Here is a 113548-nt window from a genome sequence, read left to right as displayed (position 1 = left end):
CACCTGCCGGCGATAGAGTGCGGCCGTGGAGCACACCCGAACATTCGACGCCGGTGAACTCGACGAACTGATCTCGGCAGGTCGCCTCGCAGACGTCGGGACGACGCTGTCCGCGATGCCCGCGGGCGACATCGCCGCCCTGCTCGACCGGCTCCCCCACAAGTCCCGTGGCGTCGCGTTCCGTCTGCTGGCCAAGGACCTCGCGGTGGAGGTGTTCGACGATCTGTCGGCCGGCTCCCAGCGCCGCCTCATCGACGATCTGGGCACCGCGGACGTGGCCGCCGCCTTCGACCACCTCGACCCCGACGATCGCGCCGAGTTGCTGGACGAGTTGCCCGCCGGAGTCGCCAAGTCGCTGATCCAGCAGCTCACCCCGGCCGAACGCGACATGACCGCGGTGGTTCTCGGCTACCCGCGCGGTTCGGTGGGGCGTCGGATGAGTCCTGAGTTCGTCCACGCCCGAGAGGACGAACCGGCCGGCGACGCGTTGGCCCGCGTGCGAGAACGCGGACACGCCGCGGAGACGATCTACACGGTGCCCGTCCTCGATGGCGCTCGCTCGCTGTGCGGTGTGGTCAGCCTGCGCGACCTGCTCCTGGCCGACCCGGCCGAACCCGTCCACGACCTGATGAACAAGCCGATGTTCGCTCATGCCGAGGATGACGCCGAGGCCACCGCACAGCGGTGTGTGGATCGCGGAATCCTCGCGATGCCCGTCGTCGACAACGACGGCCGCCTGGTCGGGGTCCTGACCATCGATGACGCCGTCGACGTCGTCGAGCAGGCCCGGGACACCGACGAGGCCCGTGCGGGCGCGCGTGAACCCCTCCGCGACCCGTACCTGTTCTCGTCCATCCTGTCGATCACGCGCGCCCGGATCGTGTGGTTGTTCGTGCTCGCGGTGTCGGCGATCCTCACCGTCAACGTGCTGGAGATCTTCGAGGGCACCCTCGAGCAGCGGGTCGCGCTTGCACTGTTCATCCCGCTGCTCACCGGGATCGGCGGGAACACCGGTTCGCAGGCGGCGACGACCGTGACCCGCGCACTCGCCACCGACGAGGTCGCCCCGCGCGACGTCGCCCGCGTCGCCGCCAAGGAGGTCCGCGTCGGACTGACCATGGGCGCGCTACTCGGACTCGCCGGGTTCACCGTCGCCGCACTCGTCTACGGCCTCGAGATCGGTGTGGTGATCGGCCTGACGATCCTGTCGGTGTGCACCCTGGCCGCGACCGTGGGCGGCGTGATGCCGCTGATCGCGAAGTCGATCCGCGTCGATCCCGCGGTTTTCTCCACGCCGTTCATCTCGACGTTCTGCGACGCCACCGGCCTTCTCCTCTACTTCTCGATCGCCAAGACGGTGCTGGGGATCTGACCCCGACCGAGGACGGCACCGGCGCGGCCCGGCCCGCACGCCCGAATGGTTTTGTTACGCATCGTCACAGCGGAGTAGCCTGCTTCTCGGTGCTCCCTCACGCCCACCCTCAGCGAGGCGGCGCCCGTCAACACAGTTCGCCCCGGCCACAGCCCGTGGGAACACACCCGGGGTCGCGGTGTTGAGCCGAAGAGTCCGGCGCCGGTCCGTCACCGCACGTCCGATCGCGCCGGGCCCGCCTGAGCCACACGATCGATTCGAGGAACCCATGCCTGCTCTGAGGTCACGTACCACCACCGTCGGCCGCGAAGCCGCCGGCGCCCGCTCCCTGTGGCGCGCCACCGGGATGACCGACGACGACTTCGGCAAGCCGATCGTGGCCATCGCCAACTCCTACACCCAGTTCGTGCCGGGGCATGTGCACCTGAAGGACGTCGGCGACATCGTGGCCGAGGCCGTGCGGGCCGCCGGTGGCGTGCCGCGGGAGTTCCACACCATCGCCGTCGACGACGGCATCGCGATGGGTCACGGCGGTATGCTCTACTCGCTGCCCAGTCGCGAGATCATCGCCGACTCGGTCGAATACATGGTCAACGCCCACACCGCGGACGCGCTGGTGTGTATCTCCAACTGCGACAAGATCACTCCCGGCATGCTCAACGCCGCGATGCGCCTGAACATCCCGACGGTGTTCGTCTCCGGCGGGCCGATGGAAGCCGGCAAGGCAGTCGTCGTCGGCGATGTCGCACATCCGTCGTCGGACCTGATCACCACGATCTCGGCGTCGGCGAACAGTGCTGTCGACGACGCCGGACTCGACGAGGTCGAGCGGTCGGCGTGCCCCACGTGCGGTTCGTGCTCGGGCATGTTCACGGCCAATTCGATGAACTGCCTCACCGAAGCTCTCGGACTGGCACTGCCAGGCAACGGCTCGACGCTTGCCACCCACGAGGCCCGCCGCGCCCTGTTCGCGCGCGCCGGCACGGTCGTCGTCGATGCGGCGACACGTTGGTATCGCGACGACGACGCATCGGTGCTGCCGCGGAACATCGCCACGCCGACCGCGTTTCGCAACGCGATGGCCCTCGACGTCGCGATGGGCGGTTCGACCAACACCGTCCTGCACATCCTCGCCGCCGCGCAGGAGGGAGAGGTCGCCGATTTCGACCTCGGGGTCATCGACGAGATCAGCCGCAACGTGCCGTGTCTGTCGAAGGTCTCGCCGAATTCGGACTACCACATGGAGGACGTCCACCGGGCCGGCGGAATCCCGGCGATCCTCGGGGAACTGCGCCGCGCGGGCCTGCTCGACGACACCGCGTCAACCGTGCACACCCCGACCATGGCCCAGGCGCTCGACGACTGGGACATCCGCGGCGGCAAGGCGATCGACGAGGCCGTCGAACTCTTCTACGCCGCACCGGGCGGCGTCCGCACCACCACTCCGTTCTCGACGTCGAACCGGTGGAGTTCGCTCGACACCGATGCCGCGGGCGGTTGCATCCGCGACCTCGAGCACGCCTACACCGTCGAGGGCGGTCTGTGCGTGCTGCGCGGCAACCTCGCCCCCGACGGCGCTGTCCTGAAGACGGCGGGCATCGACGAGGACCTGTGGCACTTCGAGGGCCCGGCCCGTGTCGTCGAGAGCCAGGAAGACGCCGTCCAGGTCATCCTCTCCAAGACCATCCAGGCCGGTGAGGTCCTCGTCGTGCGGTACGAGGGTCCCGCGGGGGGCCCCGGCATGCAGGAGATGCTGCATCCGACGGCCTTCATGAAGGGCACCGGGATGGGCAAGAAGTGCGCGCTCATCACCGACGGCCGGTTCTCCGGCGGATCATCGGGCCTGTCGGTCGGTCACATGTCCCCCGAAGCCGCGTCGGGTGGTGCCATCGGACTCGTCGAGGACGGCGACCCGATCCTCATCGACGTCAAGACCCGCCGCCTCGAGGTCCTGGTCGACGACGAGGTGCTCGCCGAGCGCCGCGCCAAGATGGAGGCCTCCGAACGGCCGTGGCAGCCGAAGGACCGTCAGCGCACGGTGACCACCGCACTGCGCGCGTACGCCAAGCTCGCGACGTCGGCCGACCGCGGCGCGGTGCGTCAGGTCGACTGACTACTCAGCACAGAGCGCGGGGGACGTATCGGATTCCGATACGTCCCCCGCGTTCTGTGTCGACTCAGATGAGCGGGTTGCTCCCGTTGGCCAGGACCCAGACGGCGACGGCGGCGGCCACGCCGACGATGAGCCAGAGGAACGAGCCGACGAACGGCCGTCGCGCCCAACCCCGCGGATAGTCGAGTGAGTACAGGCCCGGGCCGGTCAGGATGACGACCGCCGCGGCCACCGCGAGGAAGAGCTCGAACTCGACCCCGCCAGCGGCGGCGAAGAACGAGAAGCCATCGGCCATCGACATCTTGTAGGCCGCGGCGACGAGCATGGTGCCGAGGATCGCCGACGCCCCGATCGGGGTCAGCAGTCCGAGGATCACCATCAGTCCACCGATCGTCTCCGACAGTGCACCGACGATCGCGAGGATCTGGGCGTAGTCGGCGGTGAAGCCGGCGTCGACGAGCATGGACTCGAAGCCGCTCAGCCGCGGACCGTTCCACAACCCGAAGAGTTTCTGCAGGCCATGCGCACCGACGAGGCCGCCGAGCGCGACGCGCAACAGCAACAACCCCAGGTCGATGGTGCCGCGTCGCGATTTCGCGAGCGCGTCCTCGAGGTCGTCGTCGACCGCGACACCGCGACGATCGTCGGTGTCGTCGTCGGTTCGGCGCCGCCCGAACCGACGTCGACCGCGCGGCTCGTCGTCGAGCACTTCGGTGTCGGACGCGGCGTCGTGCGCTCGGGCACGGGAGATCAGATCGTCGTCGTCATCGACGAAGTCGTAGCGCGCGGTGCCGACCGGCGGCAGGGCGGGCTCCGGGGTGGTGACCGCGTCGTCGGCGGTCTGCACGCGCGCGGGGCCGGGCTGTTCGGCGAACTGCACGGTCTCGAAGTCGTCGTCGGCCGGTGCCGGCGTTCCGACGCCGGGCCCCGCTGCCGTCGCGGCCGGTCGCGTCGGCGCCGGGCCGGGCCGAGGAGTCGGAGGCGCAGCCGCGGCCACCGAACGGGTCTCGACGTCGCCGGGATCGAGGTCGTCGAGATCGTCCACCCGGGAGTAGGGGGCCGGCGACCGCCGGGCGTGCCGGTTGTAGAAGTCGTCGCGGTCGGTCACCGCGGGTGGCGTCGGAGGGCCGGCGTCGGGACGCGAACTGCCCGCCCCGGGTCCCGTGCCGGGTGCGCCCGGTGCGCCGGTCGCGCCGCCCGGGACCGGGATCTGTCCGGTCGGTTCGTCGTAGGGGCTCGTCGCCGGTGTGTCGCGCTCGCTGGTGCCCGACGTGTCGCGTTCGCTCACACGCCCGACTCTAGAGGCTCGCGGACTGCGGTCACCGGACCCCGACGGGGTGAGTCGGGGCACCACGCTCGGGGCACCGCAACCCGGAGCACCATTACTGTGGACGCCATGTGGAAGGGGCGCCCGACGGGCACGTGCGACGATGCCCGGACGAGTTCAGCCGCGTCGGCGGACCGCCGGGCGACGGCACGGTGGCGAGTGCTGGTGACGGTGCTGACGGCCGTCGTGGTGCTGGTCGGCGGCTGCGCGGACTTCAGCGCCCAGGACAATCAACGCGAGGCGGGTGCGTTCAGCCCCAACAACCGCCCGAGCGGCCAGCCCGAGCCGACGCCGCCGCCGGAGACCCCGCGCGAGACGCAACCGCCGCCGACCGGCCCGTGCGTCGACCCCGACCCCGCGGTGATCGCGACGTGTCTCGCGTCCACCGGCGGTGTGGTGCCCGGCGACGAGCAGGGCGAGGTCACCGTCGTCGCCGAACGCACGACCGGCAAGATCATCACGACCAAGCGCTACGGGCCTGCCCGGACCCTGGGAGAGACGCCGGTCGATGCGTCCGGTGACGGCGGTCTGATCGATTTCGCCTACTCCCCCACCTATCCTCAGGACCGGTTGATCTACGCCTACATCACGACCCCGTCGGACAACCGCATCGTCCGCCTGGCACCGGGAGACGTGCCCAAGCCGATCCTGACCGGCATCCCCAAGGGCGCCACCGGGAACATGGGCGCGATGTACTTCCGGTCCCCGACCGAACTCGTCGTAGCCACCGGCAATGCCGGGAATCCCGCGGCCGCAAACGATCCGTCGTCCCTCGCCGGCAAGGTACTGCTGGTGACCTCGTTCACCTCTGGCGACGGCCCGCGCCCGGCGATCCTCGCATCTGGCTTCGGGTCGTCGGTGGCGTTGTGTCCCAACGCTTCCACCGGGACGGTCTATGTCGCCGACCAGACGGCCACCGAGGATCGAGTGCAGGTGCTCGAAGAGGGCGGACCCAAGGTGCTGTGGACCTGGCCGGACCGACCGCAAATCGCGGGTTGCGGGGTCGCCGGCGGCAGCATCTTCGTCTCGACGACGCGCACCCAACGCATCGAGGCCATCAACGAGCCCACTCGCGAGGAGCCGACGATCACCGCTCCGGCCGTCGTGCTCGACCGGCGGTACGGTGCCCTCGGCCGGATGGCCGCGCTCCCCAACGGGCTCCTGCAGGTGGCGACCGTCAACAAGGAGGTGGGTTCAGCGAAGCCCACCGACGATCGCGTGTTCCGCTTCCTGCCCTCCGGCGGCGGCAACGACCGGACGTGACCGGGACGCCTCGCGCCGTCGTGGACTACGAAAGAACCTCCGCTCCCTGAGGAGGCCGGAGCTTGCGGAGGCCGTCACGAAGGGTCTGCGACGTAACTCACCAAGACCCTTCGTGACGCTCGCAAGCTCGCTCCTCAGGGAGCGGGGGGCTGTGCCCGCCTCAGGAACAGGCCGCGATGACCAGTTCCTTGACGCGGGCCGGGTCTGCTTGTCCGCGAGTCGCTTTCATGACGTCTCCGACGATCTTGCCGGCGGCCTGGACCTTCCCGCCGCGGATCTTGTCGGCGATGTCGGGGTTGGCGGCGAGCGCGTCGTCGACGGCCTTCTGGAGCGCGGAGTCGTCCCGAACCACCTCGAGGCCGCGGTCGGCGACGATCTGGGCGGGCTCACCCTCACCGTCGAGGACGGCGGTCGCGACCTGCTGCGCCAGTTTGGTCGTGAGTTTGCCCTCGTCGACCAGCCCGATGATCTCGGCGACCTGCGCCGGCGTGATGGACAGGTCGGCGAGTTCGACTCCGCGAGAATTGGCCTGCTGCGCAAGGAAGGACACCCACCAGCCACGGGCCGCCTCGGGTGCTGCCCCGGCATCGACGGTGGCGATGATGAGATCGACCGCGCCGACGTTGACGAGGTCACGCATGACCTCGTCGGAGACTCCCCAGTCCTCCTGGATGCGGGCGCGACGTAGCCACGGCAGCTCGGGCAGGTTCGCCCGCAACTCCTCGATCCACGCCGAATCCGGCTGCACCGGAGGCAGATCCGGCTCCGGGAAGTAGCGGTAGTCCTCGGCGGTCTCCTTGCGGCGCCCGGCCGACGTGGTGCCGTCGGTCTCGTGGAAGTGCCGCGTCTCCTGGACGATCTCGCCTCCGACCTTCAGGATGGCGGCCTGACGGCGCATCTCGTAGCGAACCGCCACCTCGACGCTCTTGAGCGAGTTGACGTTCTTGGTCTCGGTGCGCGTACCGAACTCGGTGGCGTCCTTGGTCTTCAGCGACAGGTTCACATCGCAGCGCATCGAGCCCTGGTCCATGCGCACGTCCGACACGTCCAGCGACTTGAGCAGATCACGCAGTGCCGACACGTAGGCCCGGGCGACCTCGGGTGCGCGTTCCCCCGCGCCCTCGATGGGCCGCGTCACGATCTCGACGAGCGGCACGCCCGCGCGGTTGTAGTCGAGCAGCGAATGACTCGCCCCATGGATCCGGCCGGTGGAGCCGCCGATGTGCAGCGACTTGCCGGTGTCCTCCTCCATGTGGGCGCGCTCGATCTCGACCCGCCAGGTGGTGCCGTCGCCGAGCACGACGTCGAGGAAACCGTCGTAGGCGATCGGCTCGTCGTACTGCGAGATCTGGTAGTTCTTCGGCTGATCCGGGTAGAAGTAGTTCTTCCGCGCGAAGACGCTCGACGGCCGGATGGAGCAGTTCAGCGCGAGGCCGATGCGGATCGCGGACTCGATGGCCTTGGCGTTGGCGACCGGGAGCGAACCCGGCAGTCCGATGCACACCGGGCACACCTGGGTGTTCGGGTCGGCGCCGAACTCGGTGGGGCACCCGCAGAACATCTTGGTCGCGGTGCCCAGCTCGACGTGCACCTCGAGACCCATCACCGGATCGAATGCGGCGAGCACCTCGTCGTAGTCCAACAGGTCGACGGCTGCGGAAGTCATAGCGGCCAGTTTATGCGGCGATATCCCAGGGGCACGTTCAGGGTGATCACCGATGCCGGGAGCCGGACCCGCTCGTAGCGTGGATGTCACCGGCGAACGACGCCGGACCACAATCCACACAGGAGGACGAGATGACCACCCCGCAACCTGCCGGCACCGGCCCCCGCCTGATGCGCTCGCGCACGAACTCGTGGCTGGGCGGCGTCTGCGGCGGCATCGCCCGGCGCTGGGGGTGGGATCCGACGCTCATCCGCGTCCTGTTCGTTCTGTCGATCCTCTTTCCCGGCCCCCAGGTGCTGATCTACCTGGCGCTCTGGATCATCATCCCTCGCGAACCGGTTGCGTCGGCGGTGTCGCCCGTCGTCTGACGCGCGGCCGCGATCTCACCCGAAGATGACCCGGATCTCCTTGTACTGATCCAACGGCACCGTCTTCAGTTCACCGAGTGCCTCGTCGAAGGTGATCCGGGCGATGTCGGTGCCGTGAAGCGCGACCATCTGCCCCCAGCCCTTCTCGGCGACGAGGTCGGCGGTCGCCATCCCCATGCGGGTCGCGAGCACCCGGTCGTAGGCCGACGGCACGCCACCGCGCTGGATGTGGCCGAGGATGGTGGCCCGGGTCTCGATCCCGGTCCGCTCCTCGATGAGCGGGGCGAGCACCTCGGCCACACCACCGAGTCGGGGGCGGTTGAAACCGTCGAGGCCTTTGGTGGAGTACGCCTCCTTCATCTCCGGGAGCTTGAATCCCTCGGCGACGACGACCATCGGCGAACGCCCGCGCGACTTGACGCTGGTGACCCAGGCACAGATCTGGTCGAGACTCTCGGGGTTCTCCGGGATCAGGATGACGTGGGCGCCGCCCGCGATCCCGGAGTGCAGGGCGATCCAGCCCGCGTGGCGACCCATGACCTCGAGGACCATGCACCGTTTGTGCGAGTTGCCGGTGGTGCGGAGGCGGTCGATGGCCTCGGTCGCGATCTCCACCGCGGTGTTGAACCCGAAGGTGTAGTCGGTGGCGGCGATGTCGTTGTCGATGGTCTTGGGAACCCCGACGATGTTGATGCCGTCGTCGAACAGCCGCTTCGACGCCGCCGCCGTGCCCTCGCCGCCGATCGCGATCACGCCGTCGATCTCGAGGTTCTTCAGCACCTTCTTGATGTTCTCGGGACCGCCGTCGGGTTCGGAGTAGGGACCGAACCGGCTCGTGCCGAGAATGGTGCCGCCCTGGTTCGACAGGCCGCGGACCGTCGACCGGTTCAATTCGACGATGTCGCCGTAGACCAGTCCGGCCCAGCCGTCCCGGAAGCCGACGAACTCGTGGCCGTACACGGTCTCACCCTTGAGCACTGCGCCGCGAATGACCGCGTTCAGTCCGGGGCAGTCTCCCCCGGACGTCAGAATGCCGAACCTCTTGGCCACTGGTGAGACCACCCTCCCTGTCGTCATCGGTCAACCTGCCCGAGCAACCCCAATCTAGTGCCCCGGCGAGCCCGGCGCTGGTCGCGAAATCACTTGATGCCGTTCTCGTAGGCGAACACGACGGCCTGCGCCCGATCCCGGAGCCGGAGTTTGTTCAGGAGACTGCTCACATGGGTCTTCACCGTCTGCTCGGTCACGAACAGGTCCGCGCCGATCTCGGCGTTGGACTTGCCGTCGGCCACCAGGTCGAGCACCTCGCGCTCCCGCGGGGTGAGCGTGTCGAGCTTCTGATCCCGCGCCGGCCGCCGGCGCCTGGCGGTGACCTCGGTGATCAGCCGCCGTGTGATCGACGGTGCCAGCAACGCCTCACCCGCGGCCACGACGCGGACCGCTCGCACCAGCTCATCGGCGGGCGCATCCTTCAGCAAGAATCCCGATGCCCCTATGCGCAGCGCCTCGTACACGTAGTCGTCGATGTCGAAGGTCGTCAGCATCAACACGCGCGTGGGTGGTTCGGCAGACGACGCGAGTATCTGCTCCGCGGCCCACAGTCCGTCCTTGCGCGGCATCCGCACATCCATCAGCACGACATCGGGACGCACCCGACGACACACCTCGACGGCCTCGACCCCGTCGGCGGCATCGCCAAGGACCGAGAGGTCGGGTTGCGCGGCGAGCAGCGCCGAAAAGCCCTGACGCACCATGGCCTGGTCATCTGCGATGACTACGGTGATCGGCACGCCGTCACGCTACCGTCGTCGTGACGACGGCTCACCGGAACCCGTGGAGGTCACGATCGGCTCGGGCACGACGACGTCCCGGCGCGGCGTCGCCGGGATGCGAGCGCGTACCGCGAACCCGCCGGTCGATGTGGGGGCGGCGACCAGCGAACCACCCACCGCCTGAGCGCGATCGATCATCCCGGGGATACCCACTCCGCTCCCGCCGATCTGCAATGGTCCAGCGGTCGCGGCCGTGTTGACCACGGCGACGTCGACGAGATCGCCCTCCCCGTGCGTCACCTCGACGTCCACGCGCCCGCCGGGGGCATGCCGGGTGGCATTGGCCAGCGACTCCTGCACGATCCGATAGATCACCAGCGCGGCCGATTCACCGACCTCGTCGGCGTCGATGGCCAGGTCCAGCACGACCTCGGCACCCGCGCGGCGTGTCTCGGTGACCAGCGAATCGAGTTCGGCCAGGCCGGGATTGGGTGCCGCCGAAGCATCCGCACCCTCGACGCGCAGGACCCCGAGCAACTGTCGGACCTCGTCGAGGGACGTACGTGCCGCCTCGGCGATGGCGTCGAATTCCGCTGCGGCAGAAGGGCTCACATCCGGCAGGCGATATCTGGCGGTCTGTGACATCACCACCACCATCGACATCCGGTGAGCGACCACATCGTGCAGGTCCCGGGCGATGCGCGCGCGCTCCTGGAGTACGGCCGCCTCGGCTTCGGCGGCCTCGGTCTGCTCGGTGCGCACCGCCAACTGCCGTCGCGAAGCCATCAGTCCGCGCAGCAACGCGACCAGGACCGCGAGCACCGAGATCCCGAAGACCCACCCGACGCGCGCGGTCGGTTGCACGGCGAAGGCGATGACGATCGACGTCGAGACCCAGACCACCGGAATCCATCGCAGCGGGCACTTGAGGAAGGCCATGAACGTGAGGACCAGCAGTTCGATCAGGTGGGTGACCTGGATCGTCAGCTCCCACCCGCCCCGGGTCGGGACGACGATGCCGATGAGTTGGGCAGAGACCACCGAGATCGCCCACCCCTGCAACGGGGCCGACCACGCGAGGGCGATCGGCAGGGCCGCGAAGGCAGCGACCACGGGTAGCACGAACACCGGCATCGAGTGGGTGATCGGCAGCGTTGGCCAGGCGACCGAGTACATGACCAGCGCCACGAACAGGAAGAACCAGTTGAGGCGCGACGAGAAGTAGTGGCGCACCGCGGGGTCCTGGGCCACCGGGGCGGTCGAGGCCCATTCGAGTGAGGACGCCCCCACCGCGCGGAGCTTCTTGCGGTATCCGAACATGCCCTCACCCTAGGCTCGCCGACCGCTCGAAGACCTCATACTTCCGAGGGAGACGACCCGATACCGTCGTAGCGTTTCGGCGCCGACGAACCGGCCTGGGGACGACCGCGGCCGGTCCCGCGGAGCGATGTGCCGGCCGGATCCGGACTCATAGCGTCGATGCTCATGACCGGATCAGAGAACATCCGAGAGCTTCCGTCGGACAACGACTTACACCAGCACCGCGATCTCTCCGCAACCACTCGCCGACGACGGTCGCGGTGGTGGGCGGCGATGCTCACCCTGGCCGTACTCGTCACCGGCCAGTGGATCTCGACCGCACACGCCGTCGCAGGCCCGCTCCTCGCAGCACCGAGCCCGGCGGTGACGGCGCCGGCGGCCGATGCGACCAATCCCTACGCGGCCGTGGTCGTCGCCCTCGTGGGACCGCACCCGGCCACCGCACTGGCGTCCCTTCCGCCGTCCTTCGTCGTGGCGCAGGGGTACTCCCCGCGGATCGTCGACGGATACCCGATCGACCCGGATGGGGACTGCTCGTCGCCGGTTCCGTTGCCACCGCACTTCACCCCGCTGTGCCGCACCCACGATCTCGGCTACGACCTGTTGCGGGCGGCGCAGCGAAACGGCAAACCGCTCGGCGCCTGGGCCCGGATCGCGCTGGACCGCATGCTGATCGACCGGATGTACGCCTCCTGCCGGACAGCTGCCTGCACGACTGCCACGCATGGCGCTCGGATCGGGTTGGCGTGGAACACGTGGCGGCAGTACGGCGGTCCCCCGGCCCGGGGCGAGTCGTTGTCGGCCTTGGTCCACACGACCGTCGAGCGCGCCCTGGTCGATCCCGACGAGCGCGAGGTGCGGCGATGACGAAGTACCGAGACGCCCGTTGGCTGCGTGACGGCCCGTTCCGATCGTGGCCGCATCCCGCGATCAGTGTCGCGGTGACCCTCGGTTACCTCATGGCGGTCTATCCGGGCACTCTGCCCCGGGACGCGACGACGACCGCGATCGTGACAGCGGCATTCGGCGCGCTGGGTGCGATCATCGGGATGATCGTCGCCCGGCGCAGCCGGCGACAGCCGGACGACCAGGCACGGCGCGTCGTGTTCGGCTCCTGCCTGGTGATCCTCGGATGCGCGGTCGGCGTGGCGGTCTGGTGGCAGAACCTCATCCGTGCGGCGGTCGACGTCGCACCCGTCGGGCCCGGATGGGTGGCGGCGGCCACGATCCCGCCCGCCGTCCTCGTCCTGGCGATCGTCGCCGTCCCGCGCAGCTGCGCTCTGCTCGCGGCCGGCGCAGTTGCACTCACGGCGGGACTGCTGGCACCCGCCGACGCCGGCGCCGACGAACAGCCGGTGCCGGCGTCGTCGACGACGGTGGCGACGCATTCGGACGTCCTGGCCCGCGGGGAGCTGAGCACCGATGGATTCGACCGCGCCGCTGCACAACTCGTGCGGACGTGGACGCGTTCGGGCGGACTGTCGACGCGGGCGGTCGTGGTCGCGGTGCCGACCGGATCGGGATGGATCGACCCGGCAGCGGTCGACGGTTTCGAGAGCCGGTTCGCCGGCGACATCCGGGTTCTCGCACTCCCCTACGACGACGTGCCGTCGTGGCAGGCCTTCGTGTCCGACCGCTCCCGATCGGCGGACTCGGCGATCGCGGTGGTGTCGGCTCTGACAACCGTTCTCGACGGTGTTCCCGACCGCGAACGTCCGCGGGTGATCCTCTACGGGCAGAGTCTCGGTGCCGTGGGCGCCGACGCCGCCCGGGTATGGCTGGAGAACGAGCGCCCCGCTCTGCTCGACGAGACCGTGCTGGTCGCGCCGCCCGCGGGTACCGTCGCCCCGGATTCCCGCACCTCGCGAACGGTTCTCGCCAATTGCAGCGACCCCGTCGTGCGCTGGTCACCCGCCGGACTGTGGTGGCCGCACCGTGCGACTGAGGACACCGACATCCGCGGTCCGCGGGTCCCGTCGGCGCCGTGGCTACCCGTGGTCAGCTTCGTACAGACGAGCATCGACCTTCTCGGCGCACTCGACGGTGCGGCCGGGGTCGGCCACCGGTACGGGTCGGAACAGTCCGGACCGCCGCAGCCGATGCGGAACTGACTACCCCGCGGCGGCGTGCACCGAGGACGGCACGCCGCCCGGGTCGTCAGACGATCGGCCCCCGAGCCGCTTCGTACGACGCGCCCACGCGGTACAGCCGGTCGTCGGCCAGGGCGGGCGCCATGATCTGCAGCCCGACGGGCATGCCGTCGTCGACCGACAGTCCCGACGGCACCGACATCGATCCGATGCCGGCGAGGTTCACCGGCAGCGTGCACAGGTCGAACAGGTACATCGCGAGCGGGTCGTCGACCTTCTCCCCGATCGGGAACGCGGTGGTCGGCGTCGTCGGCGAGATGAGCACATCGACCTTCTCGAAGGCGGTGGCGAAGTCACGCGCGATCAGGGTGCGCACCTTCTGTGCCTGACCGTAGTAGGCGTCGTAGTAGCCCGAGGACAACGCGTAGGTCCCGATCATGATGCGGCGCTTGACCTCTGGACCGAATCCCTGCTCCCGGGACAGAGCCATGACCTCATCGGCCGAATGCGAACCGTCGTCGCCGACCCGCAGTCCGTAGCGCATCGCGTCGAACCGCGCGAGGTTCGACGACACCTCCGACGGGAGGATCAGGTAGTAGGCGCCCAGCGCGTAGGTGAAGTGCGGACAGCTGACCTCGACCACCTCGGCGCCGCGCTCCTCGAGGAGCTTGACGGCCTGGTGGAAGGAGTCGAGCACGCCGGACTGGTAGCCCTCGCCCTGCAGTTCGGTGACGACACCGATCCGGACGCCGGCGAGATCCCGCTCGGCCCCTTCGCGGGCCGCCGAGACTACGTCGGGCACCGGCACATCGATCGAGGTCGAGTCCCGCGGGTCGTGCCCGGCGATGATCTCGTGCAGCATCGCGGTGTCGAGGACGGTACGGCCACACGGGCCGCCCTGGTCGAGCGACGAGGCGCACGCCACGAGCCCGTAGCGCGAGACCGTGCCGTAGGTGGGCTTGACGCCGACCGTCGCGGTGACCGCGGCCGGCTGGCGGATCGAGCCGCCGGTGTCGGTACCGATCGCCAGCGGGGCCTGGTACGAGGCCAGCGCGGCGGCGCTGCCACCCCCCGAACCACCCGGGATCTTGCTGGGATCCCAGGGGTTCCGGGTGAGCTGGTAGGCGGAGTTCTCGGTCGAGCTGCCCATCGCGAACTCGTCCATGTTGGTCTTGCCCAGGATCGGGATGCCCGCGGCGCGCAGGCGTGCGGTGACCGTGGCGTCGTAGGGCGGAACCCAACCCTCGAGAATCTTGGAGCCGCACGTGGTGGGTGCGTCGGTGGTGGTGAAGACGTCCTTGAGGGCGATCGGTACACCCGCGAGGGCCGACGGGGCGTCCCCGGCGGCGATCGCGTCGTCGGCGGCCTTCGCGGCGACCAGCGCTTCGGCGCCACTGACGTGGAGGAACGCGCCGAGTTGGTCGTCGATCTCCGCGATACGGTCGAGGTGGGCCTGGGTGACCTCCACCGAGCTGACCTCGCGGGCACCGATCCGGGTGGCGAGTTCGGCGGCGGACAACCCGGTCAGATCACCGTCGGGACGCGGCGCGGCGGCGCTGGAATCGGGACTCACTGCTCTTCTCCCAGGATCTGCGGAACCGCGAAACGGTCCTGCTCGACGGCCGGTGCACCGGACAGCGCGGCGTCGGTCGTCAGCCCCGGGACGACGACATCGGGGCGCAGCACATTCGCCAGTTCGGCCGGGTGGGCCGTGCCGGGCACGTCGTCGGCGGCCACTTCCGACACCGACGCGACGTGGGTCAGGATCGAGTCCAGCTGCTCGGCGTAGACATCGAGTTCGTCCTCGCTCAACGCCAGGCGCGACAGACGCGCCAGATGCGCGACTTCGTTGCGCGATATGGACTTCGGTTCGCCAGCCACCGCAGCGTCCTTCCTTCCATCACTGTTCGTTCGGGTCTCGTCGTCCCCGCCGTGTCGTCGACCGATGTCGTGTCGGCGTCTGGGCGACGTCTCCAGACTATGGGAACCCGCGACGACCGCTTCCCCCAGCCACCGGTTGGCAGCCGTGCACTGCGCGCCGCCCGCGCGTGGGTGCGAGAATGTCGCACGTGTCCTACCTGTTGCGGGTCTATCTCGAAGACCGGCCGGGCAGCCTCGGCGTGCTCGCCGTGCAGCTCGGCTCGGTCGGCGCAGACATCCTGTCCCTCGAGGTCGTCGAGCGCGGCAACGGTTACGCCGTGGACGACCTCGTCGTCGAGGTGGCGCCCGGGGCGCTGCCCGACAGCCTGATCACCGCCGCCGAGAAGGTCAACGGCGTCCGTGTCGATTCGATCCGCCCCTACTCGGGCGTGCTGGACACCCATCGTGAACTCGAGTTGGTCGATCAGGTGGCCACTGCCGGACGTGACCGGTTGCAGATCCTGGTGGACAACGCGCCCCGCGTCCTGCGCGTCTCCTGGGCGATGGTGGTCACACCCGCCAGCGGCGGCGTGCTGCAGCTGTTCGGCTCGTCCGGCGCCCCGGAGACCCCGCTGACCAGGGCGGACTGGCTACCGCTCGAGAGAGCCGTCGAGCTGGACGCCGACGGCGACTGGGTGCCCGGTGCCTGGCAGGACATGGACACCCGTCTCGCGGCGGCTCCCCTGGGCTCGGAGTCGAAGGCGATCCTGCTCGGACGCATCGGCGGACCGGACTTCCGGCCGTCGGAGGTCGCCCGACTCGGTTATCTCGCCGGGATCGTCAGTACCGTGCTGCGCGCCGAGAGTTAGCCACCGCCGGTCGATCCGGAGGCATCATGGTCTGATGACGTCCATCACGTTGATACAGGGCGACATCACGACACAGTCGGTCGATGCGATCGTGAATGCCGCGAACTCCACACTGCTGGGCGGCGGCGGTGTCGACGGCGCGATCCACCGGCGGGGCGGCCCGGCGATCCTCGCCGAGTGCAAGAAGCTGCGGGCGGGCACCTACGAACGTGGACTACCCGTCGGCGAGGCCGTGGCCACCACCGCGGGAGACCTCGACGCACGTTGGGTCATCCACACGGTCGGACCGGTGCACTCCTACGACGAGGACCGTTCATCCCTGCTCGTCTCCTGCTACCGCGAGTCACTGCGCCTCGCAACCGAACTCGGTGCCACCACCATCGCCTTCCCGGCGATCTCGACCGGCGTGTACGGCTGGCCGATGGACGACGGCGCCCGCAAGGCGGTCGACACGGTGCGTGCCACTCTGCCGGAGACCTCGATCGAGGAGGTCCGTTTCGTCCTTTTCGACCAGCGTGCCTACCGCGCGTTCGAGTCCGCTCTGGGCTGATCGACGGTCACTCGGGGCTGCCGGTCTCCAGCAACTTCTTGAACGCGTCCTCGTCGAGCACCGGCACGCCGAGCTGTTCGGCCTTGTCGGCCTTGGTGCCCGGCGAATCCCCCACCACCACGTAGTCGGTCTTCTTCGACACCGAACCAGACGCCTTGCCGCCGCGCTGGAGGATCGCCTCCTTGGCCCCGTCGCGGGAGAAGTCCACCAGCGAACCCGTCACGACGATCGTCTTGCCCTCGAGGGTCCGCGGGATCGACTCGTCGCGCTCGTCCTCCATGGAAACACCTGCGGCGCGCCACTTCTCGACGATGTCTCGATGCCAGTCGACGGTGAACCAGTCGTGGATCGACTGGGCTCGTGTCATTCCGAGACCTTGGACGCCGGCGAGCCGCTCGACGTCCGCAGTTTCGATGGCTTCCAGCGAGCCGAACTCGGTGGCCAGCGCGCGCGCGACGGTGGGTCCCACGTGGCGGATCGACAGACCAACAAGTACTCGCCACAGCGCGGCGTCCTTGGCCTTCTTGAGATTGCCAAGGAGGCGTTCACCGTTGGCCGACAAAGCCCCCGATCTGTTAGTGAACAGATCGGTGCGGGCAAGGTCCTCGGCCGTCAGGGAGAACAGATCCCTCTCATTGCTGAGCACCCCACTCGAGAGCAACGCGAATGCCCCCTCTTCCCCGAGCGCCTCAATGTCGAATGCAGTACGCCCCGCCAGATGGAAAAGCCTCTCACGCAACTGAGCCGGACAATACTCATGGTTCGGACAGCGGAGGTCGGCATCACTCTCCTTCTCCGGCCGCAACGGCGTCTCGCAGGCCGGGCATTGCTTGGGCATCTCGAACTCGACCTCGGTGCCGTCACGCAGATCGGCAACGGGCCCGAGAACCTCGGGGATCACTTCGCCGGCCTTGCGGATGGTGACCGTGTCACCGATCCGGACGTCCTTGCGCTTGACCTCCGAAGCGTTGTGCAGGGTGGCACGGGACACCGTCGAACCGGCGACTAGCACCGGTCCAAGGACGGCGAAGGGCGTGACACGGCCGGTGCGTCCGACGTTTACCTTGATACCGATCAGCTTGGTGGTGGCCTCCTCGGGCGGGTACTTGTAGGCGATCGCCCACCGCGGCGCCCGCGAGGTGGAACCGAGGCGACGCTGCACGGTGACGTCGTCGACCTTGACCACGATGCCGTCGATCTCGTGCTCGACGTCGTGGCGGTGCTCGCCCCAGTAGGCGATCTTGTCGATGATCTCGTCGGCGCCGGACACCTTGGTGGTGTGGGTCGACACCGGCAGACCCCAGGCCCCGAGCGCCAGGTAGGCGTCGTGCAACGACTCCGGTCGCCAGCCCTCCGTGTGCCCGATCCCGTGACAGATCATCCGCAGCTTGCGACGGGCCGTGACCTGCGGATTCTTCTGCCGCAGCGAGCCGGCGGCCGAGTTGCGCGGATTCGCGAACGGCGGCTTGCCCTCCGCCACGAGCGAGGCGTTGAGCGCCTCGAAGTCCTCCACCCGGAAGAAGACCTCGCCACGGACCTCGAGGACCTCGGGAATCGGGTACTCCGCGGACTCGGTCAGGCGCATCGGGATGTCGTCGATGGTGCGCGCGTTCAGTGAGACGTCCTCCCCGGTGCGTCCGTCGCCACGGGTGACACCTCGCTCGAGAACCCCGTTCCGGTAGACCAGCGCCAGGGCCACGCCGTCGATCTTGAGCTCGCAGAGGAAGTCGGCCCGGGCGCCGGCGTCGGCGACCACGCGGTCGACCCACGCGCGCATCTCGTCGTGGTCGAAGACGTTGTCCAGCGACATCATTCGCTCGAGGTGGTCCACCGGGGAGAACGCCGTGGAGAAGCCGCCCCCGACGAGCTTGGTGGGTGAGTCGGCGGCCGCGAGTTCGGGGTGCGCGTCCTCGAGCGCCTGCAGGCGTCGGAGGAGCAGATCGAACTCGCCGTCGGTGATGACCGGCGCGTCCTTCACGTAGTAGCGGAACTGGTGCTCGCGGATCTCCTCGGCGAGCGCGGTCCACTCCTCACGCAGGTCCGCCTCCGGCCCCGACTGCTCGGTGACCGGCTGACCCGACTCCGTTGTATCTGCCACGTTCCGAGGGTATCGGAGTGGTGGGACAGACCCAGCTCGTCAACCGATGCCTCGTTCGCGCGGTACTGCTTCCCTCCCGCTGATGTGATCCGATCAGCGGGACGGAGACGGGGCCGCGGGAGTTTCCGCGCCGACCATCACAACGGACCGAGCTTGGCCACCGACCGCTTCGGTGCGATCTGGCGGTAACTCGTGTCGAGGAGTTCGGCGACCTCGTCCCAGTCGGTCCCGTCGTCGAGGATCAGCCCCACCCAGCCGGCCGGGCCGAGGTAGGCGGGCAGGAAGAACCGCGGATCGTCCAGCAGCGCGGGCCGCTCGGAGTCGTCGGCGAGGACCAGGATCGATTGATCGTGACGCACCTTGCTGCCCTTGACGCCACCGCCGTAGTTGCCGAACATCTTGCCGCAGCGGAAGGTCGGGCGACCGTGCGCGACGACCTCGGTCGCGTCGGGCAGCGCGAGCGCGATCTCCCGTATGCGGCCCAGATAGGGATCCGCGTCGTCGAACATGATCGGGTGCGGCATACCGACGAGAATAGGTCCGCGACGCCGGGCCCGCAGGGGTTTTCAGAGCGCGGAGGGATCGCTGCCGAGCAGATGACCGGCCTCTGCGGTGATCGCCAAGGCCGTCTTGGCCCACTTCGTCGACGCCCCGGCCAGACCACAGCTCGGCGTCACGATCACGTTGTCCGACAACACTTTGCGGTCCAGCCCGATGCGGTCGGTCAGCGCGGCGAGTTCGGTCGCCACGTGTTCGGCGGCCAGCGGACGATCGGGCGCTGTCGACGGCACACGACCCGCGAGCAGGACGCCGCCGCGGTCGACGAGCATCCCGATGCCGTCGAGATCGGTCGCCGACGGTGTGGTGATGTCGATCGAATACGCAACCCCGGGAAGATGTTCGAGGAGGTCCCACCGCGGTGTGCCGCAATCGTGCAAGACCACCGGGACGCCGACGTGGTCGACGAGTTCGGTGAGTGCGCGAGCCACCTCAACCGCCGGTATCGCCCGGATGGGGTCGAAGCGGGTCAGCGGCTTCACCGTGCCGTCGATGACCTGGCCGACCATCGGTTCGTCGAGCTGGACCACCACGCGCGCACCGAGCCGGCGTTCCACCTCGGCGACGTGCTCGCGCACACCCTCCGCCGTCGACTCGACGATGTCGCGGACGGCGCCGTGGTCTTTCAGGACTCGTTGCCCGTTCGTCAGCTCGACAGATGCCGAGGTGGTGAACGGGCCGGCCACCTGAACCTTGAAGGTGCGGCCGGTACCGATGAAACCCGCTGTCTCCCAGAGTTCCTCGACGACGTCGAGGTCCTCGGCAAGCAGGTCCGCGGCGCGTCGGGCCAGGCGGGAGTGGCGTTGCGCCAGCCGGTAACCCCATGTCGCGGTGTCCATCGGCAAGTCGACGAGGATCGCCGCCATCCGGCCGATCAGATCCGCACCGATACCGCGCGCGGGCAGTTCGACGAGGTGGGCGAGATCGAGTTCCCCGTTCACCACCGCGGCGGCCGCACGTGCGTCGGTGCCGGGCATCGACCCCACGCCGGTGCCCACTCCGGTGGGCAGTGCCGCTCCGGTCACCGAGATGCGACGACAGTCGGCTGCGATGAGGTGGTGGCGATGCGTCCGCACCCGACGACCTGGTCGCCGCGTCGGGCATCGGGCAGGTACAGCACCGCGGCCTGACCGCGGGCGACGCCGGTGAGCGGCTCCTGCAGCGCGATGTCGATGGCGGGCTCACCGTCGATCGTGGTGGCGGTCGCGCGCACCGGCGCGAGCCCGCCGTGGGCTCGTACCTGCACCATCGCGTCGAATGGTTCGTCCGGAGTGACCCCGGAGGTCCAGACCGCGCGCGTCGCGGTGATGCGCCAGACCTGCAGATCGGCTGCCGTCCCGACCGTCACCGTTCCCGAATCCGGGTCGATCTCGGTGACGTAGCGGGGCTTGCCGTCGGCGGCCGGCGCCTCGACCCCCAGGCCCTTGCGCTGCCCGATGGTGAAACCGTGGACCCCGTCGTGCTCGGCGAGGCGCTCGCCCGACGTCGCGTCCACGATCGCGCCCGGCCGGACACCGATGCGGGCTCCGAGGAACGCGCGGGTGTCTCCGCTCGGGATGAAGCAGATGTCGTGGGAGTCCGGCTTGTCCGCGACGGCCAGGCCGCGCCGGGCCGCCTCGGCCCGGATCTCGGACTTCGGGGTGTCACCGATCGGGAACATCGCCCGCGACAGCTGATCACGCGTCAGCACGGCCAGCACATACGACTGGTCCTTGTCGGCGTCGACCGCTCGTCGCAATTCGCCGTCGGTCAGCTGCGCGTAGTGACCGGTGGCCAGCGCGTCGAAGCCGAGCGCCATCGCCTTGTCGGCGAGGGCCGCGAACTTGATCTTCTCGTTGCATGTCAGACACGGGTTCGGGGTGCGTCCGGCCGCATAGGCCTCGACGAACTCGTCGATCACATCGTCCTTGAACCGGTCGGCGAAATCCCAGACGTAGAACGGGATTCCGAGGACATCGGCGGCGCGGCGGGCGTCGGAGGCGTCCTCGCGTGAGCAGCATCCGCGCGAACCGGTGCGCAGCGCACCCGGAGCCGTCGACAACGCCAGATGAACTCCGACCACCTCGTGACCGGCCTCGACCGCCCGGGCTGCGGCGACCGCCGAGTCGACGCCGCCGCTCATCGCTGCCAGTACGCGCATCAGGAGATCCTTCCGCCGGGGACCGAGACCAGGCCGGCCGCCCGCGCCCGGTCGACGACCTCGTCGATGACCGCGGCGACCGCGTCGATGTCGGCCTCGGTGGTGGTGTGGCCGAGGGAGAACCGCAGCGATGACCGCGCGTCGGCCATGTCCAGGCCCATCGCCAGGAGGACATGGCTGGCCTGGGCGACCCCGGCGGTGCAGGCCGATCCGGTGGAACACTCGACGCCCTTGGCGTCGAGGAGCATGAGCAGCGAGTCACCCTCGCAGCCGGCGAACGACACGTGCACGTTCCCCGGGAGGCGACGATCGCCGTCGGCACCGTTGCGCACCGTTCCGTCGACGCCGAGGAGAATGTCGGTCAGCCGGGTCTGCAGGGCGCGGACGTGTGCGGTGTTCTCGTCGAGGTGCTCGACGCACCACGACAGTGCGGCGGCCATGCCGGCCGCACCGGCGACGTCCTGGGTTCCCGAGCGCACGTCGCGTTCGTGGCCGCCGCCGTGCAGCAGCGGCACGCACCCGACGTCGCGACCCAGCAGCAGGGCGCCGACACCCTGCGGCCCGCCGAACTTGTGGGCGGTCAGGCTGAGCGCCGAGAGGCCGCTCGCGGCGAAATCCACCGGCAGATGGCCGACGGCCTGGATCGCGTCGGAATGCACTGGGACGCCGTATTCGGACCCGACCGCGGCGAGCTCGGCGATCGGCTGGATCGAGCCGACCTCGTTGTTGGCCCACATCAGCGAGATGAGAGCGGTCTCGGCGGCGTGCTCCTCGAGCTCCGCGCGCAGGTCGGCGGGCGAGACGACGCCGTCGGCGTCGACCGGGAGCAGGACGAGCTCGGCGCCGGCCTGCTCGGCCAGCCACTGCGCGGGGTCGAGGACGGCGTGATGTTCGATCGCCGAGGTGATGATCCGGCGACGGCGGGGGTCGGCGTTCCGCTGTGCCCAGTAGATCCCCTTGACCGCCAGGTTGTCGGCCTCGGTGCCGCCGCCGGTGAAGACGACCTCGGAGGGCCGGGCACCGACCGCCGCGGCGATGGCCTCGCGGGCCTCCTCGAGCCGACGACGTGCGGTGCGACCGGATCCGTGCAGCGACGAGGCGTTACCCGGCTGCGCGAAGACGGCCGTCATCGCCTCGACGGCTTCGGGCAGCATTTGCGTCGAAGCGGCGTGGTCGAGGTAGACAGGCGCCTTCACGGGCGGTCGGCTTGGCACGGGCATCGCTAGCAAGGATAAACGCGCGTAGGTCGCCGACAAATTCCGCGATCGGACGCGGAACGACAGCCCGCCTCAGACCCGCTCGAGGTAGAAGTACAAGTGACGGCCGTCGATGACTCCGCCTTTGCCGTTCATGATCCCCATCACCGTGGTGTCGTCGACGCGCTTGAAGTGGTCGATGACCGGCTGACCGTCGTAGACCATCGACGCGGTGATTTCGCCGCGGAACTCGATCGCCCACAGGCTGGCCTCGCCCTTGCCGAGTGTGGTGTTGGAGTAGAGGTTGCCGTTCTCGTCGCGGCACACCAGCGGTTGGACGTCGCTGCGTGAGGTGAACGTCTTGCCGAACCAGTTGGCCTTGGCGAGCGCGCCGTTGATGGCGTGCCCGGTGGTGAACTCGCCGCCCTTCCATGCGCCGAGCATCTCCTCGGGCCGCAGCGGCGACAGCCCCGCCCACACGGTGTCTAGGTCGGCGTCGTCGACCCGGCCGTCAACGTCCCGGAGTTCGAAGAACTTGGCGCGCGCGGCTTCTCGGGTCTGAGTGGACGTCATCGTCGGCCTCCTGGAGGTACGCGGTTGATCGTCCGCAGAGCTGCGGACGGCTACCGGAGAAACCTATATCAGGGAACGGGTGATGTCACTTTCCGCGGCTGTGAACCGCCCCGCCACAACGCGCTCACACCGACGCGCCAGCTCGCGACGATCTGCGCCGGGTTCCTCGGGCGGGTGGATGACCATCGTCACGACGAGACCACGCGCCCGCAGGACCCGCCGCAGCGTGTCGGCCGGGGTGTCGGCGCCGATGAAACTCGGTGCCGTCGCCGTGGCCCCGTCGCTGCCGACGAAACGCAACCTCACCGGCACGACCGGCACGTCCGCATCGATCGCGGCCTGGAAGAACGCAGGTCGGAATGCACCGGCCGAGCGGCCGCAGTACGTGGTGCCCTCGGGGAACACGATCACCGACGAGTCGCGGTGCAGCCGCCCGGCCACGTCGCCGACCGTCCCCGGCAGACCGCGGAGTGTGCCGCGGTCGACGGCGATGACGCCGAACCGGCGCGCGAGGGACGACACCACCGGCATCCCGACGACATCGGATTTGGCCACCACGTCAGCAGGGCTGATCAGCGCGAGCGCCAAGACGTCGAGGAACGAGATGTGATTGGCGACCACGAGTCCGGCGCGGGTCGGGCCACCGCGCCGGTCCTCGACGCGGACGGCGATGCCCAGGGCCGCCAGCAGCGCACCCGACGCGGATCGACGCAGGGGACGCGGCGGACGACGACGCAGCCGCGCCACCGCCCCGGTGGTCAGCGCCGCCCAGACGATCCACACCACGACCACGACGAGTCGGCACAGACGCCACGCGACGATCGTCGCGCCGAAGACCGCGTCGAACCGCCCGGCCCGCGGTGCACCGATGCAACCGTCGCCACAGGTGCTGATCGGGAACCACGGGTGCGCGAGCGCGCCGGCCGGGCGGGCAGGCGGACACGCGGCGTGTTCGCGTCGGGGACGCTCGGAGCGAGGTCCGACCGGACCGACCAGCAGGGCGGTCATCGTGCCGCGCCCCCGGGCTCCGGAGTGGCGTCCGCGCGGGCCGAACCCAGCCGTCGGGCACTCGATCGCAGCCGGTCGAGGTATCGCTTGTTGGCACCTTCGCGGTCGAGCAGGGTCAGGAAGTCCGCGACGTCGAAGACGTCGTCGACCGCCGGCTCGCCACAGATGCGGGCGCCGAGGCGGAGGTATCCACGCATCAGCGCCGGCATCGCGACCGTGTCGGACGGCACGATGTCGTCGAGCAGGCGTCCGCCGATGCGCGCCGGTGCCAGCGGGTGGGCACGTCGCTCGGGGTCCTGGTGGTCGTCCCGCAGACGATCGCGCAGGGCGCGCAGCGACGACCCCGGCAGCCATTCACCCGGCGTGTGCAGGGGCACCGACACACAGCCCATCAGGTATCGCAGGTCGGCGTCGTCCATGTACTGCAGCAGCGCCGCCCACATCAGCGCGGTGACCGACCCGTCGCGGTACTCGGAGTGGACACACGCCCGACCCAATTCGACGGTGGCGGAGACGATGTCGTTCATCTCGCGGAGGTCGAACTCGGTGGCCGAGTACCAGCCGCCGGCGGCGATCGCCCGCGCCGGGGAGAGCAGGCGCGCACACCCGACGACCCCGTCGTCGGCGTGGCGGACGATGAGGTGCTCGCAGAAGGCGTCGAACCGGTCGGCGTCCCGTCCGGTGACCGCGTCACCGATGCGGTTGGAGAAGCCGGGTTCGTCGGCGAAGACGCGATACCGCAGTTCCTGGGCGGCGACGATGTCGGCGGGATCGTCGGACACGAGGACCCGGATGGGCCCCGCGGTGAGCAGGGTCGTCGGCACGGCCCGCGAGAACCGAGCGCGCGCGACATGGCTGGTGCGGACTGGCGACTGCATGGCGTTCATGACTCGAATGGAAACGAGACCGGGCATCGGCAGGACCACCGCAGCGTGTCGTGTCGGTGCGGGTTCGATGAACTCGGGCCGCCATCGGATGAACAGGCCTCGCCACGGCCACCTGCGGGTGAACGACCCCCGAACGCACGGTGACCCCGACGGGGAGTCGGGGGTCACCGGGTCCTGCAGTTGATCAGCTCATGATCACTTGCGCTTCTTGACCTCTTCGGTCAGCTGCGGCGCAACGTTGAACAGGTCGCCGACAACGCCGTAGTCGGCGATCTCGAAGATCGGGGCCTCTTCGTCCTTGTTGACAGCCACGATCGTCTTCGAGGTCTGCATGCCGGCGCGGTGCTGGATGGCGCCCGAGATGCCCAGGGCGACGTACAGCTGCGGCGACACGGTCTTACCGGTCTGACCGACCTGGAACTGACCGGGGTAGTAACCGGAGTCGACGGCCGCGCGCGAAGCGCCCACGGCGGCACCGAGCACGTCGGCGAGTTCTTCGACGACGGAGAACTTCTCGGCGCTGCCGACACCGCGACCACCCGAGACGACGATCGACGCCTCGGTCAGCTCGGGACGATCGCCGCCGACGTTCGGCTCGACCTTGGTGATCTTGACCGCGGCCTCTTCCTGAGCCGGGACCTCGACGTCGACACGCTCGCCGGCGCCGGCCTGCGGCGCGGCCTCGACGCCACCGGGGCGGATCGAGAAGACCGGGACCTCACCCTTGGCCTGGGCGTCGACGGTGTAGGCGCCACCGAAGATGGAGTGGATGCCCACGCCGCCTTCCTTGACGTCGACGATGTCGGCGAGGACGCCAGAGCCGAGGCGCACGGCCAAGCGGCCGGCGATCTCCTTGCCGTCGGCGGTGGCCGCGACGAGGATGCCGGCCGGCGAGGCGGTCTCGGCGATCGAGGCCAGCACGTCGACCTGCGGGGTGATGAGGTAGCTACCCGCATCGTCGGACTCGGCGACGTAGATCTTCTCCGCGCCGGCCTCCTTGAGTCCGTCGAGGATGCCGTCGGCCGAGCCGGGCTTGCCGACGACGACCGCCGACGGGGTGCCGAGTGCGCGGGCGGCGGTGATGAGCTCGCTGGTGACCTTCTTCAGGGCGCCTTCGGCGTCCTGTTCCACGAGAACGAGTACTTCTGCCATGGTGGTTTTCTCCTGAATGTCTGGGGGTTCGCCGGTGGTCTGCGTGGAGAAGGTCAGATGATCTTCTGGCCGACCAGGTACTCGGCGACCTTGGTGCCGCCGTCGCCTTCGTCGGTGACGCGCTCGCCCGCGGTCTTCGGCGGCTTCGGGGTGTTCGCCGTCACGACCGAGCCGGCGTTCTCCAGGCCCACATCGCTTGCCTCGACGTCGATCTCGGCGAGGGTCAGGACGGTGACCTCCTTCTTCTTGGCGGCCATGATGCCCTTGAAGGAGGGGAAGCGCGGTTCGTTGATCTTCTCGTTCACGCTGACGATGGCCGGCAGGCTGGCCTCGACGTGGAAGATGCCGTCGTCGGTCTCCCGCTCGCCCTTGAGGGTCTCGCCCTCCAGGGTCAGCTTGCGCAGGTGGGTCAGGTGCGGGAGCTCGAGGTACTCGGCGATCATGGCCGGGATGGCGCCGACGCGACCGTCGGTGGCCTCGTTGCCGGCGATGACCAGCTCGACACCCTCGACCGTGCCGAGCGCCCGGGCCAGCACGTAGGCGGTCTGGACCGCGTCCGAGCCGTGCATGAGGTCGTCCTTGATGTGGATCGCCTTGTCGGCGCCCATGGACAGGGCCTTGCGGATGGCGTCGGTGGCGCGCTCGGGACCCGCCGTCAGGATGGTGACCTCACCGCCGTCGGCCTCCTTGATCTTCAGCGCTTCCTCGACGGCGCGCTCGTTGATCTCGTCCAGGACGGCGTCGGCGGCCTCACGGTCCAGGGTGTAGTCGTCGTCGGACAACTTGCGCTCGGACCATGTGTCGGGAACCTGCTTGATCAGTACGACAATGTTTGTCATGGGTCTACGTCGACCTCCTGCATCGGGTTCGGCAACTTACCGGCGGGTAAGGCCATGGGTCCCCACCACTTTAGCGTCTCCTATGTTTCCACTAAACATCGACTACCTCACACAATGCGCGCTACCGTTCGCTCGCTCGGTACGACGGCCCCGGCGGCCGCCGGGGCATGCCCTACTCTCTGTCAGATGACTGACGCAGACCTCGGATCGTCGCGCGGGACGGCAACCACTGGTCTCGAGGCGCTCGACACCGACCAGCAATTGGCGTTGACCGGCGAGCGGACGGTCCCGGGGATTCCCGCCGAGAACTACTGGTTCCGGCGCCACGAGATCGCCTACCGCCACATCGCCGACCGGTGCGCGGGCCACGACGTCCTCGAAGCCGGCTCCGGCGAGGGGTACGGCGCCGCGATGATCGCCGACGCCGGGGCGTCGTCGGTGGTCTGCGTCGACTACGACGCCGCCGCGGTCGAACACACCCGACGCCGCTATCCCGAGCTCGTCGTCCACCAGGGCAACCTCGTCGACCTCCCGCTCGCCGACGCCTCGGTCGACATCGTGGTCAACTTCCAGGTCATCGAACACCTCTGGGATCAGCCGCGATTCGTCGCCGAATGCCACCGCGTGCTGCGTCCGGGCGGGGTCCTGCTGATGTCGACGCCCAACCGCATCACCTTCTCCCCCGGTCGCGACACACCACTCAACCCGTTCCACACCCGTGAACTCGACGCGGCCGAACTCACCGAACTGCTTCTCGACGGCGGCTTCGTGATCGACGCGATGTGGGGAGTCGTGCACGGACCGCGCCTTCGCGCGCTGGACACCAGATGGGGCGGTTCGCTCATCGACGCCCAGATCGAGCGTGCGCTCGCCGGCGAGCCCTGGCCGGACGAATTGGCCGCGGATGTCGCCGGCGTCGTCGCCGCGGACTTCGATGTCGTCGATTCCGGCGTGTACGACATCGACGACTCGCTCGACCTGTTCGCCGTCGCGTTGCGGGGCTGAGGGTGACCACCCGCACCGAACCCGTCCCGGGCCAGTTCACGCTGGTCCTGCACTCGCATCTGCCGTGGCTGGCCAATCACGGCCGTTGGCCGGTCGGCGAGGAATGGCTGTATCAGTCGTGGGCCGCGTCGTACCTGCCGCTGTTCGACATGCTCGGGCGGCTGGCCGCCGACGGTTTCAGCGACCAGCTCTCCCTCGGGATCACGCCGGTGCTGGCCGCGCAGCTCGACGATCCGCACTGTGCGTCGTCGATGTACGAGTGGCTCGCCGACTGGCAGCTCCGGGCCACGCAGGCGGCGATGTCCCGCGACGCCGACCGAGCCGCGGCAGGCCGCCGTGAGTACCTCGACGCCCAGCGCGCGCTGGACACCTTTGCCTCCCGATGGCGTCACGGCGCGTCGCCACTGATCCGCGGACTGGCCTCGAGCGGCGTCGTCGAGATCCTGGGCGGGCCCCTGGCCCACCCGTTCGCGCCGCTGCTCGACCCGCGACTGCGCCGGTTCTCGCTGACCGAGGGGCTCGCGGACGCCCATGCGCGGTGGGGTTTCCACCCGACCGGGATCTGGGCACCCGAGTGCGCCTTCGCGCCGGGGATGGAAACGGAGTACGACCGTGCGGGCGTGCGCCACTTCATGGTCGACGGGCCCGCCTTGCACGGCGACACCGCGCTGGGACGCCCCGTCGGCGACAGCGCCGTCGTCGCCTACGGACGCGACCTGACGGTGAGTTATCGCGTCTGGTCGCCGAAATCGGGCTATCCGGGTCACGGCGCCTATCGGGATTTCCACACCTACGACCACGAGACCGGACTCAAGCGATTCCGGGTCACCGGCCGGACCGTGTCCGGGCAGGACAAGAAGCCCTACGACCCGGCGCGCGTCGACGCGGTTGTCGACCGGCACGTCGAGGACTTCGTCGCGCACGTGCGACAGCGCCTCGTCGACGAGTCCGCGCGGATCGGCCGGCCCGCGCTGGTGGTCGCCGCGTTCGACACCGAACTGTTCGGGCACTGGTGGCATGAGGGTCCGGTCTGGCTGGAACGGGTCCTGCGACGCCTGCCCGAGGTCGGGGTCACCGTCGGGACACTCGCAGGCGCAACGCAGGCCGGGCTCGTCGGCGCGCCCATCGACCTCCCCAGGTCGTCGTGGGGGTCGGGTAAGGACTGGCGCGTGTGGAACGGCCCGGCCGTGCAGCACCTGGTCGACCTGAACGCCGAGGTCACCGAGACGGCGCTGGATGCGGTCGCCAAGCTGCGGCAGCAAGGGAACTCACGCAGCCGGGTCGCCGATCAGATCGTGCGCGAGGCGTTGCTGACCGTGTCCTCGGACTGGCCGTTCATGGTGTCGAAGGACACCGCGGCCCAGTACGCTGTGTCGCGAGCTCACACGCATGCGCATGCCACCCGCGAGATCAGCGACGCGGCGATGCGGGGCCGCGACGACGCAGCCGAGACGCTCGCCGCCGCCTGGGCGCGTGCCGACAATCTCTTTCCCGCACTCGATGCGCGCCGGCTGCACACGGCTCTGACCGCCGACCGGGTCGGTGTCGAGGGGGGAATCCGATGAAGGTGTTGTTCGTGTCGTGGGAGTACCCGCCGGTGGTGGTGGGCGGACTCGGCCGGCACGTCCATCACCTCGCCACCGAGATGGCCGCCGCCGGGCACGACGTGGTCGTGCTGACCCGGCGTCCGTCGGGGACGGATGCGGTGACTCATCCGACGACGGACACCGTCGTGGAAGGTGTCCGGGTTCTGGCCGTCGCCGAGGACCCGCCGGAGTTCGAGTTCGGGCAGGACATGATGGCCTGGACGCTGGCCATGGGGCATGCGTTCGTGCGGGCGGGACTTCGGATTACGCACGGCGGGGGGTGGGTGCCGGAGGTCGTGCACGCGCATGATTGGCTGGTCGCCCACCCGGCCATCGCGCTGGCCGAGTTCTTCGATGTGCCATTGGTTTCCACGATCCACGCGACGGAGGCCGGGCGGCACAGCGGCTGGGTGAGCGGTCGGACGAACCGGCAGGTGCATTCGGTCGAGTGGTGGCTGGTGTCCGAATCCGATGCTCTCATCACGTGTTCGGCGTCGATGCGCGACGAGGTGAACCGACTGTTCGGCTACGACGCCACCGACATCACGGTGATCCACAACGGCATCGACATCCGTACGTGGCCGTTCGCCGAACGCGCTCGAACGGGCGGTCCGGCCGAGCTGCTGTTCGCGGGTCGGCTCGAATACGAGAAGGGCGTGCAGGATCTGCTCGCGGCTCTCCCCCGGATCCGGCGCAGCCATCCGGGTACGACGCTGACGATCGCCGGTGACGGCACCCAGCGAGACTGGCTGATGGAGCAGGCGCGCAAGCATCGGGTCGGCAAGGCGGTGCGGTTCGTCGGCCCGGTCGACCACACCGAGCTGGTGACGCTGATGCACCGCTGCGACGCCATCGTGCTGCCGAGTCGCTACGAGCCGTTCGGGATCGTGGCGCTGGAGGCGGCGGCGACCGGCGTGCCCTTGATCGTGTCCACGGCCGGGGGTCTGGGTGAGGCGGTTCGCGAGCCGGACACCGGGCTGACGTTCGAGCCCGCGGATGTCGCCGGTCTGGCCGCGGCGGTCCGGGCCACGCTGTCCGATCCGGGCGCGGCCGCGCAGCGAGCACTGCGGGCCCGGGCGCGGCTCACCGCGGAGTTCTCCTGGGCCGAGGTCGCCGAGCGCACCGCGAGCGTGCACCTCGCCGCGAAGCGTCGGGTCCGGCACGCGATCGGACGGCCCGACATCCCGGAACGTCCGCTGCCAGAACGGGACCCGGGCCAGCCCAGCGACTAGTCCCGCTCGGCCGCGGCCTTCTTCCGTTCGATGTCGGCGAGGGCGCGTTCGAGTTCGGCGCGTTCGGCGGCGTTCGACGCCCAGTCGTCCATCCGGTTCTTGACCACCCGGGCGGGGGCGCCGACCGCGATGGCGTAGTCGGGGATGACGCCCTTGACCACCGCGTGCGAGCCCAGCACGCATCCTCGCCCGACGATGGTGTTGCGCAGCACCGACACCTTGGCCGCGACCCACGTGTCCGGCCCGATGCGCACCGGGCCCTTCACGATGCCCTGGTCTTTGATCGGCAGCGTGATGTCGTCCATCTTGTGGTCGAAGTCGCAGATGTAGCACCAGTCGGCGATGAGGGTGGAACCGCCGATCTCGAGGTCGAGGTAGGAGTTCACCACGTTGTTGCAGCCGAAGACGGTCTTGTCGCCGATGCGGAGGCTGCCCTCGTGGCAGCGGATGGAGTTGCCGTCGCCGATGTGGACCCAGCGACCGATCTCCATGCGCGCGAGTTCCGGCGTCGCGTGGATCTCGACGTGGCGCCCGAGGAACACCATGCCCCGCAGCACGATGTGCGGATTGGCCAGGCGGAACCGCGCCAGGCGGTAGTAGCGCACGAGGTACCACGGTGTGTACGCCCGGTTGCGTCTGATCCAGCGCAGCGAGTCCAGCGTGAGAAAACGCGCCTGGCCGGGGTCGCGGCGTCGGCCGGCGCGCCGGCGGGACCGGTACGACGCATTCCACATGGTGGTCATGACCAGAAACCCTAATCGACGCGATTTTCGCGCACGATAGGCTCACTGCTGGCGCGGAGGGTGCCGTTCGATGGCATGCCCGGCGCCTGGACACGACGCAGAACAGGGCACGACGACGAGGAGCAGGATGGCTTTGGCACGACCGCAGGTGTCTCGACGCCGCCGATCCGCGCTGACCCGCCTGCTCGTCGCGCTGACGGCCGTGTGCTCGATGGCGTTCGCCGCCTGCTCGGACGGCCACATCGACGTCCGCTCCGTGCCGAGCGTCGGCTGGCCCAGCTACGGGGGCGTCCCGGGCAACGCCAACTTCGCGTATGCCGATGTGCCGGAGGACCTCACGCTGAGCTGGACACGGCCGACCGGCGGCCCGGTCACCGCGCCGGTGACGATCTCCGGCAAGGGGAACGTGGGCGTGACGTCGAATGCGGCGCAGGGATGCAACGTGCTCGTGCTCGACAGCCGCTCCGGACGCAAGAACTTCTGCAAGGACATGCGGGCCGGTGTCGAGATCAACGCGATGCTCGTCGATCAGTACGACCAGCCCTATCTCGGCGAGGAGACGACCTTCCTCGCCTTCAATGCCGGCGGCGCCATCCGCTGGCGGGCCGGCGTGATCGGGGTACCGCTGTCGGCGAAGTTCGCGGCCCCGAACGAGGTGCTGGTCGCCACCACACAGGGTCAGATCCTGCTGATCGACACCCAGCGCAACGAACTCCTCGCGCCTGAGGTGAGACTGCGCGACGACGCCGACCCCGCGCAACCGCTCCGCGGCTTCGGCGACTGCGTGAGCAACGGGCCGCAGTGCGCGATCCCCGCCCCCGCTGCCGTCGACACCGAACGAGAACGCTTCTTCCTCAACTTCTTTCCCCAGGGAGCAGCGACGTCGCAGATCCGCGCGATGAAGTACGGCGCCGTTGCCGGGAACCGCGAAGTCCGGACCGCGTGGCAGGCCGACGTCCCCAGCGGCGTCATCGGGACCCCGACGCTCTCGGCCGACGGCGCGACCGTCTATGCGTTCTCGCGCGACGGCAAGATCGTCGCCCTGAACGCCGAGGACGGATCGACGCGGTGGACCTACGACATCGGCGGCCACGGATTCGCGACGATGACCGTCTCCCCGGACGGTCTGATCATCCCGACCGGTTCGCTCGGCGCCCCGCTGACCCTGCTGCGTGATCGGGGCGATGGTGCCGAACAGGTCTGGCAGCGCACCGATCTGGCGACGGTGAGCCTGTCCGCCTTGACCCAGCAGCAGACCGCGTGGACGGTCGCCCGCGATCCCGGCAAGGACTCCCTGTCCCTGGTCGAGGTGTCCACGACCGACGGCGCGACGAAACGGACTCTGCCGCTGCCGAATTCGCGCGGTTTCGCGACCGGCGTCTCGGTGTCCTACTCCGGACAGATCGCGACCGCGACCAATCTCGGCGAGGTGTACTTCTTCGACAGCAAGGCCGATCTCGAGTAGGTGTTCGTAGAGTGCGGGATCCGTGCCGGAAACCGATACCGATCCCGCACTCTACGTGATCGGGTTCGTTTCAGAACCGGACGCCCGGCTCACAGATGAACGCGACACCCTTGCGCCCGATCCGGGTCAGCACCACCGACAACGGCCGGGAGCCCTTGAGCTTGAGCTTCTTCCGCAATCGGTCGGGGTCGACGTCGAGTCCGCGGACGAGGATCTCGAGGGGGCCGCAGTCGAGCGCCGCGAGCGCCTTCCGGAGTGCCTTCTCGGTCACGCCCGTCTGCTCGATCACCCGGAACCCGCGGGCGCCGTCGGGGACGGAATCACCAGTGAGATAGGCGATCTGCGGATCGAGTTGCCAGAGCCCGGACCGGCGGGCGTAGTGCTTGACCAGCCCGGCGCGCACAATCGCCCCGTCCGGGTCGACGATCCACTCCCCCGCCTCGCCGGCCGGCACGTCGTCGTCCTCGCGGTCGGTGACCTCGACCTCGGCGACCGTTCCGTCGGCGCGGGTGCGGAGCACGGTGGCTCGACGGCCGGGCTTCACACCCGGGCCCGTCCACAGGCACGCCTCGCGCACGCCGCCGTCGAGTGAGGTGACCTGGACCTCGCCGTCGAAGCCATAGCGGTTTCGCAGCATCTGATGATCCAGTCCGGGAGCGCATTTCACGATGAGCGTGCGGCCGGGGTAGGTCGTCAGCAGCTCGAACAGCGGTGGGGTCAGCTGGTCGAGCCGGAAGATGCGGCCCGCGTCCGATCGCCGCGCGGGATCGGCGAGGAGCACGTCCGCAGTCGAGGTCGGGGTGAGCGCGTCCGCGACCAGCAGCGTCGCGTCGGGCACGTTGGAACGCGCCATCGCGAGCCGGACCCGGTCGATGTCGCTGCCGATGACTCCGGATATTCCGTTGGCACGCACCAGCTCTCGTAGCTCCGCCCCGATCGAACAGGTCAGATCGTGCACCACGGACGCCGGGAATCGCTCCGCGATCTCGGCGGCGCGATGCGCGGCGACCACCGACGCGGTCGCCTGCTGCAGGGCGTCGTCGGTCAGCAGGAGACCCTCGGCATCGCGCAGCTTCGAGCGGGCGCGCCTACGACACTGCACCGTCTCGATCAGCGCGGCATCGTGGGGCGCGTATCGACTGCGTACCTCGGTGATGTCGGCCAGCATCGTCGACGGGGTGAGTTCGAGGCCGGACACCGTGTCGAGCGCCTTCTCGCCGTGCCGCGACCGCAGGAACGCGACGTCGTCGAGATCGAAGGAGTAGCCCATGGTCCTTGCAGGCTACCGTCGCGAGCCGCACCCCAACCAGCGCCGCCCGAGCATCTGCGACCATAACGGATGTGACTTTCCACGACGACCTGCCCCACCCGCCCCGACGGGTCGTGGTGGCAGGTGTGTCCGGGGTCGGCAAGACGACCACCGCGCGTCGGATCGCCGCGATCATCGACGCCCCGCACGTCGAGATCGACGCGCTCCATCATGGACCCGGCTGGACGCGCAGACCCGAATTCCTCGACGACGTACAGACATTCCTCGCTCGAGACGCCTGGGTGACCGAATGGCAGTACGGCGACGCCCGACCCCTGATCGCCGCGAACGCCGACCTCATGGTCTGGCTCGACCTGCCGTACTGGACGACGACGTTCCCACGCGTCGTCCGACGTACCCTTCGCCGCCGCGTCCACCGTGAAGTGCTGTGGAACGGCAACACCGAGCCGCCACTGCGGACCGTCCTCACCGACCCCGAACACATCATCCGCTGGTCGGTGAGCCGGCGGCACGCGTATGCAGAATCGGTACCGCGTCTCCGCGAGACCCATCCCGAGCTGCCGATCGTCCGGCTGCGATCGCAGGCCGAGGTCGACGCCTGGCTCGCCGGGCCACTCGCCCGGACCGGGCGTGTCTGACGACGGAGCCGCCTACTGCGGCTTCGTCCCCGTCACCACGACGTTGTAGAAGAACTTCGGGGGTACGACCTTGCGCAGCACGTTCTCGTCGAGCCAGGTGAGGCGCTTCCAGCCGCCGAAGGCGAATCGTGCCCAGCCCCAGCCGAGCTTCTCCGGCGGCACAGCGGCCTCGAAGGTGCGGACCGGCCAGCCGAGCATCGCGGCGGCCAGTTCCTCGGTGGCGGTGGACACCTTCTGCGCGCCGGCAGCGCGGGCGATGCCGGCGAGCTCGTCGGGATCGAAGGTGTGGATGTCGACGACGGCCTCGAGAGCGGCCGCGCGCGAGGACTCGTCAAGCTCCTCCTGCGGGCGCCGCCATCCCTGCAGCGGACCGAGCTTCGTGACATTGGTCGTGGCGAACCACGTCGCCCGACTCATCCAGCGCGCGTAGAAGTCACCGATCGTCGACGGCTCACCCGCGAAGAGGAACCGCCCGCCGGGCTTGAGCACCCGCAGCACCTCGCGCAGCGCCTGCTCGACATCGGGGATGTGGTGCAGCACAGCATGTCCGACGACGAGGTCGAAGGTGTCGTCGTCGTAGGGGATCTTCTCCGCGTCGGCGACCCGGCCGTCGACGTCGAGACCGAGGTTCTCCGCATTGCGAAGGGCGACCTTGACCATCCCCGGCGAGAGGTCGGTGACCGACCCCTTCGACGCGACACCCGACTGCATCAGGTTCAGCAGGAAGAAGCCGGTGCCACAGCCGAGTTCCATCGCGCGCCCGTACGGCAGGGGCTCATCGGTGGCCACGGCGTCGAAACGGCCACGCGCGTAGTCGATGCAGCGTTCGTCGAAGCTGATCGACCACTTCTCGTCGTAGGTCTCGGCCTCCCAGTCGTGGTAGAGCACCTGGGCGAGTTTGGTGTCGGTGAGGGCAGCCTTGACCTGTTCCTCGGTGGCGTGCGGATTGGGAGCGGGATCGGTGCCCGGTGTGGCGTCGGTGGTCATGATCGCTTCCTGTGTGCGTGGTGATGGGGTGCTGTGGTGGAAGGGTGCGCGGCGACGACGGCTCAACGGCCGACGAATTCCGCCTTCCCTGGCCCGTTCTCGACGAACGACGCCATTCCGATGGCGCGGTCCTCGGTCGCGAACAGGGGGGCGAACAGCTGCTCTTCGATCTTGAGCCCGGTGTCGAGGTCGACGCCGAGGCCTTGGTCGACGGCCTTCTTGATCGCGGCGAGCGCCACCGAGGCGGCGCCGTCGAACTGTCCGGCCCAGGCGAGCGCGGCGTTGTAGACCTCGTCCGGCGCGACGACCTCGTCGACGAGTCCGATCGCCAGTGCCTCTGCGGCGTCGACGAAGCGGCCGGTGAACATCAGGTCTTTGGCCTTCGACGGCCCGATGAGGCGTGCCAGCCGCTGCGTGCCGCCGCCGCCGGGGATGAGACCGAGCAGGACCTCGGGCAGCCCGAGCTTCGCGTTGTCGCCCGCGATACGCCGGTCGGCACCCAACGCGACTTCGAGGCCACCGCCGAGCGCGTACCCGGTGATGGCCGCGACGGTCGGCTTCGGGATGGCGGCGATCGCGCCGAGATCGCGTTGCAGGCGACCCGCCACCCGGCTCATCTCGGCGTAGCCGACGTCCCGCATCTCCTTGACGTCCGCGCCGGCCGCCAGGATCTTCGGGCCGCCGTAGACGACGACGGCCTTGACGTCGGCGCGGACCGTGGCCTCCTCGGCCGCGGCGGCCAGTTCGGCCTGCACCTGCCGGCTCAACGCGTTCATCGGCGGTCGGTGCAGCAGGATGGTGCCGACGCCCGGATGAGCGTCGGAGCACTCGAGGGTCACGAACTCAGGCATGGTCGAAGGCTACCGGTAGGTAAGTCCGGTCGGCGCCCCAGCCCGACGACCCGAGCCGACGACCCGGCACGCACGACGCGGCCCGGAGTCCGCCGCTCACCGGCATCGGAGCCATACAGTGGCGGTCATGGCGAAAACGTCGGGTTCCGCAGGTGATCCCATCGAACTCGAGGTGGGCGACCGCACCGTCCGGCTGTCGAGTCCCGACCGCGTCTACTTTCCCGAGCGCGGTGAGACCAAGCGCGATCTCGCCGAGTACTACCTGTCCGTCGGCGACGGGATCGTCCGTGCGCTGCGCGACCGTCCGTGCATGCTGCACCGGTTCCCCAAGGGCGTCAGCGGCAACAAGGTCCACCAGAAGCGCGTCCCCGCCGGCGCGCCGGACTGGCTGGAGACCACCAAGATCTACTTCCCGCGGTACGGCCGCACCGCCGACGAACTGTGCGTCACCGAACTGGCATCGGTGATCTGGGCGGTGCAGATGTCGACCGTCGAGTTCCACCCCTGGAACTCACGGCGCGACGACCCCGAGTCACCCGACGAGTGGCGTATCGACCTCGACCCGATGCCCGACTGCACGTTCCCCCGGATCCGGCGCGTGGCGCACGTCGTCGAAGAGGTTCTCGACGAACTGGGTATGCGCGGGTTCCCCAAGACCTCGGGCGGTCGCGGGCTGCACATCTACGTCCGCATCGCGCCGGAGTGGGGCTTCCCGCAGGTCCGGCGTGCGGCGCTGGCCTTCGCGCGGGAGGTCGAACGTCGGGCGCCCGACGACGTGACGACGACCTGGTGGCGCAAGGACCGCGACCCGGCGGCGGTCTTCGTCGACTACAACCAGAACACCCGCGACCACACCATGGCGTCGGCCTACTCCGTGCGTGGCAACGAGCGGGCCACCGTGTCGACGCCGATCACCTGGGCCGAGATCGACGACATCGAACCCGACGATTTCACCATCGCCACCGTGCCGGCCCGGTTCGCCGAACTCGGAGATCTGCACGCGGAGATCGACGACGTCGCGCACCGACTCGACACCCTCATCGACTGGGCCGACCGCGACGACATCGGCACCGACGAGGACGCCGAGATCATCGATATGGATCGGTGACGTCGCGTAACGACCGCAATGCCTTCTCCAGGGCGGCGAACTGGGCGTCGCCGAGATGCTCGCGCCACTCCTGCTGCTGCGCCTCGACCTCGCGCGCGGCGACCTCGCACAGGTGAACGCCTCGTTCACTCAGCGTCACCAGCCGGGCGCGACGGTCGGACGGGTCCGGCACCCGGGTCAGGTAGCCCGCCGCCTCGAGCTGGTCGACGATGCCGCCCGCGGTCTGCTTGGTGACACCCGCCTGCTCGGCGAGATCGGTCAGCCGCATGGGTTCGGGTGCCAGCCGCTGTAGCACCCGGGACTGCGCCGGAGTGATGTCGTCGGCCCCTTCCTCGGCGATCCGTGCCAACACCCGGCGCTCGGTCGCGCGATGGGCGATGAACATCAGGACGGCGATCTGCGGGTCGGACACGTCGTTGACTTTAGTACGAAACCCTGACTAATATCAGTCAGGGAACCTGACTATCTGTGCGGCGGGAGCGACCGATGGACACCGACCTCATCTGGCAACGCATCGACGAGCAACGACTCGAACTCGCCGGACTGATCGAGACCCTCACGCCCGAGCAACTCGCCACCCCGTCGCTGTGCGACGCGTGGACGGTGCGCGACGTCGCGGTCCACCTCACCCACTCCCACACCTCACCGGCACGAGCGATGATCGCCGCGTGCCGATACGGATTCCGGTTCAACACGATGATCCGCGAACTCGCGCTGCGCGACGACACCACGGCGGATCAGGCCGCCTCGAAGTTGCGCGCCATGGTCGGTTCGCGTCGGCATCCGATCGGGACGACTCCCATGGCGCCGCTGCTGGATTCGCTCCTGCACGGGCAGGACATCGCGGTCCCGCTCGGACTCGACCGGCCGATGCCGACCGACGCCGCGACGGCGTGCGCCGACTACCTGTGGTCGACGGGTTTCCCGTTCCACGCACGTCGCCGAAACGAGGGACGACGCTACGTGGCCACCGACTGCGACTTCGCGGCCGGGACGGGCGAGGTCGTCGAGGCGCCGATCCGCGACATCGTCATGCTGTTCGGCGGACGGACGAACGCCGCCGGGGCTCTGGCGCCCTCAACCTGACAGCGCGTCCGGTCAGAGCGTGATCTCGGGCGGCTGCTGGTCGCCGAGAGTCCGGAAGTACTCGTCGGAGCCGGGGAAACCGAGGCCGGCCAGCCCGGCGCCGGGTGTCACGTTCGGCAGGATCGATTCGATGACACGCTCGGCGTCGAGCAGTTCGTCGATGGTCGAGAACTGCGAGACGTAGTTGAGCTGCGACCACGTGGGCGGCATGAGGAAGTGCTGGCCCGCGGCCCAGGAATCGATCGCGACCCGGGCGTTCACCCACCGGGCGACCTCGGCTTCGGTGGTCTCGGCGTCGGCGTGCTGTCCGTCGGGCATCGCGGCCAGGAAGAACCGGGTGTCGTAGCGTCGCTTCTCGTTCACCGGGGTGATCCAGTGCGCGAGCGGACGCAGCAGATCGGCACGCAGCGTCAGTCCGCGCGCGGTGAGGAACTGCGCGAACGACAACGACTTCTCGACGAGGCGTTGCCGATCGTCGGCCAGTCCCTCCGGGTCGGCGAAGGCGCCGGCGGCATCGGTCGCGAGCAGGACGCCGCACTCTTCGAACGTCTCGCGGACGGCCGCGCACACCAGGGCCTGGGCGATCTCGGCGTCGCTGCCGAATTGCCCGGCCCACCAGGTGGCCTCGGGACCCGTCCACGCCAGGTCGGCGTCGGCGTCCCGCTTGTCGACGCCGCCGCCCGGGAACACCGTCATTCCCCCCGCGAAGGCCATCTGCTTGACGCGGCGTTGCAGGAAGACCTCGATGCCGTCCGCGGCGTCGCGGACGAGTACGACGGTCGCCGCATCCCGCAACGGTGCGGACACGATGTCCGGGCCCTGTTCCTGTGTCGACGTCATTCAGTTACCTCCTGCTGCTCGACGGTGGCCACCCGCGCGGCGCCGGCGCCGCGCGAAGTACCGGCCGTCGACTTTGTCCAGAACGATCTGCTGGCGGAAGGCGGCGGTGAGGTTCTCACTGGTGAGTACCTCTTCGAGCAGCCCTTGGGCCACCACGCCACCCTCGGACAGGATCATCGCATGTGTGAAACCTTCGGGGATCTCCTCGACGTGGTGGGTGATCAGCACGATGGCCGGGGCGTCGGGGTCGGCGGCCAAACGCGCGAGACGATCGACGAGTTCTTCGCGGCCACCCAGGTCGAGCCCGGCGGCCGGTTCGTCGAGCAAGAGCAGTTCGGGGTCGGTCATCAGCGCGCGCGAGATCACGACACGCTTGCGCTCGCCCTCGGACAGCGTGCCGAAGCGACGGTCCGCGAGGTGCTCGGCGCCCATCGATTCCAGCGATTCGACGGCCTGCGCACGGTCCATGGCGTCGTAGCTCTCGCGCCACCGCCCCAGGACCGCATATCCCGCCGAGATGACGACGTCGCTGACGATCTCCTCCGGCGGCACTCGATCGACCAGCGACGGGCTCGAGACCCCGATCCGGGTCGACAGCTCGCGGATCTCGACCCGGCCGAGCTTCTCGTTGAGCACGAAGGCGGTGCCCGACGTCGGGTGGATCTCCGCCCCGGCCAGTCGGATCAGTGTCGTCTTGCCCGCGCCGTTGGGTCCGATGATCACCCAGCGTTCGTCCAGTTCCACCTGCCACGACAGCGGGCCGACGAGAGTCTTGCCGCCTCGAACGACGGCGACGTCGCGAAAATCGATCAAGAGGTCGGGATCGGATTCGGTCACTCCCCCATCCTGCACCACGAGGGAATGGTCGACCCGTTCGACTCACGGCAGACCGGACGGCGGGAATAGTCCGGGGCGTCGGCCGCATTGAACATCGTCGTGACCCCTTCGAACCTCCCCTTGTCGATCCTGGATCTCGCGCAGATCGGTCGTGACGAGACTGCCGCGCAAAGCCTGTCCGCCAGTGTCGATCTCGCACAGAACGCGGAGAAGTGGGGCTACCGCCGGATCTGGTACGCCGAGCACCACAACATGTCGGCCATCGCGTCGTCGGCGCCGGCGGTGCTCATCGCACACATCGCCGCGCACACCTCGACCATCCGTCTCGGCGCCGGCGGCGTGATGCTGCCGAATCATTCCCCGCTGACCATCGCCGAGCAGTTCGGCACACTCGCCGAACTCCATCCCGGGCGCATCGACCTCGGGCTCGGCCGGGCCCCCGGCAGCGATCAGCAGACCTTCGCGGCCCTGCGCCGCACCCACGCCTCCGCGGAGCGGTTCCCGCACGACGTCCTGGAGCTGCAGGCCTTCCTCGGCGACGAGTCGCGTGTCGAAGGCGTCCGCGCGACCCCGGGGGCGGGCACCCACGTGCCGCTCTACATCCTCGGCTCGTCGCTGTTCGGCGCGCAGCTCGCCGCGGCCCTCGGACTTCCGTACGCCTTCGCCTCCCACTTCGCGCCGCAGGCGCTCACCGAGGCCGTGGCGTTGTACCGCCGCGAGTTCCGGCCGTCAGAGGTCCTCGCCGAGCCCTACGTCATCGCGGGTGTCGGGGCGATCGCCGACGAGGACGCCGACCGTGCGCAGACACAGCTGCAGATCGCGAAACGTCAACGCGTGTCGCTGCTCTACGGCCGCGGCCGGACCTTCACCGACGAGGAAGCCGACGCCATCCTCTCGATGCCGCAGGGACGCCAGATCGACGAGATGCTGACGTACTCGGGTGTCGGGACGCCGGGCGACGTGCGCGACTACCTCTCGTGGTTCGCCGGGCACGCCGACGCCGACGAGCTGATCGTCGCGTCGCTGGCGCCCGATCGTGACGTGTGGCTGGGCACCTTCGGCCACCTCGCGCCGGTGAACTCACCGGTCGCCGCCGGCTAGCCGAGATCCGAGGGCAGACCGTCAGGCCAGCCGGAAGTCCTCGAAGTCGAACCCGGGCACGACGATGCAGCTGACGAGTGACGGCTCGTCCCCGGCGGGCCGGGCACGCTGCCACACGCCCGGCGGCACGAGCGCTTGCGGGTGCTCACCGGATTCGATGTCGGGCCCGACCAGAATCGTGGTGGGGTCACCGGGGGCATCGGCGTCCCCGCCGAGATCGAGTTCGACCGGCGCTCCTCGATGGTGCAGCCACAGTTCGGCGCCGCGTACCGTGTGCCACGCCGACTCGTCGCCCGGCATGAGGACGAAGTAGATCGCCGTGCCGGCGGCACGGTCGCCGGTATAGCCGTCGGCAAGCGACGCCGACGGCACGACGACGTCGCTCCGCCACGTCTCCCGGAACCAACCGCCTTCCGGATGGGGTTGCAGGTCAAGAGCTTTCATCCATTCCGGGGGTACCGCAGCGCTCACGTGTCCTCCTGGGCCCGGATGACCTCGGCGATGACGGTCACCGAACCGGGCGGGATCTCGGTGAACCCGGCGTCTCGAACGGCCACCGCCCTCCCGACGGCATCGGCGGAGAGCAGTTCTCGCCACCGCCCGGGCGTGGCCTGACGGACCGCGAGCGGGCAGTCGTCCCGACGCCACGCGATCGCGTCGTCCGCGGCGAGGAGCTTGGCCGCCAGCATCGACGCGTGACCGACCTGCGCGGCCAATTTGCCGACGGTCATCGGCAGGTCGGGATTGGTCCACAGCACGACGCCGGAGACCGGCGGCTGCTCGGGCAGCTCTCCCTCGACCTCGGTCCCACCGATCTGCAACTTCGCGACACGACGGTCGAGGTCACCCACGCGGCCGGGCACGAACGCCCGCGCCGACGCCCTGCCCTCGGTCGCGGTCACACCCCAGACCTCCTGCGCGGCAGCCCATTGCGCGCCACGCGCGCGCCGGGCGATCTTCCGGATTCGTGCGTCGCACCAGGCGTCCATCGCCGCCGACCACGGACCGTCGCCCGCACTTCGTTCGTCGAGGCACAGTAACGCCACCGCTCGCGCCGCCGCGGTCAGCAGTTCGGTGCGGTCGGGCGGATCGTTCTTCTCGATGCGGAGCACCATCGCCATCGCCAGGACGTCGGCAGGATCAGACGGGTCGTCGCCGCCTCCGACGTAGGCGACCAGCCGCCGATGATCGGCCGTGATCGCTTCCGGATCGACCTGCGGAGAGACCGTGCGCTCGGATTCCATGGCGCGGTGCGAGGTCAGCCCAGGGGTACCCGGCGATAGACGCCGTCGGCGGCGTCGGCCGCCTCGATCTCGTCGCGGGAGACGCCCAGGATGAACAGGACCCCGTCGAGGAACGGGTGATTCAGCGTGGCGTCGGCGACCTCGCGCAGCGCCGGCTTCGCGTTGAAGGCGATTCCCAGCCCGGCGACGCTGAGCATGTCGATGTCGTTGGCGCCGTCGCCCACCGCGATCGTCTGCTCCATCGGCACCCCGACCTGATCGGCGAACGACCGCAGCGCGTGCGCCTTGCCCATCCGGTCGACGACCTCGCCGACGACCCGGCCGGTCAGCTTGCCGTCGACGATCTCCAGGGTGTTGGCCCGGACGAAGTCGAGTTCGAGTTCGTGCGCGAGTCCGTCGATGACCTGACGGAAACCGCCGGACACGAGACCGCAGTGGAATCCGAGGCGGTGCAGCGTACGGATCGTCGTCCGAGCACCGGGGGTCAGCTCGAGTGACTTGGCGACGTCGTCGAGAACACTCGCGTCGAGTCCGGCCAGGGCCTTGACGCGTTCGTGGAGGGACTGCGCGAAATCGAGTTCACCTCGCATCGCCGCCTCGGTCACCGCGGCGACCTCGGCTTCGCGGCCCGCGTGCGCGGCGAGCATCTCGATCACCTCGCCCTGGATGAGTGTCGAGTCGACATCGAAGACGATCAGGCGCTTGGCGCGCCGTGCGAGTCCGCCGCGCTCCACGGCGATATCGACCGCATGTTTCGCGGCCACCTCGGCGAGGCCTTTGCGGAGGGCGGCGTCGGCGGCGACACCGCCGCGCCCGGCCACGCTGACCATGAGTTCGAGGCCGGTGAGCGGGTAGTCGGCGATCCCGCGGATCGAGTCGATGTTGCCGCCCTGGCTCGCCAGTTTCGCCGCGACGGCGCTGAACGCGGTGGCGGTGACCGGGCTGCCGAGGATCACGACGGCATGCGAGGACGGCGAGCGGCTACCGGGATCGACCCCGATCTCCACCCGGACGTCGAAACCGATGGACGCCATCGCCTGTTCGACGACTTCCTGCAGCGCCTCGGGGTCGCCGGTGGAGGACACCAGCACGCCGAGGGTCAGCTGCCCGCGGATGACCACCTGCTCGACGTCGAGCAGTGCAACGGCCTGACCGGCCAGGGCACCCATGAGAACAGAGGTGACACCTGGCCGGTCGGGACCGGTGACAGTGACCAGGACGGTCGTACCGGAACTGGCTGTCGAGTCCTTGCTCACCGGGTCAGCGCGGGTCGGGATCCGGGGATCCCTCGTGCGTTCCCACGGTGAACGGCTCGCGACGAGCCTCTTCCATCTGGCGGTCCTTGCCCGCGGCGTGGCCCGGTCCGACGTGCGCCTCGGCACGCATGCGGTCGATCATGTGCGGGTAGTGCAGCTCGAACGCCGGGCGCTCCGACCGGATGCGGGGCAGCTCGGTGAAGTTGTGGCGCGGCGGCGGGCAGGAGGTGGCCCACTCGAGCGAGTTGCCGAAGCCCCACGGATCGTCGACGGTCACGACCTCGCCGTAGCGGTAGCTGCGGAAGACGTTCCACAGGAACGGCAGGGTCGACAGGCCGAGGATGAACGCGCCCACGGTCGAGATCATGTTCAGCGTCGTGAAGCCGTCCGACGGGAGGTAGTCGGCGTAGCGACGCGGCATGCCCTCGTTGCCCAGCCAGTGCTGCACCAGGAAGGTCATGTGGAAGCCGATGAACGTCAGCCAGAAGTGGATCTTGCCGAGTCGCTCGTCGAGCATGCGTCCGGTCATCTTCGGGAACCAGAAGTAGATGCCGGCGTAGGTGGCGAACACGATGGTGCCGAAGAGCACGTAGTGGAAGTGCGCGACGACGAAGTAGCTGTCGGACAGGTGGAAGTCCAGCGGCGGGCTCGCGAGCAGCACACCGGTCAGACCACCGAAGAGGAACGTCACGATGAAGCCGACCGAGAACAGCATCGGGGATTCGAACGTGATGTGACCGCGCCACATCGTGCCGATCCAGTTGAAGAACTTCACGCCGGTGGGCACCGCGATCAGGAACGTCATGAAGGCGAAGAACGGGAGCAGCACGGCGCCGGTGACGTACATGTGGTGGGCCCACACCGCGGCCGACAGGGCGGCGATGGCGAGCGTGGCGTAGATCAGACCGGAGTAGCCGAAGATCGGCTTGCGCGAGAAGACCGGGAAGACCTCGGACACGATGCCGAAGAACGGCAGGGCGATGACGTACACCTCGGGATGTCCGAAGAACCAGAACAGGTGCTGCCACAGGATGACGCCGCCGTTGGCCGGGTCGTAGATGTGGGCACCGAACTGGCGGTCGACCTCGAGACCCATCAGCGCCGCGGTCAGTAGCGGGAAGATGAGGAGGATCAGCACGCTGGTCACCAGGATGTTCCAGGTGAAGATCGGCATGCGGAACATCGTCATTCCGGGTGCGCGGAGACAGATCACGGTGGTGACCATGTTGACGCCACCGAGGATGGTGCCGAGACCCGAGACGGCCAGACCCATGATCCACAGGTCGGCGCCGATGCCGGGGCTGTGCACGGCGTCGGTCAGCGGCGTGTACGCGGTCCAGCCGAAGTCGGCGGCGCCACCGGGCGTGATGAAGCCGGCGACGGCGATGGTCGAACCGAAGACGAACAGCCAGAAGCCGAGTGCGTTGAGTCGCGGGAAGGCGACGTCGGGCGAACCGATCTGCAGCGGCAACACGAAGTTGGCGAAGCCGATCACGATCGGCGTCGCGTACATCAGCAGCATCACGGTGCCGTGCATCGTGAAGAGCTGGTTGAACTGCTCGGTGGACAGGAACTGCATGCCCGGCATCGCGAGCTCGCCACGCATCAGCAGGGCCATGAGGCCGCCGATGAGGAAGAACGCGAAGCAGGCGGTGATGTACATCATGCCGATCAACTTGTGATCGGTCGTCGTCAGCAGCTTGTAGATGAACGAACCCTTGGGCTGATAGCGCTCCGGGAACGGACGCACTGGAGCCACTTGCGTGGTGGGTTGGTCTACCGCGGTCACAGATCCTCCTCTTGCCCGAACCCGACGCCGAACCCCTTCGGCCGTCGGTCGGCACATGAACAAACCGAGCGCTGGTTACTGATCCTAAACCCTCACCGGTGCCCGGGCCGAGCGGGTCCTACGATCTGTCGTATTCGATGTCGGAGCCACCGGATCGGCAGTGCTCATCGGCGGTTTCTTCGACGACGCGCCAGGCTCTCGGAGCACCCCTCAGATTGCCGGCGTCCGGCGCCCGGGAGTGCGCATCCGAGCCTACGCCGGGCGCCTCGGGACCGGTGCTAGGTTGAGCGGGTGCAACGGAGGGTCACGGTCGCGAACGAGGCCGCCAGAAGTGTCGAGGCAGCCACCGGCGAGACCCGGCGCTCACTCGTCCGACGCATTGGCCTGGCGACCACGATCGGGTTGACCGTGGTCGCGCTGGCCTCCTGTTCGGGCGAGGAACCGCTGACGACTCCGGACGGCTCCCCCATCTCCACCGTGACGACACGGGTGGCGGAGGTGAACATCGTCTCGGCCGACCGTGATTACGCGAAGACCTGCCTCGCACCCACCGCGCCGGATCCGGGTGAGGCCGACGTCGAACGCATCGTCGTGACCGACCCCGCCGTCCTCGACGCGCTGTGCGCCCTCGGGCTCGGCCCCGAGGTCGTCGCGGTGGCTGCCGAACCCGGTTCCGTGCCCGAGTATCTCGGTCCCCAGCTGACCTCGGTCCCGGCCATCGGACCGACGCCCGACGCCGCGGCGGTCGCCGACGCCGATGCCGGACTCGTCCTCACTACCGCCGACACCGCGGACTCCGCCCGCGCGTTCCCCGGTGTCCGCACCGTCACCGTCCCGGCCGACGGCACCTGGCAAGAGCAGTTCCAGGCCGTCGCCGACGCCGTGAACCGCAGCGGGTCGGGTCGGACACGTCTCGCCGAGTACACGACCGAGGCCACCAAGACCGGCCGGCGGATGGACGCCTCGCACACCCAGGTGTCGCTGGTGCGCTTCGGCGACGACTCCGAGACCATCGCGGGGATGAACACCTTCGCCGGCCAGGTGCTCGGGGACATCGGCGTCCAGCGGCCCGGCCCGCAGCGCGTGCCCGACTCCTTCGCCGTCACCGACGAGAACTTCCGCGACGCCGACGCCGACCTCATCTATGTGAGCTTCGAAGGCGAGGAAGGCCTCGCCCACGGGGAAGAGGTCCTGCTCAGCGACGAATGGCTCAGCCTCGGGGCGCCCGTCTGGAAGCGCGTCCTCGCCGTCGACGACGACGTCTGGTACGAGTCCTCGGGACTCGCCGCCGCCTGGCTGGTCCTCAACGACGTCAAGGGCTCACTCGACGGCAACTCCTGACGGTCTCCGATCGGCAGGTGTCGCACATCGTTGCCCCAGGCGCAACGAAGCGCTACATCTGCGTGGCCGTTTCGACCACTTCCGATCACCCACGTCCAAACCCTCGCCGGGGCGACGTCGACACATCAGGATCGGCGCATGAGTGTCACCGACGAATACCTCGCGAACAACGCCGAATACGCCAAGACCTTCACCGGGCCGTTGCCCCTGCCGCCGGCCAAGCACGTCGCGGTGGTGGCCTGCATGGACGCCCGGCTCGACGTCTACCGCATCCTCGGATTGAACGAGGGCGAGGCCCACGTGATCCGCAACGCCGGCGGGGTGGTGACCGACGACGAGATCCGCTCCCTGGCCATCAGCCAGCGACTGCTCGGCACCACCGAGATCATCCTCATCCACCACACCGACTGCGGCATGCTGACGTTCACCGACGACGACTTCAAGCGCCAGATCCAGGATGAGATCGGGCAGAAGCCCGCGTGGTCGGCGGAGGCGTTCGCCGATCTCGACGAGGACGTCCGCCAATCGATCACCCGGATCCAGAACAGCCCGTTCGTCACCAAGACCACGTCGTTGCGCGGGTTCGTCTTCGACGTCGCGACCGGACTCCTGCGCGAGGTGTCCTGACCCGGGTTACCCGACCTTCCTACGAGTCGCCGCCCTCGGAGCGCTGAACCGCTTCGGGGGCGTTCTCGCGCGTGGCCATCCCGCCCTCGCGTCCGTGGTCCTGCGGGCCGGGCGGATCCTTCTCGACTTCTTTGTCCGGACCCTTGCCCGTATCCCTGTCCCCCGAGGTCGCGGAGCTCTCGGACTGTCCCATCGGTGCCTCCTACGATCGTTCCGGCCGGTCTGCCGGGCGACGATCGTCGATACCCGGCTCCCCGAGCGGGCAAACCATTGTCGGGTGGTCGCGCGGCGTCCGCCGTCGCCGACTGGTGTCGGAGCCCGTCGCTAAACTGGCCGACGATCCTCCATGCCACATGATGCGCCGTCCAGCGGGCAGCCTGCCACCGACTCTGCCCCGAAGCCCAGCTCCGCCGAGCCCCTGCACGCCCTGTGGCGACCGGGCGTCGGCCTGGCGGTGTGGGTCGACGGGGACCCGTCCGATCTCGCCGCGCCCCTGCACGACCTACTCGACGGCCGTCGCTTCCGCAGCGAGATCCCCGTCGTCGACGCCGACGGCCACCGACGATTCGTCCGCGCCGCGACGTTGGGCATGACGTCGGCGATCACGCTCCTCGACGCGTCGCGATCGATCGCGGTGACCGGCGATGTCCGCTGGTATCGATATCTCCTTGACGGTGTGCGGGCCTTCGTGCGGTCGGGCACCGTGGCGCCGTCGGTCCAGCAGGTGGCCGGCGAGTGGATGGTGCGCTGGGTCGTCGTCGCGACGCCGACGTGGCGCAGCTGGCATGCCGTCGTCGTGGGGAGCGCTCCGGATGCGCTGCTGTACAACGGGTCCGCACCCGCTCTGGACGACTTCCTCGCCGAACTCGTCGACCACGAATGCCGTTCTGCCATCGCTCGTTCCGCCGTCCCACTCGGTGAACCACGACCCGCGTCACCCATCGTGCGGGCACTGCTCCCCGACGCCGATCCCCGCCCGCCCAGCTCGCCGGAACGTCTCGCCGCCGCCGCGGGTGGCTGGTCGCGGTGGAACGCCGGCGCTCCGCGCGACGATCGTTCACTCATCTTCCGGCTGCACGAACCCGAGTACGACGACCTCGCCGACGCTCAGTGGGCCGACGCATGGGACGACGACACCGTCGACCCGCCGAGCCGCTCCGCGGTGGCCGAGACCTCGCGGTGGCGACTGCAGGTCTGTCGTCGGAGCATCGACGGACAGGTCGAACCCGTCGCACCGCACCGCCTCGACGCCCACGAACTCGACGAACTGACGACCGAGTTGGCCACGGCAGTCCGTGAATTCCCCGAACTGGGCCGCGCCGACCCCGATCGGGGTTCCCTCGACTTCCTGCTGCCGACCGCGATCGCGGAAGAACTCTTCGCCACGGGCGCGGCGGCGCTCGGCGCCGTCGGCATCCCGGTTCTGTTGCCCAGGACGATTGCCGAGGTCCGTCCGAGTCTGACCCTGCGCGCGCTCGCCCCGCCCGGCGGCGGCGCACCGGCGGCGATGGTCGGCCTGCGGGAGATCCGGGAGTTCGAGTGGCGTCTCGCCCTCGGCGACACCCCCGACGCGATCACGCTCACCGATGCCGACCTCGACGAATTGTCCGGCCAGAAAGGCGATCTGGTCCGCGTGCGCGGGGTGTGGATGCGCGCCGAGGGCGCCGCGCTGACCCGGGCAGCCACGTTCGTCGCCACCCAGCGCGCGCTGGCCGCGGCCGAACCGCCGAGCGATTTCGGCGAGCTGTTCAATCTCGTCACCGGCGAGTCGGACCGTCTACCCGTACCGGTGTCACGAGTCGAAGGCCTCTCCTGGCTCGACGACGTCGCCGACACCGGCGTCCTTCGTCCCGAATCCGTCGCGCCACCGACGGGGTTGACCGCCACCCTGCGTCCCTACCAGCAGCGCGGCCTGGACTGGCTCGCCCATCTGTCGACTCTCGGTGTGGGCGGTGTGCTGGCCGACGACATGGGCCTGGGCAAGACCCTGCAGGTCATCGCTCTGGAATGCCACGAACGCAGCGATCCGTCCGGGTCGCCTGCCGATGATCCTCGGAAGCCGACGCTCGTCGTCTGCCCGATGTCTCTGGTGGGCAACTGGGCGCGGGAGTTCGCCCGGTTCGCGCCCGCGCTCCGTGTGGCGATCCACCACGGGCCGTCCCGCGAGTCAGGGGCGGCGTTCGCGGGCATCCGCGACTCCGTCGACATCGTGGTCACCACCTTCGCGATCGCGGCGCGCGACCACGAGCTGCTGTCCTCACGACCATGGCATCGAATCGTGGTCGACGAGGCCCAGCACCTCAAGAACGTGAACACCATTGCGGCCAAGGCGGTTCGGACGGTCCCCGCCGACCACCGACTCGCCCTCACCGGCACCCCGGTCGAGAACCGCCTGGAGGATCTCCGCGCCGTCATCGACCTGGTCAACCCCGGCCTGCTCGGGTCCGCGTCGGTGTTCCGCGCACGCTACGCCGAACCGATCGAACGGGATCGTGACCCGGCCGCCCTCCGACGGTTGTCCGCGATCACCCGGCCGTTCATCCTGCGCCGCGAGAAGACCGATCCGGCGATCGCCGCCGACCTCCCGGAGAAGGCGGACTTCGCCGTCCGGGCCAACCTCACCGTCGAGCAGGCGGCGCTGTATCGCGCGGTGATCGACGAACTGATGACGGCACTGCGCGACAAGCAGCAGCGCACACTACGACGCCGCAACGTACTGGCCGCACTGACCCGCCTCAAGCAGGTGTGCAATCACCCCGCGCACTATCTCGCCGACGGCACCGACCTCGTCCGCGACGGCGATCACCGCTCCGGCAAGGTCGAACTGCTGGCCGACATCGTCTCCACCGTCGCCGAGGAGGGCGACCGCGCATTGGTCTTCACCCAGTTCGCCGCCTTCGGTGACATGCTGTCGTCGTGGTTGTCCGCGGAGTTCGGCAGCGAGATCCCGCTCCTGCACGGCGGTCTGGGTCGCACCGAGCGCGACCGCCTGGTCGCCGACTTCCAGTCCGACGACGGGCCGCCGGTCCTGCTGGCGACGCTGAAAGCCGGCGGCACCGGGCTCAACCTGACCGCGGCCAACAACGTCATCCATGTCGATCGGTGGTGGAACCCGGCTGTCGAGGACCAGGCCACCGACCGCGCCTACCGGATCGGCCAGGACCAGAAGGTGTCGGTGCATCGGTTCGTCTGTGTCGGCACCATCGAGGAGCGCATCGACGACATGATCGCCAAGAAACGTGAGCTGTCCCGGCTGACGGTCGCGGCCGGCGAGAACTGGGTGTCCGACCTCGCCGACGACGAACTCTTCGAACTCATCCGGCTGCGCGACGAGGCGGTCAGCGAATGACGGTGCGCAAGAAGGGTACGCAACGACGCGGTGAGCGTGGCACGATCGCGGTCCGCGGCTATGGCCTCACCTCGTGGTCACGCGCCTTCGTCGATGTCGTCGAGGGCCGCGGCGCCGACGGCGAATCGGTCGCGGACAGCCGGCGTATCACCAAGGCGCGCAGGTATTTCCGCGATCGGCATCTGCGCGGCCTGCGGATCGACGCCGGCCGGGTGACCGCCTCGGTGGAGGGCACCCAGCTCGAGCCGTTCGACGTCATCCTGACCACCCGCACCGTCGACACACCGACACTTGCGAACCTTCTCCGCGAGCGCAACGCTGTCGATGAACTCATGCTGCTCACCCGCGGCGAACAGCCGCCGGCGCTGGGTGAGCTGCTGGTGCCCACGGAATCCGCCGACGTCGAGACCGACTGCACGTGCCCCGACGAGGCGCCGCGGTGCATCCATGCTCTCGTCACCTGCTACGAGGTGGCAGCCGAGATCGACCGCACCCCGTTGACCCTGCTGACCGTGATGGGCACCGACCTGCGAGCACTGCTGGCCGAGATCGACTCTCGCCCACCGGATTCACGGACCTCCGACGAGGGCGGGTCAGCAACCTCACTGCAGGTCGACGACTACTACGGCACCGCCTCGACGTTGCCTCCGCTGCCGTCGCCGTCGCGGATTAACCCGCTGACCGCGCTCGACGGCGGCGAACTACGGGCGGCGTTGCGCGCCACCGGCGTCGCGCCCGCCGACATCGCCGAGGCGATCGACGAGCTCGGCGATCTCTACGACCGCCTCACCGCCGGCGATTCGTAGCTCGAAGCCACTAGGGCATTCTGGACGAGTCGAGCTCGTATGGCCAGCAAGACATCCTGGACATCGCTAAGCTCCGAGCACCGACGCAGTGGTTACTAACACGACTGAGCACGCCACAAAACCGGCGAACCCGTAGACGGCCCTGCCACACGCACGAAACTTACGCGACGCGACGCTGGCCAAGTCGATTACCTGCTGCCACGCGTCGTCACTTACCTGGCGGTGCTTCACATGCTCGGTGAGATCAGCGACCGACGCACCGGCCAAGCTAGGCCAAGCGAATCGATTCAGTTCGGCGTACTCGATTCCGCTCTGTGGCCCAAGAGCGCGTGTCAGCCACGCCAAGGTATAGGCGAATGCCGAGACAGTAAACGCGATTAGCACACCCATCACGCACGCCTGGACCTGTCCCGCCCCGACTGCCCGTATAACGGACCCGATATTCGTCATTGTCATCGTCAAAACGACACCAAGGCCTGCCGTAAGTACAGTGATCTTTGTATCGGCAAACCGAACCCAGTTAGCGATTTGCTCCAAGGACTGGTAGCCGCCGTCACTCCCCAAGTCGATCGGTGCGTCGCGCCTGCGGCCGAAGAGTCCCCCCTCACGCAACGGCTGCACCCGCTCCGTCAACCGGCCACTGCTTGGTGATTCGCCACTCGGTGTAGGCCGCTAGCCAATGCGCCGCCCACGCTGTCGCGGTGGCCGCCGTGTGAACGCCAGAAATCCAGTCATCAGCGCTTGCAATGCAGAGGTTTCCATTCAGATACAGATGTGGCGACTTAACCCACCGGCGGCCCTGATTGATTCCAAGCCGACGCTTGCCGAGAACAACAACTGAGGGCAAGCCCTCGTCGGCTCGCAAAATGATGGCCACCTCAAAGCGCCCGCGTCCTGTATCGATGGTGCCGCACCAGCATGGGTTTAGATCTTCCGTCGGCTCCAAGAAGACGAAATCAGGGAACGAGTTCGACATCGCGACGATGTGTCTATCGATAGCGGATCGGTCCTCCCACCAGCGCCGGTCTGAACCTGCAACATCTGAAGGCTCAGGCACGTCCCCGTGAAATGCATGTTCAGCAACTGGCGTTACCGCGCCGAACTGTTCATGTTGGAACACTCCATCTACCGGGCTGGTAACGCCGTCAAACACGACGAGTCCTGTAGACGTCACGTAACGCGCATCGTCTATTCCGAAGTGGCTCAGCAGCGCTGGCATTGACATTGCATCACCTATCTTTTCGCTTGCTGTATTTGCGCTGTGACGTTTCCGGCGAGGGCCTCAACTATTCCATCGAGGTGCGGCACCGTTCTTCGCCATCTATAGTCGTAGAATCTGTAGTACTCTCGGCGGTAATCTCTGCTGTACTGTTTGGGTGACTTTTCATGCTCGTCGAAAACATCCGAACTGGGCAGCAAATTGTACAAGCCCTCCCCAACCACTATTTCCCACGAAGCCGCCTGCTTCTCACATTTTGCTGCGAAGTTTGCAGCGAATCCCAAAGGGTTAATCTCGCTACTAGCTTGATCTCCACTGCGGACGAATGTAATTGGGCCGTAGTCGAGCCCAGCACGGGCTTGAACTCGGGCCATCCCGCTTCGGTCCAACCATGGATTCACTGCGTTCTCAACTGCGTCGAGGGCAGAAGCGCAGGCGCCAAGTGCCATCGTCGCCGTGAACGCGGGATCGCCCGGACTGAAACCTGCGAAAAGTCCGTCCCCTCTGAGCCCGAGCGGGTGTCCTCCAAAGTTCCTAACCGTCTGCACAAACCCGGAGAGCACAGCATGCGCGAGGTCTACCACTTCCTCCTGGTCGTCCCAAAATGTACGACCTGTGAAGTTTGTGAGGTCCAGAAATACAGCGACCATCGGTGCAGTCGCACGATCGCCAACAGCTAGCTCCTCGTAATCCGGATGTCCGAGTGCCTTCTGTGGGACCCCCGCACTTGCGGTGAACGCACTAGCAGCGCCCTGACGGCGTGCTACGAAATCCTCCGCAACGGTTCTGCCGAATGAAGCTCGGTTGAACTCATTCATCGTTCTTCTTGTTCCTTCTGGCACCGAAATGGATCGGTGACTGGCATCGCCTATACACGGACGAGCAGGCGGGTATCGGACTAGGCAGTGTCGGGGCAGTACCGCCTGAGCCGACAACGCAAGGCACTCTCAGAAGTCCCAGTCCTCGTCCTCGGTGTTGACGGCCTTGCCGATGACATAGGAACTGCCCGACCCGGAGAAGAAGTCGTGGTTCTCGTCGGCGTTGGGCGACAGTGCCGACAGGATCGCCGGGTTCACGTCGGTCTCGTCGCGCGGGAACATCGCCTCGTAGCCCAGATTCATCAGGGCCTTGTTCGCGTTGTAGCGCAGGAACTTCTTGACGTCCTCGCTCAGCCCGACCTCGTCGTAGAGCGCCTCGGTGTAGTCACTCTCGTTGTCGTACAGCTCGAACAGCAGCTCGAAGGTGTAGTCCTTGAGCTCCTGACGACGCTCCGGGGTCTCGACCTCGAGTCCGCGCTGATACTTGTAGCCGATGTAGTACCCGTGCACCGCCTCGTCGCGGATGATCAGGCGGATCAGGTCGGCGGTGTTGGTGAGCTTCGCGCGGCTCGACCAGTACATCGGCAGATAGAAGCCGGAGTAGAACAGGAACGACTCGAGCAGCGTCGAGGCGACCTTCCGCTTCAGTGGGTCGTCGCCACGGTAGTAGTCCATGACGATCTGCGCCTTGCGCTGCAGCTGCTCGTTCTCCTCCGACCAGCGGAACGCCTCGTCGATCTCCTTGGTGGAGCACAGTGTCGAGAAGATCGAGCTGTAGCTCTTGGCGTGCACCGACTCCATGAAGGCGATGTTGGTGAGCACCGCCTCCTCGTGCGGGGTGGTCGCGTCCGGGATCAGCGACACCGCGCCGACCGTGCCCTGGATGGTGTCGAGCAGGGTGAGACCGGTGAACACCCGCATGGTGAGCTGCTTCTCGTATTCGGTGAGCGTGCCCCACGACGGGATGTCGTTGGACACCGGCACCTTCTCGGGCAGCCAGAAGTTGCCGGTGAGGCGATCCCACACCTCGGCGTCCTTCTCGTCGGGTACGCGGTTCCAGTTGATCGCCGAGACCCGGCTGACCAGCTTGAGCTTCTCAGACATGGCAGGTGTCGCTTTCTTCACTCATCGGGTTTGGCTACATCGTCGATGCAGTACTGACACGTGCTCTTGAACACGCCTTTGTTTGTGTGGTGCCTGGTGTGGGCGTTCCGTTTACTCGAGGGCATGGGACGCCCCCTCCGAGCCTCGGACATCTTGCGGCGTGTCTCCTCGCTAGCGCGCCGCCCGAAGTTCGGATTTCCCTCGCCCTTTCGCTGCTCCGACAGTCGAGCACGAGCTTCCTCCGACATGACGTGCCCGTAGCTGGGGTGAGCAGGTCCGAACTTCCCGAAGTTCGGATTTGCTTCTCCGGTGATAGAGCCTCTGCGCTGGACCGACCACTTCTCACGCTGTTCATCAGAGTGCTTGAGACCGAAAAACGGATTGTCATCCGCAAACCGGCTCAGCCCCTTCCGTCCAGTGGAGCGAACCCGAGCCGCTTCTCGCATCTCCTCGGTCCAAACCACCCCGGTAGGACCCAGTCCGCCCTCTGCCAGGTTCAGCAGCGGTTGGCCGTCGCGCTTGAGGTAGGCGATCCAAGCGATCTCGGCCTCTCCCAGCTCGTTGAGTCCTTCGACGAACTGCAACTCGTCCGCCAAAACGTTGTCGCGATCTTGCAATCGGAGCCAGTCATAGAACGGCGTCTTTCTTCCGGCCGCCGCGACTTTGAAGTGTTGCCGCAGCCGCTGCTGCCCAGTTTTTGTGGTGAGCCCGATGTAACGGTAGTCATACGCGGCCCGCAACCGAACCCCGTAGATCACGCCGCCTGTGGCCGGAACCCTGTTCGTATGCAATGGTTCACACTCAACAGGTCACAACATGCAGCTGACGCAATTTTCCACCTCGGTCCCCTCGAGCGCGATCTGGCGCAGGCGGATGTAGTAGAGCGTCTTGATGCCCTTGCGCCATGCGTAGATCTGCGCCTTGTTGACGTCGCGCGTGGTGGCGGTGTCCTTGAAGAAGAGAGTCAGGCTGAGGCCCTGGTCGACATGCTGCGTGGCCGCGGCATAGGTGTCGATGATCTTCTCGTACCCGATCTCGTACGCGTCCTGGTAGTACTCCAGGTTGTCGTTCGTCATGTACGGCGCCGGGTAGTAGACGCGGCCGATCTTGCCTTCCTTGCGGATCTCGATCTTGGCGGCGACCGGGTGGATCGAACTGGTCGAATGATTGATGTAGCTGATCGAACCGGTCGGCGGGACGGCCTGCAGGTTCTGGTTGTAGATGCCGTCACGCTGGACGGCGGCCTTCAGCTCACGCCAGTCGTCCTGGGTCGGGATGGCGATCCCGGCCTGCCCGAACAGGTCTCGCACCTTCTGGGTCGCCGGCTCCCACACCTTCTCGGTGTACTTGTCGAAGAACTCACCGCTCGCGTACTTCGACTTCTCGAAGCCGGTGAACGCCCGGCCGCGCTCGGCGGCGATCCGGTTCGATGCGCGCAGCGCGTGATAGAGCACCGTGTAGAAGTAGATGTTCGTGAAGTCGATGCCTTCTTCGCTGCCGTAGAAGACCCGCTCACGCGCCAGGTATCCATGCAGGTTCATCTGCCCCAGGCCGATGGCGTGGGACTGATTGTTGCCGTGCTCGATCGAGGGCACCGACGTGATCGTGGTCTGGTCGCTCACCGCGGTGAGGCCACGGATCGCGGTCTCGATGGTCTGGCCGATGTCGGGCGAATCCATCGTCTTGGCAATGTTCAGCGAACCCAGGTTGCACGAGATGTCCTTGCCCACTTCGGCATAGGACAGGTCGTCGTTGAAGGTCGACGGCGTCGACACCTGCAGGATCTCCGAGCACAGGTTGGAGTGCGTGATCTTGCCGTCGATCGGGTTGGCCCGGTTCACCGTGTCCTCGAACATGATGTACGGGTATCCCGACTCGAACTGCAGCTCGGCGAGAGTCTGGAAGAACTCGCGCGCCTTGATCTTGGTCTTGCGGATGCGACGGTCCTCGACCATCTCGTGGTATTTGTCCGTCACGTTGACGTCGGCGAACGGTACGCCGTAGACACGTTCGACGTCGTACGGACTGAACAGGTACATGTCGTCGTTGGCCTTGGCCAGCTCGAACGTGATGTCCGGGATGACCACACCGAGCGACAGGGTCTTGATACGGATCTTCTCGTCCGCGTTCTCGCGCTTGGTGTCGAGGAAGCGGTAGATGTCGGGGTGGTGCGCGTGCAGGTACACCGCGCCCGCACCCTGCCGGGCACCGAGCTGGTTGGCGTAGGAGAAGGAATCCTCGAGCAGCTTCATGATCGGGATGACACCCGAACTCTGGTTCTCGATCTTCTTGATCGGCGCACCGTGCTCGCGGATGTTGCTGAGCAGCAAGGCAACTCCGCCGCCGCGCTTGGAGAGCTGCAAGGCCGAGTTGATCGACCGGCCGATCGACTCCATGTTGTCCTCGATACGCAGCAGGAAGCACGAGACGGGTTCGCCGCGCTGCTTCTTGCCGGAGTTGAGGAAGGTCGGCGTCGCCGGCTGGAACCGGCCCTCGATGATCTCGTCGGTGAGGTTGCGCGCGAGGGCCGTGTCGCCGTCGGCCAGGGTCAGCGCCACCATGCACACGCGATCCTCGAAACGCTCCAGGTACCGCTTGCCGTCGAACGTCTTGAGCGTGTAGCTCGTGTAGTACTTGAACGCCCCGAGGAAGGTCGGGAAACGGAACTTCTTGCTGTAGGCGTGCCCGAAGAGACTCTTGACGAACTCGCGGTCGTACTTCGCGAGAACCTCGGGCTCGTAGTAGTTCTCTTCGACGAGGTAGTCGAGCTTCTCGTCGAGATCGTGGAAGAAGACCGTGTTCTGGTTGACGTGCTGCAGGAAGTACTGGTTCGCGGCTTCGCGATCCTTGTCGAACTGGATCTTGCCGTCGGCGTCGTACAGGTTGAGCATCGCATTGAGAGCGTGGTAGTCGAGCTCGCCCGGGTCGTGTCCCGAGGGCCCGGGGTGCACACCCGACTTGCTGGCTGAAGTGGTGTCCGAGACGGCGGCGGTGGGCGACACGACAGATGACTCCTGCGGGTAGTGGTGGCTGTTACCGAGGGCCGGTGCGGCCAGAGTATGGGAGGGGTACGACAAAGCCTGATCGAGCGGAATCCGCAGTTCAGGCAGGCGAGGCGCTGAGCGACACGCTCGCCGCGAACGCCGGACTCTGGGCGAATTCGGCGAGTCCCGCGCGGACGCGGTCGACATCGTCGGAGGTGCCCATCAATTCGAATCGGTAGAGGTAGGGAACGCCGCACTTGCGTGCGATGACGTCGCCGGCATAACAGAACTCCTCGCCGAAGTTCGTGTTACCCGCCGCGATCACCCCCCTGATCGATGACCGATTGTGTTCGTCGTTGAGGAAGCGGATGACCTGCTTGGGAACGTAGCCGCCGGGTTGCCCCGTCGCCTTGCCCCCGCCGTAGGTCGGGCAGACCAGGACATACGGCTCGTCGACACGGAAAACACCGGCCCGATCGAGGACCGGGATGCGCACGGCGCGCATGTCCAGTTTCTCGACGAACCGGTGGGTGTTCTCCGAGACCGAGGAGAAGTACACGATCAACGGCGATTCTGCCGCCATGTCTCCTCCAGCCGGTAGTTCTCGTGATCTCGCCGGCCGTGTCCGGCCCGGCACTGTGGTGTCAACGCCGTGAGCGGCGTGACCATTTCCTCGATGCCCCGGCGATGCGGTGTGATCCGGCTTCCCCGTCGGATCGCCTCTGCACCGCCGGTCGGGCGGGCGATGTCACCGTGATGGTGACGGCAGATCAGGCAGCGGCGGTGGCGAGTGCCTTGATGCGGTCGGGACGGAAGCCCGACCAGTGCGCGTCGCCGGCAACCACGACGGGTGCCTGCAGGTAGCCGAGCGCCATCACGTAGTCACGCGCCTCGGCATCTTCGCTGATGTCGACGATCTCGTAGGACAGACCCTGCTTGTCGAGGGCCTTGTAGGTGGCATTGCACTGGACGCAGGCCGGCTTCGTGTAGACGGTGATTGACATTCGGAGGTACTCCTCGGGTCGTAGGAATCGCCAGTGACGTGCGGTTTCCCAGCGTGAAGATGGTGACCTGGATCACCATCACGATGGCTTTCTCCGAGGAGTCGAACTGCTTCTCGTCGTCTGCCTGACTGGTACCGCAAACACTACACCTAGTGGCTGACATTTCTGGTCACCACAAGGGCTTGTGAATAACATTGATGGAAGACATGCAGGTCGGAGCGGTGCACGATCACAAATCCCCCGCGTGTCCTCCGCGTGTCCGGCGTGTCGTTCACAGGCTGTCCCGAGGCGGTCCACAACATGTCCACCGACCATCCACATCCGGCCCCGGTCGCGCATGGGGCGTGACGCAGGCACCGTCGGACACGACGACGCCGCGCCGGGCAAGGGCCGGGCGCGGCGTCGCTACATCGGTGTGGGGTCAGGCGCTGACAGCGACCTCGTCGACGAGCCGGCTGACGGACGCGACCACCTTCTCGACGACCTCCGGAGAATCCAGGCCGCCCTCGGGCAGTGCCGCGAGCTGCAGACCGAGGTCGGCCTCGGCGATCGCGCGACCGCCGGCGATGCCGACCGACTTACGGGTGTCCTCACGGGTCCACGCGCCGCCGTACTGGCCGAGGGCCGCGCTCAGCACCGCGACGGGCTTGCCCGTGAGCGCGCCGGTGCCGTAGGGCCGCGACAACCAGTCGATGGCGTTCTTGAGTGCGGCGGGGATGGTGCCGTTGTACTCGGGGGTTGCGATCAGCACGCCGTCGGCGGCGCCGACGACCTGGCGCAGGTTCGCCACGGCGGGGTCGAGCTGCTCCTCGATGTCGATGTCCTCGCTGTAGAACGGCAGCGAGCCGAGGTTGTCGACGACCGTGATGGACACTCCCGACGGCGCATTGTCCGCGGCCAGGTGGGCGAGCTGGCGGTTGACCGAAGCCGTGCGCAGGCTTCCGACCAGCGCGACCAGTTCGACGACTCGTTCCGACATGTGATTCCTCTCGATGGCACAGGGGTCCGTGGACGTCCACGCGACCTTGTCTACGACATGCTCTAACCGGACCAGGGTCCGATTCATTCCCCATCTGGTCAAGAGTTACGCTCATCACGTGCCAAACGGGCCCGACCACTCCCCACTCCACATCTCTCTCAACTCTTCGGGGACCGAACGTGCCGACGCCGCACGTAACCGGCGTCTGTTGCTGGCCGCCGCCAAGAACCTCATCGATCACCACGGTGCGGCCGCGGTGACGATGGAGGCGGTTGCCCGCGAAGCGGGTGTGGGCAAGGGCACAGTGTTCCGTCGCTTCGGCAGCCGGACCGGGCTCATGCTCGCCCTCCTCGACCACAGCGAGTCCGAGATCCAGCAGGCGTATCTGTCCGGACCGGAGCCGCTGGGTCCCGGCGCTCCCCCGCTCGACCGACTCCTCGCCTACGGTCGCGCCCGCCTCAAGCTCACCGCCGACCACCTCGACATCTTGCTCGAGGCCGGCGCCGGTGCCGAGGACTTCATGAGCCACCCGGTGGCCCGAACGTCCACCCAGCATGTGCAGATCCTGCTGCGCCAGTTGGGTTTCGACGGCGCGCTGGATTTCCTGGCCCTCACCGTCCAGGCGCCGCTCTCGGCGAGTTCGGTCCGCTACCTGCTGGTGGACGTCGGGCTCGACCTCGAGACGATCACCCATCAGTGGCAGGACATGGTCACCGCGCTCGTCACCGGACACGACCGGTCCTGACCCGTCGGGTCCGCCCGGTCACGACGTCGTCGCGGCAGCGACCAGGCAGCGAGGTGCCCGGCGTACTCGCCGCGCGCCAGAGCTCGCGGACACCTAGCCTGGGTTCCTGTGAAAGCAGTGATCATCGGCGCCGGTATGGGCGGGACCTCGGCGGGCATCGCGTTGCGACAGCTCGGGCACGATGTCGAGATATACGAGCAGGTCACCGAGAACCGCCCTGTCGGCGCGGCGATCTCGGTGTGGTCTAACGGGGTCAAGTGCCTGAACCACCTCGGCCTCGAAGCCGAGACCGCCGCGCTGGGCGGCATCGTCGATTCGATGAGCTACATCGACGCATTCACCGGAGAGACGATGTGCCGCTTCAGCATGGCACCGCTCATCGACGAGGTCGGGCAACGTCCCTACCCGATCGCACGCGCCGAACTCCAGCTCATGCTCATGAACGCCTTCGGCGACGACGAGATCCGGTTCGGCAAGAAGATGGTCGCCGTCCACGACGGTCCGGACGGCGCCACGGTCGAATTCGCCGACGGCACCACTGCCCAGGGTGATGTCGTCATCGCCGCCGACGGTGCGAGATCGCTTGCCCGCGACCATGTGCTCGGTCACGCGGTCGAGCGTCGTTACGCGGGGTACGTGAACTTCAACGGACTCGTCCCGATCGACGAGGAGATCGGACCGGCCACCGAATGGACCACCTACGTGGGCGATTCGCGTCGGGTTTCGGTGATGCCGGTGGCGGGCAATCGGTTCTACTTCTTCTTCGACGTGACCATGCCCGAAGGGGTTCCGTTCGAACGCGGAACCGCACGCGAGGTGCTCGCCGAGGAGTTCGCCGGATGGGCGCCCGGCGTCCAGAAGCTGATCGAGACACTGGATCCCGCGACCACCAACCGCGTCGAGATCCTCGACATCGATCCGTTCCACACCTGGGTCCGGGGACGTGTCGCTCTACTCGGCGACGCCGCACACAACACCACCCCCGACATCGGGCAGGGTGGTTGTTCGGCGATGGAAGATGCGATCGCCCTGCAGTTTGCCTTCCGGGAAAATCCCGACGACCTGCACGCGGCCCTCGCGACCTATGAGGCGTCACGCACCGAACGGGCCGCCGACCTCGTGCTCCGCGCACGCAAGCGCTGCGACGTCACGCACGGCAAGGATCCGGAGGCGACCGCGGCCTGGTACGAGGAACTGCGATCCGAGGACGGCACCAACGTCATCCGCGGGATCGTCGGCAACATCGTCGGCGGCCCGCTCACGTAGGGCCGCGGCGGGAGCGCCGTCGATCATCCGCCGGTCGAGGGTCGTTCGGTGTGCTCCGCGCCGGCGTCGAGTCGTGCGGTCTCCAGACCGTCGTGCGCGACGAGGGCGTTCTCGCGCGAGAGGGTCGGCCCGGGCGCCAGCAGCGACACCACCGACCACGGCGCGCGGGACGGTGGGTCCCCGAGCCCGAGGATGCCGCCGGTCTCGAAGTCCGGCACGCCGAACCGCACACCCGAATCGCTGACATAGAACAGCGATTCGGTGCGCGAGCTGTCTGCCTCGTTGCCGGTCACCTGCAGATACTCACCCGAGCCGGGCGGCATGTAGACCGCGTCGAGGTTCGGTCCGGCACCATCGGACGACGTCAGCCGGACCGGCACCGCGTCCGACGCGAGCGGCAGTTCCCGCCCCGCGAGCAACGTCGTCTGTGCGCGGGGCTCCCCCGTCCCGCGGGTCCAGGTGCGGCACAGCGTCGGATCGCCGCTCACGTCCAGCAGCGACGGCGCGACTTCGGGAAAGTCCGAGACGGGTTCCGACTCCACGGTTCTCAGCGCGGCGAGCTGCCCCGGGGCGACGGTGGTCACCGGAGCTGCGTCGGAGTCGGCCAGCCGCATGAGTTCGGCGGTCGGGGCGCTGATCTCCTGCACCCCGTCGCGCAGCACCAGATGATAGGACGTCGTGTCGTCGACACCGACCGACTTGACGACACTGCCGACACTCGCGCCCTCGACTGCCCCGGGCTGGCCGGCACCCGAGATCTCCGGCACGGCAAGCGGATCGACCAGTGGGAAGGTGTTGAACAGGCCGGTGGACATCTGCCGGGGCGTGGCCCCCTCGAGACCGAGAGCCCGCATGACGGGCGCGCTCTCGGTGTCGACGGCGGCACGGACGGGACTCCAGACACCGTCCCGGAACAGCTGATACACCAGGAAGGTCTGGTCCCCGCCGTCGACGAGCACGGCGTCGGCGGGGTTCGCCGTCCCGATCGCGTCACCCAGACGCGGCGTCTCGGCGATGACGGTCTGCTCGATCGACTCGGCCGGCGCGTCCGACACGGTCGACGAATCGCAGACCGTCCAGGTGGAGGAGTCCGGGTGCGACGACTTCGGCAGTGCCGCCGGCGCACCCGGGATGCCCAACAGGGGTCCGCGCGGGTACGGCTTGAGCTTGTTGTCCCCGACCGAGGTCGGCGACTCCGAGCTACCCGTCACCAGCCGTGCCGAGGCCAGGTTGAGGACGGGATGCAGGGTGTCCTCGATCAGGACGTAGGTGCTGCCGCTGTTCTTGCTGACGATGATCGTGGCGTCGCCGACGGACCCCTGCGGCCGGATCAGGCCCCAGATTCCACACCCGCCGAGGACCAGCAGACCGAGGACGGTCCCGACCACGAGCGCCTGCAACTGTGAACGCATGGGATCGTGCAACATCCGGACGTCGCGTCGTACCAGCGCGTGCTCGAGCCTCTTGATCAGGAAACGGTAGCCGTTGACCTGGGCTTTGGTCGTCAGCTGACGTGCCACGGCTCCCCCTGTCCGCACCCGGGCCGCGGCGTCGGACCTTCTCCGGCGGCGAGCGGGTTGTGATCTCCTGCGGCATACCCCCTGCCGCGCGGTAGTAGCCTAGCCGACAAACATGCCCCTGACGTGTGGGGCTCCACCGCTTGTGCACACTCTCGGTGGACGGCACGCGGCAGTCGGCAGCGGTGATCGAGGGGGTCGCAACCGTGGAGCGGAACAGGCGTGGGATGGCACTGCCCACACTCGTCGTGATCGAGGCGGTGCTGGCGCTCGGACTCGTCGTCTGGGTGGTGTCCGGCAGCGTCTGGGGTGCAACCGCACTCGGCGTGGCCGCGGTCGTCTCCGCAGGTCTGGTGCGGGTCGGCGGCCGGCCGTCGGTCTTCGGTCGAATCGTGGCGAATCTGTCGTTCTCGTGGTCGCGGATGCGCCGCGACCACGCCGATCTCGCCCCGGCCCCGTTCGACATCCCGCTGCCCGCACCCAGCACCCCCGCCACCGCACGGCGGACATCGGCTCCGACGACCATCGGCGCGAGGTGGGTCGGCGACACCCTGGTCACCGTCGTCCGGGTGGACCCGGGCAGCCCGGCCGTCACCTACCTGACCCCGGGCCACAGCGAACTCGGCGACGAATCGGGCCAGGTGGTGCCCCTCGGCGTCCTGGCCGAGTGCATCAGTCCCTACGACATCCGGCTCAGCTCCATCGAGGTCATCAGTCACGGTGTGCGCGTGTGGGGTTCGGGCATCGCGCCGGACACCTACGACCGCACCCTGGGCCCGCTGTCGGCGACGGCCCAACGGTCGGTGCTGGTCGTCCTCCGGCTCAATCCCCTCGACTGCGCCGACGCCGTCGCCCGCCGCGGGGGCGGCGCGACCGGTGCACTGCGCACCGCGACGGTGACCACCCGCCGCGTCGCCAAGAGGCTCGCCGAACACGGCTTGTCGACGACCATCCTGTCGGCGGCACAGATCACCGCCATCACGGCGCAGCTCATCGAGGGCGCAAGCCTCGACTCGCTCGCCGAGGAACGCGACTCGGTCGGCGTCGCCGGTCTGCGGATGCGCAGCGCCGCCGTCGAACCGGCCGCCCTGACCGACGTGCTGCGCGGCATCTGGGTCAACTCCGCGGTCTCGACGACCGTCACCGTGAAGTTGTGCCCACGAGTCACCGAGGGCAGGCGTCGCGGCGATCGCACGACGGTCGAGGTGTCCGGGATCGTCCGCGTCAACGAGTTCCCCGCCGCGAGGCGCGCACTCGGTGGATGGCCCGCGGGTCTGATCCCCCTCGACGGCCGCCAGTTCGACGCTCTCGCAGCGAGTCTCCCCATCTCGACGCCGACCCGGCTCGACCGGGCCGTACCCGCACTCACGGGTTCGGAGGCGGAGGCGTTCCTCGCCTCGGCGCGTATCCCGGCAGGCGGTTGCGGCCAGCTCATCGGCGCCGATCACGCCGGCCGCGCGGTCGCCACCCGGCTCGTCGGACCCGGGATCTCCACGGTCTCGGTCGCCGCGGGCATTCACGTCGTGGCCCAGATCGCTCTCCGCGCAGTCGCGGTCGGTGCCGCGGTGCGCGTGCACACCGACCGCCCGCACCGGTGGACCCCGGTGGTCACCGCCGTGGGCGATCCGAGCGCGCTGTCACTCTCGGGCGACCGCACCCCGGCGCGCCCCGGCCCCGGCCTGGTCATCGTCGACGGTGTGGCGCCACCTTCCCCACAGCCCGACACCACGCGGATGATCGTCGTCGCACCGGGCCTCGGCGAACCCGCCGACGGCGCCACCGTCGAGCTGCGTCAGAATCCGCGTACGCCACAGGACATCGCACTCGACACCGGTGGGCGACCGATCCTGGTCACCATGGTCGCGACCCCCGACGAATGGAACCTGATCGGCGGCTACCCCGAACCCGCGGGCACCGCCGCGGCGACTCCGGTTCGGCGCTGACGGACTGACATCATTCGGACGCGGACGCCACCGATGAGGTCAGGTCGGGTTGCGCCGAGACCGCGGCCGGCACCAGCGCGCGGTAGAAGACCGCACGAGCCGACGCCGCGCGGACGATGACGTCCGGGTCGTCGTCGGTGATCCACACCGCCCGTCCGGCCGTCACGGTGAGCGGGTTCCCACCCGCCGGTCGGACCTCCACCGCGCCGCTGAGCACGGCGAGGATCTGCGGGCCCGGCATGTCGAAACAGATCGACGAGGCGTGGTGCAGGCCCGTCCCGTCGAGTTCGACACGCGACAGCCGGAATTCGGGAGCGGGGGTGAGGTACACGCGCTCGGCGCCGACGGTCCGGATCTGCGGGGTCAGGTCCGAGACATCGACCGGGGTGAAGTCGAGGACGCGCAACAACTCGGGAACGTCGATGTGTTTGGGCGTCAACCCGCCCCGCAGCACATTGTCGGAGTTCGCCATGATCTCCACACCCGTACCGCGGAGGTAGGCGTGCAGGTTGCCCGCGGACAGATAGAGACCCTGCCCGGGTTCGAGGTGAATGTTGTTGAGCAGCAACGATGCCAGCACACCGGGATCGTTCGGGTAGGCCTCCCCGAGTTCACACACCGTCCGCAGTTCGGCGACGAACTCCGTCTCACCCGCGCTCAGCACGGTGACCGCGCCGGCGAGTACCGCCGGGACCAGCTGACGGAGCAGCGACTCGGGCAGCGTCAGCCACGTCGTGAAGAGCGCCCGCAGCCCCTCCGAGTCCGGCTGCCCCGCGAGCATCCCCAGATAGGGGTCGAGCTCACTGACCTGCAGCGCGCGGAGCAACCGGATGGTGTCCTCCGGTCGACGGAAGCCGGCCAGGGCGTCGAACGGTGTCGTCGCGACGATCAGTTCGGGCTTGTGCCATGGATCGCGGTAGTTGCGGTCGCGGGCTTCGAGCGCGACACCGCGGGCGTTCTCGCGTTCGAATCCTGCCCGGGCCTGTTCGGCGGACGGATGTGCCTGCAGGGACAGCGGTTCCTCGGCGGCGAGCACCTTCAGGAGGAACGGCAGACGCTCGCCGAAAGCCGCCGTGCTTGCCGCGCCGAGCGTGCCGATCGGATCCGCGTCGATCACATCGACGAGATCCTGCTCGATCCCGGCGACATCGACGCACCGAGCCGACCCCGCGGGATGGGACCCGAACCACAGCTCCGCCTCCGGGTGCGCCGACGGCACGGACCTACCCTGCATGGACGCGATCGCGGTCCGCGACCCCCAGGCGTATGGCCGCACCACTCCGTCGATGATCCTCATTGCAACGCGTTCCCAACCAGGCGGAGGTACACCGCCGCCATCTCGACCCGTAGTGCCACGATCAGGAAATCCAGTACATCCCCCGGGCCGTCGGCCACCGGATCCTCACCCGGCGCCGGACGCCGGTCCTCCCACTCGCGGCCGTCCGCGCCCCCGGCGGCCGAAGTCTCTTGCGCACGATCGATTCCGACGAGGAGATCGACCTCGCCGAGACCGGTGACCCGCTGACGCGTGAACCATTCCCGCCGCGCCGTCGAGACGACCTGGACACGCGGCGCGGGAGCTGCCGGCGGTCCGTCGAAGTCGGGATCGTAGAAGATCGAGTCCGCACTCGGTGCGACATCCGAGCGCGACCCGAGCAACTGCACCATTCGCGAGACGTCGGTGAGTTCGGCTGCGGCGCTGACGATCCCGGAGAGTCCGACGAGGCCGGCGACCGCATGCCGGGCGATGGCCGCGCCGGCCGGGCTGTCCGCCGTCCACACGGTGGGACGGCCCTGGACGCGCAGCGCCAGCGATTTCGCGCGGTTGTGGAAGGCGTCGCGGGCCGGGTGTCCGGTCGAGGCCTCGTCATCGAGAGCGTCGGCGAGGTCGTCGAGTGCGGGCACGCTCCCGGTGAACCGGACCTGGGTCAGCGCACCGAACACCGCGAGCAGCGCGGCGGCAAACCCCACGAAGCGGAAGCGGGGTTCGATGTCGAACCGCGGCGCGAGGTTGATCCCGTTGCCGCCCAGCGCATCTCGAAGAGGACCGGCCACGGGTGCGACCACCACGACCTCGGCCCGCCGGCGTAACGCCCGCGCGGCGGCGTCGGCGAGCGCCATGTCCCCGGCGTCGTCGCCGGCGACGATCACGACGTCGAGCGGGCCGATCCACCCGGGCAACACCGGACCACTGACCACCGGGACGTCCACCCGGGCGCCGAGGGTGGCCACCGCGAAGTCGGTCGCCCGATGGGAGACGCCGCTGGAACCGTGGACCACGATGACGCTACGGGGACGCAGGTCCGCGAGCGGGGCGAGCACGCCTTCGCGCACCGCTTCGGCGACGGCGCGCACCTGTGCGCCGGCGAGCGCGACCGCCCTCAGCAAACCGTCGACATCGGCCGAGATCAGCTCCTCGGCGTCGTCGAGGTCGGGGGAACCGGTTCGCATGTCACCAGGGTAGCCAGGTCGCGGAGTCGGCGCGCACGTACTCGGCACAGTCCCGACAACACCGGACTCCGCAGACACTGCACAGTCGACGGCACACGGCGCACTCTCGACGGGAACGGGTGCATGGTCACGGTGGCGACGTCCCCTCCGGACGTCTGTGTGGTCCACGCCCCCCGCGCGGTGGTGACCGGTCAGTCGACCGGGTCCGGCAGTACCCGCAGGTGTCCGCGGCGCCCCGGGCGCGGCCGGGTCTGGTGACGCGACGCCCCGGCGGTCGGGGCGGGCGCATCGACCGGGCCGGCGCGGTGCCGACCCGTCCGGCGGTCGTCCACGGCATCGCGATGGGCCTCGACGAACGCGGTGTCCTCGAAGGCATCGAGGGCGTCGATCGGACTGCGGTCGACGTACCGCGGGCGTCCACCGCCGGCGACGGCTCCGGCTTCCCGAACCGCCTCGGCGAGCGCGGTCAGCTCTTGATCCTCGGCCGGCGGCGCGGAGAATCCCCGCTCGCTGCGCAGCATCTCCCAGCCGCGCGGGACGGTGATCCGGCGGGCGTGATCGTCGCACAGGTCCCACGAGTGCGGCTCCTGCGACGTCGCGAGCGGACCGATCACCGCGGTCGACTCGGCATAGACGAAGGTCAGGGTAGCCACCGCGGATCGGGCGCAGCCGGGTCGGCAGCACAGTCGGGGAAGCTTCACGTGACGAGATTAGCCCTCGTCGCTCGCAACCGCGTCGGCGACACGCTCACCGGGCGGGCGGCCGGCGAAGACCCGGACCGCCGGAGCAGACACGCAGTGACCGGAGGAGACACGGACTCGTCCGACCTCCTACACTCTCGCCATGCGTATCGACCCGAAGCCGACTCCACGTGGCTCCTCCGGCCTGCCGGAGGCGCGCCGCGGTCGTCGGCGGACGGGTCGTCACCGCGATCGTCGCGGACGGGGACTGCGCTCGCCGTTGCTGCCACAGGGCGTGCCCGCCCACAACAGCCGGTCCGATGAATTCGACGCGGTCGCCCTGGAGGCGTTCGCCGAGATCGACGCGCAGTGGCATGACCAGATCGCCGGACTCGACATCGCCGTCGACGAGATCCCCCGGCTCCTGCCCCGTGACCCCGAGACGGTCGAGTGGCCCGACGAGGTGACCGCCGACGGTGCGGTGCCGCTCGCACGGCTGATCCCGGCCGGGATGGATGTGAACGGCGCACCGACGCGGGCGCAGATCATCCTGTTCCGCCGGCCGCTGGAGTCGCGGGCCAAGAAGGGCACCGAGTTGCTGGACCTGATCCACGAGGTACTCGTGCAACAGGTGGCGACGCATCTGGGCGTCGACGAAGACACGATCGACCGCGGACCAGAGTGATCCGCGGTCGATGATCGGTGGGGACGACTCCGTCGCGAGCCGTCCGCTCAGATGGTGACGCCGGTCAGATGATGCCGCGCTTGAGACGCCGGCGCTCACGCTCCGACAGGCCGCCCCAGATACCGAAGCGTTCGTCGTTGTGCAGGGCGTACTCGAGGCATTCGGACTTGACCTCGCAGCCCTGGCAGATCCGCTTGGCCTCACGGGTCGACCCACCCTTTTCCGGGAAGAACGCCTCGGGGTCGGTCTGCGCACACAGGGCACGGTCCTGCCACTGCTCTTCGACGGCGTCGAAGAGATCGTCGAAGTCGTTGGGCACCAACGAAAGATGACGACGACCCGGGTCGGCGTCGTCGGCGACGGGCCCGTGCGGCGACCCGAAGTCGGTCCCGATACCGATGGCCGACGCGGCGGCGGTGCCGCCGATCATCGAATCATCAACGGGGCCAAGGGTGTTGAATTCGGCGGTGAATTGCGGGCGGTTCTGTGGTTCAAGCGGATTGCCGATCGGGTTTTCCAAAGCCATCGTCGGCGCCTCCTAGCTCGGGATGTTGGTAGTTTCTGCGTCCTCTGCGAACACGGCCTGTGTGCCGCACCCACCACTGTTGCCACACCACTTGTACTACGGATGTGGAAACACCCACATCAGACGTACACAGCGCCCGAGCGACGGCCCGCGAAGTGCCGGAACCGACCCTCTCCCGAGTTCGAACATACGATCGAATCCGTTGGAGTCCAGCGGTTTTCGATCCGAAGGTTCTCGATCTCAAACTCGGAATGACACTGATGTGATTACACACGCCCAAGGCGGTCCCGGTCAAGTTGAAGTCAAAGATTCTCTGTTTACCACCAGGATCCGACAACCCTGTGACTCGACACGACATTGACCTCAACCCGACGTGAATGTCACACCGAACCCGGCACGGGTCGAAACCATCCGCACCGCACCGACAGCGCCTGACCGCCGACTCGCACCGCGCACTACAGTGGCGGTGTGAAGGAGTACCTGCTGTGAAGGTGACCGTACTCGTCGGGGGCGTCGGAGGGGCACGATTCCTCCTCGGTCTGCGCGAATTGTTCGGCCCGACGGCGTTCCCGGCCCCCCAGGACGACGCGTCCGGCGCCCCGGCGACCGAGCACGAGATCACCGCCATCGTGAACGTGGGCGACGACGCCTGGATGCACGGCGTCCGCATCTGCCCCGACCTCGACACCTGTATGTACACCCTCGGGGGCGGGATCGATCCCGAACGCGGGTGGGGTCGGCGCGACGAATCCTGGCGCGCGAAAGAGGAACTCGCCGCCTACGGGGCCGACCCGGATTGGTTCGGACTCGGCGATCGCGATCTCGCGACCCACCTCATCCGGACCCAGATGCTCGACGCCGGGTACCGGCTGTCCGACGTCACGGCCGCCCTGTGCCGGCGCTGGGTCCCCGGGGTGCGGCTCCTGCCCGTCACCGACGATCGTCACGAAACCCACGTCGTGGTCGCCAAACCCGACGGCGAGGACGGCGAACGGGTCGCGATCCACTTCCAGGAATGGTGGGTACGCCATCGCGCGCAGATCCCCACCTTCGGCTTCGCGCAGGTCGGTTCGGACGACACGGCGCCGGCACCCGGCGTCCTCGACGCGATCGCCGACGCCGATGTCATCCTCCTCGCGCCGTCGAACCCGGTCGTGAGCATCGGCGCCATCGTCAGTGTTCCCGGGATGCGCAGCACGCTGCGCCAGACCAAGGCCCCGGTGGTCGGGATCTCACCGGTCATCGACAACCGTCCCCTGCGCGGCATGGCCGACGAATGCCTGTCCGTGATCGAGGTCGAGTCCTCGGCACAGGGGATCGCCGGACACTACGGCGCCCGCAGCGGCAACGGGATTCTCGACGGTTGGCTCATCGCCGACGGCGACCACGCCGCTGTCGACGGCATCGCCGTCGGTACCGCACCGCTGCTCATGACCGACCCCGCGGCCACCGCGCAGATGGTGCGTGCGGCCTGCGCGCTCGTCGACGTACCGCTGCCCGAGACCAACAAGGGCGTGCAGTGACCGCTCGCCCCGACCACCGCGCACCGGGACATCTCGAGATCCGGCCGGTGACCGGCCTGCCCGAGTTCACCGCCGACTCCGACGTCGCGGGCGAGATCCTCGGCGCCGCACCCTGGCTCGAGTCCGGCGACGTGCTGGTGGTCACCAGCAAGATCATCTCCAAGGCCGAAGGGCGGATGGTCGATGCGCCCAGCGATCCCGAGGAGCGGGACGCACTGCGTCGTCGCCTCGTCGACGCCGAATCGGTGCGCGTCCTGGCCCGCAAGAACCGAACCCTGATCACCGAGAACCGCCTCGGCCTGGTGCAGGCCGCGGCCGGGATCGACGGCTCGAATGTGCGCAGCGACCAACTGGCACTCCTGCCGGAGAACCCCGACCGCAGTGCGGCGTCACTGCGGCGTGCCATCGCCGACGCCGCCGGCCTCGACGTCGCGGTGATCATCACCGACACGATGGGTCGGGCCTGGCGGACCGGACAGACCGACGTCGCCATCGGCGCGGCCGGCATCGCCGTGACCCATCCCTACGAGGGCGGCGTCGACGACTACGGGAATCCGTTGATCGTCACCGAGATAGCGGTGGCCGACGAACTCGCCGCCGCGGCAGACCTCGTCAAGGGCAAGCTCGCCGCCGTCCCCGTCGCTGTCGTCCGCGGGTTCGCTCCGGCCGACGACGGCACCACCGCCGCCGACCTCATCCGTCCCTACGACGAGGACCTGTTCCGCCTCGGGACCGAAGAGGCGATCGCACAGGGCCGCCGAGAGGCCATCCGCACCCGGCGTTCGGTGCGCACCTTCGCCGACCGGCCCGTCGACCCGGCGGAGCTGCGCGACGCCCTCGCCGAGGCGCTCACCGCCCCGGCACCCCACCACACACATCCGGTCCGCTTCGTGTGGCTGCGTTCCGCCCCGCGACGCCGCGAACTGCTCGACGCGATGACGCGCGACTGGCGCACCGACCTCGAATCGGACTCCAAGACAGCCGAATCCATCGAGAAGCGACTTCGACGCGGGCAGATCCTCTACGACGCCCCGGAACTGGTGATCCCGTTCCTCGTACCCGAGGGCGCCCACGACTACCCCGATGATCGTCGCAACGCCGCCGAGCACACGATGTTCACCGTGGCCGCGGGCGGGGCGGTCGCGACCCTGCTCACCGCGCTGGCGGTCCGCGACATCGGCAGCTGCTGGGTCGGGTCGACCATCTTCGCCGCGCCGACGGTGCGCCGCGTCCTCGATCTGGATCCGAGTTGGGAACCGCTGGGGGCCGTCGCCATCGGACATCCGCTCGAACCGGCCGGGTTGCGCGACCCCGCCCCCACCGCGGAGTGGGTCGTCGAACTGTGACCGCCGAGTCGCTGCACGCCTCCGCCGTCGAGGCCCTGACACGGTGGGAGACACCCGATCCCGCCCAGGACTCCCTGCGTCACGCATATCTCGCGTTCCTCGCCGCGTCCCCGGACGGGTGTCTTCGGGCCTGCGCACCAGGACATCTGACGGGTTCGGCGATCGTCTTCGACGCGACGCGCCGACACGTCCTGCTGACCCTGCACCCCCGCGTCGGGAAGTGGATACAGCTCGGCGGTCACTGCGAACCCTCCGACGATTCCCTCGCCGGCGCGGCGCTGCGCGAGGCGCGAGAAGAGTCGGGCATGCCCGAACTCGTGCTCGACACCGCCGACCCCACGCTCGCCGGTGACGGGATGGTCCACCTCCACACCCACCCGATCACCTGCTCCTTGGGAGTCCCCACCCGCCACCTCGACGTCCGCTACCGGGTGGTCGCCGCCCCGACGCCCGACGGCGAACTCCCCCGCGTCGTATGCAGTGACGAGTCCGTGGACCTCCGCTGGTGGCCGGTCGACGCGCTTCCGGACGACGCCGGAGACGACATCGCGACGCTCATCGACGCGGCCCTACGCGACGGGCCAACCCCCGCTCCCTGAGGTGCGAGCGAAGCGAGCCACGAAGGGCGGTCGTCAGACCTGGATGTTCTTGCCGACGGTGACCACACCGCCGGCGCTCACCGAGAACCGTTCGCGGTCGGCCTCGAGATCGACACCGAGCTGCTCGCCGTCACCGACCACGACGTTCTTGTCGAGGATGGCCTTGCGGACCACCGCGCCCTTGCCGACGCGCACGCCGGGCATCAGCACGCTGCCCTCGACCACCGCGCCGTCCTCGACGATGACGTTCGACGACAGCACGGAGTTGCGCACCGTGCCGGCGGAGATGATGCATCCGGAACCGACCACGGAGTCCTCCGCGACCCCGCCCTGGACGAACTTGGCGGGCGGCAGGTTGTGGGTCTCGCCGCGGATGGGCCAGCGGCCGTTGTAGAGGTTGAAGATCGGGTGGACCGACACCAGGTCCATGTGCGCCTCGTAGAACGCATCCAGTGTTCCGACGTCGCGCCAGTAACCGGTGTCGCGTTCGGTGGCACCGGGTACCTGATTGTCCTTGAAGTCGTAGACGAAGGCGGTGTCCCGGCGCACGAAGGCCGGGATGATGTCACCGCCCATGTCGTGGTCGGAGTCCGAGTCGGCGGCGTCGGCGCGCAGCGCGTCGACCAGCGCCTCGGTGGTGAACACATAGTTGCCCATCGACGCGAACGTCACGTCGGGATCGTCCGGCGTGCCGGGCGGATCGGCCGGCTTCTCCAGGAAGCGGGTGATCTTCCCGCTCTCGTCGGAGTCGATGCAGCCGAAGGCCACCGCCTCCGCTCGGGGCACGCGGATCCCGGCCACCGTGACGTCAGCGCCGGATTCGATGTGCGCGGCCACCATCTGCGACGGATCCATCCGGTACACGTGATCGGCTCCGAAGACGACGATGTACTCGGGTCGTTCGTCGGTGATGAGGTTCATCGACTGGAAGATCGCATCGGCACTGCCGGTGTACCAGCGTGGTCCGAGTCGCTGCTGGGCCGGCACCGGGGTGATGTACTCGCCGTGGAATCCCGACGTCCACCAGGTCTGCGAGATGTGCCGGTCCAGCGAATGCGACTTGTACTGTGTCAGCACGCAAATGCGCTCGTAACCGGCATTGACCAGGTTGGACAGCACGAAGTCGATGAGTCGGTAGGCACCGCCGAAGGGCACCGCAGGTTTGGCGCGGTCCATCGTCAGCGGGTACAGACGCTTGCCTTCGCCGCCTGCGAGGACGATGCCGAGGACGTGCGGCTCAGATCTCACTCCCCCAACTTAACCGCGATCGAAGCCGTCGGCCAGATGACCGGGCGGTCAGTATGCGTAGCGTCGGCCGCGACCGGGGTTTGGCAGCACCGATGGCGATCTGCGCGCGTTGGCACTAGCGTCGAGATCATGCGGGTGGCGATGATGACACGGGAATATCCACCTGAGGTCTACGGCGGCGCCGGGGTCCACGTCACCGAATTGGTCCGGTATCTGCGCGATCTCATCACCGTCGACGTGCACTGCATGGGCGCCCAGCGGGAGACTGCCTCGGTGTACACCCCCGACCCGGGGTTGGCCGGGGCGAATGCGGCGATCACGACGCTGTCCGCCGATCTGCGGATGGTGGTGGGTGCGTCCGGTGCCGACGTCGTACACTCCCACACCTGGTACACCGGCCTTGCCGGGCACCTGGCGGGACAGCTCTACGACGTGCCGCACGTGCTGACCGCCCACTCACTCGAACCGTCGCGCCCGTGGAAGGCCGAGCAACTCGGCGGCGGGTACCGGGTGTCGAGCTGGGTGGAACGCAACGCGGTGGAGTACGCCGACGCGGTGATCGCGGTGAGCTCGGGGATGCGCACCGAGATCTGTGACACCTACCCTCGTCTGGACCCTGAGCGTGTCCATGTGGTGCGCAACGGGATCGACACATCTCAATGGTTCCCGGTCGACGATCCGTTCGGACCCGACTCGACGCCGACCGCACTCGGGCTCGACCCGGACCGCCCGATCGTGGCGTTCGTCGGCCGGATCACCCGGCAGAAGGGCGTCGCACATCTGGTGGCCGCGGCGCACCGGTTCGATCCGGACATCCAGCTCGTCCTCTGTGCTGGTGCCCCCGACACGCCGGAGATCGGCGCCGAGATCGAGAGCGCGGTGGGCGAACTCTCCGCCTCGCGTCCCGGCGTCCACTGGGTGCGCGAGATGCTCCCACTCCCCCGGATCCGCGAGATCCTGACCGCGGCAACGGTCTTCGTGTGCCCATCGGTGTACGAACCGCTGGGCATCGTCAACCTCGAGGCGATGGCCTGCGGTACCGCGGTGGTGGCCTCGGCGGTCGGCGGCATCCCCGAGGTGGTGCGCGACAACGTCACCGGCCGCCTCGTGCGGTACGACCCCGTCGATCCGGCGACCTTCGAACACGATCTCGCCGACACCGTGAACGCGGTGGCCTCGGATGCGGCGGCGGCGTCGGCGATGGGGGTGGCCGGCCGCGAACGCGCCGAAGCCGAGTTCTCCTGGGCGTCGATCGCCGAACAGACGCTGGGTGTCTACGAGTCCGTACGGCGTTGAGCGGGTGAGCCTCCGCGGGCGGGCCGACACGTGGTCACCACCACCGACACCGTGACCGGCACCCGACCGTCCCCGGCGAAGGCCGCGGCCCGCGAGCGGATGTCGGCCTCGTCGGAGTGAAATGCCGACGGGCCCATGGCGACCAGATCCCCCACGGTCTGCGCGTCGACGTCTGCGGAGTACCGGACAGGTGACTCGTCGACCAATTCGAAGCCCGCGTCGAGCGAGGCACGGAGGCGCTCGGATTTGGCCTCGTCGACACGCAGCATCGCCATCGGCTCGATGAGTTCGCCGAGGTGGTCGGGTCCCGGACTCACGATGATCAGTGCGCCATCAGGGGCCAGTACGCGGGCGAACTCGCTCGCGTTGCGCGGCGCGAACACCGAGAGCACCACCGCGACAGCGTCATCGACGACGGGCAGGCCGCGCCAGACGTCGGCGACGACGGCAGCGAGGGGCCGGGGTCCCCGCGCCATGGCCCGCGCGCAGTACTTCGAGAGGTCCAGGCCGATTCCGGCGGCCGAGGACCGTCCGTCACCGCCGGGCACCCCGCTCGCCTCGACCGCGGCGCGAAGATAGTGTCCGCCACCGGCCCCCGCGTCGAGGATCACCGGCCGGTCTTGTCCACCCGTGACCTCGGCCGCGCGGCCGGCGACGAAATCGACCACGGGGAGCAGGAAACCGGAGTCGTGCACGCGGGCTCGGGCGGCCACCATGGCTGCGGTGTCGGCGCGCAGCGCGCCGGACCGGCCGTCGAGCAGTGAGACATAACCCTGGCGGGCGAGGTCGAAAGAATGCGCCTGCGGACAGCGCAGCGACGCGCCGTCGGCCGACAGGCGCCCGGTACACACCGGGCAGCGCAGGATCTCGAGTACCGAAGTGAGGCCATGCGCCCGGTGCGGGGTCGGTGGGTCCGCCCGGGCCTCATGGGAACTGCCCTCGTGGGGCATGTTCAGCCGGTTACCCCGCGGAGTTCCTCGCCCAGCGCGGCTGCTTCGTCGGCGGTCAGCTCGACGACCAGTCGACCTCCACCTTCGATCGGAATCCGGACAACGATTCCACGCCCTTCTTTGGCCGCTTCGAGGGGGCCGTCCCCAGTACGTGGCTTCATTGCCGCCATTCTCAAGCTCCCTTCAAGGTCCCTGCTCCGAACATGATACGTGCCCGGGTCGCACACGATTGTCAGTGCGCGACACGCGCGCCGCGCGGTCTCGACGTACGGCCCCTAGTGGGGGGTGCTCGGCGGGCCGGACCGCCCGGCGTCCACGCCGCCGTTCCCGGTGATACCAGCGGCGGGATCGTCCGGAGCCGCGCCCGCTTCCGCCCCGGGCACCGACTCCCGTTCGCGCAGACGCGTGATCACCGACCGCAGGTCGTCGACCTCACGCGCGAGACGTGCCAGCGCCCAGTCGACTTCGGCCTGCTTGTAACCACGCGGGGTCTGGGCGAAGCGCAACGCACGCACGTCGTCACCGGTGATGCCCACCGACGGCAACCGGGTGAGCGTGGTGTCGGGCTCGACCGGCGGCAGATCTTCTCCGCGTCCGAACACGAACCAGACGACAGCGAACACGATCGCGACGACGAGTCCCATGATCAGCAGGTACAGCAGCAGCGTCTGCATGCGTTCCATCCTGGCAGAAGCGCCCGGACGACGGCCCGGCACAGCACCGACCCGGCGACGGCCACCCGCGTCAGGGCGGGCGGCGTCGCCGGGTCGGGGCCGGGTTCATCAGGTCTGGCTCAGCAGGTCCGGAGCCGCCTAGGAGGCCATCTCCTCGGCCTTGGGGGCCAGGGCGCGCACGGTGTTCATCGGCGGACGATCCTCGAGATAGACCTCGGTGGTGTGCGGCGTGAAGGAGCCGTCGGGTTCGGCGGTGAACTGGGTGAGCCCGACGCCCGAGTCCTCGATGCCGCAGCGGCGCATCAGGGTTCCGACGATCTGGCGGCTCATGACCCCCAATTCCACCAGCGGGCGGTTGCGATGGGTTCGGACCCCGAGGTTGACCTGACCGATCCCGGCCAGGCCGTACCGGTCATAGGTGTCGATGAGCAGGCCGATCTCGACCCCGTAGCCCGGCGCGAACGGCACCGAGGAGAGCAGTTCGCGCGTGCCGGCGTACTCGCCGCCGAGTGGCTGCAGCACCGCGGTGAGATCCGGCTTCTGGGATGCCAGGAGGGGGCGTGCCACGAGCTCGGTCACGCGTCCGCCGCCGTTGGCGTCGTGCGTACCGCCCGTGCGCAGCGGGCGCCGGTAGTAGCCCTTCACGAGCTGGATCTCGGGGTTCAGCAGGAGCGGACCGAGCATCTTGGGCACGAACATCGGGTCCGGGTCGATGAGGTCGGAATCGACGAATGCGATGATGTCGCCGGTCGCCACGGCGACCGAACGCCACAGCACCTCACCCTTGCCCTTGACCGGGTCCAACTCGGGTACCGCCTCCTCGCGGGAGATCACCTGCGCGCCGGCGGCGAGCGCGCGCTCGGCGGTGGCATCGGTGGACCCGGAGTCCAGCACGATGATCTCGTCGACCAGGGTGCCGTACAGCGGCATGATCGTGGCGATGACGTCGGCGACGGTCTCTTCCTCGTTCAGCGCGGGCAGCACCACCGAGATGGTCCGGCCGTTCTTCGCGTCGACGAGGTCGTCGATCGTCCAGTCCGGCTGCTCCCAGGTGTGGGTTGCCGACCAGCGCTGCTCGGTCCCCGGGGTCTGGGCGACCGTCGGCCACATGGCGGCCTTGTCCCGGCTGACGGTGCTGGGCTTACGTCGCTTCTGCTGCTTGGTCATGCGAGTCCCCTGACTGTTCGGGCGGGTGGTTTCGCTCCCGCGATGGCAGCGACCATGTCGACCACGCGACGAGTGGCAGCGACTTCGTGGACGCGGAAGATCCGGGCGCCTTGGGCGGCGGCCAGACTTGTCGCGGCCAGAGTCCCTTCCAATCGGTGCGCTAGGTCTGTACCCAGAGTCTCCCCTACGAAATCCTTGTTGCTCAGCGCCATCAGGACCGGCCAGCCCGTGTTAACAAGATCTTTCACACCGCGTAACAGAGCCAGCCCGTGGTGAGTGTTCTTGCCGAAATCGTGCGTCGGATCGATAACGATCGAGTCTCGACGCACCCCGGCAGCGAGCGCCCGGTCGGCCGCGGAGGTCACCTCCCGGATCACGTCGGCCACCACCGCGTCGACCGAATCCCCGTATGCGACGCGGTGCGGCCGGGTCCGCACCCGCGCGCCACCCGTGTGCGAGCAGACGATCCCGGCCCCGCGTTCGGCGGCGACGTCGACGACGTCGGGGTCGAATCCCGCCCAGGTGTCGTTGATGAGATCCGCGCCGGCGGCGCAGGCCTGGTCGGCGACCTCGCTGCGCCAGGTGTCGATGCTGATCAGCACGTCCGGATGGCGGTCGCGGATCCAGGCGATCATGCCGACGACCCGGGCGGCCTCCGTCGCGGCGTCGACCTCGCGCCCGGGTCCGGCCTTGACCCCGCCGACGTCGATGATGTCGGCGCCCTCGGCGACGACCCGGTCGACGTGCGCCTGGGCGGCGGCGTCGTCGAAGCTCGCTCCTCGGTCGTAGAACGAATCAGGGGTTCGGTTGACGATCGCCATCACCAACGCGCGGTCGGTCGGCACCCGCCGCCCGCACAGCGTGTCCGACGCCGACGTATCCGGGCCGGAACTCACCCCTTGGGCACCTTGGCGGCGGCGACGTCGTCGGGGTAGTCGTCGTAGAACTCGGTGTAGCCCTTCTCCTTGCCGAGCAACACATAGAGCCGTTCGGCCTCGGCGTCGGTGTACCCCTCCTTGCGCAGCTCGACCTTGCGGTTCTTGAAGGTCGAGGTCTGCTCGAAATCGTCGACGATCCGAACGAACAGCGGCACCGCGTACGACGGCAGCGCGTCGTAGAGATGGCGGGCGAACGCGCCCGGGTCGAGGTCGGCGCCCTCGCGCAGCTTGATCGCGATCATCCCGGCGCGACCGTCGGTGCCGGGGACCTCGACGCCGTACGCCACCGACTGGGCGACGGCCTGATAGGAGTCGACCGCCCCCTCGACCTGGGTCGTGGCGACGTTCTCGCCCTTCCAGCGGAAGGTGTCACCGAGCCGGTCGACGAAGGCGATGTGCGCGAACCCCTGATCGCGGACCAGGTCACCGGAGTTGAAGTAGGAGTCACCGTCCTTGAAGGCGTCGCGGATGATCTTCTTCTCGGTCTCCTCGGAGTCGGTGTAGCCGTCGACGGGCACCCGGTCACTGATCTGGGCGAGCAGCAGGCCGGTACCGCCCCGGCCGACCTTCACGAGCCGGCCGTCGTCGCCGCGCTTGGGGTTACCCTCCTCGTCGTATTCCACGATCTTGTACGGGAGCGGGCAGAAGCCGGCGGTCTTGTCGACGCTGAACGCGTTGACGAATGCGAGGTTCAGTTCGCTGGCCCCGTAGAACTCGACGACGCGGTCGACCCCGAAACGCTCGCGGAACTCGTCCCAGATGTCCGGGCGCATACCGTTGCCGACCACGGTGTGCACGGAATGCTGGCGATCCGTGGGCTTCTCGGGCTGCGCGAGGAGATAGCGACACAGCTCGCCGATGTAGCAGAACGCCGTCGCACGGTTGAGGATCACGTCGTCCCAGAACTTCGACGCCGAGAACGAGCGTCCGATGGCGATGCACGCACCCGAGGCGAGGACCGAGGACAGTGACACCGACAACGCGTTGTTGTGGTAGAGCGGCAGCGGCACGTACATGGTGTCGCTGTGGCGCAACCGCACCGCGAGACCGCCGATGCCGGACAGGCTCGCCAGCCACCGGTTGTGGCTCATCACGCTGGCCTTCGGCATCCCCGTGGTGCCGGAGGTGAAGATGTAGAACGCCTTGGTTGACGCGGGCAGCTGCTCGGTGACCTCGGGATCGGCTTCCGAGAGTCCCTCGGCTGCGGCGTCGAACGCGGCGAAATCGTAGACGTGTTCGGGCAGGACCGATTCCGGGATCGACTCGAAGGCCTCCGCGCACTCGGGATCGTGGATGAGGACCTTGGCCTCGAGGAGGCCGACGCTGTGCTCGAGCACCTCGCCGCGCTGGTTGTAGTTCAGCATCCCGGCGATCGCGCCGAGTTTGACGGTGGCGAGCATCAGCAGCAGGTCGGTCGTGCAGTTCTTGGAGAGCAGCGCCACCACGTCGCCCTTGCCGACGCCGTCTGCGGAAAGTGCTGCGGCGTAACGGTTCACGCGGCGGTTGGCCTCGCCGTAGGTGGTCGTGCGGCCCTCGAACCGGACGAACGGCCGGTCGGGGTGTTCGGCCGCGTGCTTCTGGAAGACCGAACCGATGGTCCGCTTGGCCTCCGGTGGGCGTCGGATGAGCCCGGGTGCGTGCTTGATCATCCCGGTCGCATGTGGCGCCATCTTCACCACGCCGCGAAGGATGTCGGGGATACCGACGGTCTTCTTCACACTCTGCTGCCGACTGTCCTGCTGCTCGACCCCTTGGGACATCTGCCCTCCGCTCTCCCGCTGGCGTTTCGAGTGCCCCGCGCACTCAGGCGCTACCTTACCGGCCGGTAGCAAGGCCTTCCCGTGCTGTCGCCAACTCCACCGCGTCGGCGACCGACCGCGTGATGAGCAGCCGGTCGAGCGATCGTCGGGCGACGAACCCGGTTGTCGACAACTCTCGCAGCCAGTCGAGCAACGGCGCGTAGAAATCGACAGGATCGAGCAGGACGACCGGTTTGTCGTGCATCCCGAGGTAGCCCCCGGTCCAGGTCTCGAAGAGCTCCTCGAGCGTCCCGATCCCGCCCGGGAGGGTGATGAACCCGTCGGCACGCTCGTCCATGAGGCGTTTGCGTTCGCGCATGGTCTCGGTGACCACGAGTTCGCCCGACCCGAGGTCGGCGACCTCGTGCTTCATCAGCGCGCGCGGGATGATGCCGACCGTGTGGCCACCGGCCTCGCGAGCGGCGTTGACCAGCGCTCCCATCATGGAGATGTTCCCGCCACCGGAGACGACCACATGCCCCTGTTCGGCGAGCGTCCGACCCACTTCGGCGGCGAGATCGAGATAGGGCTGGTCGACGGGACCGGAGGCGCAATAGACGCAGACAGCACTCACCGGGCAATCGTGCCATCGTCGGCCGGGAAGGTCATATCGACCCTCAGGGTGTCGCGGCCTCGATCGCGGCGACCACGTCGTCGGGATCGTCGACGACGGTGAGCAGGTCCAGATCCTCGGGCGAGATCATGCCGCGCGCGGCGAGGACGTCGCGCATCCAGTCCAGCAGGCCGCCCCAGAAGTCGCTGCCCACCAGCACGATCGGGAACCGGACCACCTTCTTGGTCTGCACGAGGGTCAGCGCCTCGAAGAGTTCGTCGAGGGTGCCCATCCCGCCGGGGAGACAGACGAACGCCTGCGCGTACTTCACGAACATCGTCTTGCGCACGAAGAAGTATCGAAAGTTCATGCCGAGATCGACCCAGGGGTTGAGGCCCTGTTCGAAGGGCAGCTCGATGTTGAGTCCGATGGACTGCGCCCCGGCCTGATGTGCGCCCTGGTTGGCGGCCTCCATCGCACCGGGTCCGCCACCGGTGATGACCGCGTAACCGGCCTCGCCCAGCGCTCGGCCCACGCGGACACCGAGCGCGTATTCCGGCGACTCCGGATGCAGTCGCGCCGAGCCGAAGACGGTCACGGCCTCGGCGACCTCGCTCATCGCATCGAACCCGGCGACGAACTCGGACTGGATGCGCAGGACCCGCCAGGAGTCGCGCATGGTTCGTTCGGAACGACGCGTGGCGTCGCGCGGGTCGACCCATTCCAGCAGGCGGCGGTCCGTGGTCTTGCCGCGCTGGTCTCGCCGAATCCGGATCGGGCCGACGTAGCAGGTGTCGGGGTTCGTTCCGTCCTCGACGGGTTCCGGCTCGGGCGTGGTCGACATGGCGGTCACGCTAGCAGCGCCGTCCCGCTCCGCCGGTCTCGCAAGGTCAGGACAGGTAGGTGCGCAGCAGGTCGGTCACCGCGCGGATCTGCTCCACCGGCACCCGTTCGTCGACGCGATGCGCGAGATTGGGATCGCCGGGGCCCAGGTTCACCGCGGGGATGCCCAGCGCCGAGAACCGCGACACATCGGTCCAGCCGTACTTCGCGCGGAACCGTCCGCCCGCGGCGTCGACGAGCGCCGCGGCCGCCGGATGCGCCAGGCCGGGCAGGGCCCCGGCTGCCGAATCGGTCACCTCCAGCGCGATGGTGCCGTCGGCGAGGTCGGCGGCGAACACCTCGCGGACGTGGTCGAGCGCCTGCTCGATCGAACGGTCCGGAGCGAAGCGGAAGTTGACGTCGACGTGCGCGGCGTCGGGGATCACGTTGCCGGCGACGCCCCCGCCCACCGCGACCGCGGACAGGCCCTCGCGGTACTCGCAGCCGTCGATGTCGACGCGGCGGGCCTCGTAGCCGGCCAGCGTGGTCAGGACCCCGCCGAGCTTGTGAACGGCGTTGTCGCCCATCCACGACCGGGCCGAATGCGCTCGGGTCCCCGATGTCGACAACCGAACCCGAAGCGTCCCTTGACATCCGGCTTCGATGAGCCCGGCGGTCGGCTCGCCGAGAATCGCCACGTCACCGGCGAGCCACTCGGGCAGCTCCCGTTCGATGTCGTTCAGGCCGTTGAACTCCGCCGCGATCTCCTCGCAGTCGTAGAAGATCAGCGTCAGATCCGAGACGGGTTCGCGCAGCGTCGCCGCGAGGTGGAGAAATACGGCGTCACCGGACTTCATGTCGACGGTGCCGCACCCGTGCAGGACGTCCCCCTCCTCCGGATGCGTCTCGCGCCGGTGCGGGAGGTTGCCCGCGACCGGCACGGTGTCGAGGTGTCCGGCGAGGATGACCCGCTGGGCGTGCCCCCGGTCGGTCCGTGCGAGGACCCGGTTGCCATGGCGGAGGATCTCGAATCCGCTCGTCTGCGCGCGCAGGGCGGCCTCGACCGCGTCGGCGATGGCCGACTCGTTGCGCGACTCGCTCTCGATGTCGACGAGCGCGGCGGTCAGTTCGACGGGGTCGGCGGTCAGGTCGAGGTCGGTGCTCACTCCCTCACCGTAGTGAGCCCATCTCCGCGGCGCCGAAGGAGACGCTGAACTTCACGCACCAGAGGAACACCGACGGATAGTCGCCCAGTTCGACGTCGGCGGGGATCTCGTAGACCTGGTTGCCCTTGTTCCCCTTGATCATGCCGAGGTCGACGTGCGGGACGCCCGCGGCCGTACGCCACCCGGCGAACCCCTCGACCACGTCCCCTTGCGACAGCCACACGTGGACATCCGGGCCAGTGGTCGTGTCCAGGTCCTCGATCGCCAGCACGCGTGAGCCGTCGGGCTGTTCGATGATCGAGACCGTTCCGGATGTCGAGTGTTCGTGGCTGATCAGGCTGCCGCGCGAGATGACCACCGGCCCGGCGGGGGGTGGTTGCCCCGGCGCCGACGTCGTGGGGGTGACCGCGACCGGGATCGCGTCGTCGACCTCGGTGTCGACGAAGATCAGCCACGGCTGGAAGACGACGGCCCCGACCGCCAGCGCCGCCACGAGCACGACGCCGAGCCCGCCCACCACCCACGGCCAGCGGCGTCGTCGGCGCCGGGGCGTTACAGGTGGCTGCGGATGACCGGTCATGCTGGCGACCCTACGAGCGGCGTACAGCACGTGACCAGGACTTTGGGCCGAATGGATGACGCCGGGGCACCGGTGGCGGGGCGGGGCCGCCGGTGTCGATCGCTTAGACTCACCTGTCGTGACATCTACTGGCGCACACGCAACTGGCATCGCGACCGTGACCGACGGGGGTTCGACTCCCGGCGTCGTCCTCGACGTCTGGTTCCCCGAACCCGAACTCGACGGGGTCGAGACCGCGGAAACCGTGACCCTCGACGACGAGTCGACACCGGCTCACCTCCGCGAGCTGGTCGGCCGCGACGAGGCCCGCGGGGTGAAGACCATCGCGGTCCGCACCGGGATCGCCGACATCACCGCCGCACCGGTTGACGCCTACGACGTCTACCTTCGACTGCACCTGCTGTCGCACCGCCTCATCACCCCGCACGGCGCCAATCTCGAGGGCATCTTCGGAATGCTCACCAACGTGGTCTGGACCAATCACGGCCCGTGTGCGGTCGACAACTTCGAGTCGGTCCGGGCGAAGCTGCGCGCCCGCGGACCGGTCACCGTCTACTCGATCGACAAGTTCCCGCGCATGGTCGACTACGTGGTGCCCGGCGGCGTACGGATCGGCGACGCCGACCGCATCCGCCTCGGCGCGCATCTCGCGGCCGGCACCACCGTGATGCACGAGGGCTTCGTCAACTTCAACGCCGGCACCCTCGGGTCGTCGATGGTGGAGGGTCGCATCTCCGCGGGCGTCGTCGTCGGCGACGGCTCCGACATCGGCGGCGGCGCCTCGACGATGGGCACCCTGTCGGGCGGCGGCAAGGAGATCATCGCGCTGGGCAAGCGCTGCCTCCTCGGCGCGAACTCCGGCTGCGGTATCCCGCTGGGTGACGACTGCGTCATCGAGGCGGGCCTCTACGTCACCGCCGGCACCAAGGTCACCGGACCCGACGGCACGCAGATCAAGGCGCGCGACCTGTCCGGCCAGTCCAACCTGCTGTTCCGCCGCAACAGCCTGACCGGCGCGGTCGAGGTCGTGCCGTGGAAGGGCGACGGCATCGCCCTCAACGAGGCGCTGCACAAGAACGACTGACACCGGGGCTCACTGGCCGGATTCCCGATCCCGACGTATGGTGGGCCCATGAGCACATCGAACAATCGTTCGACGAACGAGACCGACGACGTCCTCGGCGCGGGCGCCGGAAACTCCACCGAGAAGGACCCGGACGACTGGGTGACCGGCGACGAGCCGATGACCGGCGCGCAGCGGAGCTATCTCGACACCCTCGCACGGGAGGCCGGCGAGACCCTCTCGGCCGACCTCACGAAGGCCGAGGCGTCCGAGGAAATCGACCGTCTGCAACAGAAGAGCGGTCGAGGCTGAGCAGGGCCGGTGTCAGGCCGTCAGACGAGCGACGGCCGCACTGACCCGCTCATCGGTGGCGGTGAGCGCCATACGAACGTGGCGCTCACCCGCCGGACCGTAGAAATCGCCTGGAGCACAGAGAATTCCGCGGTCGGCGAGCCAGGCGACGGTCTCCCGGCACGGTTCGTCCCGGGTGGCCCAGAGGTACAGGCCCGCCTCGGAATGGTCGACCCGGAAGCCCGCACCCTCCACGGCTGCTTTGAGCAGCCGACGACGCTCGGCATAACGCTCGCGCTGCTCGTCGACATGTGCGTCGTCGCGCAGTGCGGCGGTCATCGCTCCCTGGACGGGGAACGGCACGATGAGTCCGGCGTGCTTGCGGACCGCGAGCAGTTCGGCGACCAGTTCGGTGTCGCCGGCGAAGAATCCGGCGCGATACGACGCCAGGTTCGAGATCTTGGACAGTGAGTGGACCGCGAGCAGTCCTGTGTGGTCGCCGTCGCAGACCCTCGGGTCGAGGATCGACAGCGGCTCGCCCTCCCAACTCAGACCGAGATAGCACTCGTCGGACACGACGACGGTCCCCCGCTCGCGTGCCCATCCGACGACCTTGCGGAGATGATCGAGGCCGAGGACCTTGCCGGTCGGATTCGACGGCGAGTTGATGAACATCAGCGCCGGGTTCATCGGTCCCAGCGCGACGGTCGAATCAGCCCGCACCGCCCGCGCACCGGCGAGCAGGGCGCTCACCTCATACGTCGGGTAGGCCACCTCGGGGATCACCACGTCGTCGCCGGGTCCGAGCCCGAAGGTCGAGGCCAGGCCCGCGATCGCCTCTTTCGTGCCGATGACCGGCAGAATTCCTGTCTCGTGCAGGGCGGTGACGCCGTGGCGTCGGACCAGAGACTCCGCGGCCGCCTCCCGCAACTCGCGGGTCCCGATCGTCGTCGGGTAGCCCGGGAACGCCGAGTTCTCGGCGAGTGCGTCGCGGATGAGTGCGGGCACCGGGTCGACGGGTGTCCCGACCGACAGGTCGACGATGCCGTCGGGGTGGGCCTGAGCCGTCGCCTTCGCTTCGGCGATCGTGTCCCACGGGAAGTCGGGCAGGCGCCCGCTGACGCGGGTCGAGGAGACCCGCAGGGGCGCTGCCGTGCGGGAGACAGGACTGCTCATGCGGAGGCGGTCAGTCCTCTTCGTTCATCGGCGGGAGGCCCTTGATGAACGCCGGATCGGCCTCGGTCTTGCCGACCTTGCTGGCGCCGCCCGGGGAGCCGAGGTCGTCGAAGAAGTCGGCGTTCGCGCTGACGTAGGGCTCCCATTCGTCGGGAACATCATCTTCGTAGAAGATCGCCTCGACCGGGCACACCGGCTCACACGCACCACAGTCGACGCACTCATCCGGCTGGATGTAGAGCATGCGTCCACCCTCGTAGATGCAGTCGACGGGGCACTCCTCCACGCAAGCCTTGTCCAACACGTCGACGCAAGGCTCCGCGATGATGTAGGTCACCACTCACTCCTTCGCTAGGGAAGATCCGGGTCGGCGCGACGAGAAACGCAGTTCGGCGTCGAACGGCACTCCGGCGTCGGCGCCGGTGCGGCCCGAGGGCTGGTCGAACCGCACCCCACAGTATCCGCCCCGGGAGACGCTGCGACGAAATCGACCCCCGTCCAGAGGTGCCCGAATCCGGGTTTGAGTAACGAGGATCACATCGCCGACCGCGAGACGCCGCTCCGGGTTTCGTTCAGCGTGCCGCCAAACCTCGACGCCGCGACGATCCGCGTGCAGAGTCGGGCGCATGATCGTCGTCGACGAATCCGTCCTCACCGGACACCGACCCGCGGGCGCGTGTGCCCGGGTGCCGCACCGACCCACCGCGCGGTCGATGTCGATGTGCTGTTGCTGAACCGATCGGCCTCACCACATCCTCTTCGACTCTCGCAAGGATTCGCCATGACCTCCACCCTCGCCCGCACCGAACGGGCGCCTCAGTCCGCGTTATCGTCTCTTTCCTCCGCCCGGAATCGTGCTCGGACGTCTTCGCCCCTGCGCGAGCGTCCGGGTACCGCGGCCCCGCGCGCCCTTGGTCACCTGCCGACGCGGCTCCGGCCCGCCGACCTCCTCCGCATCACCGACCAGGGCGTCGCAGACGTCCTCGACGGTCGCCACGACGACCTGCTCCCGGAGGTCTGGGACGAACGGCATCGCTGGTCGACGCGCCTGCACGCCGACGACGACGTCGACGTGTGGCTGATCAGCTGGACGCCGGGCGAGGCCACCGAACTGCACGACCACGCCGGTTCGCTCGGAGCCCTGACGGTGTTGTCGGGCAGCTTGCGCGAGTACCACTGGACGGGAGACGATCTGGCGGTGCGCATCCTCGACGCCGGCGACCAGGCCGCCTTTCCTCTCGGGTGGGTGCACGACGTCGTGCGGAACCCGGTCGTCGCCGCGCCGGAGATCGGTGCGGAGACCAGCCCGCAGGTGACCCCGACGCTCAGCGTGCACGCCTACTCACCGCCGCTGACCGCGATGTCGTACTACGACATCTCCGAGGGCGGCCACCTGCGCCGCAACCGGACCGTTCTCACCGACCAGCCCGAATGAGCACTCCCCGCACCATCGACGACGTACTCGCCGACGCACGGTCGCGGATCGCGCGGGTCGAGGCCGCGGACGTCCCCGCCGAGCTGGCCGACGGGGCGGTGCTGGTCGACATCCGTCCCGCGGCGCAGCGCGCGGAGGAGGGCGAGGCCCCCGGAGCCCTCGTCATCGAACGGAATGTCCTCGAATGGCGGTGCGACCCGGCGAGCGACGCCCGCATCGACCAGGCCGTCGACCATGACGTCCGCTGGATCATCCTGTGCTCCCAGGGTTATACGTCGAGCCTGGCCGCCGCGGCCCTGCAGGATCTCGGACTCCATCGCGCAACCGACGTCGTCGGCGGATACGAAGCTCTCGCACCGGTTCTCGGCTGACCCTTCGCAATTCGTCTCGCCAGGACCCTTCGAGGCTCGTCGCTATCGCTCCTCGCACCTCAGGGAGCGGGGGCTGGCGGCCGTCGTGGACTACGAAAGAACCCGTTGTGCTCTGAGCGAGCCCTACTACTGCTCCCTGAGGAGGCCGGAGCTTGCGGAGGCCGTCACGAAGGGTCCTGGTGAGGTGTGTCGCCAAACCCTTCGTGACGCGGAGGCGCGGTGCTTCCCTCAGGCAACCGCCGGCCAGGGACGCGGGGCCGGGCGGGTGTCGACGGCGAGGCCGGTCACCGGGTCGGCGAGCGCGGCGACGTGCTGGGTCAGTGCCGGGTCGATCCAGTCGGCACCGTTCAGCACATACGGCGGCTGCGCGGTGATGCGTTCGGTGAGAACGAAATCCGACTCCGCGGTGCGGGCGGCCAGGGCGTCGAGGTGAGGCCACGGGCGTTCCGGGTTGACGTGATCGGGAGTCAGCGGCGACACCCCACCCCAGTCGTCGACGCCGGAGGCGATCAGCGCGGCACATTCGGCGGGCGACACCAGGTTCGGGGGCGCCTGGATCCGCATGTGTGGGCCGAGGACGACCCGGGCGACCGCGACGGCGGCGAGGAACTCGGTCATCTCCGCGTCGGGGGTCGAGCGCATCGCGGTGTCCGGCTTCGCCCGGAAGTTCTGCACGATCACCTCCTGGATGTGCCCGCCTCGGGTGTGCACATCCGCGAGGGCCAGCAGCGATTCGGCCCGCTCGGTGAGTGATTCGCCGATCCCGACCAGAATCCCGGTGGTGAACGGGACACGAGCGGTGCCCGCGTCACGCAGCACCTGCATGCGGACCAGCGGGTCCTTGTCGGGACTTCCGTAGTGTGCCTGGCCTTTCTCGGTGAACAGGCGACGCGACGTCGTCTCCAGCATCATGCCCATCGACGGTGCGACCGGGCGCAGGCGGAGCAGTTCCTCGAGGCTCATCACCCCGGGATTGAGGTGCGGCAGCAGACCCGTCTCCGACAAGACGGCGACCGCGGCGGCACGAACGTAGTCCAGCGTCGAGGAGTAACCCCGTTCGGCCAGCCATTCGCCGGCCTGCGGCCACCTGTCCTCGGGGCGGTCACCCAGCGTGAAAAGCGCCTCCTTGCAGCCGAGTTCGGCACCGCGGCGCGCGAGGTCGACGACCTCGTCGAGTTCCAGATAGAGCCCCTCCCCCGCGCGGGCGAGTTTCCCGGGGACCGTGACGAAGGTGCAGTAGTGGCACCGGTCGCGGCACAGGCGCGTCAGCGGGATGAACACCTTGCGGGAGTAGGTGATCTGCCGGGACCGGCCGACCGCGGCCAGCCCCTCGTCGCGGAGCGCCCCGGCGATCGATTGCAGTTCGACCAGGTCGTCTCCTGCGCAGGACAGGAGCGTCACGGCCTCGTCGAGACCGATCGGCGCCCGGTCGCGCGCGGCGTCCAGGGCCGCGCGGACGGTCAACTTCTCGGTCATTCCTCACCCTCCTCAGGTGTTCCGGTGCCGGCGTCGTCGGGACGGGGTTCGTACGGTTCGGGGTCGAAGGTGCCGTTGCGTTCGCGGAACGACGCCGCAGTGCCCGGCCACAACAGGGTCAGGCGACCGCTGTCGGGGTCGACATACCAACTCTCACAACCGGTCAGCCACACCGTCGACTCGCTGCGAGCGTCGATCTCCCGCGTGTATTCGTCTTCGGCGGCAGGCGAGACCGCCAGCGTCGTGATCCCGCTGCCGGCCATGTACTCCAGCGCGCCCAGGACGTAGTCGAGTTGCGTCTCGATCATGTAGATCGCCGAGTTGTGGCCGAGCGCCGCGTTGGGCCCGTCGAGGACGAACATGTTCGGGAATCCGCTGACCACGGTCGAGGCATAGGACGTCATGCCCGCAGACCAGTGGTCGGACAGCCGCCGACCGGCACGACCGGTGATGCGCGATGCGGCGGGCGGGCGTGCGGATTCGAAACCGGTTGCCATCACCAGGACGTCGAGATCGTAGGTGTGACCACTGTGCGCGGTGGCCTTGGTCTCGGCGACCGACGTCAGAGCACTCGACTCGAACACCACGTTGGAGCGTTGTAGCGCCGGATAGAAGTCGTCGCTGAGCAGGATTCTCTTGCAACCGATCTCGTAGTCGGGGGTCAGCTGTTCACGGAGGTTGGCATCGGCCACCTGCCCGTGGAGGTGATCCCGCGCACGGGAACGGATCTCGTCGATGTCCGGATGCAACCCGAGCCGCTGCCGGAACGCCCCGTCGGCTTCGGTGAGCAGTCGGTCGCGCACCTCCGCCGCGACGACGGGGTCGAGCATGGCGGCCCGCTCGTCGTCGGTGTAGAGCCGGTCCGCGCGCGGCACGACATACGGTGGCGTGCGGCAGAACACGACGAGATCGTCCGCGGCGTCGGCGAGATGCGGGATGAGCTGCACCGCCGACGCACCGGTTCCGACGACCCCGACCCGCGCACCCGCGACGTTGACGTCGTCGTGCCAGGCGGCCGTGTGGACGACCTGTCCCGGGAAGGTGTCGAGTCCGTCGATGTCGGGGATGCGCGCCTCCGACAACCGTCCGACCGCCAGCACCAGCGAGCGAGCGCGGAAGGTGACGTCCCGGCCGTCCGGCGCCGCCGCCGTGATCACCCAGTGCGCCCCCTGCTCGTCCCAGACCGCTTCGCGGAGTTCGCGATTGAGTTCGATGCGGTCGGCGAGTCGTTCGTCGACGACGATCTGTTCGAGATAGCTGCGGATCTCGGCGCCACGAGGGAATCGCGCCGACCAGTCGGCCGGCGGCCGGAACGAGAACGAGTACAGATGGGCGGGGATGTCGCAGGCGATGCCGGGATAGGTGTTGTCGCGCCACGTGCCCCCCACGCCGTCGGCGCGTTCGAGCACGACGAAGGATTCCCGCCCGCGGCGCGCGAGCTGCGTCGCCATCCCGAGCCCGGCGAAGCCCGCGCCGATGATGGCGACATCCACGTCGTCCATCGTCAGCGCGCGCTGCTGCGCTCCGGCCGCCCGCCCGGAAGACATGCTCCGGCTCACGCGGACACCTGTGGCAGCGGGAGTTGCCGGTCGGGCTCTGGCACCCCGTAGCGGGTGGTGCGCTGACGCGGCCTCCGTCCGGCTCGCGCCGCGATGTCGACGACAGCCGCGGCGTCGAGGACACGACCTGACTCCGGTCCCGCGCCCGGCATCAGGGTGCCGTCGAGCAACAGCCCACCCAGATCATCTGCCCCGCCGCGCAACACCAGATCGACGGTGGCCGCGGGCAGTTTGGTCCACGCCACCTGCAGATGATCGAGGAGGCCTGCGGTCATGAGGCGGGCGACGGCGTGCAACGCGCGGGTCTCCCGCTCCGACGCGGTCCGCGAGGCGGTGTCCGCCAAGTGGGGCGGCACGTTCTCGGGAAGCAGTGGCATCAGGATGAGTTCGCTGAAACCGCCCGTGCGACGCTGGATCTCGAGTAGCAGTCGAAGATGGGCGATCTGGTGTGCGGGCGTCTCGACGTGCCCGTAGAGCATAGTCGCGGTGGAGAAGAGACCCACGCGGTGGGCGGTTTCGATGACGTCGACCCAGCTGCCGACCGGCGGCGCCGTGCCGGTGGGTGAGAGCGTCACCCGGACGGTGTCGTCGAGGATCTGGGCGGCGGTCCCCGGCACCGACCCCAGGCCCGCCGACCGCAGCCGCTCGAGGTGCTCGACGATCGTGATCCCGGCACGCTCGGCGCCGTCGACGATCTCCGGGGCCCGATAGGCGTGCAGGTGGAGCCCGTCGGCGGCCCCCGTGATGTCCTCCACGAGCCGGACGTAGTCGTCGGCCGGCAGTTCGGCGGGCAGGGGTCCCTGCATGCAGATCTCGGTCGCGCCGAGTGCGACCGCCTCGGCGACCAGTTCGTCGAGACCCGGGTCGTCGGGTCCGAGCCGGCTGACGATCCCGGTGTCGAGGTTGCGGTTGACCACGAAGGTCAACACCTCCGGGTCGGTCACCTGCCGACGCACGGTGTCGGCCAGATCGCACAATTCGTCGAGCTGCGCACCCGAGGCCCCCAGGAGGGCGACCCAGCCGTCATCGTCGAGGGCGTCGGCCCCGAGAGTCGGGTCGTCACGGACACGGCTCAGTGCGGCCGTGACGCGCTCGATCGGGGCCATGATGTCTTCGGCCCACGCGCGCAGAAGCATGTCTCTCACTCTAACGCCGCCCGTCGCGGAACGACGCGGAGCGCCCCTGCGGCCGGTGGTCAGTCGGGTTCGGGCAGCCGCCCCGTCCAGCCCAGCGCGGCGCACGGCCCGACGCCGAGGACGACGAGCAGCAGGGTCTGTACGAGGTAACCACTGCTGATCGAGAGCACGACGTCCCCGCCCGGGCCGGGGAGCCCGCCGGCGACCACGACGACGAGCCCCCATGCGGCGAGAGGCCCGTACCGCCACGGGGTCGCGGTGAGGCCGGCCGCGAGCCAAAGCAGGACCGCATTGACCACGCCGGCGGCAAGTGCCGCGACGGGCAGGGCGACGCCGCCGAAGCGCTGATAGGTGAACGCGACGCTCAGGAGACCGATCGCGAACCCGTCGACGACGAGGAACCCCAGGAGCAGTCGGTCGACGACGGAACCCGATACGGGCCGAACAAAGCGGGCCATCGAGTCAGTCGCTCCCGGCGAACAGGTCCGACTCGCGCGTGTCCGTGGCACCGAGGGACTCGTGACGCTCTGGTTCGGTGAGGATGAAATGCTCCGCGCGGGCGATCGGCTGCAGGATGTTGTTCGACAGCGCGTATTCGGTTCCGGACGCCGCAACGGTCACCTGTGTGGCGTGGGCGGCCAGGGCGGCCACCTTCTGGGGGAGGTACGCGCTGATGTCGATCTCGGTGGTGATGTCGGCGTCGGGATAGCTCGGCAGCTCACCGTCGCGCGGCATCCGCCAGCCGTCGGGTACCGCGGCCACGCCGGCGAGCCCGGAGTCCAGTGCGCTGCGTTCGGTCACCGATTCGTAGATCTTGGCCGGGCCCGGACCGACTTCCCGGGCGCGGGCGACCGCGGCCGTCGTGACCTCGTGCACCAGTTTGTGATCGGGATGGCCGTACGTACCCGAGGCGTCGTAGCTGACGACCACCTGGGGTGCGAAGTCGGTGAGCACGTCGACCAACGCCTCGACGGGCTCGTCGAACGGTGCCCGCACGAGTGCGCGCGGGTGGTTCGCGGACGGCGCGCCGGCCATCCCGGAGTCCCGCCATCGGCCCGCACCGCCGAGGAATCGCGGCCGCAACGCGGGACGGCCGGCGGGACTGAGCTCGGCCAGTGCCCGCGTGAGTTCGAGGACCCGGAACCCGCCGAGCTGGTCGGCGCCGCCGTCGGCGACCAGCTGCGCCCACTCGTCGCCGATCACCTCGCCCTCCTCCCCGAGCGTGAAGGTCAGCACCCGCACGTCGACGCCCTCGGCGAGATACCGGGCGATGGTGCCGCCGGTCATGATCGTCTCGTCGTCGGGATGAGCGTGGACGAGCAGCAGCCGGCGATCCGCCGGGACACCGGTCACGTCAGCTCCCAATCGACCGCGGTCCCGAAGATCGAGACCTGGATGGGTCCGGTGAGCGGGACGTCGCGCACCGCGGACGTGGTGCCCACGACCATCGAGTCCTGGTACAGCGGCCGGTAGATCGCCTGCGCGGCGAGAAGCGGTTCGGCCTCGTTCAGCGTCGGGATCGGGTCGTCCTCGGAGAGTGCGGTGCGCGCGAGCTCGATGAGCCGCGGGTCACACAACCCGGACACGTTGCTGGCATAGCTGTCCCCGGGATCGCCGCCGCTCGGCGCGATGCTGGTGGGCGTCGGCGGCGTCGCGGGCGACGGTTCGGTACCGGGCTTGGGCTGGTTGCAGTCGACCTGCGACGCGAGCGACGACGCCGGCGGCACGCCGAGCCCCGACCACCCGACGACCAGGTCGACGCGCTGGTTGGTGAGCGCCGACCCGTACAGCTCGCTGTTGGGCAGCGTCACGACCTGAGCGCGCACCCCTGCACCTCGGAGCTGGTCGACGATGCTCGACGCGGCCGACGTGGTCCGCGGATCGCCGGCGACCGCACCGACACGGACGATGAGGTCCTGCCCGTCGCGCTGGAACGGCAGGATTCCCTCGGGAAGTTCCGGTACCTCGACCAGACCCTCGATCGGGGTCTCGCTCACCCCGGGCGTCGCCGACCCGCCGGCGGACGGGGCCTCGGACGCGGGTGTGGACCCCGATGGGGACGACGGCGACACCGAGGAGGGCTCCGACGACGACGCCGACGGCACCGGGGATGCCGAGCCGACGGGCTCGGGCGCGGCGCGGCGGTAACCGGCGGCGCCGAGCAGGGCGTCGACCTCGGCCGGTCCGAGGCGCGGGCGGTCGACCGGCGAATAGCCCGGATCCGACGGCGCGAAGACGGTGTTCGCGAACGGTTCGACGACCCAGTCGCCGGCACCGGCGAAGGTGGTCAGTCGCGGATCGACCAACCCGAGGATCGCGCGCCGGACCTCCACCGAGCTCATCGCGTCGGTGCGGGCGTTCACGCTCACACCGAGTGACCGCGACGTCAGGCTGCGGGCGGTCTCGAGACCGGGCAGCGCGGTCAGTTCCGCGTCGGTGGCCGGCGAGGCGCCGAGGGCCACGATGGCCGAGTCGCCGGATCGTACGGAGTCGAGCATCTGGGCCGACGTGCCGGCGCGGCGGAGGACGATCTGGTCCAACCGGGGCGGGGTGACCCAGTACCGGTCGTTGCGGGCGAGGCGGACCTCGTCGCGGGTCTTGTCGATCCCCACGATCGCGTAGGGCCCGGCCGAAACCGGCTTGCCGGTGTCCATCCCGGTCTGGAAGCCGGCCGGCGCACCCTTGAGCACGTGACTGGGCAGCAATCCGGTGAACAGCTCTCGCCACGCGGGGTACGGCGACTCGAACCGCACCTCGACGACCTTGCCGCCCTCCCGGGACTGCACCGAGTCGATGAGCCGGTAGCCGGCCGGTGCCACGACGTTGGGCTGCCGGGACATCTGCTGCCACAGGAAGTTGAAGTCGTCGCCCGTCACCGGCAGGCCGTCGGACCACTGGGCGTCGGTGTGGATGCGGTAGGTCACGGTGAACGGCGCCCGCGACGTCACCTCCGCGGAGGTGACGAACGAGCGCTGCAGTTCCCACACCGTCCCGCCCGGGGTCTGGACCGGCGCGAACGCGCTGGGCAGCGTCATCGCCGCGACCGCCGTCGTCACCGGGTTCTGGTCGGCGGCGATGTGCGGGTTGAAGCCCGATCCGACCGAGTCGGTGGCGATGTAGATCGTCTTCTCCACCGGGTACTCGGTCGGGGTCGGCGGTGGCCCGGTGTCGCGGACCGGGGGCGGCGGATCCGACATGCAGGCGGTCAGCACCACGAGCAGGGCGACGCTGCACGAGAGCATGCCGAGCAACCGCCCACGGACCCGGTTCGCGGCCTTGCGGCCCGGTCGTGGTCTCGCGCGATTCACCTCGGATACCCCCATGACGAAGAAGCTTCTCGGTCCGTCGGACGCGCCCGCCACCGTGATGCGGCGCCGGAGCGCCATCGACACTCAGCTGACGGCGGCATCCCGGGACTTGGCCCGCGAGCGCTCACGGGCGCGCGTCGTCGAGTCGAGGTGCACCTTACGCACTCGCACGACCTCCGGGGTGACCTCGACACACTCGTCGGCGGCGCAGAATTCCATGGCGCCCTCGAGGTCGAGTTGCATCGGCTTGGCGAGGGTCTCCATCACGTCGGCCGAGGACTGACGCATGTTGGTCAGCTTCTTCTCGCGGGTGACGTTGATGTCGAGATCCTCCTGGCGCGGGTTGATCCCCACGACGTGGCCCTCGTACGAGTCGTCGCCCGGGTTGACGAAGAACGTGCCGCGGTCGGCGAGCTGGATCATCGCGAACGGGGTGACCGTTCCCGACCGGTCGCTGACGAGCGAACCCGTGTGGCGGGCCCGGATCTCGCCCGCCCAGGCGTCGTAACCCTGGAACACCGCGTTGGCGATGCCGGTGCCGCGGGTCTCGGTGAGGAAGTCGGTACGGAACCCGATGAGGCCGCGCGAGGGCACGATGAACTCCATCCGGACCCAGCCGGTGCCGTGGTTGTTCATCTGCTCCATGCGGCCCTTGCGGGCGGCGAGCAGCTGGGTGACCGCGCCGAGGTACTCCTCGGGCACGTCGACGGTCAGGTGCTCGAACGGCTCCTGGACCTTGCCGTCGACCTTGCGGGTGACGACCTGCGGCTTGCCGACGGTCAGCTCGAAGCCCTCACGACGCATCTGCTCGACGAGGATGGCCAGGGCGAGCTCGCCACGTCCCTGCACCTCCCAGGCGTCGGGCCGGCCGATGTCGAGCACGCGCAGCGACACGTTGCCGATCAGCTCGGTGTCCAGACGCTGCTTGACCATGCGGGCGGTCAGTTTGTGGCCCGACACCCGGCCCGCCAGCGGCGACGAGTTGGTGCCGATGGTGACCGAGATCGCCGGCTCGTCGACGGTGATGCGCGGCAGCGGCTGCGGGTTCTCCAGGTCGGCGAGGGTGTCGCCGATCATGATCTCCGGCATACCGGCGACGGCCACGATGTCACCGGCCGATGCGGACTCGGCGGGCGCCCGGTCGACGCCGACGGTGGCGAGGAGCTCGGTGATCTTGGCGCGCTCGACGACGGCCTCACCGTCGACCTCGCGGCACCAGGACACCTGCTGACCCTTGCGGAGGGTCCCGTTGTGGATGCGGACGAGCGCCAGACGGCCGAGGAAGGCCGAGGCGTCGAGGTTGGTGACGTGTGCCTGCAGCGGGGCGTCCGGGTCGCCCTTGGGCGCCGGGACGTGTTCGAGCAGGACGTCGAAGAAGGAGTCGAGGTTCTCCCCCGCCGGGATCTCGCCGTCGGCCGGCTGCTCGGTGCTGCAGACACCGGCGCGGCCCGAGGCGTAGAGCACGGGGAGCTCGAGGACGAGTTCGGCGGCCTTCGCGGCCTCCTCGTCCAGGTCGGAGGCGAGGTCGAGGAGCAGATCCTGCGTCTCGTCGACGACCTCCTGGATGCGGGCATCCGGACGATCGGTCTTGTTGACGACGACGATCACCGGCAGCTCGGCGGCCAGCGCCTTGCGGAGCACGAAGCGCGTCTGCGGCAGCGGCCCCTCGGAGGCGTCGACGAGCAGGACCACGCCGTCGACCATCGACAGGCCGCGCTCGACCTCACCGCCGAAGTCGGCGTGGCCGGGGGTGTCGATGACGTTGATGACGACCTCGGTGCCGTCCGGCTGGCGCCGGTGGACCGCGGTGTTCTTGGCGAGGATGGTGATGCCCTTTTCACGTTCGAGGTCACCGGAGTCCATCACCCGGTCGACGACCTCGGCGCGCTCGCCGAAGACGCCCGACTGGCGCAGCATGGCGTCGACGAGTGTGGTCTTTCCGTGGTCGACGTGCGCGACGATCGCGACGTTGCGGAAGGTGGGGACAGCGCTCACTGGCTCTCTTTCGTGTGGTTGGGGACCGGCAGCGGCGGCCGGCGTCCGGGTCACTGCCGAACGTCTGGAACGTTCGCAACCGAACGGCTCTGACCGGCGCGGGGAGCAGATCACCTAGGGATTCAACGTCACAGACTATCGGCTCGGGCGGTGAGACCGCGATCACAGCACCCACAAGAGTCGTAGTTAGGGTCTGCTAACCTCGCCGTATGGGCAAGGTCGACCCGACCAAGGTGGGCTCTCTGAAGCCCAAGAAGAAGTGTTGCAAGAGTTCGACGCGCTGTGTTCGCTGCCCGGTGGTCATTCACCGGATGCGCAAGCTCGACACCTCCGACATGTCGAAGAAAGAGCTGCACAAAGCACTGAAGAAGGCGCGCGCCGCCTGATTCCCGGTCACCCCGGCGGCATCTCCGCCTCACGATCGTCGGACCGGTTGTCGTCGTCGACCGATCGCACGGCGACGGCCACCGCGACGAGCGCGATCCCGACCGCTTCGAGGGGCCGCGGCACCTGCGCCAGCGCGAGCAACCCGATCACCGACGCCGTCACCGGCAACAGCGCGAGCAGGATCGCGAACCTCGCCTGGCCGACCCGCCGCAGCACGATCTGGTCGAGTGCGTACGGCACCGCGGTCGAGGCGATGCCGAGTAGCAACCCCTGGGCCAGGACCACCGGCAACGCGGCCCCCGCGCGTACCGCGTCGGCCACCCACCACGCGAGCGGCGCGGTGAGCAACGCGGCCACCGCGAAACCGGTCGCCAGGTCCTCGACGCCCGTGCCTCGCGCCGCGACCCGTTTGCCCAGGACGATGTACCCCGCCCAGCAGGCGGCCGCGGTCAGCGCCAGGACGACGCCGATCGCCGTTCCCGACCATCGGACGTCCGCGATCAGGACCACGCCGAGCGCCGCCAGGACGAGTGCGGCGACGTCGCGACGCGTCGCAGAACCCAACGCGGCCACCACGATCGGGCCCAGGAACTCCAGGGCGACGGTCGTGCCCAGGGGCAGGTGCGCGAGCGCCTCATAGAAGGCGATGTTCATCCCGGCGGTGATCAGCCCGAAGCATCCCGCGAGGCGCAATCGCTCCCAGCGCCAGGCGCCGCGGGGTGGACGCACCCACAGGAGCAACACCAGCGCGGCCCCGGCGATCCGCAACCACGCGACGGCGGCCGGGGAGATGACGTCGAACAGGCCGACGGCGACGGCCGCGCCGAGATACATCGACGTCGCTCCGACGACCATCAGTCCCGGCGGGACCAGCACGTCTCGTCGTGTCACCGGCACGACGACCTCCTCGCCGGCCCACGCGGCGTCACGACCCGATCACCGCGACCCGTTCCGGCACCAGACGCACCCGCACCCGGTCGCCGATCGCGACGAAGGCATCTGTGACCGCATCGATCTCGCCGACCGGGGTGTCGATGCGCACGCGCGGGCCGGCCGGGAGTTCGGCGACGAGCACGACGGTCGCCGTCGTTCCCGGCCTCTCCGGCGCATCGGACGGCGTAGGTCCGATCGCCACCGACTCGGGCCGCAGGCCGAGCCGGCACGGACCGTCGGGACGATCCAGCGGCATCTCACCGAGGACGGTCTGCGCGACGCCCGACCGGACCTGGGCATCGACGACAGTCGTGGCGCCGAGGAAACGCGCGGTCCACTCGTCGACCGGGTGTCGCCACAGCGCCGCCGGAACGTCGGTCTGGATCATCATCCCGTCCCGCATGACCGCGATCTCGTCGGCCATGGTGGCGGCCTCGGCGTGGTCGTGGGTCACCACCATCGTCGGCACGCCGGCCGCTCGCACGATCTCCGAGATCTCCACGGCCAATTCGTCTCTCAACCGCCGGTCGAGCGCGGCGAGCGGCTCGTCGAGCAACAGCAGACGCGGACGCGGGGCCATGGCACGCGCGAGCGCGACCCGTTGGGCCTGGCCGCCCGACAGGGTCTCGACGAGACGCTTGTCGTAACCGGTGAGTCCGACGACGTCGAGCATCTCGGCGACGCGATCGGCGATGGCGCGGCGCGACCAGCGCCGCACCTTCAGCCCGTACGCGACGTTCGACGCGACACTGCGCCCGCCGAACAGTTGCCCGTCCTGGAAGACGACCCCGAAGTCCCGCCGATGGACCTCGACGCCGGCGAGGTCGACTCCGCCGAACCGCACCGTTCCACCGACCGGCGACTCGAGTCCGGCGATCGTCCGGATCAGGGTCGACTTGCCGCACCCCGACGGGCCCAGGATCGCGGTTACCAGTGACCCTTCTCCCCCGAGCCGCCACGACAGACCGTCGATGACGGTCTCGCCGCCGTACGCGACCGTGAGGTCGGAGATCTCCAATGAACTCTGCGTGGTCACAGCAGCGGCACCTCCGAGCGGGGCCGGAACGCCTCGACCACGACGACTGCGACGACCGTCGCGATGACGAGGACCACCGAGGCGGCCATGGCGGTGGCCAGGTTCTCGGCCCCCGGGCGGTTCAGAGCGGACCCGATGAGTACCGGAAGAGTGGTCGTGTCCGCGCGGGCGAGGAAGCTCGTCGCGCCGAACTCGCCCAGGGCCATGACGAAGGCGAACCCACCGGCAGCCCCCATCGACCTTCCGACGATCGGCAGGTCGACGGTCGCGAACACGCGAAACGGCGTGGCTCCCAACGTCGCCGCGGCATGCCGCAACCGGACCGGCACCGACTCGAGTGCGGGCATCATGATGCGGATGACCACCGGAATCGCGATGAGGGCCTGGACCAGTGGGATGACCGCGGGCGATGCGGCGATCTCGTACGGCAACGACGCCAGCACGATTAGGTAGCCGAATCCGAGTGTGACAGCACTGATCCCGAGCGGGATGAGCGAGACGGCCGAGCCGATCGCCCCGACGACTCCGTGCGCGCGATGCAGCGCGACGGCGGCGAGCGTACCGACCACCAGGGCGATGGCGGTCGCCGCGGTGGCGGTCACCAGCGAATAGCGCAGGCTCTCCAGGGGTGTCACCCCGTTGACGGGTTCGGCCAGTGCGCGGTAGCCGGCGAGGGTCCAGTCGCCGTGGGCGACCGGTCGGACCGACCGCACCATCAGCACCAGGACCGGTCCGACAAGGAGGACTGCTGTCCACGCCCCCACCACCCAGACCGCCGGCCGCGTCCAGCGGCCGCCGGCGACCCTGCGGCTCCGTTCGGCCCGCCGGGCGCCGCCACCCGATCCGCGGCTCGCCGGATCGGCGAACACCCGCGTCAGCAGCAGCGCCGCCATGACCACCACGATCTGCAGCATCGACAGCGCGACCGCCTCGGGAATCCGGAAATATCCGATGGCCTGCGTGTAGATCTCGGTCTCCAGGGTCCGCAGCTCCCCGGCGCCGAGAATGATCACGACGCCGAAACTGGTGGAACAGAACAGGAAGATCAGCGCGGCCGCCGACGCCGTGGCGGGCACCAGGCGCGGCACGACCACGGTCATGGTCGCCCGAATCCGGCCCGCCCCGAGCGACCGTGCCGCCTCGAGCAGCCGCGGGTCGAGGTTGCGCCAGGCCGCCCCGACGACGCGGACGACGACGGCGATGTTGATGAACATGTGCGCCGCGAGCACGGCCGGCAGCCCGGATTCGATGTGCAGGAACGCCAATGGGCCGGACAGCAGAGAACGGAAGGCGACACCGACGACGACCGTCGGCAGCACGAATGGCACGGTCACCACGACGGCGAGCATGACCGCGGTGGTCCCGCGGACCCGGGCGAACAACCACGCGATGGGTGCGGCGGCGACGAGCGCCAGGACCGTCGAGGCGGCCGCCTGGCCCAGGGTGACGCCCAGAAGCCCCAGGGCGTCGGTGCGGTCGAGCAGTTCGATCAGGCCCACCCCGGAGTCACGGGCGATCGTGACGGCGCGCCGGACGAGCGCGATCACCGGCCAGGCGAACAGCACCACGACGAACAGCGCCGGGACCACCCACAGCGCAACCGGTCCGGCGGCCCGGGCCACCCGGGTCACCACTGTCCCGGCCGGGGTCACCGAGTCGTCACCGGCCGACCGCGGCACGCCACTGATCGAGCCACATCTCGCGGTTCTCCGCGATCGTGGCGGGCGGCAACGACGACATCCAGGCGGGCACCTCCGCGCGCGCCGGCCATCCCGCGGGCAGCGGGGTGTCGCGCTGCACCGGGTAGACATACATCGAGTTCGGGAGTTCTTTCTGCACAGTGGGACTCAGCATGAAATCGACGAGCCTGCGGGCGCCGGTCGAGTTCCGGGTGCCCTTCAGGATGCCGATGTACTCCACCTGCGGGAAGCAGCTGTCGAGCAGCGCGCTCGTCCCGGGCGTCGCCGCCGGCGACGAGGCGTAGGACAGCACGATGGGTTTGTCGCCACGGCCCTCTCCGGCGGTGAAGAGCTGGTTGTAGGCGACCTCCCAGCCCGAGACGATGGTCGCGCCGCCACCGACGACCTGCTTCCAGTAGTCCTGCCAGCCGTTTCCGATCGCACCGACGGTGGTGAGCAGGAACGCCGTGCCCGGCGAGGAGGTCGCGGGGTCGGTCACCGCGGTGAGCGAGGCGAATTCCGGGCGGGTCAGGTCTCGGAAGCTCGCCGGCGGGGTCAGAGACCTGGATTCGAACCAGCCGTCGTCGATGTTGAGGCACACATCCCCGCGGTCGACGGCCGTGAGCTGCCCCTCCGCGCCGGGCACCGCGAAATCGGCGGCACCGTCGGCCGCGGCGGGTGACTCATAGGACTCCAGGGCGCCGGCGTCGATCGGACGCGAGGCGAAGGTGTTGTCGATGCCGAAGACCGCGTCTCCCTTGGGCGCACCCGGGGTCAGTGAAACCGTCGACGCCAATTGTCCGGCGTCCCCGGACTTCACGATCTTCAGGGTCAGTCCGGTCTCCTGGCGGAACTCGTCGATCACCGACTCCGGCAGTTCGAAGGAATCGTGGGTGAGCAGCGTGACCTCGGCGCCCGACGACGAGTCGTCGGCACACGCACTCGCCGACGTCGCGGCGAGAATGACGGCGGCCGCACCGACCACCAGTCGCGTCAGTCGCGACCTCCCGCGTGGGCGACCCGACGCGTCAGCGCGCAGCTCTTTCACTTCAGACTCCTGTTCGACCGTCCCCGATCCCCGATTCTCCTCATCCAACCAGGTTGCCGCCTGTCCGTACGATCCAACCGCCCCGACGTCACTTCGATAACAATTGCATCAATTACCACAACAACCCCACCCGTAACAGGCCGGCGGTCTGGACAGTGGAACCCGCGGGGGGCTTAGAATGACCCGCGACGACCCGGGTGAGAGGATGGGCTGTCCGCTACCCGACACCCGGGCGGATGACACGACCCGCGAGGCGCTGATCGACTGATCGTCGGCGCCACGACCGTTAGGACACACCAGTGCGTTTCTCCCGGCCACTGAGGTTGCGATCCGGCCATGCCCCGCGTCGACTCCGGACCCGTCGACTCCTCGTCGCCGTGTCTGCGCTCGCGGCGGCGACCTCACTCGCGATGCCGATGGCCGCGCAGGCCGCCCCGGCCCCGAAGGTCGACCAGCGCGTGCTGGACTCGCTCGGCGCGTTCGCTCCCGCGATCATCGGCTCCGTGGCGACGCCCGGACCCGACGGCAAGGTCTCGGTCGACCTGCTCCGCCAGGCCCAGTCGTTCGCCGACACCCCCGGGATGCCGGCTGAGGTGAGCAAGATCTGGCGCTCTATCGCCGACTTCCTCGGCGAACCCGGCCGCAAGCAGGCCGCGCGTCAGCTCGCCGCCGAGCCCAAGCCCGGCGATCCCGAGATCCCGCAGGGCCCGAACGCCCCGAAGATCCAGGAGTTCCTCTACCCGACCTTCGGCCTCGGCTGCATCCCCGGCGGCGGTTCGCTCGGTCGCGCCCTGGTCACCGCCGGACCGCAGGAAGCACCCGCCCCCGGCCCCAAGCGCGGCGAGAGCGGATACGTCTACACCTCGCTCGGCACGGGTCCGGCGATCGACAACAAGGCCGCGCCGCTCACGGTCAGCTGGTTCAACGTCGACACCGGTCGCACGGGTACCACGACGCTCAAGCGCAACCCGAAGATCAACGTGAAGGAGGGCCCCGGCACCTTCACCGGTATCTCGCGGACCGGCAAGGGCCGCGTCATCTCGGCGATCCACGGCAACGTCACCACGAAGACGAAGGGGCAGGTCGTCTCCTGCACCATCGTCCCGGTGATCGGGCTCGCGATCATCTGATCTCTTTCTCCTCTCACAACGAAGGCACCCCGGCTCGCAGCCGGGGTGCCTTCGTCGTGAGAGGACCCGCGCTCAGGGCGTCACTATCGGAAGGCGCGGCGGATCACGTGAACATCGGCCGAACAGAACGCGAAATGGCATGCAAGACACATCAAGACCGTCCGTCACGCGAACAGTCCGACATTCGCCACTCTCATGGCGTACAAACGTCATCTGTCGGCACCATGTCGTGAGGAGTTCTCGATGGGACCCGTGCTCGGCGAGTTGTTACCCCTTGTGGTCGGTGTCGCGGTGTCGCCGAAATGGATGTCGGCCATCGACGAGATGCGTCCGGTGACCGCCATGGGGATCGCGTTCGCGCTGGCGGCGATCAATCTCGCCGAGCGCCTCGTACCCGGGATCGGTCAGGCGCTCCGATGCCTGGCCACGCCGACGACGACGGGGGTGGGACCGTGATGGCGGTGCTGATCCTGGTCATCGGAGTCGTGTTGATCGGCAAGGGAATCGGCGGCGCGAGCTGAGCGTGCCGGCGGTGGTCGGCCTCTGTGCGGCGGTCCGAGACCGTGCTCAAGGGCACTGAACCCGCAGTTCGCCGCGGTTTCGGTCTCTCGCGGATCGCGCCCATGTCACAGGTCGGACTCGCGACTTGCCGGGTTCCGAGCCTTCGTGGTCTCTTGTAACTCGAGTCCCATCTGTCACACCCGCCACACGTGGCGGGTGCTCGGCCGTCACAGCCGGTTGCCCCAAGGAGAGCCATGTCCCTCACGTCTCGGTTCACGCGTTCCGACGCTCCGCGTCGCGTCACTCGCAGCCGCGCGATCCAGCGCTGCGGCGCCGGTCTCATGGGTGTGGCGATCGCGGCGGCCACCCTCACCGCCACCTCGGCGCCGGCGACGGCCGAGCCCCTCATCCCCGCCAACCTGCTCGGCGCGCTGTCGATCCCGTTCGATGCCGAGCTGGCCGGGGCGGTCCGTCTGCTCAAGGCCGCGGGCGTCGACCAGATCGCCGTGCAGGCCGCGCAGACCATCATGGGCAGTGCCGGGCAGCTGTCGGTCGAGGACATCGCCGGGCGTGCGGGAGCTCTCCCGCTCCCCGCGGCCGCCGAGGGCGCGCCCGCGTCGGCCGCCACTCCGGTCGCGGCCCCGACCGACCCCATCGCTCTGCTGCGCACGCTCGGCATCCAGACGCTCACCCCGTCGGTGTCGCCGTTCTGCACCGCACCCACCGCCGACAACCCGCTCGGACTCGTCACCGCCGGGGCGGGGGCCGTGGCGGGTCCGTGGCCGATGAAGACCGACCCCCTGACCCAGCTCAAGCCGCTGCTCGACATGATCCCTGGCGTGAAGCTGCCCGAGAAGCTCAACCTCGTCGAGAAGGGCGAGACCGCATACGCTTTCGTGCCCGCCTCGCCGACGGCCGGTAGCGGCGGCACGATGCAGGTCGCGTGGTTCAACACCAGCACGCTCCAGGGCGGCTTCGCCGATCTCGACCCGATCACGGACCGCACCGCGCTGACGGCGCTGCCCCTGCTGTCCGGGGTCCGGCTGGCACCGGTGAAGACCGGCAGCGGCACCATCCTGTCGGCAGTCTTCGGCAACGCCAGCAACGGTACCCAGAACTGCTGGTTCCTCCCTGCCGTCGGCATCGTCAATGCCTGACGCACAACGCCTTTCGCATCCGGTCACGCCTCACAGAACGAACTGACGACACATGAACCCCCACGGCAACACTTCGAAACCACGGAGTGCCCACCTAGCACGCGCCCTCGCGGCCGCAGCCGCGCTCACGATCGTCGTGGCCCCGGCCGCCTTCGGCATGACGGCGACGGCCGCGGCCGAACCGACTCCGGGAACATCGACGCCAGGCGTGGCCGAGCCGTCGGCGGAACCGTCGTCGACGGACAACAGCGCGCCCGCCGACGACAATGCGGGCACCGTCGACACGCGAGGTCCGGGACAGACGCCGGGCGCCGTCTACGCCAATCGCGAACTCCCCCGGGCACGTACGGTCGCGGGCGCCGGGTCCGGAAACGACTTCACGTACTGGAGCACCGGCGCCGACGGCAAGGCCCATCTGTCCTCGGGCGTGTTGATGGTGCCGGGCGGGCGGGCGCCGGCCGGCGGTTGGCCGATCGTCGCCTGGGCCCACGGTTCGCGCGGCATCGCCGACCGGTGCGCACCGTCGTCGCGGCCCACCGCCGAGGACACCGATGAGCTCAAGCGATGGCTCGGTCGTGGATATGCCGTCGTCAGTACCGATTACGCGGGTGTCGGGACCCCCGGCACGCCGCAGTACTACGATCTCGAGGCCACTGCCCGCAACATCGTCGACGCGGTGCGCGCCTCTCGGGACATCGCCGACAACCTGTCGCGCTCGTGGGCAGTGGTCGGCGAGGGCCAGGGTGCCGCGGCCGCGATCACGCTGGCCCGACTGGCCCCGACCATCCAGGGCGGCAAGCTCGACTTCAAGGGTGCCGCGGCTAGTTCGATTCCCGCCCAGTTCGGTTCGCTGGTGTCCAATCTCGGGCCGTCGTCCGCGGCGATGCCGTCCGGGCTGGCCGCCGATGCGCTGTACACGCTGAGCGCGATCCGCAATGCGCAGTCCGACCTCGATCTCGACGCCTACCTCACCGACACCGGCAAGAAATGGCTGACCAAGGCCGCCGCGTCGTGTGTCACCGAGTTCGCGCGTGAGGTGGACGGTCTCGCCATCGGCTCGCTGTTCACCAAACCACTGTCAGGGAACACCGAACTCACCGCCCTGCTGACCAAGGCGACCGAGCTGCCCACTCGCGGCTTCGAGCGTCCGGTCCTGATGACGCAGACCCTGCAGGACACCTCCGTCGTCGTACCGCTCACCCTCAAGTACCTCAACGACGCCCGGGTCGGCGACAGCAAGGTGTCGGCGCGTACCTATCTGACGCTCGACGGCGCCCAGTCGAAGCGGTTCTCCGACACCGACATCCGCGCCTTCGTCGCCCGCGTCCTGCGGTGAACCGAACGTTCCGGATCGCCTATGCGGCCACTGCCGCGGCAGCGACGATCGCCGGTTCGGTCGGTGATCGACGCAGCGCCGCGATCACCAAACCGCTGCCGATCGCGCTTCTCGCGGCACGGGTGGCCGCCGGAGCACGACGCCGCCCGGTCGCCGACACCGTGGCGCTGGCGGCCGTTCTGGGGTTCTCGGCTGTTGGGGACCGGTTCATGTTGCAAGAGGAGTTCGAACACGACGACCCGGCGGCGAAGGATCGCCTTCTCCGCAGGGGTGCGACGTCGTTCGCCGGCGCACAGTTGAGCTACGCGGTCGCGATGTGGCGTGCCGGCGCACGACCGTCGGTTCGCTCCGTCGCGCCGCGTATGGGCGTTCTCGCCGAGTCGGCGACGGTGCTGAGCCGACACCGCCCAGCCCTGCTGCCGGTTCTGGGGATGTATGGCAACACGCTCGCGACGATGTCGGCGCTGGCGGCGGACGTGCCGACGCCGCAGCCGCGCTTGCGGGCCGGCGGGTGGTTCTTCCTGCTCTCCGACCTCGCGATCATCAATCGACGACACCTGGTCACCGATCCTCGACTCCGGATGGCCGGCGAGGCCTGGGTGCTCGCGAGCTATTTCACCGCGCAGTACCTGCTGATCGGCGGGCTCGCCGAACGGTGAGTCAGGCGACCGCGCGACCCGAGCAGGTCGAGTACTTCGGATTGGTCATCGGGAAGAAGGCCAGCGCGCCGATCTTCTGCCGGATCGTGAAGGCGACGGGACCGCTGCCCGGATGGATGTCGACCTGCCATTTGATGGTGTACCCGCGGCCGGGAACCGTGGTGACGCCGGTACGTCCGGTCCGCAGGTTCCGCCACGACACCGACACCTCGTAGGTGTATTCGAGGGCCACGGCTCGGGCACGGTCGGTACCGATGAGCGCGATGACGGGTCCGGGTAGTCCGTCGGCGGGATGCCGGATCTGGTTGAACACGTCCACGCGGACCTTGACCGTGCCTGCCGGCCACGGGTTGACGCTGTCGCACCGCAGGGTGGTGACGTAGTTCGCCCCGTCGTCTGCCGGTGCGGCCCCGGCGGCGCCGGTACCGAACAGCGACACGGCCAGCGCCAGCACGGCGCCGGCCACCGTCGCGACCGTTCCCACTCCGACGCGCCCCCGCCGACGTCTGCCGTTCTCGAAGCCGACCGTGTTCTCCCCGCTCATCATGGGGGCAGTCTAGAGCCGCACGCGGGTGCCGTCTGCCAGAATCGACCCCATGCCGAAGATCCAGATCGCGCAGGAACCCGCGGCCGACGAACTCCTGTCGAACGATTCGTTCGCCCTCCTCACGGGAATGCTCCTCGACCAGCAGTTCCCGATGGAACGGGCCTTCGCCGGGCCGGCCAAGATCCGTGACCGGTTCGGCACGATGGATCCGGTCGAGATCGCCGACGCCGACCCCGAGGCGTTCGCCGACCTGTGTGCCACTCCCCCGGCCATCCACCGCTACGGTCGGTCGATGGCCGGCCGGGTCCAGGCGCTCGCGAAAGTCGTCGCCGAGGAGTACGGCGGCGACGCCGCGCGCATCTGGACCGAGGCCGCCGACGGCGCGGACCTGATGAAGCGGTTGCGCGCCCTGCCCGGGTTCGGCGACCAGAAGGCCAAGATCTTCGTCGCGCTCGTCGCCAAGCAACTCGACGTCAAGCCGTCGGGCTGGACCAAGGTCGCCGGCGACTACAGCAAGAAGGGGTTCCGGTCGGTGGCCGACGTGACCGGCCCGGAGTCGCTGCAGAAGGTCCGCGACTTCAAGAAGGCGGCGAAGGCCGCCAAGGCGGCAGAGGCACCGGCGACCGGTGCGCGGTAGCGACACCGCCCTTCGGAATCACCGAACCCTCGCCCCGAACGCCGGCCGGTTGGCCTAGGGTCGGAAAACATGGAGTCCCTTCCGGATCGGCCGCTACCCGACCGTCGCCGCGCCGACCGTAGACCGGTGGCCACGGCGGACGCGGGCCGTGCGCTCGTCGAGATGCCGTTCCGACTCGGTTTCGCGGTCACCGGGGTGGTGCTCAGTGCAGCCGAGTCCGCAGTCGCCATCGCCCGCATCACGGCCGGGAGCGTGCAGAACGAGATCGCACTGGCAGTGGGCGTCGACGCCGACGAGCTCGGTTCACTCCGGACACCGCTCGCCCTCCTCAACCAGCTGTCCGAACTACTCGGCCCCGAGCGGCCGTTCGGCAGGATCCTGGCCAACGGCGGTCCGCTGGAGCGACTGCTCGATCCCGGGGGTGTCGTCGACCGGCTCACCGCCCCGAACGGTCCGCTCGACAAGCTCACCGCCGAGGGCGGACTCCTCGACCAGGTCGCCGAGGAACGAGGCATCCTGGTGCGCCTCACCGCGAAGGGTGGACCGCTGGACCGGCTGACCCGGCCGGGTGGTGTGGTCGACCAGTTCACCGAGAACGAGGGCATCCTCGAGCGCCTCACCTCCGAGGGCGGGATCGTCGACAAGTTGACCGCGCCCGACGGTGTGCTCGAGAAGGTGACCGCCGCGGGAGGCATCCTGGACCGGCTCGCCGAGGACGACGGCCTGCTCGATCAGCTCCTGGGCGAGAACGGCGCGGTCGAGCGTGCGATCGCACCGGGCGGGCCGCTGGACCGGATCTCCGAGCTCACCGAGGTCATCGGGCAGCTCGGACCCAACCTGCTCGCCATGCAGGAAACGGTCCACGAGCTCGCCGAGACCGTCGACCTGCTGAACCAGACGGTCGCACCGCTCGGCGGTCTCGCCGAGCGGCTTCCCAAACGCCTCACCCGTCCGCCGAAGGGGTCGGGCGGCAATGGACACGGAGACGCTCCGGCGGACACGAACGGGTACCCGCGGGGTTAGCCGCCACAGCCCACGCCGAGCGCCGGGTCAGAATGGCGGGGGCTCGTCGTCGTGGGTTGTCGCTCGATGGTGGGCTGCCTCGCTCCGGGCTCGCCGATCCGCTTCGCGCTGTGCCTTGTTGCGGGCACGTTCTTCTCGCCGCTTCGCGTGTTTCGCGGCGGTGCGTTCGGTGATCGTGCGCGGTTGTCGGCCTTGCTGTTGTCTGCCTTGCCGTTCGGGCACGATGATCCGCGGACTGGGTGGGGCTTTCGCGGCTTGTTCGAATCGGATGCGACGCAGGTTGGGGAAGAGGTCTTCGAGGGTTTCGGCCTCGCCGGGGATCACAAAGCCCTCGGGCGTGACGTATTCGGTGACCAGGCGGCCCTCGTCGTCGCGGTACTGCACATCGATCCAGTCACCGTGGGTCTTGTGCAGATGACCGGGACGGCATTTGGCGTTGAGGTTCTCACTCGAGGTCGCACCCCCGCGGGCGGGTCGGGCGTGGTCGTACTCGGCGACATGATCGACGTCGCCGGTGAATGCCGAACGCGTGCAACCCGGCTCGGTGCAGTAGCCGTCGCGCACCCGCACGAACTCCGCGCACGCACTCGTCGGACGATACGGGTCACCAGGCAGGGCAGCCGGGTAGACCACCACCATCTCCGACGACGGCGGCTCCGTCGACGGTGTGGCCGAAGTCGGGGGCGTCGACGCGTCACCCGCGCCGCCGGCGTCGGTGTTGGTGTTGGTGTCGGCGTCATCTGTAGCCTGCTGTGGCGCGGCGATGTTCGCCGTCCGCGTGGGCTCGTCGTCGTATCCGCCCTCGCCGGCGACGACCTGCGTGGGTGGTGTGCGGACCGGGGTGACCGGCCTGATCGTCGCGTCGGGCCGGGCGGCGAGGTCACGCACATGCTCATCGGAGATCACTCCGTGCCCGTCGACCCAACCGGGTCCGGACCCGCCGGCCAGGGTGTCGGCGTCGGTGACGACGTGAATCACAATCTCGGTACTCGACGCCGAACCGGCAGGATCGACAGGTGTTGCGGTGCAGTCGGACTGCCCGCACGCACATGTGAACGCTGTTCGGGTGAGCAACGCGTACATGGCGTCGGACTTTCGTTCCCCGAGGCTGCGGCCATCCCGGTCGCAGACGGATGCGGCCAACTCCCGTACCGAGGCGTTGGACGCCCGGATGTTCTCGGCGGCCATGACCGCGGTGATCTCACCGGTGCCGTCCCCGTGGTTCTCGGTCCACACCCCTCGTTTGTCGAGCGCTTCGCGGCGCCGTTCGCGGACGGCGTCGGCGTCGTGACCGAAGACCAGGCGGTCGATCATGTCGCGCAAACCTGACGTCGACCACGACCCGGACCGGGAGCGCAGCAGGTCGGCGATCGACTCGTCGAGCACCTCGATGATCCGGCGGCTAGCCGGGTCGTCGGGGTCGAGAAGGTGATCATCGGACACCAAGTGCGTGCGGCCGATGATCTCGCGGATCTGGTGCGGCCCGATGATGCCGTCGCGCAACGTCTCCAACACCCGCGGCAACCGGTCACGCAGACACAACGCCTCGTCGACCAGCATCCCCGCCCGGTAGCGGGTGATCCCGGCCTCGCGCGAGACCCGGGCGACGATGTCACCGAAACCGTCGGAGACGTAACTGTTGCCGACAGTGGTCAACAGCCGATCGCAGAGCACCAGGATCGTCTGATAGCGGCACCACGCCAGATACGACTCGCCCGCGCGGATCGACCCCAGACGCTGCATATGGGTGGCGGTGTCGGCATCGGCCGGACGGGCAGGATCGACCCCGGCGAGGAACTCGCCCGGCAGATCCGTCCATGCCCCCACCGTGACTCCCCCCGAAGTCGTTGCCGCCCGGCCTGGTTGACCGGTCCACCTGATACATCCAAGATAGACCCGACCACCGACAAGAATCCGCACCCGACGATCAGCCCTCGACATCTGGCTATGGCCGGCTCGCAGATCACGTCGAATTCGCTGGGAGCGGGGATATTTGGTCGCCAGGCCCTTCGTGACGCGCCCTCCGCAAGCTCCGGGCGCTCCTCAGGGAGCGGGAGTTGATGGCGCCCTCCGCAAGCTCCGGGCGCTCCTCAGGGAGCAGGGGTTGATGGCGCCCTCCGCAGGCTCCGGGCGCTCCTCAGTATCTGCCGCCTCGCGGCCGTCGTGGACTCCGAAAACCCGTTGTGTTGGAGCGAGCCCAACCACTGCTCCCTGAGGAGGCCGGAGCTTGCGGAGGCCGTCACGAAGGGTCCTGGCGAGATGACGTCGCCACCCTTCGAGGCTCGTCGACCTCGACGCGCTCCTTCGTCGCTTGCTCGGCCCGGCGGCTAACGCTCCTCGCACCTCAGGGAGCAAAGGGAGGGCATCGCAGACAAGCGGTTTCGTGGTTCTTTCGATTCAGGGAGCAATGGGGTCGCTTCTTTCGGATTAGGAGCCTGCTGAATTAGGGTCCAGCCTGGGTTGAGGTTCCTGCTGCGGGGATGTGTCGGTTCCGGGGTGTGGTCGTGGTGATCGATCTAGGTGGGGCGGCGGTGCCGCGGTTCAGGCGGTGGCCAGTGTCCAGGTGCCGTTGGTGATAGTCAGTCCGAGGGTGATCAGGCGGCGTAGGTTGATCGCGGCGGCGCGGTGGTGCAGCCAGTTGTTGTTGCGTTCGATTCCACGGTAGGGCACCCGCCGGTTACCGCGGGTGAGCCAGGCAATCGTCCGTTCGACCATGGGTCGATGCTGGCGGTAGGTGTCGGCAATAGTCTTGTCAGAGAAGTGTTGTCGGTGTTCGCGCTGGAGTTGGTGGTGTTCGCCGAAACTAATTTTGCGTCCACGAACCGCGGTGGTGCACCGTGCCCGAAGTGGGCAGTCTTGGCAGGCCGCACCGTAGGTGACGTGGCCTTTCGCGCTGACCGG

At 68.8% G+C, this 113548-nt stretch carries 109 protein-coding genes; 40 read left to right on the top strand and 69 right to left on the bottom strand.

Translation table 11 applies throughout. The features are described from left to right. The first annotated feature begins 25 nt into the window (after positions 1–25). Both mgtE and ilvD read left to right on the top strand, forming a co-directional pair. Positions 26–1372, top strand: coding sequence for a magnesium transporter (gene mgtE, locus ACFVHY_RS10865; RefSeq protein ID WP_390271654.1), 1347 nt, complete (start codon positions 26–28; stop codon positions 1370–1372). A 268-nt stretch (positions 1373–1640) separates the two neighbouring features. Continuing rightward, on the top strand, positions 1641–3485 hold the full coding sequence (gene ilvD / locus ACFVHY_RS10860; RefSeq protein ID WP_390271652.1) for a dihydroxy-acid dehydratase: 1845 nt from the start codon (positions 1641–1643) through the stop codon (positions 3483–3485). Positions 3486–3549: 64 nt separating this feature from the next. Here ilvD and ACFVHY_RS10855 read toward each other — a convergent pair whose 3' ends face one another. Then, complete coding sequence (locus ACFVHY_RS10855; protein ID WP_390271650.1) at positions 3550–4773, bottom strand: DoxX family protein; 1224 nt, start codon at positions 4771–4773, stop codon at positions 3550–3552. Between the two features lie 108 nt (positions 4774–4881). Between ACFVHY_RS10855 and ACFVHY_RS10850 the strand changes: the two genes are divergently transcribed. Beyond that, entirely contained in the window at positions 4882–6075 is a 1194-nt protein-coding gene (locus ACFVHY_RS10850; RefSeq protein WP_390271648.1) for a PQQ-dependent sugar dehydrogenase, read from the top strand. A gap of 160 nt (positions 6076–6235) precedes the next feature. Here ACFVHY_RS10850 and gatB read toward each other — a convergent pair whose 3' ends face one another. Then, positions 6236–7741 carry an Asp-tRNA(Asn)/Glu-tRNA(Gln) amidotransferase subunit GatB gene (gatB, locus tag ACFVHY_RS10845; protein WP_390271646.1) on the bottom strand — a complete coding sequence of 502 codons (1506 nt, stop codon included), beginning with the start codon at positions 7739–7741 and terminating at the stop codon, positions 6236–6238. Positions 7742–7872: 131 nt separating this feature from the next. Here gatB and ACFVHY_RS10840 point away from each other — a divergent pair, with 131 nt between their 5' ends. Further along, complete coding sequence (locus ACFVHY_RS10840) at positions 7873–8109, top strand: PspC domain-containing protein (RefSeq protein WP_390271644.1); 237 nt, start codon at positions 7873–7875, stop codon at positions 8107–8109. Between the two features lie 15 nt (positions 8110–8124). On the opposite strand, the gene ACFVHY_RS10835 is transcribed toward ACFVHY_RS10840, so the two are convergent. The 3 genes from ACFVHY_RS10835 to ACFVHY_RS10825 form a co-directional block, all read right to left on the bottom strand. Next, positions 8125–9159, bottom strand: a complete 1035-nt coding sequence (locus tag ACFVHY_RS10835; protein WP_058252148.1) for a 6-phosphofructokinase — start codon at positions 9157–9159, stop codon at positions 8125–8127. Between the two features lie 89 nt (positions 9160–9248). After that, the gene (locus ACFVHY_RS10830; protein ID WP_065632692.1) at positions 9249–9899 is read right to left on the bottom strand and encodes a response regulator transcription factor; all 651 of its coding nucleotides are present in this window, start codon (positions 9897–9899) and stop codon (positions 9249–9251) included. A gap of 9 nt (positions 9900–9908) precedes the next feature. Then, the gene (locus ACFVHY_RS10825) at positions 9909–11201 is read right to left on the bottom strand and encodes a sensor histidine kinase (RefSeq protein ID WP_390271642.1); all 1293 of its coding nucleotides are present in this window, start codon (positions 11199–11201) and stop codon (positions 9909–9911) included. 165 nt (positions 11202–11366) lie between these two features. Between ACFVHY_RS10825 and ACFVHY_RS10820 the strand changes: the two genes are divergently transcribed. Then, positions 11367–12068 (top strand): hypothetical protein, encoded by a 702-nt coding sequence (locus tag ACFVHY_RS10820; RefSeq protein WP_390271640.1) that lies wholly within the window; start codon positions 11367–11369, stop codon positions 12066–12068. Next, positions 12065–13312: an alpha/beta-hydrolase family protein gene (locus ACFVHY_RS10815; protein ID WP_390271638.1), complete on the top strand. Its 1248-nt coding sequence runs from the start codon at positions 12065–12067 to the stop codon at positions 13310–13312. Before ACFVHY_RS10820 ends, ACFVHY_RS10815 begins: the two co-directional genes overlap by 4 nt. Before the next feature lie 46 nt (positions 13313–13358). Here ACFVHY_RS10815 and gatA read toward each other — a convergent pair whose 3' ends face one another. Then, positions 13359–14864: an Asp-tRNA(Asn)/Glu-tRNA(Gln) amidotransferase subunit GatA gene (gene gatA, locus ACFVHY_RS10810; RefSeq protein WP_137809006.1), complete on the bottom strand. Its 1506-nt coding sequence runs from the start codon at positions 14862–14864 to the stop codon at positions 13359–13361. Further along, a complete protein-coding gene (gene gatC / locus ACFVHY_RS10805; RefSeq protein ID WP_065632687.1) occupies positions 14861–15172 on the bottom strand; it encodes an Asp-tRNA(Asn)/Glu-tRNA(Gln) amidotransferase subunit GatC in 312 nt (103 codons plus the stop codon). Before gatC ends, gatA begins: the two co-directional genes overlap by 4 nt. A 179-nt stretch (positions 15173–15351) precedes the next feature. Between gatC and ACFVHY_RS10800 the strand changes: the two genes are divergently transcribed. Further along, on the top strand, positions 15352–16020 hold the full coding sequence (locus ACFVHY_RS10800) for an amino acid-binding protein (protein WP_065632686.1): 669 nt from the start codon (positions 15352–15354) through the stop codon (positions 16018–16020). Between the two features lie 34 nt (positions 16021–16054). Continuing rightward, the gene (locus ACFVHY_RS10795; protein WP_390271635.1) at positions 16055–16570 is read left to right on the top strand and encodes an O-acetyl-ADP-ribose deacetylase; all 516 of its coding nucleotides are present in this window, start codon (positions 16055–16057) and stop codon (positions 16568–16570) included. A gap of 7 nt (positions 16571–16577) precedes the next feature. Here ACFVHY_RS10795 and ligA read toward each other — a convergent pair whose 3' ends face one another. The 10 genes from ligA to ACFVHY_RS10745 all read right to left on the bottom strand — a co-directional run bounded on the left by ligA (position 16578) and on the right by ACFVHY_RS10745 (position 27021). Next, positions 16578–18668, bottom strand: coding sequence for an NAD-dependent DNA ligase LigA (gene ligA, locus ACFVHY_RS10790; protein ID WP_390271633.1), 2091 nt, complete (start codon positions 18666–18668; stop codon positions 16578–16580). Positions 18669–18805: 137 nt separating this feature from the next. Further along, positions 18806–19192 (bottom strand): MmcQ/YjbR family DNA-binding protein, encoded by a 387-nt coding sequence (locus tag ACFVHY_RS10785; protein WP_165629817.1) that lies wholly within the window; start codon positions 19190–19192, stop codon positions 18806–18808. Positions 19193–19234: 42 nt separating this feature from the next. Further along, on the bottom strand, positions 19235–20251 hold the full coding sequence (locus ACFVHY_RS10780; RefSeq protein WP_065632682.1) for a vitamin-B12 independent methionine synthase: 1017 nt from the start codon (positions 20249–20251) through the stop codon (positions 19235–19237). After that, the gene (gene mnmA / locus ACFVHY_RS10775; protein WP_390271631.1) at positions 20248–21366 is read right to left on the bottom strand and encodes a tRNA 2-thiouridine(34) synthase MnmA; all 1119 of its coding nucleotides are present in this window, start codon (positions 21364–21366) and stop codon (positions 20248–20250) included. The genes ACFVHY_RS10780 and mnmA overlap by 4 nt, the downstream gene beginning before the upstream one ends. Then, positions 21366–22586 carry a cysteine desulfurase family protein gene (locus ACFVHY_RS10770; protein ID WP_390271629.1) on the bottom strand — a complete coding sequence of 407 codons (1221 nt, stop codon included), beginning with the start codon at positions 22584–22586 and terminating at the stop codon, positions 21366–21368. Before ACFVHY_RS10770 ends, mnmA begins: the two co-directional genes overlap by 1 nt. A 69-nt stretch (positions 22587–22655) precedes the next feature. Next, entirely contained in the window at positions 22656–23135 is a 480-nt protein-coding gene (locus ACFVHY_RS10765; RefSeq protein WP_159371154.1) for a DUF4334 domain-containing protein, read from the bottom strand. A gap of 63 nt (positions 23136–23198) precedes the next feature. Continuing rightward, positions 23199–24143 (bottom strand): lysophospholipid acyltransferase family protein, encoded by a 945-nt coding sequence (locus ACFVHY_RS10760; protein WP_390271627.1) that lies wholly within the window; start codon positions 24141–24143, stop codon positions 23199–23201. Continuing rightward, complete coding sequence (locus ACFVHY_RS10755) at positions 24140–25126, bottom strand: GNAT family N-acetyltransferase (protein WP_159371951.1); 987 nt, start codon at positions 25124–25126, stop codon at positions 24140–24142. The genes ACFVHY_RS10760 and ACFVHY_RS10755 overlap by 4 nt, the downstream gene beginning before the upstream one ends. 99 nt (positions 25127–25225) lie before the next feature. After that, positions 25226–26182 (bottom strand): electron transfer flavoprotein subunit alpha/FixB family protein, encoded by a 957-nt coding sequence (locus ACFVHY_RS10750; protein ID WP_390271625.1) that lies wholly within the window; start codon positions 26180–26182, stop codon positions 25226–25228. A gap of 53 nt (positions 26183–26235) precedes the next feature. Next, complete coding sequence (locus tag ACFVHY_RS10745; RefSeq protein ID WP_004019278.1) at positions 26236–27021, bottom strand: electron transfer flavoprotein subunit beta/FixA family protein; 786 nt, start codon at positions 27019–27021, stop codon at positions 26236–26238. Between the two features lie 186 nt (positions 27022–27207). On the opposite strand from ACFVHY_RS10745, the gene ACFVHY_RS10740 reads away from it, so the two are divergent. From ACFVHY_RS10740 to ACFVHY_RS10730, 3 genes are read left to right on the top strand one after another with little or no spacing between them, the layout of a single operon-like run. Further along, positions 27208–28026, top strand: a complete 819-nt coding sequence (locus ACFVHY_RS10740; RefSeq protein WP_390271623.1) for a class I SAM-dependent methyltransferase — start codon at positions 27208–27210, stop codon at positions 28024–28026. Between the two features lie 2 nt (positions 28027–28028). Then, positions 28029–29591 (top strand): 1,4-alpha-glucan branching protein domain-containing protein, encoded by a 1563-nt coding sequence (locus ACFVHY_RS10735; RefSeq protein ID WP_390271621.1) that lies wholly within the window; start codon positions 28029–28031, stop codon positions 29589–29591. Next, complete coding sequence (locus ACFVHY_RS10730; protein WP_390271619.1) at positions 29588–30844, top strand: glycosyltransferase family 4 protein; 1257 nt, start codon at positions 29588–29590, stop codon at positions 30842–30844. Before ACFVHY_RS10735 ends, ACFVHY_RS10730 begins: the two co-directional genes overlap by 4 nt. Here the strand turns inward: ACFVHY_RS10730 and ACFVHY_RS10725 are convergent. After that, a complete protein-coding gene (locus ACFVHY_RS10725; RefSeq protein ID WP_390271618.1) occupies positions 30841–31587 on the bottom strand; it encodes an acyltransferase in 747 nt (248 codons plus the stop codon). The two genes, ACFVHY_RS10730 and ACFVHY_RS10725, sit on opposite strands and share 4 nt — an antisense overlap. Positions 31588–31714: 127 nt before the next feature. Between ACFVHY_RS10725 and ACFVHY_RS10720 the strand changes: the two genes are divergently transcribed. Continuing rightward, positions 31715–33052, top strand: a complete 1338-nt coding sequence (locus ACFVHY_RS10720) for a PQQ-binding-like beta-propeller repeat protein (protein ID WP_390271616.1) — start codon at positions 31715–31717, stop codon at positions 33050–33052. 70 nt (positions 33053–33122) lie between these two features. Here the strand turns inward: ACFVHY_RS10720 and ACFVHY_RS10715 are convergent, their stop codons facing one another. Further along, positions 33123–34322: a class I SAM-dependent methyltransferase gene (locus tag ACFVHY_RS10715; protein WP_390271614.1), complete on the bottom strand. Its 1200-nt coding sequence runs from the start codon at positions 34320–34322 to the stop codon at positions 33123–33125. Positions 34323–34393: 71 nt separating this feature from the next. Between ACFVHY_RS10715 and ACFVHY_RS10710 the strand changes: the two genes are divergently transcribed. Continuing rightward, the gene (locus ACFVHY_RS10710; RefSeq protein WP_390271612.1) at positions 34394–34960 is read left to right on the top strand and encodes an AAA family ATPase; all 567 of its coding nucleotides are present in this window, start codon (positions 34394–34396) and stop codon (positions 34958–34960) included. Between the two features lie 12 nt (positions 34961–34972). Here ACFVHY_RS10710 and ACFVHY_RS10705 read toward each other — a convergent pair whose 3' ends face one another. Both ACFVHY_RS10705 and ACFVHY_RS10700 read right to left on the bottom strand, forming a co-directional pair. Continuing rightward, positions 34973–35947: a class I SAM-dependent methyltransferase gene (locus ACFVHY_RS10705; protein ID WP_390271610.1), complete on the bottom strand. Its 975-nt coding sequence runs from the start codon at positions 35945–35947 to the stop codon at positions 34973–34975. Positions 35948–36009: 62 nt separating this feature from the next. After that, positions 36010–36798 carry an enoyl-CoA hydratase/isomerase family protein gene (locus tag ACFVHY_RS10700; RefSeq protein WP_390271608.1) on the bottom strand — a complete coding sequence of 263 codons (789 nt, stop codon included), beginning with the start codon at positions 36796–36798 and terminating at the stop codon, positions 36010–36012. Between the two features lie 127 nt (positions 36799–36925). On the opposite strand from ACFVHY_RS10700, the gene ligD reads away from it, so the two are divergent. Then, entirely contained in the window at positions 36926–37906 is a 981-nt protein-coding gene (gene ligD, locus ACFVHY_RS10695) for a non-homologous end-joining DNA ligase (RefSeq protein WP_390271606.1), read from the top strand. Here the strand turns inward: ligD and ACFVHY_RS10690 are convergent. Then, on the bottom strand, positions 37887–38291 hold the full coding sequence (locus ACFVHY_RS10690) for a MarR family winged helix-turn-helix transcriptional regulator (RefSeq protein ID WP_058252199.1): 405 nt from the start codon (positions 38289–38291) through the stop codon (positions 37887–37889). The two genes, ligD and ACFVHY_RS10690, sit on opposite strands and share 20 nt — an antisense overlap. A gap of 101 nt (positions 38292–38392) precedes the next feature. Between ACFVHY_RS10690 and ACFVHY_RS10685 the strand changes: the two genes are divergently transcribed. After that, positions 38393–38992: a maleylpyruvate isomerase family mycothiol-dependent enzyme gene (locus ACFVHY_RS10685; protein ID WP_390271604.1), complete on the top strand. Its 600-nt coding sequence runs from the start codon at positions 38393–38395 to the stop codon at positions 38990–38992. A gap of 12 nt (positions 38993–39004) precedes the next feature. On the opposite strand, the gene ACFVHY_RS10680 is transcribed toward ACFVHY_RS10685, so the two are convergent. Both ACFVHY_RS10680 and ACFVHY_RS10675 read right to left on the bottom strand, forming a co-directional pair. After that, entirely contained in the window at positions 39005–39832 is an 828-nt protein-coding gene (locus ACFVHY_RS10680) for an NUDIX hydrolase (RefSeq protein WP_390271602.1), read from the bottom strand. After that, the gene (locus ACFVHY_RS10675; RefSeq protein ID WP_058252176.1) at positions 39833–40669 is read right to left on the bottom strand and encodes an ABC transporter ATP-binding protein; all 837 of its coding nucleotides are present in this window, start codon (positions 40667–40669) and stop codon (positions 39833–39835) included. A 99-nt stretch (positions 40670–40768) separates the two neighbouring features. Here ACFVHY_RS10675 and ACFVHY_RS10670 point away from each other — a divergent pair, with 99 nt between their 5' ends. Beyond that, positions 40769–41770, top strand: a complete 1002-nt coding sequence (locus ACFVHY_RS10670) for an LLM class flavin-dependent oxidoreductase (RefSeq protein ID WP_388030983.1) — start codon at positions 40769–40771, stop codon at positions 41768–41770. A gap of 21 nt (positions 41771–41791) precedes the next feature. Here ACFVHY_RS10670 and ACFVHY_RS10665 read toward each other — a convergent pair whose 3' ends face one another. From ACFVHY_RS10665 to ctaD, 4 genes are read right to left on the bottom strand one after another with little or no spacing between them, the layout of a single operon-like run. Beyond that, the gene (locus ACFVHY_RS10665; RefSeq protein ID WP_390271860.1) at positions 41792–42214 is read right to left on the bottom strand and encodes a cupin domain-containing protein; all 423 of its coding nucleotides are present in this window, start codon (positions 42212–42214) and stop codon (positions 41792–41794) included. Positions 42215–42237: 23 nt separating this feature from the next. Continuing rightward, positions 42238–43014 (bottom strand): peptidyl-tRNA hydrolase, encoded by a 777-nt coding sequence (locus ACFVHY_RS10660; RefSeq protein ID WP_390271600.1) that lies wholly within the window; start codon positions 43012–43014, stop codon positions 42238–42240. Positions 43015–43028: 14 nt separating this feature from the next. Next, positions 43029–44270, bottom strand: coding sequence for a phosphoserine phosphatase SerB (serB, locus tag ACFVHY_RS10655; RefSeq protein WP_058252179.1), 1242 nt, complete (start codon positions 44268–44270; stop codon positions 43029–43031). A gap of 4 nt (positions 44271–44274) precedes the next feature. Continuing rightward, positions 44275–46059, bottom strand: a complete 1785-nt coding sequence (gene ctaD / locus ACFVHY_RS10650) for a cytochrome c oxidase subunit I (RefSeq protein ID WP_065632663.1) — start codon at positions 46057–46059, stop codon at positions 44275–44277. Positions 46060–46350: 291 nt separating this feature from the next. On the opposite strand from ctaD, the gene ACFVHY_RS10645 reads away from it, so the two are divergent. Then, complete coding sequence (locus tag ACFVHY_RS10645; protein ID WP_390271597.1) at positions 46351–47400, top strand: ABC transporter substrate-binding protein; 1050 nt, start codon at positions 46351–46353, stop codon at positions 47398–47400. Between the two features lie 138 nt (positions 47401–47538). Further along, a complete protein-coding gene (locus tag ACFVHY_RS10640; RefSeq protein WP_065632744.1) occupies positions 47539–48027 on the top strand; it encodes a carbonic anhydrase in 489 nt (162 codons plus the stop codon). 19 nt (positions 48028–48046) lie between these two features. Here ACFVHY_RS10640 and ACFVHY_RS10635 read toward each other — a convergent pair whose 3' ends face one another. Continuing rightward, positions 48047–48220: a hypothetical protein gene (locus ACFVHY_RS10635; protein ID WP_211539383.1), complete on the bottom strand. Its 174-nt coding sequence runs from the start codon at positions 48218–48220 to the stop codon at positions 48047–48049. A 153-nt stretch (positions 48221–48373) separates the two neighbouring features. Here ACFVHY_RS10635 and ACFVHY_RS10630 point away from each other — a divergent pair, with 153 nt between their 5' ends. Together ACFVHY_RS10630 and ACFVHY_RS10625 are read left to right on the top strand one after the other, a co-directional pair. Further along, positions 48374–51376, top strand: a complete 3003-nt coding sequence (locus ACFVHY_RS10630; RefSeq protein WP_390271595.1) for a DEAD/DEAH box helicase — start codon at positions 48374–48376, stop codon at positions 51374–51376. Beyond that, positions 51373–52182, top strand: a complete 810-nt coding sequence (locus ACFVHY_RS10625) for a hypothetical protein (protein ID WP_390271593.1) — start codon at positions 51373–51375, stop codon at positions 52180–52182. The genes ACFVHY_RS10630 and ACFVHY_RS10625 overlap by 4 nt, the downstream gene beginning before the upstream one ends. Before the next feature lie 604 nt (positions 52183–52786). On the opposite strand, the gene ACFVHY_RS10620 is transcribed toward ACFVHY_RS10625, so the two are convergent. The 8 genes from ACFVHY_RS10620 to ACFVHY_RS10585 all read right to left on the bottom strand — a co-directional run bounded on the left by ACFVHY_RS10620 (position 52787) and on the right by ACFVHY_RS10585 (position 60290). After that, on the bottom strand, positions 52787–53407 hold the full coding sequence (locus tag ACFVHY_RS10620; protein ID WP_390271591.1) for a hypothetical protein: 621 nt from the start codon (positions 53405–53407) through the stop codon (positions 52787–52789). An 8-nt stretch (positions 53408–53415) separates the two neighbouring features. After that, positions 53416–54219, bottom strand: coding sequence for an adenylate/guanylate cyclase domain-containing protein (locus ACFVHY_RS10615; RefSeq protein WP_390271589.1), 804 nt, complete (start codon positions 54217–54219; stop codon positions 53416–53418). 129 nt (positions 54220–54348) lie between these two features. Further along, positions 54349–55323, bottom strand: coding sequence for a class 1b ribonucleoside-diphosphate reductase subunit beta (gene nrdF / locus ACFVHY_RS10610; protein ID WP_065632743.1), 975 nt, complete (start codon positions 55321–55323; stop codon positions 54349–54351). Positions 55324–55340: 17 nt separating this feature from the next. Then, the gene (locus tag ACFVHY_RS10605; RefSeq protein ID WP_390271587.1) at positions 55341–56081 is read right to left on the bottom strand and encodes an NUMOD3 domain-containing DNA-binding protein; all 741 of its coding nucleotides are present in this window, start codon (positions 56079–56081) and stop codon (positions 55341–55343) included. A gap of 51 nt (positions 56082–56132) precedes the next feature. Next, a complete protein-coding gene (gene nrdE, locus ACFVHY_RS10600; RefSeq protein WP_388030965.1) occupies positions 56133–58325 on the bottom strand; it encodes a class 1b ribonucleoside-diphosphate reductase subunit alpha in 2193 nt (730 codons plus the stop codon). 100 nt (positions 58326–58425) lie between these two features. Continuing rightward, positions 58426–58890, bottom strand: a complete 465-nt coding sequence (gene nrdI, locus ACFVHY_RS10595; protein WP_390271585.1) for a class Ib ribonucleoside-diphosphate reductase assembly flavoprotein NrdI — start codon at positions 58888–58890, stop codon at positions 58426–58428. A 187-nt stretch (positions 58891–59077) separates the two neighbouring features. Then, on the bottom strand, positions 59078–59311 hold the full coding sequence (locus tag ACFVHY_RS10590; RefSeq protein ID WP_004019249.1) for a redoxin NrdH: 234 nt from the start codon (positions 59309–59311) through the stop codon (positions 59078–59080). Positions 59312–59732: 421 nt separating this feature from the next. Further along, entirely contained in the window at positions 59733–60290 is a 558-nt protein-coding gene (locus ACFVHY_RS10585; RefSeq protein WP_390271583.1) for an NAD(P)H-dependent oxidoreductase, read from the bottom strand. 118 nt (positions 60291–60408) lie between these two features. Between ACFVHY_RS10585 and ACFVHY_RS10580 the strand changes: the two genes are divergently transcribed. Both ACFVHY_RS10580 and hpxO read left to right on the top strand, forming a co-directional pair. Continuing rightward, positions 60409–61035 carry a TetR/AcrR family transcriptional regulator gene (locus ACFVHY_RS10580; protein ID WP_065632656.1) on the top strand — a complete coding sequence of 209 codons (627 nt, stop codon included), beginning with the start codon at positions 60409–60411 and terminating at the stop codon, positions 61033–61035. A 108-nt stretch (positions 61036–61143) separates the two neighbouring features. Further along, on the top strand, positions 61144–62301 hold the full coding sequence (hpxO, locus tag ACFVHY_RS10575; RefSeq protein ID WP_390271581.1) for an FAD-dependent urate hydroxylase HpxO: 1158 nt from the start codon (positions 61144–61146) through the stop codon (positions 62299–62301). A gap of 23 nt (positions 62302–62324) precedes the next feature. On the opposite strand, the gene eccB is transcribed toward hpxO, so the two are convergent. Continuing rightward, complete coding sequence (gene eccB, locus ACFVHY_RS10570; protein ID WP_390271579.1) at positions 62325–63821, bottom strand: type VII secretion protein EccB; 1497 nt, start codon at positions 63819–63821, stop codon at positions 62325–62327. A 224-nt stretch (positions 63822–64045) separates the two neighbouring features. Between eccB and eccE the strand changes: the two genes are divergently transcribed. Then, on the top strand, positions 64046–65761 hold the full coding sequence (gene eccE, locus ACFVHY_RS10565) for a type VII secretion protein EccE (RefSeq protein ID WP_390271577.1): 1716 nt from the start codon (positions 64046–64048) through the stop codon (positions 65759–65761). 10 nt (positions 65762–65771) lie between these two features. Here eccE and manA read toward each other — a convergent pair whose 3' ends face one another. From manA to ACFVHY_RS10550, 3 genes are all read right to left on the bottom strand, one after another. After that, entirely contained in the window at positions 65772–67058 is a 1287-nt protein-coding gene (gene manA / locus ACFVHY_RS10560; protein ID WP_390271575.1) for a mannose-6-phosphate isomerase, class I, read from the bottom strand. Continuing rightward, positions 67055–68212 (bottom strand): hypothetical protein, encoded by a 1158-nt coding sequence (locus ACFVHY_RS10555; RefSeq protein WP_390271573.1) that lies wholly within the window; start codon positions 68210–68212, stop codon positions 67055–67057. The genes manA and ACFVHY_RS10555 overlap by 4 nt, the downstream gene beginning before the upstream one ends. Before the next feature lie 191 nt (positions 68213–68403). Beyond that, a complete protein-coding gene (locus ACFVHY_RS10550) occupies positions 68404–68913 on the bottom strand; it encodes a DUF3499 domain-containing protein (protein WP_247449708.1) in 510 nt (169 codons plus the stop codon). A gap of 142 nt (positions 68914–69055) precedes the next feature. Here ACFVHY_RS10550 and ACFVHY_RS10545 point away from each other — a divergent pair, with 142 nt between their 5' ends. After that, complete coding sequence (locus ACFVHY_RS10545; protein ID WP_058252540.1) at positions 69056–69577, top strand: metallopeptidase family protein; 522 nt, start codon at positions 69056–69058, stop codon at positions 69575–69577. Positions 69578–69641: 64 nt separating this feature from the next. On the opposite strand, the gene ACFVHY_RS10540 is transcribed toward ACFVHY_RS10545, so the two are convergent. Further along, positions 69642–69899 (bottom strand): WhiB family transcriptional regulator, encoded by a 258-nt coding sequence (locus ACFVHY_RS10540; protein ID WP_171011557.1) that lies wholly within the window; start codon positions 69897–69899, stop codon positions 69642–69644. A 689-nt stretch (positions 69900–70588) separates the two neighbouring features. On the opposite strand from ACFVHY_RS10540, the gene cofD reads away from it, so the two are divergent. From cofD to ACFVHY_RS10525, 3 genes are read left to right on the top strand one after another with little or no spacing between them, the layout of a single operon-like run. Next, a complete protein-coding gene (gene cofD, locus ACFVHY_RS10535) occupies positions 70589–71626 on the top strand; it encodes a 2-phospho-L-lactate transferase (protein WP_390271571.1) in 1038 nt (345 codons plus the stop codon). Next, positions 71623–72972 (top strand): coenzyme F420-0:L-glutamate ligase, encoded by a 1350-nt coding sequence (locus tag ACFVHY_RS10530; protein WP_390271569.1) that lies wholly within the window; start codon positions 71623–71625, stop codon positions 72970–72972. The genes cofD and ACFVHY_RS10530 overlap by 4 nt, the downstream gene beginning before the upstream one ends. Then, the gene (locus ACFVHY_RS10525; RefSeq protein ID WP_065632648.1) at positions 72969–73571 is read left to right on the top strand and encodes an NUDIX hydrolase; all 603 of its coding nucleotides are present in this window, start codon (positions 72969–72971) and stop codon (positions 73569–73571) included. The genes ACFVHY_RS10530 and ACFVHY_RS10525 overlap by 4 nt, the downstream gene beginning before the upstream one ends. Before the next feature lie 33 nt (positions 73572–73604). Here the strand turns inward: ACFVHY_RS10525 and glgC are convergent, their stop codons facing one another. After that, complete coding sequence (gene glgC / locus ACFVHY_RS10520) at positions 73605–74819, bottom strand: glucose-1-phosphate adenylyltransferase (protein ID WP_078112951.1); 1215 nt, start codon at positions 74817–74819, stop codon at positions 73605–73607. A 129-nt stretch (positions 74820–74948) separates the two neighbouring features. Between glgC and glgA the strand changes: the two genes are divergently transcribed. Further along, positions 74949–76115 carry a glycogen synthase gene (gene glgA / locus ACFVHY_RS10515; RefSeq protein WP_390271566.1) on the top strand — a complete coding sequence of 389 codons (1167 nt, stop codon included), beginning with the start codon at positions 74949–74951 and terminating at the stop codon, positions 76113–76115. On the opposite strand, the gene ACFVHY_RS10510 is transcribed toward glgA, so the two are convergent. From ACFVHY_RS10510 to ACFVHY_RS10465, 10 genes are all read right to left on the bottom strand, one after another. Beyond that, positions 76094–77065 carry a putative RNA methyltransferase gene (locus tag ACFVHY_RS10510; protein WP_390271565.1) on the bottom strand — a complete coding sequence of 324 codons (972 nt, stop codon included), beginning with the start codon at positions 77063–77065 and terminating at the stop codon, positions 76094–76096. The two genes, glgA and ACFVHY_RS10510, sit on opposite strands and share 22 nt — an antisense overlap. 2 nt (positions 77066–77067) lie before the next feature. Next, a complete protein-coding gene (locus ACFVHY_RS10505; RefSeq protein ID WP_004019232.1) occupies positions 77068–77235 on the bottom strand; it encodes a DUF3117 domain-containing protein in 168 nt (55 codons plus the stop codon). 105 nt (positions 77236–77340) lie between these two features. Then, on the bottom strand, positions 77341–77739 hold the full coding sequence (locus ACFVHY_RS10500; RefSeq protein ID WP_390271562.1) for a DivIVA domain-containing protein: 399 nt from the start codon (positions 77737–77739) through the stop codon (positions 77341–77343). Positions 77740–77877: 138 nt separating this feature from the next. After that, positions 77878–78906 carry a glucosyl-3-phosphoglycerate synthase gene (locus ACFVHY_RS10495; protein WP_065632646.1) on the bottom strand — a complete coding sequence of 343 codons (1029 nt, stop codon included), beginning with the start codon at positions 78904–78906 and terminating at the stop codon, positions 77878–77880. Then, on the bottom strand, positions 78903–79727 hold the full coding sequence (gene folP / locus ACFVHY_RS10490; RefSeq protein WP_390271858.1) for a dihydropteroate synthase: 825 nt from the start codon (positions 79725–79727) through the stop codon (positions 78903–78905). The genes ACFVHY_RS10495 and folP overlap by 4 nt, the downstream gene beginning before the upstream one ends. A 71-nt stretch (positions 79728–79798) precedes the next feature. After that, the gene (locus ACFVHY_RS10485; RefSeq protein ID WP_205334086.1) at positions 79799–81604 is read right to left on the bottom strand and encodes a long-chain-acyl-CoA synthetase; all 1806 of its coding nucleotides are present in this window, start codon (positions 81602–81604) and stop codon (positions 79799–79801) included. A 55-nt stretch (positions 81605–81659) separates the two neighbouring features. Beyond that, entirely contained in the window at positions 81660–82217 is a 558-nt protein-coding gene (locus ACFVHY_RS10480; RefSeq protein WP_226513695.1) for a TIGR00730 family Rossman fold protein, read from the bottom strand. Positions 82218–82260: 43 nt separating this feature from the next. Beyond that, the gene (locus tag ACFVHY_RS10475) at positions 82261–83040 is read right to left on the bottom strand and encodes a TIGR00730 family Rossman fold protein (RefSeq protein ID WP_058252572.1); all 780 of its coding nucleotides are present in this window, start codon (positions 83038–83040) and stop codon (positions 82261–82263) included. A 46-nt stretch (positions 83041–83086) separates the two neighbouring features. Continuing rightward, positions 83087–84184: a succinyl-diaminopimelate desuccinylase gene (gene dapE, locus ACFVHY_RS10470; RefSeq protein ID WP_390271559.1), complete on the bottom strand. Its 1098-nt coding sequence runs from the start codon at positions 84182–84184 to the stop codon at positions 83087–83089. Positions 84185–84188: 4 nt separating this feature from the next. After that, positions 84189–84704, bottom strand: coding sequence for a DM13 domain-containing protein (locus ACFVHY_RS10465; RefSeq protein WP_390271856.1), 516 nt, complete (start codon positions 84702–84704; stop codon positions 84189–84191). Positions 84705–84882: 178 nt separating this feature from the next. Here ACFVHY_RS10465 and dapD point away from each other — a divergent pair, with 178 nt between their 5' ends. Both dapD and ACFVHY_RS10455 read left to right on the top strand, forming a co-directional pair. Beyond that, positions 84883–85848: a 2,3,4,5-tetrahydropyridine-2,6-dicarboxylate N-succinyltransferase gene (gene dapD, locus ACFVHY_RS10460; protein ID WP_390271557.1), complete on the top strand. Its 966-nt coding sequence runs from the start codon at positions 84883–84885 to the stop codon at positions 85846–85848. A gap of 48 nt (positions 85849–85896) precedes the next feature. After that, a complete protein-coding gene (locus ACFVHY_RS10455; RefSeq protein WP_086534711.1) occupies positions 85897–86139 on the top strand; it encodes a DUF3072 domain-containing protein in 243 nt (80 codons plus the stop codon). A 12-nt stretch (positions 86140–86151) separates the two neighbouring features. On the opposite strand, the gene dapC is transcribed toward ACFVHY_RS10455, so the two are convergent. After that, positions 86152–87294 carry a succinyldiaminopimelate transaminase gene (gene dapC, locus ACFVHY_RS10450; protein ID WP_390271555.1) on the bottom strand — a complete coding sequence of 381 codons (1143 nt, stop codon included), beginning with the start codon at positions 87292–87294 and terminating at the stop codon, positions 86152–86154. A gap of 10 nt (positions 87295–87304) precedes the next feature. Continuing rightward, a complete protein-coding gene (fdxA, locus tag ACFVHY_RS10445) occupies positions 87305–87634 on the bottom strand; it encodes a ferredoxin (protein WP_058252527.1) in 330 nt (109 codons plus the stop codon). A gap of 441 nt (positions 87635–88075) precedes the next feature. Here fdxA and ACFVHY_RS10440 point away from each other — a divergent pair, with 441 nt between their 5' ends. Together ACFVHY_RS10440 and ACFVHY_RS10435 are read left to right on the top strand one after the other, a co-directional pair. After that, positions 88076–88729, top strand: coding sequence for a cysteine dioxygenase family protein (locus tag ACFVHY_RS10440; RefSeq protein WP_226513698.1), 654 nt, complete (start codon positions 88076–88078; stop codon positions 88727–88729). Then, positions 88726–89100, top strand: coding sequence for a rhodanese-like domain-containing protein (locus tag ACFVHY_RS10435; RefSeq protein ID WP_068972057.1), 375 nt, complete (start codon positions 88726–88728; stop codon positions 89098–89100). Before ACFVHY_RS10440 ends, ACFVHY_RS10435 begins: the two co-directional genes overlap by 4 nt. Positions 89101–89328: 228 nt before the next feature. Here the strand turns inward: ACFVHY_RS10435 and cofG are convergent, their stop codons facing one another. The 7 genes from cofG to typA all read right to left on the bottom strand — a co-directional run bounded on the left by cofG (position 89329) and on the right by typA (position 98574). Further along, on the bottom strand, positions 89329–90576 hold the full coding sequence (cofG, locus tag ACFVHY_RS10430; RefSeq protein WP_390271552.1) for a 7,8-didemethyl-8-hydroxy-5-deazariboflavin synthase CofG: 1248 nt from the start codon (positions 90574–90576) through the stop codon (positions 89329–89331). Continuing rightward, a complete protein-coding gene (locus ACFVHY_RS10425) occupies positions 90573–92078 on the bottom strand; it encodes a flavin-containing monooxygenase (RefSeq protein ID WP_390271854.1) in 1506 nt (501 codons plus the stop codon). Before ACFVHY_RS10425 ends, cofG begins: the two co-directional genes overlap by 4 nt. Positions 92079–92131: 53 nt before the next feature. Beyond that, positions 92132–93271 (bottom strand): FO synthase, encoded by a 1140-nt coding sequence (locus ACFVHY_RS10420; RefSeq protein WP_390271550.1) that lies wholly within the window; start codon positions 93269–93271, stop codon positions 92132–92134. A 59-nt stretch (positions 93272–93330) separates the two neighbouring features. Next, entirely contained in the window at positions 93331–93729 is a 399-nt protein-coding gene (locus ACFVHY_RS10415) for a facilitated glucose transporter (RefSeq protein ID WP_390271548.1), read from the bottom strand. Positions 93730–93733: 4 nt separating this feature from the next. Next, positions 93734–94624, bottom strand: a complete 891-nt coding sequence (gene mshB, locus ACFVHY_RS10410) for an N-acetyl-1-D-myo-inositol-2-amino-2-deoxy-alpha-D-glucopyranoside deacetylase (RefSeq protein WP_390271546.1) — start codon at positions 94622–94624, stop codon at positions 93734–93736. After that, the gene (locus ACFVHY_RS10405; protein WP_390271544.1) at positions 94621–96594 is read right to left on the bottom strand and encodes an ABC transporter family substrate-binding protein; all 1974 of its coding nucleotides are present in this window, start codon (positions 96592–96594) and stop codon (positions 94621–94623) included. The genes mshB and ACFVHY_RS10405 overlap by 4 nt, the downstream gene beginning before the upstream one ends. A 69-nt stretch (positions 96595–96663) precedes the next feature. After that, positions 96664–98574: a translational GTPase TypA gene (gene typA / locus ACFVHY_RS10400; RefSeq protein WP_058252521.1), complete on the bottom strand. Its 1911-nt coding sequence runs from the start codon at positions 98572–98574 to the stop codon at positions 96664–96666. 209 nt (positions 98575–98783) lie between these two features. Between typA and ACFVHY_RS10395 the strand changes: the two genes are divergently transcribed. Next, complete coding sequence (locus tag ACFVHY_RS10395) at positions 98784–98960, top strand: hypothetical protein (protein ID WP_091344396.1); 177 nt, start codon at positions 98784–98786, stop codon at positions 98958–98960. 7 nt (positions 98961–98967) lie between these two features. On the opposite strand, the gene ACFVHY_RS10390 is transcribed toward ACFVHY_RS10395, so the two are convergent. From ACFVHY_RS10390 to ACFVHY_RS10375, 4 genes are all read right to left on the bottom strand, one after another. Further along, a complete protein-coding gene (locus ACFVHY_RS10390; protein ID WP_390271852.1) occupies positions 98968–99816 on the bottom strand; it encodes a DMT family transporter in 849 nt (282 codons plus the stop codon). 70 nt (positions 99817–99886) lie between these two features. After that, positions 99887–100930 (bottom strand): ABC transporter ATP-binding protein, encoded by a 1044-nt coding sequence (locus tag ACFVHY_RS10385; protein ID WP_390271542.1) that lies wholly within the window; start codon positions 100928–100930, stop codon positions 99887–99889. Further along, positions 100927–102582, bottom strand: a complete 1656-nt coding sequence (locus tag ACFVHY_RS10380) for an ABC transporter permease (RefSeq protein ID WP_390271850.1) — start codon at positions 102580–102582, stop codon at positions 100927–100929. The genes ACFVHY_RS10385 and ACFVHY_RS10380 overlap by 4 nt, the downstream gene beginning before the upstream one ends. A 7-nt stretch (positions 102583–102589) precedes the next feature. Continuing rightward, complete coding sequence (locus ACFVHY_RS10375) at positions 102590–103657, bottom strand: thiamine ABC transporter substrate binding subunit (protein WP_390271540.1); 1068 nt, start codon at positions 103655–103657, stop codon at positions 102590–102592. A 299-nt stretch (positions 103658–103956) separates the two neighbouring features. On the opposite strand from ACFVHY_RS10375, the gene ACFVHY_RS10370 reads away from it, so the two are divergent. From ACFVHY_RS10370 to ACFVHY_RS10350, 5 genes are all read left to right on the top strand, one after another. Next, positions 103957–104787: a hypothetical protein gene (locus ACFVHY_RS10370; RefSeq protein WP_078112959.1), complete on the top strand. Its 831-nt coding sequence runs from the start codon at positions 103957–103959 to the stop codon at positions 104785–104787. Between the two features lie 243 nt (positions 104788–105030). After that, positions 105031–105243 (top strand): hypothetical protein, encoded by a 213-nt coding sequence (locus ACFVHY_RS10365; protein ID WP_390271538.1) that lies wholly within the window; start codon positions 105031–105033, stop codon positions 105241–105243. A gap of 299 nt (positions 105244–105542) precedes the next feature. Beyond that, positions 105543–106445, top strand: a complete 903-nt coding sequence (locus ACFVHY_RS10360) for a hypothetical protein (RefSeq protein WP_065632627.1) — start codon at positions 105543–105545, stop codon at positions 106443–106445. A gap of 52 nt (positions 106446–106497) precedes the next feature. Continuing rightward, a complete protein-coding gene (locus tag ACFVHY_RS10355; protein ID WP_390271536.1) occupies positions 106498–107781 on the top strand; it encodes an alpha/beta hydrolase family protein in 1284 nt (427 codons plus the stop codon). Further along, positions 107778–108440 carry a lysoplasmalogenase family protein gene (locus ACFVHY_RS10350; RefSeq protein WP_390271534.1) on the top strand — a complete coding sequence of 221 codons (663 nt, stop codon included), beginning with the start codon at positions 107778–107780 and terminating at the stop codon, positions 108438–108440. Before ACFVHY_RS10355 ends, ACFVHY_RS10350 begins: the two co-directional genes overlap by 4 nt. Position 108441: 1 nt before the next feature. Here the strand turns inward: ACFVHY_RS10350 and ACFVHY_RS10345 are convergent, their stop codons facing one another. Then, positions 108442–108987 carry a hypothetical protein gene (locus tag ACFVHY_RS10345; RefSeq protein ID WP_159371193.1) on the bottom strand — a complete coding sequence of 182 codons (546 nt, stop codon included), beginning with the start codon at positions 108985–108987 and terminating at the stop codon, positions 108442–108444. A gap of 49 nt (positions 108988–109036) precedes the next feature. Between ACFVHY_RS10345 and ACFVHY_RS10340 the strand changes: the two genes are divergently transcribed. After that, positions 109037–109624: an HhH-GPD-type base excision DNA repair protein gene (locus tag ACFVHY_RS10340; RefSeq protein WP_159371194.1), complete on the top strand. Its 588-nt coding sequence runs from the start codon at positions 109037–109039 to the stop codon at positions 109622–109624. A 69-nt stretch (positions 109625–109693) separates the two neighbouring features. Continuing rightward, positions 109694–110647, top strand: coding sequence for a hypothetical protein (locus ACFVHY_RS10335; RefSeq protein WP_390271532.1), 954 nt, complete (start codon positions 109694–109696; stop codon positions 110645–110647). 27 nt (positions 110648–110674) lie between these two features. On the opposite strand, the gene ACFVHY_RS10330 is transcribed toward ACFVHY_RS10335, so the two are convergent. After that, on the bottom strand, positions 110675–112474 hold the full coding sequence (locus tag ACFVHY_RS10330) for a DUF222 domain-containing protein (protein ID WP_390271530.1): 1800 nt from the start codon (positions 112472–112474) through the stop codon (positions 110675–110677). Between the two features lie 714 nt (positions 112475–113188). Further along, positions 113189–113548: transposase (locus tag ACFVHY_RS10325; RefSeq protein ID WP_390271529.1), on the bottom strand; the 360-nt coding region annotated here is incomplete at its 5' end.

Origin of the sequence: Gordonia sp. NPDC127522 (assembly GCF_042672305.1) — a bacterium.
In the GTDB taxonomy this organism is placed as follows: Bacteria; Actinomycetota; Actinomycetes; order Mycobacteriales; family Mycobacteriaceae; genus Gordonia; species Gordonia hongkongensis.
Note: the sequence above shows the minus strand (reverse complement) of the source record. Positions and strands in the feature narration are given on the sequence as shown.

What these genes read in the sequence shown, in the direction of transcription:
- ilvD (WP_390271652.1), top strand. Translation starts at nt 1,641, where the DNA reads ATGCCTGCTCTGAGGTCACGTACCACCACCGTCGGCCGCGAAGCCGCC.
- ACFVHY_RS10850 (WP_390271648.1), top strand. Translation starts at nt 4,882, where the DNA reads ATGTGGAAGGGGCGCCCGACGGGCACGTGCGACGATGCCCGGACGAGT.
- gatB (WP_390271646.1), bottom strand. Translation starts at nt 7,741, where the DNA reads ATGACTTCCGCAGCCGTCGACCTGTTGGACTACGACGAGGTGCTCGCC.
- ACFVHY_RS10840 (WP_390271644.1), top strand. Translation starts at nt 7,873, where the DNA reads ATGACCACCCCGCAACCTGCCGGCACCGGCCCCCGCCTGATGCGCTCG.
- ACFVHY_RS10825 (WP_390271642.1), bottom strand. Translation starts at nt 11,201, where the DNA reads ATGTTCGGATACCGCAAGAAGCTCCGCGCGGTGGGGGCGTCCTCACTC.
- ACFVHY_RS10820 (WP_390271640.1), top strand. Translation starts at nt 11,367, where the DNA reads ATGACCGGATCAGAGAACATCCGAGAGCTTCCGTCGGACAACGACTTA.
- ACFVHY_RS10815 (WP_390271638.1), top strand. Translation starts at nt 12,065, where the DNA reads ATGACGAAGTACCGAGACGCCCGTTGGCTGCGTGACGGCCCGTTCCGA.
- ACFVHY_RS10800 (WP_065632686.1), top strand. Translation starts at nt 15,352, where the DNA reads ATGTCGCACGTGTCCTACCTGTTGCGGGTCTATCTCGAAGACCGGCCG.
- ACFVHY_RS10795 (WP_390271635.1), top strand. Translation starts at nt 16,055, where the DNA reads ATGACGTCCATCACGTTGATACAGGGCGACATCACGACACAGTCGGTC.
- ACFVHY_RS10785 (WP_165629817.1), bottom strand. Translation starts at nt 19,192, where the DNA reads ATGCCGCACCCGATCATGTTCGACGACGCGGATCCCTATCTGGGCCGC.
- mnmA (WP_390271631.1), bottom strand. Translation starts at nt 21,366, where the DNA reads ATGCGCGTACTGGCAGCGATGAGCGGCGGCGTCGACTCGGCGGTCGCC.
- ACFVHY_RS10770 (WP_390271629.1), bottom strand. Translation starts at nt 22,586, where the DNA reads ATGCCCGTGCCAAGCCGACCGCCCGTGAAGGCGCCTGTCTACCTCGAC.
- ACFVHY_RS10765 (WP_159371154.1), bottom strand. Translation starts at nt 23,135, where the DNA reads ATGACGTCCACTCAGACCCGAGAAGCCGCGCGCGCCAAGTTCTTCGAA.
- ACFVHY_RS10760 (WP_390271627.1), bottom strand. Translation starts at nt 24,143, where the DNA reads ATGACCGCCCTGCTGGTCGGTCCGGTCGGACCTCGCTCCGAGCGTCCC.
- ACFVHY_RS10750 (WP_390271625.1), bottom strand. Translation starts at nt 26,182, where the DNA reads ATGGCAGAAGTACTCGTTCTCGTGGAACAGGACGCCGAAGGCGCCCTG.
- ACFVHY_RS10745 (WP_004019278.1), bottom strand. Translation starts at nt 27,021, where the DNA reads ATGACAAACATTGTCGTACTGATCAAGCAGGTTCCCGACACATGGTCC.
- ACFVHY_RS10740 (WP_390271623.1), top strand. Translation starts at nt 27,208, where the DNA reads ATGACTGACGCAGACCTCGGATCGTCGCGCGGGACGGCAACCACTGGT.
- ACFVHY_RS10730 (WP_390271619.1), top strand. Translation starts at nt 29,588, where the DNA reads ATGAAGGTGTTGTTCGTGTCGTGGGAGTACCCGCCGGTGGTGGTGGGC.
- ACFVHY_RS10725 (WP_390271618.1), bottom strand. Translation starts at nt 31,587, where the DNA reads ATGACCACCATGTGGAATGCGTCGTACCGGTCCCGCCGGCGCGCCGGC.
- ACFVHY_RS10720 (WP_390271616.1), top strand. Translation starts at nt 31,715, where the DNA reads ATGGCTTTGGCACGACCGCAGGTGTCTCGACGCCGCCGATCCGCGCTG.
- ACFVHY_RS10715 (WP_390271614.1), bottom strand. Translation starts at nt 34,322, where the DNA reads ATGGGCTACTCCTTCGATCTCGACGACGTCGCGTTCCTGCGGTCGCGG.
- ACFVHY_RS10705 (WP_390271610.1), bottom strand. Translation starts at nt 35,947, where the DNA reads ATGACCACCGACGCCACACCGGGCACCGATCCCGCTCCCAATCCGCAC.
- ACFVHY_RS10700 (WP_390271608.1), bottom strand. Translation starts at nt 36,798, where the DNA reads ATGCCTGAGTTCGTGACCCTCGAGTGCTCCGACGCTCATCCGGGCGTC.
- ligD (WP_390271606.1), top strand. Translation starts at nt 36,926, where the DNA reads ATGGCGAAAACGTCGGGTTCCGCAGGTGATCCCATCGAACTCGAGGTG.
- ACFVHY_RS10690 (WP_058252199.1), bottom strand. Translation starts at nt 38,291, where the DNA reads ATGTTCATCGCCCATCGCGCGACCGAGCGCCGGGTGTTGGCACGGATC.
- ACFVHY_RS10685 (WP_390271604.1), top strand. Translation starts at nt 38,393, where the DNA reads ATGGACACCGACCTCATCTGGCAACGCATCGACGAGCAACGACTCGAA.
- ACFVHY_RS10680 (WP_390271602.1), bottom strand. Translation starts at nt 39,832, where the DNA reads ATGACGTCGACACAGGAACAGGGCCCGGACATCGTGTCCGCACCGTTG.
- ACFVHY_RS10665 (WP_390271860.1), bottom strand. Translation starts at nt 42,214, where the DNA reads ATGAAAGCTCTTGACCTGCAACCCCATCCGGAAGGCGGTTGGTTCCGG.
- ACFVHY_RS10660 (WP_390271600.1), bottom strand. Translation starts at nt 43,014, where the DNA reads ATGGAATCCGAGCGCACGGTCTCTCCGCAGGTCGATCCGGAAGCGATC.
- ACFVHY_RS10640 (WP_065632744.1), top strand. Translation starts at nt 47,539, where the DNA reads ATGAGTGTCACCGACGAATACCTCGCGAACAACGCCGAATACGCCAAG.
- ACFVHY_RS10635 (WP_211539383.1), bottom strand. Translation starts at nt 48,220, where the DNA reads ATGGGACAGTCCGAGAGCTCCGCGACCTCGGGGGACAGGGATACGGGC.
- ACFVHY_RS10630 (WP_390271595.1), top strand. Translation starts at nt 48,374, where the DNA reads ATGCCACATGATGCGCCGTCCAGCGGGCAGCCTGCCACCGACTCTGCC.
- ACFVHY_RS10625 (WP_390271593.1), top strand. Translation starts at nt 51,373, where the DNA reads ATGACGGTGCGCAAGAAGGGTACGCAACGACGCGGTGAGCGTGGCACG.
- ACFVHY_RS10620 (WP_390271591.1), bottom strand. Translation starts at nt 53,407, where the DNA reads ATGTCAATGCCAGCGCTGCTGAGCCACTTCGGAATAGACGATGCGCGT.
- ACFVHY_RS10615 (WP_390271589.1), bottom strand. Translation starts at nt 54,219, where the DNA reads ATGAATGAGTTCAACCGAGCTTCATTCGGCAGAACCGTTGCGGAGGAT.
- nrdF (WP_065632743.1), bottom strand. Translation starts at nt 55,323, where the DNA reads ATGTCTGAGAAGCTCAAGCTGGTCAGCCGGGTCTCGGCGATCAACTGG.
- nrdI (WP_390271585.1), bottom strand. Translation starts at nt 58,890, where the DNA reads ATGGCGGCAGAATCGCCGTTGATCGTGTACTTCTCCTCGGTCTCGGAG.
- ACFVHY_RS10590 (WP_004019249.1), bottom strand. Translation starts at nt 59,311, where the DNA reads ATGTCAATCACCGTCTACACGAAGCCGGCCTGCGTCCAGTGCAATGCC.
- ACFVHY_RS10585 (WP_390271583.1), bottom strand. Translation starts at nt 60,290, where the DNA reads ATGTCGGAACGAGTCGTCGAACTGGTCGCGCTGGTCGGAAGCCTGCGC.
- eccE (WP_390271577.1), top strand. Translation starts at nt 64,046, where the DNA reads ATGGCACTGCCCACACTCGTCGTGATCGAGGCGGTGCTGGCGCTCGGA.
- manA (WP_390271575.1), bottom strand. Translation starts at nt 67,058, where the DNA reads ATGAGGATCATCGACGGAGTGGTGCGGCCATACGCCTGGGGGTCGCGG.
- ACFVHY_RS10555 (WP_390271573.1), bottom strand. Translation starts at nt 68,212, where the DNA reads ATGCGAACCGGTTCCCCCGACCTCGACGACGCCGAGGAGCTGATCTCG.
- ACFVHY_RS10545 (WP_058252540.1), top strand. Translation starts at nt 69,056, where the DNA reads ATGCGTATCGACCCGAAGCCGACTCCACGTGGCTCCTCCGGCCTGCCG.
- glgA (WP_390271566.1), top strand. Translation starts at nt 74,949, where the DNA reads ATGCGGGTGGCGATGATGACACGGGAATATCCACCTGAGGTCTACGGC.
- ACFVHY_RS10510 (WP_390271565.1), bottom strand. Translation starts at nt 77,065, where the DNA reads ATGCCCCACGAGGGCAGTTCCCATGAGGCCCGGGCGGACCCACCGACC.
- ACFVHY_RS10505 (WP_004019232.1), bottom strand. Translation starts at nt 77,235, where the DNA reads ATGGCGGCAATGAAGCCACGTACTGGGGACGGCCCCCTCGAAGCGGCC.
- ACFVHY_RS10500 (WP_390271562.1), bottom strand. Translation starts at nt 77,739, where the DNA reads ATGCAGACGCTGCTGCTGTACCTGCTGATCATGGGACTCGTCGTCGCG.
- ACFVHY_RS10495 (WP_065632646.1), bottom strand. Translation starts at nt 78,906, where the DNA reads ATGACCAAGCAGCAGAAGCGACGTAAGCCCAGCACCGTCAGCCGGGAC.
- folP (WP_390271858.1), bottom strand. Translation starts at nt 79,727, where the DNA reads ATGGCGATCGTCAACCGAACCCCTGATTCGTTCTACGACCGAGGAGCG.
- ACFVHY_RS10485 (WP_205334086.1), bottom strand. Translation starts at nt 81,604, where the DNA reads ATGTCCCAAGGGGTCGAGCAGCAGGACAGTCGGCAGCAGAGTGTGAAG.
- ACFVHY_RS10475 (WP_058252572.1), bottom strand. Translation starts at nt 83,040, where the DNA reads ATGTCGACCACGCCCGAGCCGGAACCCGTCGAGGACGGAACGAACCCC.
- ACFVHY_RS10455 (WP_086534711.1), top strand. Translation starts at nt 85,897, where the DNA reads ATGAGCACATCGAACAATCGTTCGACGAACGAGACCGACGACGTCCTC.
- dapC (WP_390271555.1), bottom strand. Translation starts at nt 87,294, where the DNA reads ATGAGCAGTCCTGTCTCCCGCACGGCAGCGCCCCTGCGGGTCTCCTCG.
- ACFVHY_RS10440 (WP_226513698.1), top strand. Translation starts at nt 88,076, where the DNA reads ATGACCTCCACCCTCGCCCGCACCGAACGGGCGCCTCAGTCCGCGTTA.
- ACFVHY_RS10435 (WP_068972057.1), top strand. Translation starts at nt 88,726, where the DNA reads ATGAGCACTCCCCGCACCATCGACGACGTACTCGCCGACGCACGGTCG.
- cofG (WP_390271552.1), bottom strand. Translation starts at nt 90,576, where the DNA reads ATGACCGAGAAGTTGACCGTCCGCGCGGCCCTGGACGCCGCGCGCGAC.
- ACFVHY_RS10425 (WP_390271854.1), bottom strand. Translation starts at nt 92,078, where the DNA reads ATGGACGACGTGGATGTCGCCATCATCGGCGCGGGCTTCGCCGGGCTC.
- ACFVHY_RS10420 (WP_390271550.1), bottom strand. Translation starts at nt 93,271, where the DNA reads ATGCTTCTGCGCGCGTGGGCCGAAGACATCATGGCCCCGATCGAGCGC.
- ACFVHY_RS10415 (WP_390271548.1), bottom strand. Translation starts at nt 93,729, where the DNA reads ATGGCCCGCTTTGTTCGGCCCGTATCGGGTTCCGTCGTCGACCGACTG.
- ACFVHY_RS10405 (WP_390271544.1), bottom strand. Translation starts at nt 96,594, where the DNA reads ATGGGGGTATCCGAGGTGAATCGCGCGAGACCACGACCGGGCCGCAAG.
- ACFVHY_RS10395 (WP_091344396.1), top strand. Translation starts at nt 98,784, where the DNA reads ATGGGCAAGGTCGACCCGACCAAGGTGGGCTCTCTGAAGCCCAAGAAG.
- ACFVHY_RS10390 (WP_390271852.1), bottom strand. Translation starts at nt 99,816, where the DNA reads ATGGTCGTCGGAGCGACGTCGATGTATCTCGGCGCGGCCGTCGCCGTC.
- ACFVHY_RS10365 (WP_390271538.1), top strand. Translation starts at nt 105,031, where the DNA reads ATGGGACCCGTGCTCGGCGAGTTGTTACCCCTTGTGGTCGGTGTCGCG.
- ACFVHY_RS10360 (WP_065632627.1), top strand. Translation starts at nt 105,543, where the DNA reads ATGTCCCTCACGTCTCGGTTCACGCGTTCCGACGCTCCGCGTCGCGTC.
- ACFVHY_RS10355 (WP_390271536.1), top strand. Translation starts at nt 106,498, where the DNA reads ATGAACCCCCACGGCAACACTTCGAAACCACGGAGTGCCCACCTAGCA.
- ACFVHY_RS10345 (WP_159371193.1), bottom strand. Translation starts at nt 108,987, where the DNA reads ATGATGAGCGGGGAGAACACGGTCGGCTTCGAGAACGGCAGACGTCGG.
- ACFVHY_RS10340 (WP_159371194.1), top strand. Translation starts at nt 109,037, where the DNA reads ATGCCGAAGATCCAGATCGCGCAGGAACCCGCGGCCGACGAACTCCTG.
- ACFVHY_RS10335 (WP_390271532.1), top strand. Translation starts at nt 109,694, where the DNA reads ATGGAGTCCCTTCCGGATCGGCCGCTACCCGACCGTCGCCGCGCCGAC.